Origin of the sequence: Glutamicibacter ardleyensis (genome assembly GCF_014644555.1) — a bacterium.
GTDB classification, from domain to species: Bacteria; Actinomycetota; Actinomycetes; order Actinomycetales; family Micrococcaceae; genus Glutamicibacter; species Glutamicibacter bergerei.
The window spans coordinates 1-115343 of record NZ_BMKX01000007.1; the positions used below are offsets into that span (position 1 = coordinate 1).

The following is a 115343-nucleotide window of genomic DNA, read 5'->3' on the forward strand; positions in this document are numbered from 1 at the left end:
GTTTAACGCGCCGTGATCAATGGGTTTTCAGAACCGCTTTTGAACTGCGAGAGCCATAGCCGCGTGAGCGTGAACATCACCATGAAGGGTAACAAGGCAAGCGTAAGCGCTGATCACGCAAAGCTTGCCAACCCTCAGGATCTGGAGGGCTGGAAGTCATTTTGGCGACAAATATTAGCTACGATACGCAGTTGACCGGCCGTTCTAGGCATTCAAAGTGGCAGATATTAGGCAATATGACCAATGGTTACCGTCACAACTAGGTGATGCACCCTTGGTACTGCCACAATTATTAGTGGTAGATATGTCGCATCTGTTCTCACAACACGATGTGCATCAACAACTTTCATCAGTTGGAGTGTGCGCCCATGGGCCTAATAGTTCAAAAATTTGGCGGTTCGTCCGTATCCGATGCCGAAGGCATCAAACGTGTCGCGCGCCGAATTATTGACACCAAGGCGCAGGGTCATGAGGTTGTTGTTGTTGTCTCGGCCATGGGAGATTCCACCGACGAACTCCTTGACCTCGCCGCGCAACTCACCGATGACGCCCCGGCTCGCGAGATGGATATGCTCCTCTCGGCAGGCGAGCGCATTTCCATGTCCTTGCTCGCCATGGCCATCGACCAATTCGGCGAAAGCGCAGTATCCTTCACCGGCTCACAGGCCGGCCTAATCACTGACTCGACTCACGGCATGGCGCGCATCATGGAAGTTTCGCCGCAGCGCATCCGCCGTGCCATCGACCGCGGTTTCATTGCCATCGTCGCCGGCTTCCAAGGCATGAGCAAGGAATCAAAGAACATCACCACCATGGGCCGTGGTGGTTCGGACACCACCGCGGTGGCACTTGCCGCTGCGCTGGGTGCCGATGTCTGCGAAATCTACACCGATGTGGACGGCATCTACACCGCCGACCCACGAGTGGTTCACGCAGCAAAGAAGATCGACACGATTTCAAGCGAGGAAATGTTGGAGATGGCAGCCAGTGGCTCCAAGATCCTGCACCTACGCTGTGTGGAGTATGCTCGCCGCTTTGGTGTGCCACTGCATGTGCGTTCCTCATTCAGCACTAACGAGGGCACCTGGGTGCTCCCGGACCCCAACGACAAGATCAAGATTCAAGAGGGAGAACCCTTGGAACAGCCAATCATCTCCGGTGTTGCCCACGACCATTCCGAAGCAAAGGTCACCATCATCGGTGTACCGGATATTCCGGGTAAGGCAGCACAGATTTTCGGGGTTATCGCGGCCGCGCAAGCCAATATCGACATGATCGTACAGAACATCTCGACCAAGGGCTCGGGTGCCACCGACATCTCCTTCACCTTGCCAATGACCGAGACCAAGCGCGTTCTCGCTGCGCTGGAAACCGCACGCGGTGAAATTGGATTTGAAGACATTGAGCATAACGACGAGGTCGGTAAGCTTTCACTGATTGGCGCCGGCATGCGTTCGAACCCGGGCGTCTCATTCACCTTCTTCGAAGCCCTGCACCAGGCCGGGATCAACGTGGACATGATCTCCACCTCGGAGATTCGCATCTCCGTGGTCACCGACGCCGACAAGCTCAATGATGCGGTTCGAGCCATCCACACCGCATTCAATCTCGATACCGATGTGGAAGCCACCGTGTACGGCGGCACCGGACGCTAAGTCTCTCAAGTAAAAGTAGCGGCGCAGATCTTTGGGATCTGCGCCGCTACTTTTATGCTGTTTGCACTAGCCGTGCGGTTAGCGCACCGGCTCTAGGGTTTTACTGTAGACACTTTCGCCGAGGCCGTTACGCAGCGAAACTGTAAACCTTTGAGATTCGTCGAGGTCAACGTGTCCGAAGAACTGTCCTTTACCATCACGTGGTGATTGGTTACTGGTCCCGGCGAGCGCGAATTCCACCTGAGCTCCGAAGGTGCCATCCATCTTATTGGGACCAAAGGATCCTGCGTTGACCGGACCTGCTACAAACTCCCAGAACTCGTTAAAATCACTGAAGGCGGCGCGTTCCGGTGAGTAGTGGTGAGCGGCGCAGTAATGCACATCCGCGGTTAAGAAGACCACGTTTTTCACGCCACGGTCCTTGATGGCTTTCAGCAATCGAGCCAGTTCCAACTCACGGCCCAACGGTGCACCGTGGTCGGCGTTGGCAATGGATTCCTGAGCTTTACCGTCGGGAACGATAATTCCCAGCGGCAGATCGTTGAGAATGACCTTCCACGTGGCTTTCGACTTGTGCAGCCCATCGAGCAACCACTGCAGTTGTTCTTCGCCGAGGATCGCCGTCTCGTGGCTTTCCAACCCGTCGGTGTTCTCCGATTTGTGGCTCCGCATATCCAATGCGAAGAGGTCTAGTGCTGGGCCGCGAGAAATCTTGCGGTAAATTCGTGTGGGTTCAAAACCGGTTCCTCCTCGCATGGCACGAGGGTCGGCAATTGGCTGGTATTCCTGCCAGGCGCGGCGCCCCCTGACGGCCAAGGTATTGATATCTCGCACCGTGTAACGTTCATCTTCGATAGTTTCCCCGGCCCACCAGTTGTTGTGGGTTTCGTGGTCATCCCACTGGGCAATCACTGGCACTTCGGAGTACATGGCACGCACGTTGGCGTCCATGAGGTTGTAGCGATGCCGGCCACGGAACTCCGCTAAGGTTTCGGCAACCTTGGAGACTTCCTCGGTGACCAGGTTGCGCCAAATTTGGCCGTCAGATTCCACTACCTCGGCGGAGATTGGACCATCGGCGTAAATGGTGTCACCGCTGTGTACGAAGAAATCCGGTTTGGTGGCATGCATCGCGGCATAGGCACGCATGCCACCGATTTCTTCGTTGATTCCCCAGCCTTGTCCCACGGTATCGCCAGACCAGACGAAGCTCTGCGACATCGAAGCTTCGTGATTGCGTCGGCCGGTACCTGAAGCGGCGGTGACAAAGGATCCGCTAGTCGTCTCCCCCAACGTGCCATTTTCATCTTCGAAGCCGATACTCACCGCGAAGCGGGTGCCTGCAGGAAGATTGGAGGCGGCGATTTTGGCGGTGTAGTCGGTTTGTGCGCTGGCTTGGGCTCCGCGCAGGGTTCGTGCAAAGGAACCCCGTCCGCGAATGACCTGACCTGCCTGATCGATGGCGCGCAGCTGTGCGCGTAAGCGGCCCTCCCCGGTAGTACGCGCCCAAAACACCGCGTTATTGGTGGAGACATCTCCCATGGAAAAACCGCTGGTTAACCCGAGTCTGGAACGCACCAGCCGTGGGCTGTTAGCTGCCAGCGCAGTGCCGGCCGGGGTCACCAGGCTCAGAGCGCCGACTCCGAGTGCACCGGTGAGCAGATTTCGTCGAGATATTTGTGTCATGCTCGCCAGTATTTCGTCTCAAGTTTTCCACTTGATGGCAGTCTTATGAACTGCAAACTAAACTCTGCACTAAGAATCGGGGCTTAAACCTAGCTAGCTTTTGATTCCTCACGGGCCGTGCGGATTGCCAAACTCACTACGGAGATCACAAATCCGGCCACGCTCAACAAGACCAGGTACAAACCCCAGGGGTCAGCGATGCGCGAATTCCACGCGAGGCTCATTGAAATCAGAAAGGCGATAAAAAATCCCACCGAATATTTAGCGTGCAACTGTCTCATTTGTCCTCCTGAGATGAGCTTGCTACCGACGCTACCGCAGTACCAGCATGCCAGGCAAAAAATCTGGAACCGCGCGGAGGACGCGTGGGCAACGCAGGTTCGGGGTGGCTCGGTTTGCTGGTTACCTCGCGAGGTACCGGTGTTCCGGGCGGCCTCTCGTGCCGTATCCCAGCTGCAGGTCAAGGGATTCGCTGGCTACCAGAGCGGCGAGATAGCGTTGGGCCGTCGCCCTTGCAACACCTACAGCCTCGGCAACCTCTGCCACATTCATCGGTTCACGCGACTGGCGTACACAGGCTAAGACCGCTTGTTCGGTGGGAGCGGTGCTGGTCGTGGCCGCGGTATCCTCCGCACCCTGCACGGTGCGATATAGCCGATCCACGCCTTGCTGATCAAAATCGGTGGCTGCCGCCAGCTGTCGGCGGTACCGGGCCCAGCCCTTAAGTTTGGCCGCCAGGGTTTTGGCACCAAACGGTTTGATAATGAAAGCCAGCGCCCCGGCTTGCAAGGCCGCCGCCACATTTTTCGGCTCGGTGGCTGCGGAGATCATGATCGCGTCCACGTGCAGCTCGCGCAGCAATTCCACGCCACTGACATGCGGCAGATAAAGGTCCAGCAGCACAAGGTCCGGTTGCAAGCTGGCGACCAGCTGCGGAACCGTCCGAGGGTCCTGCACCGGGTCCAGAGCCTGGAATCCGGGAATTTCATTAACCATGTCGGCATGCAACTGACCAACCCGAAAGTCGTCGTCTACTATCAATACCCGGTAATCTCCCGCGGCGGTGCTCTGCATCATTGCTGCTCCCCTTATCGTGATTGCTAGTTCTTCGGTTCGGCCAAAACCGCCGGTAGCCTCGCGGCAATCACCGCGCCACCATGTTCGCCTCCGGCATCGGCAATCCAGACCTCACCACTGCGCGAGCGCGCCAGCCGGCGGATCAAGGGTAACCCCACGCCGGATCCATGACCTCCACCTAGCGAAGATCCGGTACTCACTCCGGGAGAGAAAATATCGTCATCGGTCGCTATCCCGGCGCCCGAGTCGGCCACCGCGAGATGCAAGGTGCTTCCCTCGGAAAGCAAATCCACCTCAACCCACGGGTCGTTGCTCCCACACAGGCTGGCGGTGAAGGCATTATCCAAGAGATTCCCAAGCACCGCGGTAACATCTTGCGCGTCGGAGGCCGAGGCGACCTGTTCAAAAAGCATTGATTGTGGCGAGACGCGCAACTCGATGCCCAGCTCGTGGGCGCGTACCCCCTTAGCCGAGAGAAATGCCGACAGGTAAGCGTCCTGGACTAGTTCCAATCCGGGAACCGGGGCAATTATCGGCCCCGAATCCATAACTTCACGCAGGTATTCTTCGGCTTGATCCGTTTTGCCTAGCGTAATCAGACCGAGCACCGCGTGCATCCGGTTGGCAAATTCGTGGCGTTGGGCGCGCAAGGCATCGGCCATATCCTGGACCGCATCAAGTTTGGTGCCCAGCGCCTCGACGGTACTCACGTCGTGGAGCAAAATTACCTGGCCCAGCTCCACCCCGTCACGCACCACATCGGAGACGCGCGCAACGATGGCATTCGAGTTGGCTTCCAGCCTGATCGGGGCACGTTCATGCTCTTTAATCGCTTTCACCAACCGCGAATCCAGTCCCGCCGACTCGTAGTGCCGGCCGATAATATCTGCCAGTTCGGTACGGTGCGGAAGTCCCAGAAGCTGGCGGGCGGCCTTATTGCGCACGGTGATGATGCCATCGGGGCTCAAACCAATCACGCCCTCGCTAACGCCGTAGAGCACCGCCTGCTGGTCGCGGACCAACTGGGCGATTTCGGCTGGTTCCAGACCTAGGGTTTGGCGTTTGAGCGTACGCACGGTGAATCGCCCTGCCAAGGTTGCCAACAGGGCAGCCAGCAAGGCGAAGAGCACAATCCAGCCAAAGGACGCCGCCAACGCACCGGTCAACGATTCGGTGGCTACACCGACAGATACCTCGCCGATCACCTCGCCATTTGCGGTGCGGATCGGCACCTTGGCGCGCACCGATTCGCCCAACGTTCCGTGTTCCCGGGCCACACTTTCAACGCCGGTCAGCGCCACCGGATCGGTGGAGACCAGTTGGCCGATCTCGGCCGGGTTTGGGTGGCTCAAGCGCAGTCCGCGGTCCTCGGTGATCACCACAAAGGCGGCCTGCCCACCGGTGCGCACCGATTCGGCCAACTGTTGCAATGGTCCGTGACGCAGTTTTTCTAGCGCAAGCTTGTCTTGCGCGGAATATACCGACACTTCCTCGATGACCTGTGGCAGTGAGGCGACCGAACGGGCGATACCCAGCGAGGTATCTTCGGCCCGGTCAAAAACCTGATTGTAGCTATTAACCAGCGTCGCCGCGGTGACCAGCACAATGAGCACGCCAAGGACCACAAACTGCAGGCGCATGATGCGCGAGGCGAAGTGGCGGGTGGCTATTGTCTGGGGCATTTGTCCAGCATAAACCGTCAGCGATTTTAATGAGCAAAAAGATTCTAAAAACCTAAAGGGATCACAAGACTTTCAACCCGCCTAACGTGAGCACCGCCACGTAGTTTAGTTCAGTGCCCGCACCCCCGCTGGCATCATCACATGCCACACACTTCAGGAGGTCGGCGCAATGTTAGTTGCTCTCGGATTCCTCATGATCATCACCTTCATGGTGCTGATCATGACCAAAAAAATGACGCCACTGTTGGCGCTCATTCTTGTTCCCACCATTTTTGGCCTTTTCACCGGCGCAGGCTTTGGCCTGGGCGACATGATCATGGACGCGGTCAAGGACATGTCGGGCACCGCGGCTCTACTTATGTTCGCCATCATGTACTTCGGCATCATGATCGACGTGGGGCTCTTCGATCGTCTGGTCTCGGGAATCCAGAAGCTTGTGGGCAACGACCCGGCAAAGGTAGTCATCGGCACCGCCCTGCTCACTGCCGTCATCTCACTGGACGGCGACGGCTCAACGACCTTCATCGTGGTCACCGCCGCACTGCTGCCGATCTACCAGCGTCTGGGCATGAGCCCGGTCGTATTGACCTGTGTGGCCGGCTTGACCAACGGAACCCTGAACATCGTTCCTTGGGGTGGCCCCACCGCCCGCGCTGCGGCCGCCTTGGGCGTTGACGCGGCAGACATCTTCGTACCAATGCTCCCGTCCTTGGGTATTGCCTTGATCGTGATCGCAATCTTCGCCTGGCAGCTGGGTCTGGCTGAGCGCCGCCGGTTGCAACGCGACCGCCCAGAGATCTGGGGCACCGGCTTCGGTGGCGGAAATCTGACCGGCCCCCAGGGCGGTCAGGGCGGCACCGACGCCTCGCCTTCGGGCTCGTCCGTGTCCGTGCTTGAATCGGTGGCCCGCAAGGGTGATGGCTCGGAAGCGGCCACCATGGACGGCACGGTGCTCGATCCACATCGCGATACCCTGCGCCCGAAGATGTTCTACTTCAACCTGGCGCTCACCGTAGCGATCATGGTGTTGCTCATTGTTGACGTGTTGCCACTGTCTTACCTGTTCATGATCGGTACCGCGATCGCTTTGGTAGTGAACTTCCCGAAGGTCAATGACCAGGTGAAGATGATCGCCGCACACTCAAGCGAAATCATCGCCGTAGTTTCCATGGTGCTCGGCGCCGCGGTGCTCACCGGTGTACTCTCCGGAACCGGCATGGTTGACGCGATGAGTCTATGGCTGGTCGATATTATCCCTGACTCGCTGGGCCAATACATGGCGGTCATCACCGGCTTGATTTCAATCCCGGCAACGTTCTTGATGAGTAACGACGCTTTCTACTTTGGTATTCTTCCGGTCCTCACCGAGGCCGGCGCGCACTTCGGAGTTCCAGCGGTGGATATGGCTCGCGCCTCCATCACCGGACAACCGGTGCACATGCAATCTCCGCTCGTCCCGGCAATTCTCTTGCTGGTCTCGCTCTCTCGTGTGGATTTGGGCGATCACCACAAGAAGGTGCTGTGGCGTGCGGCAGTGGTAAGCCTGGTCATGCTCGCTTCGGGCGTGCTCTTCGGCGCGATCCACATGGGCTAAAACCCAAGGACCTACTGGTCCGTCGTCAGCTAAGCTCCGCGTCATTGGGCAGAAATGCCCAATGACGCGGAGCTTAGTGTTTAAACAGTAGAACTCAGCTAGTTCCCGCCAAGGCAGTGGGCCAGTTCCAGTTCAATGTGTTCATGCCGAAATTCATGTCCAGTATCCAACAGCTTCTGCGGGACTACCCGCTGGTCCGCCAAGGCCAACAACTGGGTACCTTCCGTACCGAGCAGCAGCTTCGGTGCCGCCGCGGGCACAGGAATGATGGCTGGACGGCGCACTGCTTTGGCCAGAGCCTTGGTGAATTCGATATTGTTCACCGGGTGAGGTGCCACAGCATTGACCGGACCATCAAGCTGTGTGTCCCACAAAGCCCGGTGGTAAATATCTACTAGATCGTCAAGACCGATCCACGACAGGCATTGGGTACCAGTACCTAGTCGGCCGCCGAGTCCGGCGGTGAAGATTGGCCGAAGCACCGCAAGCATGCCACCGCGGGGGCTGAGCACAATACCTGTACGGATTTGCACTCGGCGCATCGAGGATACTCCGGCACCGGCTGCTTGTTCCCAGCGCTGAACAACGTCGGCTAAAAAATCTGAGCCAACGGGTTGCGGGATCGACTTTTCATCAACCGGGGCGGGCCCGCTCTGTGCACCATATATTCCCACGGCAGAGGCGCTGACGAACGTTGACACGTTTGCTCGGGCAGCAAGTTCGGCCAGGGCCTGTGTCGGCTCAATACGACTGGATTCAATCGCCTGACGGTGTTTGTCGCTAAACCTGCCAAAGATGCTAGCTCCAGCGAGGTGAATCACCGCGTCGCACCCGTCAAGCAAGTCATCCGCCGGCGCCATCGAATCCCAACGTCGCTCATTGGCAGACTTCGGGGTGCCGCGCACTAGCTTGATGACGCGATGCCCGCCGGTGGATAAGAACGCACACAATGCTTCCCCGACCATTCCGCTTGAACCGGTCACCGCGATGGTCAATGGCTTCAGCCCTGCGGCGGCGGCTCGCTGGTGGGCGGCAAAGTCTGCGCCGAGCTGACGATGACGATAGGCAAGCATGCGCGCAGTCTGGCGGGCAGGAAGATTCGAATTGATACGGTCGATAACCGTCGTCGCATCTCCGTCGGCAGGTTCGAAGAGGTGCTCATGCTTCCAGTTCACCGCCCGTGTGGCGATGGCTCGCAAACCTTGCGGTTCTACTTCGTCGACAAATTTTCGTTCTGGAATATAACCATCTGGCTGGTGCTGGGCGAACCAACGCAGACCGCCTGGCAATCCCAGCACCGCCGTTCCGTCACGTAACGACTCGGCTTCGGCTACTACCTTCAGCGGAAGCCAGGGCGGCAGGAGTCTGCGAATTGCTCCGGGGCGGGAAAACCACGCAAAAACCTCGGCAGGGGGTGCTTGAATTTCGCTTGAACGCTGGTGTGTCATGGGGCAATACTACGTCGGACCGGGCGCCTGTCTTGCCCCCAAATTTTCTCTATCGTGCATTCATTGACATCTAGATTCAGGCATACCAAGCCGGAAGATAGTCGAAAGGTGCATCCTCGCCGACTCGTCCGTCGATCGCCTCACGCAGTAAGTCCGCATGTCCGGTATGCCGGCCATATTCCTCGATCAGATCACAGATCACCCGACGTACACTGGCGTGCCTGCCTTCAAACTCCAATGCCGACGGTGCATCGAGTCCCCCGGCAGCGACCACTCCGGCTTGTATTCTCCGACTTTTAGCGACCATGGTGTCGTAGCGCTGGTAAAGCGCCGAGGGGTCATCTTTTGGGTTTACCGCAAACTGGTCACGTCCTTCCGCGGTGAGTTCAAGAAGAACCTCTGGACGTTCACGAGCGATGAAGTAAGTGAACTTTTCATCCTCAACGGCCGCAAGATGTTGCAGTAATCCGCCAAGGCTCAACTCACTGCTGGGTAGTTTGAACGTCAACTGCTTAATGTCCAGTCCGTCGGCCTTATATCTGAAGGTGACTCGCAACCGGTCGAGCATGCCAAGCAGGTGCACTTGCTCGGTTCCACCCATTGGCGGTTCCCACGGGGGAAAGTTTTCCATGTTGCACTCCTTTATCCGAGATGTGAGTTGACGTACCAAACTGGTTTCGTCAGCTAATGAACTGAATAATTAGAAGTATGCTCCCGACCGTAACCACTTTGGAAGCCCCGCAGTGGTTAGCACGCGCCGCCGCGCATGAAGAACGCGCGCGGACCTTTGGCGAACCATTTGTGCAACGGCGAATGACCGGAGCCAAACATCCCATCGAAGATTTTCTCTTCACCTATTACACGCAGAAGCCGGGCCAGCTTTACCGTTGGCACCCCGGAATTGGTGTGGCCTTACTCGGCGAAGAAGCTCAAGAACGTGTCGATTGGAAGTTTTATCGCGCGGTACAAACACCTGAGGGCCCTGGCGTAGAACTTGATATACAGAAGTTCTCCGAGTCGCGAACACGTGTCACCGAATTTGCTCGCATCCTGTTGCGCAATACCGCAAAGCGGCCAGCGAACTTTTCCTGTTTTGGATTACATGAGTGGGCAATGGCCTACAAATCTGAGCTCAACGGTATCCGTCATGAATACTTGCCATTACGCTTGGGCGCCAGCGGAACCGATCAGGTGGTTGAAAACCATAAGATTCGCTGCACCCACTTTGATGCGTTCAGGTTTTACACCCCTCAAGCGGTGCCGCTCAACGAATTGCAGCCAACGCGGGACACACAGGTGGACCTTGAACAGCCCGGATGCCTTCATGGAAATATGGACCTCTATAAATGGGCCTATAAGTTGAGCCCTGCGGTACCGACCGATTTAGTCATGGACTGCTTTGAGCTTGCATGGGACATTCGTACCATGGACATGCAAGCTTCCCCCTATGATTTGGCCAAGTGGGGTCATGCTCCCATCCGGATCGAAACTCCCGAGGGCAAGGCGCAGTACGTGAGGTTGCAAAAAGAGTTTGCACAGCGTGCGGATGTGCTTCGTTCCAAACTATTGCAGGTAGCACTTAGCCTGCCAATTGCCCCAAAACACTAGCAAACTCCCATGTTGGCCGAGCACAATGAGCTTATGGGACGACTCAAAGATCAGCTCAGCACCTCTGCTTTAGCGTGTCTAACACCGCTTTTGGCCGGGCTGTTGCTCGCCGGTTGTGCGACGTCGAATCCCCAATCGGCTTCCGCTCCCGCTAGCACATCAGCGGATCTAAAGATCAGCATTAGTTTTGATGGTAAATCTGTGGACAACGAATATCATCTTCAGTGCCGTGGCGCCCGAGCGACCGAATCCAGCACACTTCCGAACGCCAATGATGCCTGCGAATTACTGGTGAAAAATCCCGAATTACTCACCAGCAAACCCTCCGCACAACAAACTTGCACCGAAATCTATGGTGGACCGGTCACCGCGAAAGTTAAAGGAGAAATTGGGGATCAGCCTGTCCAAGCAAACTTTGACCGACACAATGGTTGCGCCATCAGCATCTGGGATTCGCTGGCTCCGTTGCTAGGCGAAGGACTGCGGTAACGAGTTATTTTTCCTCGCAAATACCTTGAGTTATAGATGCCGCGACTAGAATAGGAAGACTATGGAGTTCTTCCTGCTGATCATTGCGCTGTTATTCGCCACTATATTGATTGTCGGACTGGGTGAACGCATCAAGCTGCCCTATCCGATTTTGATGTTGATCGTGGCGACCTTGGCAGGGTTCTTGCCGTTCATCCCCGAACTGCATATAGAACCGGAATTGATCCTCCCAATTTTCCTGCCCCCATTGCTCTTCGCCACAGCGCAACGAAGCTCTTGGTCGGTGTTCCGGCTGCGCTGGAAAGCACTGATCCGACTGGCAGTGGTGTTAATCGTGGTGACTGCCGGTGCAGTCGCGGCTACCTCGCTCGTCTTCGCACCGTTCCTTTCTATTCCTTTAGCTATCGCTCTCGGAGCGATCGTGGCACCACCTGACCCGGTCTCCGTTGATGCCATCGCAACCAAGGTGAAGATGCCACGCAGGCTCACCTCATTATTGGAAACTGAGGGTCTCTTTAACGACGCGATGGCTATCGTGCTCTTCCAGCTTGCGGTCACCGCAATGCTAAACGGCACCGAGGTTGGATTTAATCTTGTCCCAAGCTTCTTGATCGGTGCAGCACTTGCCATACTCGTGGGCTTCATCATGGCCTGGATCGTCGGTGCATTGAACCGCTTCGTGCCTAACCTTGCAGCACGTTGTGCCGCAACCTTGGTGGCACCCTACGCGGTGTACATGCTGGCTGAAGAAATCCATGCCTCGGGCGTGGTCGCCGTCGTAGTTTTGGCCCTAGAACTTGGGCGGCGCGACCGCCCACAGGACTCCCAGGAGCGTCTAACTCGACGCGCGTTCTGGGAAGTACTCGAAATGTTAGCCACCGGTCTGGCCTTCGGAATGATGGGTTTGGAAATGAACTCGGTCATCCAAGAAGAAGGCAGCAACCTAATCCGTTTCATCCCCGGCGTCGCGGCGATCTGTGTGGTGGTGATTTTGGTGCGCACGCTATGGATGTTCGGGACCTATCACTTGCCAAATACCTTGCGGGGAATGAACAAAGTCTCCGCGGCAAAAGACTCCTTGGTGCTCACGTGGTGTGGCATGCGCGGTTTGGCGACGCTGGCGCTAGCCTTGGCGTTGCCGAAGGTCACCGCGGATGGCACACCTATCGAGGGAAGAAACTTCGTAGTCGTCGCAGCGTGCACGGTGTTGCTAGCGACCCTGGTGGTTCCCGGTTTAACGCTTCCGGTACTGATGCGCGTGCTCAAATTGCGGGACAATGACCAAGCGACCAAAAAGGCACGCCGGGCGTTGGCCCGACGTGCCGAAGATGTAGCGGTAAAGACGTTGAAGACAAATATGGATTTGCATGATCTACCGGAAAACTACCGACATGTAGTCACCCGACGCATGCACGATCTACACAACATCCTGCTGTCGGATCCTGATACCCACGATGCGATCACCGATGAGAAGTACACACAGTTGCGCGCGGTAATCACCAAGGCAGACGCGATTCAGTCCACCGCGCTAGCAGCAGCTCGTGATGAGCTGCTTCAGGCCAGGCGTGAACCGGGCGTCGATCCGCACATGGTTGACGAGATCATGCTGCGCATTGATAGGCGCACCGCGACCTTGGATCGCTAAATCGGCGTCTAGCTCGCGATGCGTTCCAGACGAACAATGACCTCATAGTGATTTGTCTGTGGGAACATATCCATCACCCGCGCTTGTTTGGCGCTAAAGCCATCAAGGCGCTCCAAGTCGCGAGCCAGAGAATTAGTGTTGCAACTGGAATACACCAGATGTTGCACGCTGGAAGCATTCAGCCATTGAGCCAGCTCAGCAGAGATGCCGCGGCGCGGAGGGTTAAGTACTACGGCGTCCGGCGCTTGCTCTGCAGCTAATGCGAACTCGGTGGCGTCCATGGCTGTAAAGGTCGTATTTTCTTGACCCAGTTCTTCGGCCGCAAGATTAGCCGCCGCAACCGACTCGGTACTGGTTTCAATTCCTTGAACCCGACGATCGCCTTCGGCACAGTGCAGCGCAAAACCACCGACACCGCAATATAGATCCCAAACGCTGGCCGGGTTCGCGTCGTTAATCCACTGTCGCGCCTGACGGTACAACGCCGCGGCGATTTCGGTATTTGTTTGGAAGAAGCCCTGTGGGCGTAGGTGCATCGGCACCCCATTAAGACCGAATTCCAGGGTAGTGCGACGAGTGAGGATAATTTCTTCCTCGCCTTCCAATACGGCTTTGTGCTCGGGCAGGAAGTTCACCGAGACAACGCTATACCGTGGCAGCAGCTCCAAAAACTGCGGTAATGAATCACGCAGCGCAACAAAATGTTTTTTAGTGCGTAGTACCCAACGCACCATCACAGCACCGGTATCTGACAGCGTGAGAATGACGTGTTTGAGCTCGCCCTTACGCTTCGGCACGCTGTAAGGAATCATTTTCAGTTCCTTGATGAAGCGCTCGATCACGGGGAACAGCGCGCGCAACTCGGGGGCGCATACCCCGCAGTTACGTAGGTCAACGCCGTGTCCATCGGCGTCGAGAATACCGATGGTGGGATTGTCGGTAGTTCCGGAGATCACCATTTTCGCCTTGTTGCGGAATCCTGATTCCGAGCTGGCCTGTGGCGGCAAAAATTGTAGATCGGGGAACTGCGCCAGCGAGGTGGCGCAGTGATCGACTTTGGCTTGGAGCTGATCAGCGTATGGCACCGTCATTTGCGTGCAGGAGTGGCAACGGTCGGCGGAGAAGTAAAGGCATTCCATGGTGTCTTCGATTTTACCGAAGTTCTCTGAACGTTCGGCACAAAGCAATTTCGACGGTTATTGACCGCAAATCTTCAGCTTTCCCCGATATGCTCACTAGCAGATCGATATTAGGTATGAACTACGGTGACTACCCAGAAACTTCCGATTTTCGAAAGGAAAGATGGCACTTCGACACGGGCATTCCACTCAAATGCGTGGTTATGCATTACTAGCGCTCCCCTTGGCAGCCGTAATCGGAGCATGCACGAGTTGCTCTTCCTCAGTTCCTCAAGCTGCGCCCGTCCCGTCGACTGCCTCTTCCAGCGCTCCAGCAAGCCTGCCGGTTCAAAGCCCAGCTGCAGCGCCTTCTGCCACTCAACCTAAAAAAGCCACAGCTTCTAGTGCCCCAGCCAGCGCGGCAACTAAGACTGTCACCAACAACCGGTCTAAGCCAACAACATCACCGACAACCTCCGCTACGCAGGGAGACGTGACCCCGCTGTCCAGCGCCGCGGCCTCCGGTTCTGGTTCGGCTAGCTTCAAGCAACTTCCCGGAAGCACTCCAGCACTTTCGGCTTCTACCACTGCTCTTTATGCGGCGGTTGCCGACCGGAATCCGAAGGCCGCACGCAAGGCCTTAAAAGCCGGCGCCGAGCTGGAAGCACAGGATTCACGGGGGAACACTCCGCTGATGCGTGCGGTACTCAATCGCGATCAGAAGGTCGCAAAGACCTTGATAAACGCTGGTGCCCTACCTGATGCAAAAAATTCTTCCCAAGATTCACCCTTCTTAAAGGCCAGTGCTTTGGGCTTAGAAGAAGTTCTGCGTTCGGCTCTGTCCCACGGAGCGAATGTGAACAGTGTGGACCGCCTCGGCAGTACCGCCCTCTTCTTAGCTAGTGAAGAAGGCCAGGTCGAGTCGGTACGGATCTTGTTACAGCATGACGTTCCATTGGACAAGGTTAATGACCTTGGCTGGAGCGCGTTGCATGTGGCTATCGCCTTGGGGCAAGGATCAAATAGTTCGCTGTCAATCGTCCGTTTGCTCTTAGCAGCCGGAGCCAATCCACACCTGAGCGACCCGTCGGGGTCCAACGCATTTGATTTGGCAGAGAAGCGTAATCTCACCCAGATGCTGTCAACTCTTCGCACTTCAAGCAAGTAGCCTCCAGCGCGTTATAGGGCATCGACGTAAAACCAAGCACCATTTTCGCGCACGAATGAGCTCACTTCACGTTGGCTAGCTTGTCCACGTCCATGGGCGTAATGCGCCTCAAAGTCCACGACCCCTCGTGTAGCGTCCGGACCTCCAGCTCGGGTTTGATGAATTTCCAAGCCCAACCAGCGCATACCGGCATCTAGTTCAAGTTCCTTAGGACGTGTGGTTTCGTGCCAGGTATCAAGTAAATACTGCGTTTTCCCCAGCACAAAGGCGCTATAGCGTGAGCGCATTAATTCTTGGGCGGTCTGTGGCAGATTTTCTCCGTTGGCACGCCCGTCATGAAAACGTTGGCAGCAGTCTAAATATCTGCGCTGTTCGGCGTCGAGCTCACGGCAGGGACAACGGGTTTCCTTGGAGTTTTGCACGTATTTAGTTTACTTGGGAGCTACGGTGGCCCGGCCCACGAGCCGAAGATCACATGACTTATAACGGGCTAGAACTGTGCTTATACACACCTATGCGTTTTACCTCTCGCTTACCCGGTAGACTGATTAAGCAAGCTCGCGGAGCGCCAAATCCCCCTGGTGTGAGACGGCATCTCCGTGTGGCATTTAACTTAACCTCGCCAACAGGAGATATGCCGGATGCCCCGCATCGTTGTAGATGTCATGCTCAAGCCAGAAATCCTTGACCCTCAGGGCAAGGCCATCGCGGGAGCACTTCCCCGCTTAGGCTTCACCTCCTTCGAAGCTGTCCGCCAGGGCAAGCGTTTCGAACTCTTTGTCGATGGCGAGGTGACCGACGAAATTCTCGCCCAGGCGCGCGAAGCTGCAGAAACTCTGCTTTCTAACCCGGTTATCGAAGACGTTGTCAACGTCGAGGTCGTCGCAGACTAATGAGCACCGAACTTCCTTTAATTGGCGACTACTCAACGCCAACTACGCAACTGTCTGGTGCACGCATCGGTGTGGTGACCTTCCCGGGCACCCTCGATGACCGTGACGCCGCTCGTGCGGTTCGCGCTGCCGGTGCCGAAGCGGTGTCCTTGTGGCACGCCGACACCGATTTGCAGGATGTCGACGCCGTGGTGATCCCCGGCGGATTCTCCTATGGCGATTACCTGCGCGCCGGAGCGATCTCCCGCTTCGCACCCATGATGGACAAGATTGTTGATGCCGCAAATTCGGAGGCGAAGCTTCCGGTTCTGGGTATCTGCAATGGTTTCCAGATCCTCACCGAGTCGCATCTGCTACCCGGTTCGATGATTAAAAATGATCACCTGAAGTTCCTCTGCCGTGACCAGCTGTTGCGCGTTGAGAACAATCAGACCGCCTGGACCAACGGCTACGAAGCCGGCCAGGAGATCACCATCGTGCTGAAGAACCAGGACGGCCAGTACGTGGCTGACGAGAAGACCCTGGACATGCTCGAAGCCGAAAACCGCGTGGCATTTAGCTACGTGGGCTGGAACCCTAACGGCTCGCGCCGTTCGATCGCCGGCATCAGCAACGAAGCGGGCAACGTGGTCGGCCTGATGCCGCACCCAGAGCACGCCATCGAAGCCGGTTTCGGTCCAGATCACCGTGGTACCGACGGGCTGACGTTCTTCACCAGTGTTTTGACCCACCTTGTTGGAGGCAAAAAATGAGCCTAGAAGCCACCAAAGAATTTAACATCGACACCGTCGAGAACGCCGCAGCTACCCCAAAGGTGGAACTGCCTTGGGCCGAGCTTGGCCTGAAGGACAATGAGTTTGCCGAGATCGTCAAGATCTTGGGACGCCGTCCAACGGCGGCGGAACTGGCCATGTATTCGGTGATGTGGTCCGAGCACTGCTCGTATAAGTCCACCAAGAACCACCTGCGCCAGTTTGGCCAGAAGGTCACCCCGGAGATGAAGAAGGACCTGATGGTCGGCATGGGCGAAAACGCCGGTGTCACCAACTTGGGCGATGGCTGGGCCGTCACCTTCAAGATCGAATCGCACAACTCCCCTTCGTTTGTTGAGCCGCACCAGGGTGCTGCTACCGGCATCGGCGGTATCGTGCGCGACATCATCTCCATGGGCGCACGCCCCATTGCAGTGATGGATCCATTGCGTTTCGGCGCAATTGACCACCCGGATTCCCAGCGTGTGGTGCACGGCGTGGTTTCCGGTATCGGTAGCTACGGCAACTCACTGGGTCTGCCGAACATCGGCGGCGAAACTGTCTTCGACCCTATTTACCAGGGCAACCCACTGGTGAACGCACTAGCCGTAGGCGCACTGCGCCACGAAGATCTACGCCTGGCTAACGCCTCCGGCGTGGGCAACAAGGTCGTGCTCTTCGGTGCACGCACCGGTGGCGATGGCATTGGTGGCGCCTCGGTGCTGGCTTCGGAATCATTTGATGACACCAAGCCATCCAAGCGCCCAGCGGTACAGGTTGGCGACCCGTTTGCCGAGAAGGTACTCATCGAGTGCTGCCTGGAACTGTTCAAGGCTTCGCTGGTTGAAGGTATCCAGGATCTGGGCGCCGCAGGCATCTCCTGCGCCACCAGTGAATTGGCAGCCAACGGCGACGGCGGCATGAACGTCGAACTGACCAGCGTCCTACTGCGCGATCCAACCCTGACCCCAGGCGAAATCCTGATGTCAGAGTCCCAGGAACGCATGATGGCTGTGGTGACCCCGGATAACGTCAAGGCTTTTGAAGCCGTGATGGATAAGTACGCCGTGGAATACTCCTGGCTAGGCGAGGTCACCGACGATAACCGTCTGACCATCACCTGGAACGGTGAGGTCATCGTAGACGTTGACCCAAGCACCGTGGCAGTAGACGGTCCGGAATATGACCGCCCCTACGCACGCCCACAGTGGCAGGACGCGCTGCAGGCCGACACCTTCAAGGCTTCGAATGCCGGCAAGAACTTGCCAGCTTCCGGGGATGAGATCAAGGCTGCGGTGCTTGAACTCATCGCTAGCCCGAACATGTGCGACAAATCGTGGATTACCCGCCAGTATGACCGTTACGTCGGCGGTAACACCGCGTTGTCTTCCCCGGATGATGCTGGCGTTGTCCGTATCGATGAGGAAACCGGCCTAGGCGTAGCCATCGCTACCGATGCTAACGGCCGCTACACCTACCTGGACCCTTACCTAGGGGCCCAGCTGGCGTTGGCCGAGTCCTACCGTAACGTCGCTACCTCCGGTGCGATCCCGATTGCCGTCTCCGACTGCCTGAACTATGGATCCCCCGAGGATCCTGATGTGATGTGGCAGCTGGCAGAAGGTATCCGCGGACTGTCCGATGCCTGCCAGGTGCTCGGCGTTCCGGTCACCGGCGGTAACGTGTCCCTGTACAACCAGACCGGCACCACTGCGATCCACCCAACCCCGGTGGTTGCGACTCTGGGCAAGCTTGATGACGTAGCACGTCGCACCCCTTCGGGCTGGCGCGAGGATGCAGACGGACAGGCAATCTACCTTATTGGTAAGACCTTCGATGAGCTAGACGGGTCGGAATTCGCCAACCTGCGTGGGCACCTGGGCGGTCTGCCTCCGAAGGTTGACCTGGAAGTTGAGAAGGAACTCGGTGAGATCCTGATCAACGCCAGCCGCGACGGCATGATCGACGCGGCGCACGACCTGTCTGAAGGTGGCCTTGCAGCTGCCTTGTCAGAAATGGTTCTGCGCTACGGCGTCGGCGCCCGTGTGGCCTTGGATGACATCAAGAAGCGTGACGGACTGGATTCCTTCACCACCTTGTTCTCCGAGTCACAGTCACGTGCAGTGGTTGCAGTTCCACGCAGCGAAGAAGTTCGATTCAACGACATGACCAGCGCCCGCGGAGTTACCGTGGCACGTTTAGGTATCGTCGATGCGCAGTCAAAGTCTCTTGAAGTACAAGGTGAATTCACCGTGTCTGTCGAGGACCTACGCGAAGCGCACGAAGGCACCATGGTCAAGTACTTTGGCTAAGCCATAGTTACTGCTCTGAAACGGTGGTCTTCCTCAATTTGAGGAAGACCACCGTTTTTTGCATACCGGTCATTTGGAACTGAGCGCCTCTTCAATTTTCTCGCCCTCCACCAAGATTTCGGCTTCCCCGGTACCCGCTGCGGTCATCGCCGTGTATTTGAGCTGTTCGACAATACGCGGATCATCACAAGTACCACTTGAACTGACGGTACCGTTTAGCTGGACCGTCACCACATCACCGTCCACCATGGACGACACGTATTCGAGGTCCGAGGCGGTCAATGCATTGCGTAGACCAGAACTTCCAAGCTCCTCGGCATCGTTCGCAAGCAGTGCCGCTACCGACGCCTCGACCTGGTTAGTGAATTCTTTCGGCCCGGTTTCGGTAGCAACTATCGAGTCACCACAGCCAATTTCGGGTCCTGATTTACCCGCGTCGCCTACCGCTACGTAAAACAGCGTCAGGCTGGCACTCGTCGCCGACGTCGAGCTTCTCGCACCGGCTGGGGCAGAACTGACGGGAGCTGGGGAATCTTGTAACGGAGTTGAGCTCTGGGTAGCGGCTGGAGGCGCAGAGCTTTCGGTCATGCCTTCACCATCGTTTGCGCTGCAACCGGCAGCAAGGAAAAGTATTCCGAGCCCGAACGCTATGGGCAGTTGAGAAATCCGTTGAGGTCGCATGGTTTCCTCCTCAGGAGCCTGCACGAACAGTGCTTCAACTGTAACGACGCGCGTTGGGGTCATACCAGCACGGCTGGATTGCAGTTTGACGCCTTTGCGGCCACCTCTTTCTAACGGGCGCGCACCTAACTGTTGTCGGAAACCACCACGACATTTGGTCTCGTAAAACAGGTCAATGGTGCTCCCCCGCGAAGACGTAGATTCCAATGACAACTAATTAATGCAAAATGGTTCGGGGTGGCAGATAAATATTATCTGCCACCCCGAACCATATTCTAGGTTCTTCTGAAGTGAGAAGCGCGAAGCTAGTTCTCACGAAACGGGAGGTTAGTGTCCCTCGCGTTCCTTATGCGATGAGGATTTCTTGGCGTCATGGGCCGCGCGCAGATCCTCGGAGTCATGCTGCTCAGCGGCCTTTTCCTGATGAATGGCTTCGGCAAAAAGCTTCTCCATCTCTTTCGCCACACCACCGGCCGACGCAGGGTTTTGACCTGTGACTAGGCGCTCGTCGACAACAACTTTTTCTTCAAAGTTCTCGGCTGCCTCATGAGTCGCGCCCTGCTCAACGAGCTTGTCCTGCAAGAGGAATGGAACGATCTTCTCTTTACCAACAGCTACTTCTTCGTCATTCGTGAATGCTGCGACGGTGCGCCCCTCGACGAGCCGCAGACCGTTCTTCAGTTCCACGTTGACCAGTCCTGCTGGACCATGGCAAACGGCTCCAACCAGTCCACCTGAGTCGTAGATGCTGCCCACTAGCTTCTGCAGCCCCTCGTTGTCTGGGAAGTCCCACATGGTGCCGTGCCCACCGACGAGATACACACCGTCGTACTGTTCCGGATCGACAACGTCGATTCGGGCGGTGTTATACAAACCTGCCCGCGTAGTCTCGTCCTGCGTGAAAGCCACCTGGATTGGATCATCTTTATCGACGGTATCTTGTGGCGGCTGACCTCCCTTGATGGAAGCAAAGTCAACAAAATGCCCGGAATCTTTGAAGACTTTCCATGGGTGCGCAGCCTCGGCCACATTGTACCCGGTCTTCTCTCCGGTCTCTTCAATTTCGGAAACGCTAGTTAGAACCATGAGAATTTTTTTCACGGAATGCTCCTTTCGCCCTTTTTACAGCCTAGGCACGTGATCTCATTCTGGCTAGCAATCTCAGCGACCTTTCAGCCGGGACTCAGCAAAACCATCATGCTTGTTCTACTTTTCCTAAGGTGGCCAAAGTTCAAGATTTGACGCTATCGGTTCGCATAACCGTAGACATCAAGAGCCATGGGCTTGTCAGCTTGCGTGACGTGACGGACACTCAAGGAAAGAGCATTGTCGGAAAATAAAAGCAGCGGGGGCACCGGTCATGTCTAAACACCATAAACATAGTAGGTACGGTCCTCAGCTCGTCGTCGAGGCGCCAGAACATTTCACCTTGCAGGTGCTGAACCAGGCAGAAAAATCTGGTGCCAAAGCTGGGGCTAAAATTGCCAAGCGGGCGCTGAAAAATGCTCGCGGTAGCGGTGCCGAACTCAACGCCCTGCAAACCGATGAGCTACTCCTTGCCGCACAACAAGCAGGAGCCGCTGCTGCGATAGCCGCGGCACGTCGCGTTTTGGGAAAATCCCTGCGCTCAAAGGAACCGATTCCCCAAGTTATCGATATCGGCGATACATCTCTTCGGTCTGAGCGGGAAAGAACGCCGTCTACTAACAACGGATTCGGCCAGCATGTGCTCGTCGTTAAACGTGTTGAAAATCTAAGCCCAGAAATGATTCGCGTTATCGCTGGCGCCAAACAACTTGCTGGATACCGACCGAATGGCAAAGCAGACCAGTACGTCAAGGTTTTCTTTGCCGATCCGGCACTTGCCCTCAACGCACCGTACGACCTCAAAACCTTGCGCCGCTCACTGCCGCGCGAACAGGTTCCTTGCACCCGTTCTTATACGATCCGATGGATCGATCAGGAGGCAGAGGAACTAGCCATCGACTTCGTATTGCACGGTGATGGTGGTCCTGGCAGCGCATGGGCCGCGACTGCTAAGCCAGGAGATCCATTGGTCATCTCTGAATCGCGCGGGAAATTTAGTCTAAGCGGCAGGGTCGATAACTACGTGTTCGCCGCAGACGAGGCCGGGATACCAGCAGTCTCTGTGGCCATGGGGATGCTCCGAAGCGATGCCAAGGGTGTTGCACTTCTTGAAGTTGATGGTCCGGAGAGTGAATTTGATATTGACCATCCGTCGGGAATTGAGTTGCGCTGGGTACATCGTAATGGGCTCCATCCTGGAACCAGTGACGTGCTCGTTAATGCCTTCTCCTTGCTCGCGCCGCCTAACACCAGCACTAGCGTGATGGTGCATGCCGAGCGCTCCACAGCAAAGACAATTTCGCATATGGCCAACAGATGGGAGCTTAACAAGCGAGACGTTCATGTCTCCTCCTACTGGACCTTGCGAACTAAGCGTCCAAGAACCCAACCGCAGTAGTTTCGGGTACGCAGCTCACCCACGAACACTGCGGGCTATCCGTGAAGATGGATTTCATACCGGCCTCGGACGCTTGGTTCTGGGTCGATATTTACACGTAGCGACTCAGCCGTTGTCTTTAGTTCAAAACTCTTTTTGACCGTGGATAGCGGCTGTTCGCAAAGGAGTGACGTCGTCATGAGCCGTTTGTCGTCAGCGAAAGCCGAGATTTCAACTTGACCTTCACCCGAGCAAGCTAACAAGACCCCATAGGTTCCTGGTTTATGTTCACCCGATAATTCGAGGGCATCCCCCATGGCCCCGTATTCGGTATCGACGGTAAAATACCCTGCGTTGCTGAGGCCCATCGTGACCCCATCATTATCCAGCGACTCATCGTCAATCAGATCAACCTCCCTGACCGCGTTAAACACCTCTTCCAGAGGAACCTTCGGTTCTACATAGGTGCCTGTCTCGATTGCAACCTGCTCCTCTTCCCAGGCACTGAGCTGTTGTTCATGTCGTATCTGGAGCTCTTCTAAGCCTGCTTGCTTCTCCAGCACGGAGGCTGGAGTGCCGGTACAAGCGGTCAAGGCCATCATCGATGCAACCAATACAGATAGCATTCTTCTCAACGGTATCGCTCCTCAATTAGCCACCCTGACCTCGCTCTAGAAAAGATTATTTCATCGGATGAAGTTAAACAATAGGAGTCAGAATGTTTGATTCGCATTACGACGCTCAATCTGGTGCGAAGTTTGAATTGCGCACGCGCTAACGGAGCCATCTCACAATGCCACACGCCTTCGAATGCGTCTTTTCGTCGGTTGCTCAAAATATAGTGCAAAGGGTGGGGCGTATCTCCACGAAATTTAATTTGAGCAGGAGAACCACCCGAGCATGCGCTTGTTGCGTCGCACTTTATCTATTGCACTACTTGCCAGCACCCTCGCATTGGGTGGTTGCGCTTCGCTGGGATCTATCGAATTTTCTGATTTTCAGGCCGAAAGCACTACGCCAGTTACAGCTCCCACGCTGGGCAATCCGGAAGAATTCACGAGTTCGCTCAAACAATTAGAGACCATCAGGATTAAAGGTCGCGCCCCAAAAACAGGCTACACGCGTGACCAGTTCGGCAAGGGATGGAAGGATCCGGACCGAAACGGCTGCGACGCCCGCAATGATGTCTTGGCACGCGATCTGGTAAATGTAGTGTTCAAGCAGGCCCGGGTGAACTGCGTAGTTCTCAGTGGTGTTTTCCACGATCCTTATACCGGAGAATCAATCGATTTTCAGCGCGGTCAGACAACCAGCTCGAAGGTTCAAATCGATCACGTAGTCGCACTATCGGACGCCTGGCAAAAGGGAGCTCAAAAATGGGATCCGCAGACTCGGCTCGAATTCGCGAATGACCCGCTGAATCTAATGGCCTCGGATGGTTCTGCCAATGCTTCCAAGGGTGACAAGGACGCGGCAACGTGGCTACCGCCGAACAAACAGTTCCGTTGCGCCTACGTTTCGCGGCAGACGCAGGTCAAAGCAAAGTACGATGCTTGGATGACTAACGCGGAGCATGCGGCGATCAGCACGATCCTAAAATCTTGCCTCTAAGCCGCACTCGGAGGTAGGCATCCTACAAAAGGATGAGGGCAATAGGTCAAAGTTGCACCAAAAGTTTTATATTCAAAGCAGACAAACTGTGGCAGAATTCTATTAGTCCAGCGTTTCGCGTATGTACTTGGGCGCGACCGATGATTTTCTACAGAAACTGGTGCACCATGAAGACACGACTGCTCGGCTCATCAATCTTGGCCGTCAGCGTCTGCGTCTTCCTGCTCGCTTTGAACATTGGGCAACGTGAAATTGCGACGACCTGCTGGGTAACGTCCTCATTGATGTTCATCGCTGCAGCAATGATCCTAGTGACCGGCACCCTTGACCGTTCAAACGTCACCGCCGGCGATCCACATCGCCAATAGGTTTAACAGACTAGATTTTCTTCACGATCGAAGACTTCAATTCCATTGATCCAAAACCATCAACTTTGGCAAAAATATCGTGGTCTCCGCTACCTGGCGTGAGTCGGATATTGCGAACCTTAGTTCCAGATTTTAGTGCACTCTGCGCGCCTTTGACCTTCATGGTCTTCACGATGGTGACCGAATCGCCGTCCTGCAAAACATTACCAACGGCATCTTTAATCTCAGCGCTTGCTTCATCGCTCGATTGATCGGCTGTGGGAGCCGCATTCCATTCGTGGGCACATTCAGGGCAAACCAACAACGTGTCCATGGCGTAGGTGTATTCGCTGGCGCATTCTGGGCACGGCGGCAAAGTTTCACTCATGGGCTGTAGTTTACCAAGGCCATCGAATCAACAGCCAACACAGCGTCCCACCGTGTGTCCGCCTAAAAATTTACCGAACGATGGACAAATTTCATAAGAAAACATCGACAGGTTCACCTTCTTGCGATAGACATGATGCATGTCACTCGCACACTACTAGGAGGACCTATGTCTGCAATCAGGCAGATAAGGAACACTGGGCTAGCATCACTAGCCACTTTGTCCCTGCTCACTACGGGCGCATTCGCCGCTCAGGCAACAACCACCGCAACACCAGCGGCGGACGAAAACGTCACCCTCAACCTGCTGGGAATCAATGATTTTCACGGCCGCATCGCGGCCGATGGCGATTCGGCAGGCGCTGCGGTACTCGCCGGCGCAGTTGATGCGCAACGAGCCGAAAACCCGAACACGCTATTTGTCTCTTCCGGCGATAATATCGGCGCTTCCACTTTCGCTTCCGCCTCGCAAGAAGACAACCCGACCATCGATGCACTCGCCGCCGGCGGATTAGATGTTTCGGTCGTTGGCAACCACGAGTTTGATCGCGGGTTCGCTGACCTCACCGAACGGGTCATCCCACGTTTCGGCGATAAAGCTGGAGAAGACGGTGCTGACTTTGCCCTCGGAGCAAACGTCTACGAGAAGGGCACCAAGGAGCCTGCTTTACGCGAATATGCAATCCGTGATGTAGCTGGCATCAAGGTGGGCTTCATCGGCACGGTCACCGCAGATGTTCCATCATTGGTGAGCCCAGAAGGTATCAAAAACCTAGACTTCGGCAGCGAGCTGGAAGCCGCAAACCGTGTCGCCAAGCAACTCTCTGACGAGGATCCCGCAAACGGCGAAGCAGACGTATTGGTCTTGCTGACTCACAACGGTTCAGACAGCACCGACTGCGGCGCGATCGCCGGCGAAAAAACTGATTACGGAACACTGATCCGCGACGTAGATGACAGTGTCGACGCAATTTTCTCCGGCCACACCCACCAAGCATATAACTGCGATATTGACGGACGTCCGGTCATCCAGTCGCACCAGTACGGAACAACTCTTGGCCAGATTTCCCTCGAAATTAACCCGGCCACTTTTGAGGTCGCGAAGAGTACCAGCGCATTGATTCCACTGGCCGAAGAAGACGCCAATGGTGACTGGTCGCCGTTGTTCGAGGCCAATGCCGAGGTGCGGAGCATCGTGGATCAGGCTGTGGAAGATTCAGAGGTAGTCGGCAGTGAACCGGTCGGCCAGATTTCCGAAGACATCCTGCGTGGCGGCGAGGAGCCAGGTTCTGACCGCGGTGTCGAATCAACCCTTGGCAATACCGTGGCAGACATTCATCTATGGGCCACGTCTAATAAAGATTTTGCTGGTGAGCCAGCAGAAATTGCATTCATGAACCCTGGCGGATTGCGCGCTGACTTGCTCTATGGCGAGGACGGAACGGTGACCTACAAGGCTGCCGCGGATGTCCAGCCATTTGCAAACACACTGATCACCTTCGACATGACCGGTAAGCAGATCCGTGAAGCGCTAGAGCAGCAGTGGCAGCCAGAAGGCTCCGAGCGTGCCAAATTGCACCTGGGAATCTCCAACGGCTTGGAATACACCTACGTCGAAGATGCAGCTTTTGGTAAGCACATCAAAGACATCACCTTCAACGCAGAGCCACTCAACGAAAGCGCCACCTTCAAGGTAGCTGCTAACGCATTCTTGGCTACCGGCGGCGATAACTTCTCAGCCTTTGCCTCCGGAACCGGTCACACCGATAGTGGTCAAATTGATCTGGATGCAACGGTCAACTACTTCAAATCACACGATCTAGTTTCGCCAGCACCATTAGGCCGCGCCTCACTGGCTGGCACCGACTGGGCCACCGTGGAAATTGACCCAACACAGGTAGTTGTCGGCGAAAGCGCTCAGGTTTCAGTTTCCGGTTTGGAACAGGGTGCAGAGCTCAGCGCAACGGCCTTCGATGGTGCTCTTGTCGTTGAGGACATCCCAGCCGCAGACGCTGAAGGCAATACTTCCTTCGAACTTGCCGTTCCTTCCGATGCAACCCTGGGTGAAAATTCACTGGTCGTCTCGCAGATTCAGCGCGAAGGCATCTCGGTGGACTTCACCGTGATCGAAGGGGCAGTCGCTCCGACTCCAAGCGATGAACCAACCGAAGAGCCATCGCAGAGCCCATCGGCATCGGCCGAGGCGACGCAAAGCCCTTCGCAGTCGCCAAGCGTTTCCCCATCAAATGACACCAACGAGTCTCCGAGCAAACAGCCTCGGGACAAGGATTCTTTGGCTGACACCGGTTTCTCCGCAAGCTGGATTGGAATTGCCGCTGGCGTAGTAATCGTGGCCGGGATTATCTTGTTGCTGATTCGCAGTCGCAAGAAGAACTCCCACTAAATAACGCTAAGAATTATGGCACCTCGGAATTTTCCGGGGTGCCATAATCCTTTAAATCCTTTTGGAACTATTTAAAGCTACCCAAGACATCATTGAGTGCTTCAGTAGAAGAGGGATGAGTGAAGATCGAATCACGCAAAGTGCTCGCGTTGATCCCTGCACGCATGGCCATCGCAACTAGGTTGATGACCTCTTGCGAATCTACGTGCATTAACGCGGCGCCAAGAATTTGGTCGGTCTTGCGCTCCACGACAAATTTGATGATGCCCCGCGGATCACCCACAATTTTGGGACGCGGCATCGCCGCGATATCTGCAACCTTTTTCGTCGCGACCTTGATGTCTAGTCCTTGTGCACGAGCTTGATCTTCATTCAATCCCACGCGGGCCAAGGGTGGTGTGACAAACATGGTGCTCGGTACCGCAACACGATCTTCGAGGTTTCGTTTACCTTCGCCTAAAAATTTGTCTTTGAGTATCCGGTTGTCATCCAACGAGGTGTAGGTGAATTGGGCTCCACCAATGACGTCGCCAAGTGCGTAGATCCCTTCCGCATCCGTCGCCAGGTATTTATCCACCTTGATTTCACCCTTGTCACCGAGCTGCACGGCAGTGTTCTCAAGTTTTAGTGGCGCGGTGTTTGGGGTTCGGCCCAGAGCCAGCAACACTGCATCTGCGTGCAATTGGTGCTCTTCTCCATTTCGGTCATAGGTGACCGTGGCGCTGTGTGCATCTTGGCTCAGACTGGTGACGCTGGCCGAAGTAATGATGGTGACTCCGGCGTCGTTCAACGCCGAGACTACTTCAGCAGCGATATCTTCGTCTTCTTGTTTCAGCGCTCGTTCTCCACGGTCCAAGACACTGACTTCAGATCCGAACTGAGCGAACATCGAAGCGAATTCGAGGCCCGCGTAACCGCCGCCGACCACCACGAGTTTTTTCGGAAGTTCGGCATGTTGCAGGGTAGTTGAATCATGGATGCGCCCGCTAATTTCCGCACCCTTGATCGGTGGAATAGCCGGCACTGCACCGGTATTGACTACGATTTTTGGCGCGCTCAGCTCGACAACTTCATCGCCACCTTCCACCTTGATGCTGTGTGCTCCGGTGAAGCTGGCCCGTCCGGTAAGCACCAAGACGGAATCCAGGTCGTCAAGCATGGAGAAGTTCTTTTGGCGCATTTTGGCGGTGAGCTCATCGCGGCGTTCAACCGCGGTATTAAAGTAGTCGGCATCTGCGCCATTGCCGCGGTGCTGTTCGGCGTCGTGAATTAAGATCTTCGTTGGCACGCAGGCAATATTGATGCACGTTCCCCCGTACATCTTTTCCGACTGTTCCACGATAGCTACGCGCCAACCTGCACGTGCCAGCGTTCCGGCCAACGTTTTGCCGCCTTTGCCCCAGCCAATAACGATGACATCAAGTTCTCTAGCCACAGTCGCGTCCTCACAGTTGTTTGGTTGCTTTCCTTACCGAGTCTTCACCGCGTAGTGCACTAATGCAACCTACTTTTATCAGTGCAACAACAAAAACGCGGCCCGTGAGTGGAGATTTCTCCATTCACGGGCCGCGCCGATATTTGGTCTTGGGGACTAGCCGATCTGCAGCTCGCCCATTTCTTCCCAATCTTCGCCATCAATCTTGCGAGAGATGATCTTCGGGGTCTGGACAAGCAATGGACGCATGGATTCAAGTCCAGCAGCGAAGTGCTCAGAGTTAACGTGAGCCGAAGCAGCTTCGTCATCGCGGAATGCTTCGACTAGAACGTACTCATTTGCATCTTCAACACTGCGTGACCAGTCAAACCACATGTTGCCTGCTTCGGCGCGGGTGGCCTCAGTGAACTGTGCAACGTGGGACATGAAGCTCTCGGAAAATTCCGGCTTTACCTGATATTTAACGACAATGAAGTACATATACGTCAGTCTAACGATTCACCCGAGATTTTGGTTTGAAACCGAACGAATTCTTGGTCACGCCTGGGCATGCCTTCGATCACCAGATCATATGAGTCTTCAATCAGTTCTCTCACGTGCTCGGTTTCCAGCCCAGGGAGCAGAGAATTCCAGTGCTTTTTGCTCATATGATATCCGGGGATAATCTGCTCATATTCGTTCCGCAACTGATCTGCAATCGCTGGTTCGCATTTCAAGTTCAGTAACAGCTGACCGTCGCGTTCCATCAGCAATCCGAACATCTTGGCTTTTGCGCGATCACGACCGGCAATTTTGAACACGGCGCTGCCTTCACCGAAGGGAAAATCTTCAAAAGCTCCGGGCAACTCCAGACAGAGAGCACGCCACCGCTCATGAAGTACTCCGAGCGAATCATCTGGCATCAAATATCCTTCAGAGGTAAGACAGAGCTGGTTCTTTTACCGTATCAATATGGTTTGACTAGCATCCGCTAGTTCAATGGTTCAGAGCAGCGGATACTCAATTTTTGGGCAGGTATCCATGACCACTTCAAGGCCCGCATCCTTGGCGCGCGCAGCGGCGGCCTCATCGATAACCCCCAGCTGCATCCAGATAGCTTTTGCACCGACCTCGATTGCCTGGTCCACAATATCGCCGACCTTTTGCGAATTGACGAAACAGTTCACCACTTCGATCTGCCCAGGAATCTCATCGAGTCTCGCATAGCCTTTTTCACCAAGCGCATCTTCGGCACGTAGCGAGACAGGAATGATTTCCATGCCTAGGTCATCGCGGAGATACCTAGCAATGGAGGGCGCCACCCGATGCGGATTCGCGCTCAGTCCTACGACCGCCCACCGCGCAGGTGTCGTCAATAATCTCCGGACTATTGCCTGATCGTTGACATGTTGCTTACTCATGCTCGTCACCCTACCGTGCACGGCCAAACGACCAAAGCTTCGCAGAGAATTCTCGCGAGATCACCACGGGACAATAATTCGCGGTCCTCGATTTCACTGCAAATCACCGCCCAACGCTCTGCGTTCGGGCTAGCGGGCCCGCTGTAGATCCTTCTCCAGATGAGCGGCAGACAGCGCACCGAAAGCGTCACGATACTGAGCCGCTGGGTGGTTTTCTGGCAGTCTGTCTCCCCTACCGAAAACCTTCTGACGCAGGCTGCCCGGAGCGTATTCAGTCTGCGCCAATCCGCGACGTTGTAATTCGGGAAGTAGCCCCTCGATGAAGTTGTCATAGGATCCAGGCAAGATGTGGTTGATGACGTTCAATCCGTCGATACCTGCATCCTGCCATTCGAGCAGCTTCTCGGTTATCTGTTCTGGGGTTCCCACGATCTGCTGCGCCTTCGCCCGGTAATGTGCGAGGTCCCGCAAAGTTGGGTTACGTCCCGGGGTAGAAGCCAACGCGGCCTCCAACACGCCCTGAGCACCCTCCGTTTTAACTTCGCCGAGCGGCGTATCCAAGTCCAGTCCGCCCAGATCCACGCCAATGCCACCCCCGATATGCGCAATGATTGCGTGTGGATCAAGATACTGATCGTATTCGGCTTCCAAGGCCTTTGCCTCAGCCTCGGTAGAACCCACCACGAAGGACAGGCCCGCGAAGACTTTAAGGTCTTCACGGCTTCGACCGGCAGCCTGCAGATTCTGCGTCAGGCCGGCAACTTTCTTCGCCACATACTGTGGGTGCGGTGCAAAGAGGAAGGTGGCTTCGGCATGGGTTGCCGCGAACTGGCTTCCGCGCGGTGAAGAGCCCGCTTGGAAAAGGAACGGTGTGCGCTGAGCGCTCGGAAGCGCCTGGTGCGGACCGTCAATTGAATAGATTTCACCACGGTGATTGATCTTGTTAATGCGAGCCGGGTCGGCGTAGATCCCGGTTTTTTTATCAGCCTTCAACGCGTCGTCTTCCCAGGATCCTTCCCAGAGCTTGTAGGCGGCGTCCACATATTCCTCGGCCCATCCATATCGGTCATCATGTGCCATGAGGCTTTTCGCACCAAAATTTCGGTGCGTATTTTCAAGAACACTGGTCACGATATTCCAGGCCACTCGCCCTTGAGAGAGGTGGTCCAGGGTAGAAATCTGCCGCGCAAATTGGAACGGGTGGGATTGCACCACAGAACTAGTCATGGCCAGACCAATATCCTTGGTCGTAGCGGACAAAGCCGAAAGCAAAACCATCGGATCATGGCTAGGAATCTGCAGCCCCTTACGCGCCAGTGAGGCCCAACCACCTTCATGATCCCCATAAAGCCCAGCCACGTCAGCAAAAAAGAGGTTGTCGAATTTAGCGTCTTCCAGCTTCTTGGCCAGATCTACCCAAAGCCCAAGTTCGTGGAAGCGGTCTTGTTGCGCGTCTGGATGACGCCACATTCCGCCAAGAATATGGCTGGAGGTGTTCATCAGGAACGCTGAAAGGATGAAACGAGGACGAGTGTCGAAAGTACCCAATTTATTTTGCTCCCGTGGCGTCGCCAATTGAATTAAGACCTGTAGGGATGGTGCCGTTGATAAAGTAGTCGCCCACCGAGCGTGCTTTGAATGCAACTGGGTTGTGCGTGGCAACAGTGCGTGCGTTACGCCAGAAGCGGTCCAGCGATTTGCTGGTGGAAACCGCCGAGGCTCCGGTAACATCAAAGAGTTCGCTGGTTGCATCCAATACAAGCTTGGGTGCCGCAACGTGTGCTTGCTGCACCGCAAGTTCCGCACGCAGATAGGCTGTCTCGTGATCAAGGTTCAATGATGGATCATAGGCCGCGTCAAGTGCACGCGCGGCCGTGACCACGATGGATTCGGCGGCATAAACGTTGGCCGCGAGCCGTCCTACCAACTCTTGTATCTGTGGGTCGTTGCGGAACAGTTCACCCGATCCGGTGTTGAAAGTTCGGGTGCGTGTTGCCACGATACCTGCGGCTTCGTCACGTGCAGCTTTTCCGATGCCAACTAAGACTGCAAGCAAGCAGAGCTGAAAGAAGGCAGGCTCCAGGGTGGACGCCACCTTACGCTGCAGGATATTCGCATCCTCTACCGGAACATTGATGAAAATACCCGTCCCGGTACCGGTTAACGGCTGGCCGAAACCGTCCCAGTCATCCAGGATCTCCACACCCTTGCTATGGCGATCAACAATTGCATATTGACGTCCTTCGACTCCGTCGGTGGAGGCCATGACCACCACCCAGTCGGCAAAAATCGAACCGGTCGTGTAATACTTTTCGCCGTTCAGCACCCAGCCTGCGGAGGTCTCCTTCAACCGCGTATTGGTAGTTCCTAGCGCGTTACCGCCACGCTCGGTGGCAGCGTTGCCGAAGATCTGACCTGCAAGTACTCGAGGGAACCAGCGATCCTGAAATTCTTGGGGCTGTAAGGCGATAGTTTCAACAAAAGAGAAGTGGCTACGCAGCAGATGGGCAACGTTCGAATCAGCGGCGGCAAGTTCAATCAACAAGCGGAAAAGTTGTTCGTGACTGACCGGATCACCACCATGGCTGTGTGGCACACGCAGCGTAGTGAAGCCTGAATCTTTGAGCCACCCAACCTGTTCAAAGGGAAGTACACGCTGCTGCTCACGTTGTGTGGCGCCCTCAGCAATACGCTCAAAAACCGGGTTAAACCGGTCAATCAGGCGTTGATAAGTAGCTTCGGGGCTTAAGGTTTCCGTGAAGTTAATACTCATGGGCTTCTCTTCTCTAATTTTGTATCGGCGCAGCGATGTTCTGATCTCTAGGCGCGGCGCAGGTGTTCAAGCTCGCGCAACTTCTCTCCGGGATTTGCTGCCAGCAAGGTACGCGTGTATTCGTGGGTCGGATTGGAAAATACCTGATCAACGGTTCCTGTTTCCACCAGTTCTCCTTGGCGCATTACCCCAACGTGGTGGCTGATGCGTTCGACCACGTGTAGGTCATGAGAGATAAATAAATAGGTCAATTGTTGTTCGTGCTGGAGCCGATCAAGAAGGGTGAGGATCTGTTCTTGGGTCAGCACATCCAGCGCGCTGAGCGCTTCATCAAGCACGAGAATCTTTGCCCCGCTCGCCAGCGCACGAGCAATGGCCACACGTTGGCGTTGACCGCCCGATAGTTCCGGCGAGCGCTTTTCGGCAAGTTGTGGTGCAAGATTTACTTGCCCCAGCAACTCGTTGACACGCGCTTCGCGCCAAGGGGCATCGCCAAGCTTGTAATTGCGCATCGGCTCGTCGATGATCGCGCGGACCGTTTGGCGTGGGTCCAACGCGGAGTCGGGGTTTTGATAAACCAGCTGTGCCTGACGCCAGAGCTCGTAACGTTGTTTACCGCTGATCGATGAGACATCTTCGCCGTTTACCTCGACGCTGCCCTGGCTTGATGCGAGTAGTCCCATGATGATTTTTGCGGTAGTGGATTTGCCCGATCCAGATTCTCCTACGAGTGAGAAGGTAGTTCCGCGAGCTACTTCAAAGCTGACGTGGTTCACCGCCTTATGAGCATTTGAACCACGGCCGAATTCTTTTCCGAGGTCCTTAACCCGGATGACCACGTCGTGGTTTTCGCTGAGCTCACGGCGCTGATTGTTTGCGTAGGCCTGGTCTAGCAGAGCCTTGGTGTAGTCATTGGTGCTAGCCGAGATCAGCTCACTTACCGACCGGTCTTCGAGCACCTTGCCGCCGTTCATCACCAGGATTCGGTCGGCAATATCTGTGGCTACCGCGAGGTCATGGGTAACAAAAAGGACGGTAGTTCCCTTCTGCCTCGCAAGGGAGACAAACACTTCAAGTACAGTGCGTTGCACCGTGACATCCAGTGCGCTGGTTGGCTCATCGGCGATGAGCAACTGCGGATTCAGGGCGAAGGCGATAGCGATCAGCACTCGTTGCTTAAGTCCCCCGGATAGTTCGTGCGGGTATTGGCCCAGTCGCTGCTCTGCCCTGTCGACTCCTACGCTTGCCAGCAATTCGATGGCCTTGTCACGCCACTGTTTTTTGGGTACCGAACGTTTCGGATGCAGGCGGAACACTTCAATCAGCTGCGATCCGATGGTCTGCACCGGGTCGAGAGAGGCCCCCGGATCCTGTGGGACCAAGCCGATGCCGGCTCCACGAATCTCACGCCACTGGCCAAGATCTAGCGTGGTGACCTCGGTTCCTCCGAAGCGGATGCTGCCTGAGGTGTTGGCGTTATCTGGAAGCAGGCCAATGAGGGCCTTGGTAAGTGTGGATTTTCCGGAACCAGATTCACCAACAATCGCGACAATTTGTCCTGCGGGAATTTCTAAGTTGATACCTTGCACCGCGTGGGTTCCCTGCGCATAGCGAACAGCTAGGTCTTCGATGCGCACTACCGGGTGAGCGTGCTGCGTGGCAGTCATAGTCTGCCCCCTTTACAAGTTTATGGATACCCTCACGGGTTAGAAGCGGAAGGTTTTGCTGATGGCCCGGCCAAGCGTTGCGGTGAGCATGACGGCAGCAACAATAACAAGTCCTGGAAGGGTGGTCAGCCACCAGGCCACGGTAAGGTATTGGCGCCCTTCGGATATCAGCAGCCCCCATTCGGGAGTAGGCGGTGGCGAACCGAAACCCAGAAAGCCCAGCCCGGAAATCGCTAGAATCGCCGCGCCGAGGTCTACCGCCAGGAGGGCGAGGATCGGACCGATCACGTGCGGAAGGATGTGGCGGCGCAATACGCTGAAGTAGCCACCCCCGCTCATCAAGGCCGCCTGGACAAAGTCACGTGCGCGCACCCGCAGCACCTCGGTGCGTACTAGTCGTGCGAAGGCAGCGATCGAGGCAATACCCACGCCGAGACCCAACGAGAAGGGGCCGGGTTCGGTTGCGGTAACAAGAATCAGTGCAATCAAAAACGCCGGAATCGCCAGCACGACGTCGACAAAGCGCATCGCCACCGAGTCTGCAAAACGTCCGGCGGTGGCCGCCAACAGGCCAAGTAAGCTACCGACCACACTACCGATGAGACAGGCAAGGCCGGCCGTCATCAGGGTTTGGCTGGTTCCGTGAACCACACGGGCGTAAACGTCACGTCCCAGATGATCGGTACCGAACGGGTGTGCCGTCGAGGGCGCCGAGAGTTTCTCCTGTGGAACACCGGTAATCGGGTCCGCGCCGGTGAACAGGCCAGGCAGCAACGCCCACGCCACGAGGACCGCAAGTGGAATGAGCACCCACCAAGCGCCCAACCACGCGCGCACCTTGCTCCGGGTTGTCGGTGTTGGCTCTGGGCGTTGTGGCGCCGTGGCTGTGGAACTCACGGTCACATCGTTGTTAGTGCGTTCGGTCAATAGACTCATGATCGTTTCCTCATCCCTTAGACAACTAGTGCGCGGGGCGAGCCCGCGTGGGCGGTAATGATGCGTGGATCAAGCTTCGGATGAATCAGGTCAACGAGCAGGTTCACCACGGTGAATGCCGCAGCCGTGAGCAAGACCAGCCCTTGCACCAACGGAATATCTTGTACGGTGACCGCTTGCAACACCAACTGCCCCAAACCGGCACGGGCGAAGACGGTCTCGGTGATAACCGATCCAGCCAGCAGCGTGCCGACCGTAATACCCGCAATGGATAGAGCCGAAGGTGCCGCATTTTTCAGGGTGTGGCGGTAGAAGATCCAGGATTCACTGGCTCCCTTAGCTCGCAGCACATCAACGAATGGCTGCCGGTTCACTTCCTGCACGCTTTTGATCAGCACCTGCGCTATGGGTGCGCTGAGGTGAATTGCTAAGACGATGATCGGCACCGCCAACGCGAGCAATGAGCCGTCGGGGAATAGGGACATCACACCGAGCTGAACAGCGAGGATCTGCAACAGCACCAACCCAAGCCAGAACACGGGAATCGAAATCATCAACGGTGGCAAGTTGAGCAACGCTTTGCGCACTGTGTTGTTGCGCGACAGGCTAGCTGCCGCGGTCAAGAGCACCGCGAGCACAATGGCCAATGCGAAGGCGCTACCGGCGAGGATCAACGTAGAGCCGATGACCTCACCGATGCGGGTGGATACCGCCGACCCCGAGGACAACGAATACCCCAAGTCCCCGGTGAATAGCCCGCCAAGCTGATTGAGATACTGAACGATCAGCGGCTGGTCATATCCGTAGTAGGCCTTCATCTGTGCGATGGTGGCCGGATCGGCAGAGGAGTCTGCGGAAAGGAAGATTGTCACCGGGTCGTTCGGCAACGCCTGCACCGCCAGAAATACTGCGGTGTAGGCCAACAAAATCACCAGTAGTGCCTGCCCTATGCGTTTAGCGATGTATCCACCCATGATGTGTTTCCTTAACCGTTGCTCTTCCAAGCACCCTGGAAGATTGGTGCGGTGCCGGAAGTAAAGTCGATATGCGCGTCCTTATTGGCGCCGTATACCTGCACTTCATCCCACAGCACGAGGGTCAGCGCCTTGTCGAGTACCAGCTCACGCTGTTCTTCTTCCACGAGTTTCAGGTGTTCTTCCTCGGTGGTCGCCGCCTGCTCACGAGTGAACAGGTCGTTCAGTTCTTTGTCTGCATTGAGGGTCTGGTTATTAGTGGCCGGTGCATAAACCGGGCCCAGGCCTCCATAGGCAAACTGCCTTGTTCCGAAGAATTCGATCTGGTCATCGACCATGGCGTTAGTGAGGAAAGAATTATCTGCAGCACGGTTCACCAGCTGAACACCGATCTGGCGCCACTGCTGCTCAATCAGTTCAAAAGCAGGCTTAATGACCACAGAGTTATTCGAGCTGGCTACTGTGATTTCAAGTTTCTTGCCGTCCTTTTCACGGATCCCATCCGTACCCACCTTCCAGCCAGCCTCCTCGAGCAACAACTTGGATTTTTCCGGGTCATAGCCAAGCTCTGCGGAAAGGTCCACAAAACCTGGAGCCTGATGGTTGAGGATCGAACCGGCGAGGACATAGCTGTCAGAAAGCACCGTGTCCTTCAACGCCTGCCGGTCGATACCTACCTGCAATGCCTGGCGCACCTTCGGGTCATTCAGCTTGCCTGAGCCGATGCGTATCGCTGCGTGGTTAGTTGTCAGATCGACGCCCTGCGCGGCCAATACCTGGCCACCGCCAGCGCTGAGCACATCCTCGTCTACCGGTTGCAGCCCGCGGACCAGATCAACCTGGCCTGATTGCGCGGCACCAGCACGGTGGGCCACCTCGGGCAGGTATTTGATCACCAACTTTTCCAGGTAGGCATCTGCCTGGTTTGCTGCGGTTTCTGGCGCCCAGGCGTAATCATCCCGGCTGGTAAAAACAACTTCTTCATCGGCTTTTTCGGATTCAAAGACAAACGGGCCGGAACCAACAATTTTCGCGATCGCTGTTTGTCCTGCGTTATCCAGCTTCAGGGTCTCCGGGGAGACTAGCCCGGCAGTGACCGAAGACGTCGCACGGAGGAAGTTAGCATCCGGGCGCTTCAGCGTCACCTTGACCTTGTTCTTGTCTACAACTTCGGAGCTTTTGTAAGCGGCGAAATCTACGTTGGGCTGAATCTGTGCCGATTTAATGCCTAAGCCCAGGGCATCTAGGTTCTTTTGCACTGCTTTGGCGTCTAGGTCCGTGCCGTCCGAAAAAGTTACACCGTCGCGGATAGTAAAGGTGAATTCCGTTTGCGTCTTATTCGCGGTGAAGTCCGAGGCAATCCAGCCCACAACTTTCCCGGATTCAACGTCAAAGTAGGTCAACCGGTCCAGTACCGAGTTGAGCACATTGGCCTTCTCATAGAATCGTGCGGCCTGGGTCTGCCAGTTATTGATCGGGGTGACTTCCGCGAAGGTAAAGGTTCCGCCTTCCACCGGCGTTCCGCTACCTGCGGCCGTCGTAGGATCGGAGCTTTGACCCGTTGCGTTGCTTCCGCCGCAGGCTGTCAACGTTAATCCAACTGCTGCCAGCAACGCCACGGTCTTAAGACCAAGGTTCTTATTGCGCATTTTCTGGTGTTCCTCTCGGTAAGTTCCCGAGGATTACGCCTAGATCCTGGCCCTACCGCAAGGTTGCGGGAAGGGAAAAGACAGACTTCTCCCCTGTGTGGACCGTTGCGAAATCTAGCAATCTCCATCGGTCCTGGCCTTAGCACCGCTCCTGCTAAAGGACGGTTGCTGCGACGTCAACGAGCCAGGTCTCTCAGTCGCTCTGGATGGTTAGCATTCGGTGTGTTTTCCGAATAATTCAAGTCTGTGCCCGGGGCTATGGTGTGACCAACCATGACGTCATATACGCGTCACGAAGCCATCTGCGAGCTGCTCGACACGGAAAAACGCGTCACATTCTTCTCAAGATCTCGTCATAAGTCACTTCGTGACGCTGTTACAAATTATTCCTTGACGGTACTCCAAAACTGCGCGTTAATTTCAGCTGAAAAATCTTAAAAGTTAAGGTCAGTTCGAACCGAGATAGTTCGAACTGACCTTTCAGTTCGGCTTGGTTGCCAGATACGCTACTTCGCCGATACCGGAGTCAGTACACCGTGCACTAAGGGATCTTCCGTGCTTTCCAGATACTCCTGCAACCGCGGGTCGGAGAAGACCTCAATCAGTTTTGCAGCGTCAGGGGTCTTGGAGAATTTGGTACCAAAAATTAGCTTTGAGGCGAAAGTCCTCGGTGGTTCAGGGAACAGGAGTCCTTTATCTCGACCCACTTTTCCGGCATCAAACTGTGAGACATAACCAATCGCGACATCCACGTCGTCAAGCATGCGTGGCATGGTCATCAGCTCCGCTTCCTTCAGCTTGAATTCATGCGGATTGTCTACCACGTCAGCCATTTTGGCAGTGCGTGGTTCGATGTCTGGGTTCAGGCCGAGCAGACCTTCGCGTTCGAGCAGCCAGAGCGCCTGGCCCTGGTTCGCGACGTCATTGGGAAGTAGCAGTGTCGCCCCCTTGGGCAGTTCCTCGACCGAGCCATACCGGCTGGAGTACAACCCGAAGCCCCACTGATAGAGCTCTACGGTTGCGGTGAGATCAACACCGGCGGCCTCTGCAGACTGTTTCATGTACCACTCGTGTTCAAAAATGGTCGCATCGAATTGCCCCTCGGCCACGGCGCGGTTGGCCTGGATCGAATCCTGCAACCCAACGGCTTCAATTTCAATTCCGTAGTCCGGTGCAATGTTCTCGGCGACGTATTTCAGTATCTGCTCTTCCCCGGCCATCGCTGGTTCGTAGTGGACCTTGAACTTTGTCTTGCTTGGCTGATTGGCTGCGAGTGCGGGCGTAGATCGTTGCTGTACTAAAAGTGCGCCAAGTACGAGTGCCACGATGGTCGCGCAAGCGGCGATGGTCCAGGGCAACTTGGCGGTGTTTTTGCGAAGGGTGAAGCCGTGAACGTGGCCATTGGGTGAAGTTGTCATGATCTTCTCGTTTGTTTGAGGGCGCTTAGGGGCGTGCCAGCGCACGGGCGATACGGTCGCCGAGGAATTGGACTATTTGCACGGTCACGATCAGTGCGAGGATGGTCGCAATCATGACGTTCATATCAAAACGCTGGTATCCGTAGGTCACCGCAAGATATCCGATACCACCGGCTCCGATAGTTCCGGCGATCGCCGAGTACTCGACCATGGAGATGGTGTTCAGTGTGATCGCTGAGGCAAGTGCTGGCAACGCCTCGCGTACTTGAGTGGAGCCAATGATTTGCAACGGGGATCCACCGGTCACCAAACCGACTGCAAGGTTTTCCATGGGCAGGTCGTTCAACGCGTTTTGTACTAAACGGGCGAAGAATGGAATACCCGCAATAGTCATGGGTACAACGGCAGCCCAGATGCCGATGGTAGTTCCCGTGATCCATTTGGTGAAAGGAATAATGGCAGCCATCAAGACTAGGAAGGGCAGCGAGCGGCCCATATTCACGATCCAGCTCAATGTGGCATGGCTCTGCGTGTGCGGGAAGAGGCCTCGCCTGTCGGTGTTGAACAGAGCCAGTCCCATGATGCCGCCAAAAATGATCACTAAGACCATCACGATTCCTACCATGGCCCAGGTCTCTGCGTAGGCAGGGAGCATCAGGGAACCCAGCTCACTCCACGGGGTATCTGTACCCACAGTGACGCTTTCGGTTGGAAGACTCATACCGTCACCTCGATTCGTGTTTCACCATTGATCTTGTCTGTGCGCAACGCCTGCGAATGGGCGGTGGCGTGTAGTCCCCAACCGTCGAGTACCTCGATGGCTCGTGCTTCGCCGATACCAGATAGCCCTATTTCAACGCGGCCCAGCGTGCCTTCTTGGTGGGCTTCTACGGATCCGCCAAGCAGTGCCACCGTGGCACCATATTCGCTGCCTAATTTGGAAATCCATGAAGGATCAATCTGCGTCCCGCGGTAAGCGACGGTCAAGGCAAAGTCGTAACCGGCTGGCACCAGGTCTGGGTGCAAGGGCAAAAGCTTGGAACCAGTTACCGATTCCGGGTTTGCCACCAGTGCGCGCAGTTCGCCGTATTCGGCGATTCGGCCACCATCTAGCTGTGCCACGCGGTCGGCGATATGACGTACCACATCCATCTCGTGGGTAATCAAGATGATTGCCAGCCCGAGGTCGGTACGTAAGGAAGCGAGCAGTTCGAGGATCTGCGCAGTTGCTTCCGGGTCGAGGCCCGAGGTTGCCTCGTCGGAGAGCAGCAGTCGCGGGCGCAGGGCCAGAGCCCTAGCTATACCCACGCGTTGGCGCTGCCCACCGGAGAGTTCGCCCGGATAGGAATTGGCGCGGTCGGCCAACCCGACTCGTTCTAAAAGCTCGGCAACTCGATGTTCCATCTCATGATGGACTACTCCGAGGTTGCGCAGCGGCAACGCCACATTTTCGGCGACTGTCATGCGGCGCAGCAGAGCCGAATTCTGGAAGATCGTGCCAATGGCACGGCGTTCGGCACGCAAGGCCTTGCCTGAGAGGATCGAAAGGTCTTTGCCATCGACCAAGATCTGCCCACTGCTGGGCTTCTCCAAGAGGGAGATGCAGTGGGACAGCGTGGATTTCCCTGCGCCCGAGGGACCAACCACGGCGGTGATGCTGCCCGCTTGGACCTCCAGATCAATTCCTTTGAGGACCTGTACCCGACCCTGGGCCGTGTCGTAGTGCTTGTGTAGCTGACGGATCTCAATCATTTGAGGGCCCGAAGAAAGTTGTTTGCATTTGTTCTCCCTGGTGCTGGCGCCGCGCAGAGCCCGAGTCAAGTTTGAGCTGCAGACTCGCAATGTAGCGGCGTGAGGCAGCTACGGAATCTTGCAGAACAGTGTTGTATCTACGGACCGCTCCATCGGTCCTGGCGGTAGCACCGGCCCCTCTCGGGGTGGTTGCTGCGACGTCTACGAGCCAGGTCTCTCAGTCGCTCTGGATGGTTACCATTCGATGTCTGAATCGAACAGTTTCAGTCTGTCCGCGAGCAGCTTCCATGAACAACCATGACGTTATAAATGCGTCATGTAGTCACCATCGGTGCTCAGCTAGCAGTAAAACGGGCCATAAATGCGGTACTCACTCGTCATATTTCGCTGAGTGACGGCGCAAGGCGTACATCTTGACTTAAGAACTTAATTCAAACGCCATGATGATCCCCTTCAAGGGCGCAAGGCAAAAATCCTGAACAGCAAGGTAGAGAAAATTATGAGCCTTAAATCTGCTTGCGCGGCCAGACTACCTCGAAGCTTTCGCATACGATGCGTTCACCGGGGATGCTGGTGATTGCCGGTTCCCACTGCTTGGCAAAATCTGCTTGCTGCGTCCGCTTCCAGAACTTCTCGTGCTCCCGGCGCCAGCTAGCCAAGCTACGGTCGTCCTCGCCCTCGGCATAGGCGAATTCGGCATCCACCTGGTCGAATGATCTCAGCGTCACCTCGCTGGTCCGCAGGATAACTTGTGGCGTCCCGGTGCCGTCGCAAGCAATCCAGTGCGAGCCGACCTGCGGGAGGGGTTCGTTCTCGGCAAGGTACTCGTTTTCGAGGCTTGAGGTGGCATGTTTCTGCCCGTGGGTTACTTCTCGCAATAACGAGTCGGCCAGCGCAGGGCTGTCTCCGAAGTATTCCACCACGTAGTCACCCGGGTCGCTGGCGCAGCTTTGCCGGTAGTCATCCCACATCTGTGCGGCTGAGGCGAGATCTAGCGGTGGCATCTCGGCGGCGTGTTCGTTGCTCATGCTCTTAGCCTAAGCGCAGTCCGGCCACCGCAGTTGTTGACCTCGGCGATTGTTTGAATGTTCCCGTGTTGGCGTGAGCTTGGGTAGCCAGTCTCATGGCGATCGCGGGGTGATCCGTTGGCCTCTTCGGCCATGCAAACGCAACGCGCCCTCAGCTTGGAAAGCGCAAAGCCCTCGCCGGCTACAAAGGTTTCCGATAGTGGCAGTAACCGACGAATCAGATGAACTTGATGACTACGCATTCGCGCCGAGAGCGCCCGGCCGTGTTGGCGAAACCTAAGTTAAAGTATGTCCCGACCTGCGCGAAATTGCGGACAAGCTTGCACAGTGACGCGTGTCACGGAACTCGTCTCGGGGGTTTCTCCCGTAAATTGGCGCATACTTCATCCCCACCTTTTCAGGAGATCAAAGAATGCCACGAGCATGTACGAGAGCTATTGCCAGCGTCGCGGCACTCGCACTGGGACTGGGTACTTTCACCGCCCTTCCGGCCAACGCCGATCCCAGGGCAACCGACAAAACTCCAACAGCCAAAGGCAGCGGCGGCGCTGTCTCATCCGTGGACCCGGAAGCGACCGCCGCCGGCATTGAAATCCTACGCAAAGGCGGCAACGCAGTTGATGCGGCTGTCGCAACCGCGGCAGCGCTGGGCGTGACCGAACCTTATAGCGCGGGTATCGGTGGCGGCGGCTATTTCATGTACTACGACTCAAAAACCGGAAAGATCAGCACCATTGACGGCCGCGAGACAGCACCGGCAGCAATACCCCAAGATGCCTTTGTCGACCCGGAAACCGGCAAACCCTACAATTTCACGCCCGAACTGGTGACTAGCGGCGTGGCGGTAGGAGTACCGGGAACTCTAGCCACCTGGCAGCGTGCATTGGATAATTGGGGTTCCCAAAGCTTGAAGAAAGTTTTGCGCCCGGCCACCCAGGTGGCCTCACGCGGTTTTGTCGTCGATGAAACCTTCCGTGAACAGACCCTTGATAACAAGGAACGCTTCGCTGCCTTCAGCTCGACGAGCGAACTTTTCCTGCCCAACGGTGATGCACCCCAGGTTGGCAGCATCTTCAAGAACCCGGATCTTGCCCAAACCTACCGGTTACTTGCCAAGCAGGGCCCCTCAGCGTTCTACCAGGGCGAGATGGCCGAGGAAATATCCCAGACGGTGCAAGCTCCACCCAAGGTTGAAGACACCGAGCTCCCGGTTCCAGCCGGGTATGTGAGCACCGCCGACCTGGCAGACTACGAGGTTGCGGAGCAGCAGCCAACCAAGGTGACCTACCGTGGACTGGATGTCTTTGGCATGGCACCATCGTCCAGCGGAGGAACCACCATCGGAGAATCGCTGAACATTCTTGGCGAATTCGACCTCACAGGCATGGAGCGGCCCTCCGCGCTTCACCACTACTTTGAAGCGACGGCCTTGGCTTATGCCGATCGTGGCAAGTTTGTGGGCGACCCGGCATTTGTGGATGTTCCCACCGCAACCCTGACCGACAAGCTGTTCGGCGTCGACCGGGCGTGCGCGATAAACCCCGAACGGGCCGCGGTGAAGCCGGTAGCGCCGGGCGACATTGAGGGCTACGACGGAACGTGCCCGGCGGCAACCAGCGAACCGGTGATTGAGCAGGATACCGAGAATATTTCCACCACCCATCTTTCGGTGGTGGACCGCTGGGGCAACGTGGTTTCCTACACACTAACCATTGAGCAGACCGGCGGTTCGGGAATGGTGGTGCCGGAGCGCGGCTTCCTGCTGAATAACGAGCTGACCGACTTCTCCACGGCGTATGACCCGCAAGACCCAAACCGTATCGAACCTGGCAAGCGTCCGCGCTCGTCGATGGCGCCAACGATTGTGCTGCGCGACGGCGAACCGATGCTCGCCATCGGCTCCCCTGGCGGCTCCACCATCATCACAACGGTGCTGCAGACCTTGGTGAACCGCATCGATTTGGGCATGGACCTCAGCCAGGCAATCGCGGCGCCTCGCGCCTCGCAGCGCAATACCGCGGCAGTGACGGCAGAACCCGAATTCATCGAGGCCTACGGCTCAGCGCTTGAGGCTTTCGGCCACAAGCTCACCGCCGCTGGTGATTCCTTCACTCCACAGGCCGAGATCGGCGCGGTTGAGGCGGTGGAAATCGCCGCTGATGGGTCTCTGATCGCGGCGGCCGAACCAAGCCGCCGCGGCGGTGGTTCGGCCATGGTGGTCACGCCCGCTAAATAGCCGCTAAAACCAGCAAGTCCCCGCGAAATTCAACGTTTCGCGGGGACTTGCTGGTTTTGCGCCACTACTTGATTTTTAAGACCTTAGGCCTTGGCGACCAAGCGGTTGGAGATCTTGTACTGTGCGGCGCGGTGGGTATCCTTCACCCGGTCGCCCTCGCCGAACAGCTTGTGGCGCAGCGAACCTTCGGTGTATTCGGTCTTGTATGCGCCGCGTGTCTGCAACTCTGGGACCACGTACTCGACGATGTCTTCAAAAGTTGCCGGAGTAACCGCGTAGGCCAGGTTGAAGCCGTCTACGTCGGTGTAGTCCACCCAGTCGATGAGCTTCTCGGCAACTTCAGCACCGGAACCGACGGTGATTGGACCGAACCCGCCAACGCCGACCCACTCGGCCAACTGGCGGATGGTCCATGGCTTGCCGGAATCGCCGCTGGCCTTCTGGAAGGTCTCCACGGTGGACTGGATGGCGTTGGACTTTACGTTCTCGCCAATGACGTCATCTGGACCGTATTCGGAGAGGTCAATGCCCATCCAGCCAGACATCAGCACCTGAGCGCCTTCGATATCCGCGTAGGACTTGTAGTCCTGGTACTTGGCTTCCGCCAGCTCGGCGGTCTCATCGGTGATGATGGTCTGCATTGCGAAGATCTTCACGTCGTAGCGGTCACGACCGGCTGCCTGGACCGCATCGCGGATCTTGGCTACGGCAACTTTGAGGGTCTCACGGGTTGGGCAGGTGACGAAGACCGATTCGGCGTTTCCGGCGGCAAATTTGATGCCGCGGCTAGAAGCACCGGCCTGGTAGATCACCGGGGTACGCTGGGTGCTTGGCTCGGTGATGGCGATGCCCGGAACCTTGAAGTACTTTCCTTCATGGTTGATCGAGTGCACCTTAGCCGGGTCGGCATAAACGCCGGTTTCCTTGTTGGCCTGTACTGCGTCGTCTTCCCACGAACCTTCAAGAAGCTTGTAAACAACCTCTAGGTACTCGTCTGCGTGATTGTAACGCTCATCGTGTTCCATCTGGTCTTCCTGGCCCATGTTCCGGGCAGCGGACGGCAGATAACCGGTGACTACGTTCCAGCCCACACGGCCTTCGGTCAGGTGGTCCAGGGTGGCCAAACGGCGGGCGAAAGCATATGGGTGCTCATAGGCGGTGCCAGCGGTGACACCAAAACCGAGGTTCTCGGTGACTGCGGCCATCGCTGAAACCAGCATCATCGGATCGTTGACCGGAGCCTGCGCGCCGGTGCGTAGTGGGCTTTCGTTGGAGCCCTTGTACACGTCGTAGGTGCCCAGCACATCGGCGAGGAACAGTCCGTCGAACTTGCCCTTTTCCAGCACCTTGGCCAGGTGTGTCCAGTAACCCAGGGTCTTGTAGGTCGAGGCCTTGTCAGCCGGGTGACGCCACAGTCCTGGTGACTGGTGAGCCACGCAGTTCATGTCGAAGGCGTTAAAAAGGATTTCGCGCTTGTTCTCGCTCATTGGTGTACCCCTATCCATGGAAATGAAATCTTGTAAATCTAACGGTGCGTTCAAAAAACTTGTTTAGCTTCCAGAAAATTGTGGTGTTCCAGAAACCGTTCCGGTGACCGAGAGCCGTTGGGGTTGCACCCCATTGATCTCGTAGTCCCCTACGATGCGTGCCTTATAAATTGCCGGGTTATGCGTTGCGATGGTGCGTGCGTTGCGCCAATGCCGGTCCATGTTGCAGCTGTTGCGTGTAGCCGATGCCCCGAGCCCGTCAAAGAGTTTGCTCGTCGCCCCGATCACCAAGGGCTGCACAATGGTCTGGGCGCGGTTTGCCGCCAGCTCGCACACGGCGAAGCGTTCCTCGGAGTTCAGGTTCGCATCGGCCATCGCCGATTCGACTTCCAGCACCGCCCCCATGACCACGGAGTCGGCGGCAAAAACTTCGGCGGATACCTCACCGACCAGCTGCAGTACCTGTGGTTCGCGGTGTACCGGAACCCCTGTTCCGGTACTGAAGCTGCGGGTACGTGCCTGAACCGAAGATCGCAGGTCGTTTAGTGCGGCCCGACCAATTCCGGCTTGCACCGCCATGAGTACCAGCTGGAAGATTGCGGCCTCCGGGTCGGTGGGATCTTCGGGCATGAAGGTATCCACCGGAACATTGTGGAATTCGGTACTGCCGGTACCGGTCAGCTGCTGACCAAACCCGTCCCAGTCATCAAGGATCTTCACACCACTGTGTTGCGTTGAAACCACGGCGATCTGGCGACCAGGGATCTCTGGGTGGGCTACCGCAACGGTGGTCCAGTCCGCAAAAATGGTACCGGTGCAATAAAATTTGCGGCCGTTGACCAACCACCGCGAGTCTTGCTCAGTTACCTTCGTGTTCAGTACGCCCAGCGCGTTTCCGCCCTCTTCGGTATAAGCATTGCCAACGATCTGGCCGGCGCTGATTCGCGTAGTCCACTTGCTGCGTAGCACTTGGTCTTCTAAGCGCACCACATTTTCTACGAAGGCAATATGGGCTCTCCAGAGTTGTGCCACGTGCGAATCAGCTTCGGCTAGCTCAATAAGCAACCGAAACACATCGCTTAGCCGTGCGCCATGACCACCTTCGGCAATGGATAGTCGCAACGCGCCGAAGCGTTCACGATTAAGCAGCCCGACCTGTTCGAAGGGGAGTATCCGTTGCCGGTCACGCTCACTAGACCCGGCGGCAATCTGTGCGAAGACGGGACGGAAGATATCTGCAAGTCGTTCATACTGTTCATCTGCGCCAGAACCTGGAGTTATTTTGAGCAATTGTCGTGTGGGTAGCTCTACAGGCAGCTCATCAAGCTCCGCAGCGTTACCGGCCACAGACGGATCGCTAAGCGCATTAAAGTCGCCAGCTAAATCGCCAAATGACATCAAAAGTCCTCTATTCTTTCCATCGGTTCTGGCTGTAGCACCGTCCCGGGCCAAAAAATGGTGGGTGGTTGCTGCGACGTCTTCGAGCCAAATCTCTCGGTCGCTCTGGATGGTTCGTAATCATTTGTAGCCTGAGAATTACGTTGCCTTCAACCCGGCAAGTCATATTTCTTCGTGCTGGCATGACCCTTGAATTGCATCAAGGACTCCACTTATCCGGCATAGTCGAACGCCACACCCAGCGTTTCGCGATTTTTCAGCCAAATACGTTGTTGATGAAATAAAAATCGAAACATCTTGATGATGTGACGTAGTTATCGAATATTTTTCATATTACGACGGATTTGCATTGAATTCGTTCGAAAGCCTGTAATGGTCATATAACCATCCCGAGCGGCCAAGAGATCTGGCTCTGTGACGCCGCAGCAACCACCACACACGATCTGTAAATAGATGTGTGGCCGGTGCTACCGCCAGGAACGATGGAGATGAATCATGGTTTTCATATTGCCCTGCCCCAGCTGGCTTACTCGAAGAAGTTGCTCGATGATGTGCCAGCAACTGGACACCCGCTAGCTAAACAACGCGCACGTAAGCACCGCAGGAACAGCAGCCCCAAACTTTTCAAGGAAACGCAATGACTATCACCAAGTTGCCCACTACAACCTCACCTGCTGGCACCGAGAACCGTCAGGAGTTCTGGGACGAAGCAGCAAACTTGCTCGACTGGGACACCAAATGGCACACCACTAGCCAGATCATTGCCGCGGACCCACAAGCAAAGCGTGGACCACAGATCTCTTGGTACCTCGGTGGCAAGCTCAACGCCGCCGTGAACTGCGCGGACCGCCACGTGGAATCCGGAAATGGCGACAAGGTCGCGCTCTACTTTGAGGGCGAGCCTGGCGATCGCATTGCGGTGACCTACCAAAACCTGCAAGATCGCGTTAGCCAAGCGGCCAACGCGCTATTGGAACTCGGTATTACCAAGGGTGACCGCGTGGTCATCTACCTACCGGTGCTCATCGAAACAATTGTGATCACCCTGGCCTGCGCCCGTATCGGCGCGATCCATTCACTGGTCTTCGGAGGTTTCTCCGCGGAGGCACTCAAATTTCGTGTGGAAGACACCAAAGCGAAGCTGCTGGTGACCACCGACGGTCAATTCCGTCGTGGGAGCTCGGTTCCCGTCAAAACCAATGCCGATATTGCGGTCTCCGGAGAAAATGACATTGAAAAGGTGCTGGTTATTCAGCGCACCGGGGACGACATTCCTTGGACCGAAGGACGCGACCTGTGGTGGCACGAAACGGTAGAGAACCAGCCCACGCACCACAAAGCCGAAGCCTTCGACTCTGAGACGCCGCTGTTCATCATGTACACCTCGGGAACTACCGGACAGCCTAAGGGGCTGGTGCACACCACCGGCGGTTACCTCACTCAGGCTGCTTATAGCCACAATCTTTTGTTCGGCAATCCTGATGAGTCTCAGCGCTCCGATGACGTGCACTGGTGCACCGCGGATTTGGCTTGGGTTACCGCACATACTTATGAAATTTATGGGCCACTAGCCAACGGTGTCACCCAGGTGATCTACGAGGGTGTGCCTAACGCACCGCATCCCGGACGCCACTTTGAAATTATCGAGCGCTACAAGGTCACCAGTTACTACACTGCACCCACACTGGTCCGCTCGCTGATGGGTTGGTTCCCCGACGGCATTCCGGACAATTACGATTTGTCCTCACTTCGTGTGGGCGGCACCGTGGGCGAAGCGGTCAATCCCGAAGCGTGGCGTTGGCTACGCGCCCAGGTGGGACGAGACACCGAGCACGGGATCCCGATGGTTGACACCTGGTGGCAGTCCGAGTCAGGAGCTACAGTACTTTCGCCGTTGCCTACCGATGCGCACTTCAAGCCAGGCTGTGCCTCGCGCGCCCTACCGGGTGTATCGGTGGACATTGTTGATGCTGCGGGAAATACCGTGGCTGCAAACGAACAAGGAAATATCGTAATTACCCAGACCGGCCCATCGATGGCCCGGACGGTCTGGGGAAATCCGGAACGTTATTACACCAGCTACTGGGAGCAATATGTTGCTCAGGGTTGGTTCCTTGCCGGTGATGGTGCCCGCTTTGATGAGGACGGGGATATCTATATCCTGGGCCGCACCGATGACGTAATCAATATTTCCGGGCACCGGCTGTCAACCATTGAGATTGAGTCGGCTTTAGTGACCCATGCAGGTGTCGTCGAGGCCGGAGTCTGCCCCACCCCGGATGCGAAGACCGGCCACGCGGCCACCGCCTTTGTGGTTCCGCTGGATAAGACACTGATCTCAGCAAACCCTGATGCGCAAACGCTTGCACGTCAGCAAGAGTTCATCACCATCCTGCGCGCAACGGTCACCGAGCAGATCGGCCCAATCGCTAAACCACGCGATATCGTATTGGTCCCAGATGTTCCTAAGACCCGTTCGGGCAAGATCATGCGCCGCCTGCTGACCCAGCTCTTCGAAGGAACCAAGCTCGGCGACACCACCAGCTTGCAAAATGAGCCGTGCATCGCCGAGCTAGAGGAGATTTGCCGGGCACGGAGCTAAACAGTTTCAGCTACAAATCTGCCCCGCAGTTCGTTGAACTGCGGGGCAGATTTGTAGCGTTTTACATCATTACTCGTCGATACGCTCAGGCTTGGCCGACCCAGTTGAGCCGGAGTCTTCCGTCGCGGAGGACGAATCGGCTGCCTTCGTCTTGAGCACAAATTCTTTGCCCTCTATCAACGGGATTTCCGTGGTCATCAAGCTGAACTGGCTTCCATCGTGGCGTTCTACGCCCTCGGTGACCGATTGCTCCAAGACCTGACGAGCTACCTTGTCGCTTAGCACCAGAGGGTCCTTACTCAGATCCTTCCAGATGGCCACGCAGAGCAGGAGCATCACTAGGACAAACGGCAGCGCGGAAACGATTGTAATATTCTTCAGACCGTTCAACGCTTCGGCTGGCTTGTCGCCACCGGCAAGTAGCATCACCGCAGCTACCGCGCCTACGGCAACGCCCCAGAAGATAATGGACTTCTTTGATGGTTCCGCGGCTCCGCGTTCGCTGAGCGCACCCATCACGATGGATGCAGAGTCAGCGCCGGTGACGAAGAAGATCGCAATCAGCAACACAGTCACGATCATGAGCAGCACCGCAATCCAACCCGGCAATGGTAGCGCTTCAAGCAGATCAAAGAGGATCAAGTCAAAGTTGAGGTCCGGGACTCCGTCCACCATGTTCACCAGGGCAGCACCGGTATCCCCAGCCTGCTCGGCACGTTCCTGCAAGCCTATGGCGCCGCCGCCAAAGATCGAGAACCAGATTAGGGTAACGCTGGAAGGTACCAACAGCACACCGGTCACAAACTGACGAATGGTGCGACCACGCGAAATACGGGCGATAAACAAGCCAACGAATGGTGCCCATGAAACCCACCATGCCCAGTAGAACACGGTCCAGGAGGACAGCCAAGCAGACATTGCTTCGCCGCCGGAACCGGCGGTACGTGATGCCATCTGCGGAAGGTCACCAATGAAGGCGCCCACGGCATTTGGAATTACGTTAAGAATGAACAGCGTTGGTCCGCCGATGAAGACGATCAATGCAATGACGAGGGCCAAGACCATGTTGATATTTGAAAGCCACTGAATTCCGCGTTCAATGCCGGATACGGCCGAGGCGACGAACAGCGCAGTCAAAATGGCAATGATAATAACCAAGACACCGGAGCCGACCTTGGCCATTACACCGCTGGCCTGTATGCCGCCACCGATCTGCAGTGCACCAAGACCCAAAGAACACGCGGAGCCGAACAGCGTGGCCAAAATGGCCAAGATGTTAATGGTGCGGCCACCCCAGCTATGGGTGACCCGTTCGCCGAAGATTGAGGAGAACATCGCGGAGAACAGCTGTGGGCGTCCGAGCCGGAAGCTACCGTAAGCCATTCCTAGACCAACAATTGCGTACATGGCCCATGGGAACAAGGTCCAGTGGAAGAGCGTCGTGCCCATCGCGGTGCTCAATGCAGCAGGAGTTTGCCCGTCCACGGTTCCTGGTGGAGGTGACATGTAGAAGTACAGCGGCTCGCCGACACCGTAGAACACCAACCCGATGCCCATACCGGTAGCAAACATCATGGAGATCCAAGAGACGGTGCTGAATTGTGGCTTCTCACCGTCTTTCCCGAGTGGGATGCGACCGAAATTTTTGGCAGCAACAACGAGGACAAATACGGTAAATACCGAGGCTGCGATCACAAATAGCCAGCCGGTATTCGTTACCACCCAGTTGAGTGCGGCATCAGAAGCGACGCCTAGCCCTTTGGGAGTAACGAATCCCCACACGATAAACGCCAAGGCCAAGCATCCGGGTGAAGGGTCGGTTGCCAGATCGTGGACTCGGTTGAGCATTGCTTTGAGGGCATCGTGCACTGGCTTCTTATTCAACAGCGGAAGGCGCTGAAATAATAGCCCTCGGGTGCCAGCTTCTGCGGAGGTTGACTAAATCAACTCAGTAGAGCGGGGAAACATATTTGCTCCTTGACCTCTTCAAAGGCCTTATCCATCATGGTCCCACCGCGAATAAGGGTCAAACCTAGCAGGATTTGACGTGCTGTTTTAAATGCAACCTAAGGACTTACGTCCCTTGTGAGACACAGTTAACGGTGGGCTCATGTGAATTTCCTCGCCAAGCAAGATTTTCTGCATTAGTCAGCAAAACCGACCAGATCAGAGGTTCTTTTCCCAGTTCAAAAAAATTTGAGCAGAAAAATTTAGGACAAACGTCGCGCTTTATCTTGACCGATTCAAAATAAATAGGGCAAGCTAGTGTTATGACTACATTCGGGGGAATCGAGAAGGTGCTACGCGAAGCATCCATGCGGGTCACTCGTCCGCGCGTTGCGGTGCTTGCAGCGGTCACCGCTCACCCCCATGCGGATACCGAGACAATTATTGACGCGGTCCGCCAAGAACACCCTACGATTTCCCATCAAGCGGTGTACGACTCATTAAAACTCCTCACCACCCTGGGGCTGCTCCGTCAGATTCAACCCCACGGTCATATCGCCCGCTACGAGGCCCGCGTGGGAGATAACCATCACCACGTGGTCTGTCGTAGCTGCGGAGCATTGGCCGATGTTGACTGCGCTATTGGAGCCTCCCCGTGTCTACACGCCTCCGATGATCACGGTTTCAGCATCGATGAGGCCGAAGTTATCTACTGGGGGCTCTGCCCAGAGTGCCAGTCAGCCAAAACAGCCTAACCAGCTAAACATTTTATTTAAAAAGAAGTACCGCAAGGAACTAACCTTCATCTTCGCGGGCCATTGCCCTGCGGACGTGAAAAATCACGCCCAATTCAGTACCAGAAGGAAAACTATATGTCAGAAACGACTGCAGGCCAGTGCCCAGTAGTAGGAGCCGGACGCGTTCACCCTACCCGGGGCAATGCGAACACCGAATGGTGGCCAAATAAGCTCAATCTGAAGGTTCTATCCAAGAACCAGGAAGCCACCAACCCGCTTGATGCCGACTTCGACTACCCAGCAGCATTCGAAGCACTGGATTTCGCAGCCGTTAAGGCCGATATCGCCGAGCTGATGACCAAGTCCTACGACTGGTGGCCAGCAGACTTCGGTCACTACGGTCCATTCTTCATCCGCATGGCCTGGCACGCGGCAGGCACCTACCGCTCCCACGACGGTCGCGGTGGCGCAGGCGCCGGTCAACAGCGTTTTGCACCGCTGAACTCCTGGCCAGATAACGTGAACCTGGATAAGGCACGTCGTCTGCTCTGGCCAGTAAAGAAGAAGTACGGCCAGTCGCTGTCCTGGGCCGACCTCATCATCTTGGCCGGTAACGTTTCCCTCGAAGACATGGGATTCGAAACCTTCGGTTACGGTGGCGGCCGCAAGGACGTCTGGGAAGCGGATGATGACGTGTACTGGGGCCCGGAAAAGGTCTGGCTGGAAAGCGAACGTTACACCGGCGCACGCAACCTCGAAGCTCCGCTGGCAGCCGTCCAGATGGGCCTGATCTACGTGAACCCTGAGGGTCCAGATGGCGTTGCAGATCCTTTGGCCTCGGCCATCGACATCCGCGAAACCTTCCGCCGCATGGGCATGAACGACGAAGAAACCGTCGCACTGATCGCCGGTGGCCACACCTTCGGCAAGACCCACGGCGCCAGCGCCGAAACCCACAAGGGCGAAGACCCGGAGTCCGCTCCGCTGGAAATGCAGGGACTGGGCTGGAAGTCCGGCCACGGTACCGGCCACGGCGATGACACCATCGGCTCAGGTCTGGAAGTGACCTGGACCTACCACCCAACCCGTTGGGACAACGAGTTCTTCCACATCCTCTTCGCGTACGAGTGGGAACTGTTCCACTCCGAGGCCGGCGCACAGCAGTGGCGTCCAAAGAACGGCGCCGGCGCCGATATGGTGCCGATGGCTCACAACCCAGCCGTGCGTCGCGAACCACGCATGCTGACCAGTGACCTGGCCCTGCGTTTTGACCCGGTTTACGGTCCAATCTCGGAAGACTTCAAGAACAACCCAGAGAAGTTTGCGGACGCTTTCGGCCGCGCTTGGTTCAAGCTGACTCACCGCGACATGGGCCCGAAGTCCCGTTACTTCGGACCAGAAATCCCGGCAGAAGACCTAGCTTGGCAAGATCCCCTACCGGCAGCCCCTGCAGTAACCTTGGGCGCTACCGAGGTTGCGGCATTGAAGGCCCTCATCGCGCAGTCCGGCCTTTCGGTACAGCAGTTGGTTTCCACCGCATGGAAGGCAGCTGCAAGCTTCCGTTCCTCTGATAAGCGCGGTGGCGTTAACGGTGGCCGTATCCGTTTGGAACCACAGGTCTCCTGGAGTGTGAACCAGCCAGAACAGCTCAAGGTAGTAATCGCAGTCCTTGAGCAGATCGTGGAAGAGTTTAACGCTACTTCTGCCATCAAGGCTTCCTTCGCAGACGTTGTAGTTTTGGCTGGCAACGTCGGTGTTGAGCAGGCAGCATTGGCTGCTGGCCAGCAGATTGAGGTTCCATTCACTCCGGGTCGCGTTGACGCTACCCAGGAACAGACCGACGTGGAGCAGTTCGCTTGGTTGGAGCCAGTGTCCGACGGTTTCCGCAACTACGATTCCGAGTTCTTGAATTTGCCTCCGGAATACCTGCTCATTGACCGCGCTAACCTGTTGGGCCTCAACGCACCGGAGATGACCGTATTGCTCGGTGGTCTACGTGTATTAGGCAACAACTGGGATGGTTCGAACCACGGTGTCTTCACCGACACCCCGGGCGCATTGACCAATGACTTCTTCGCGAACCTGATGGAACTGGGCCTTGAGTGGACCCCTGACGCCGAAGAGAAGACCTATGCAACCACCGACGGCCGCTGGGTTGGTAGCCGCGTGGACTTGGTCTTCGGCTCAAACTCCGAGCTACGTGCATTGGCCGAGGTTTACGCCGCGGATGATGCGAAGGAGACATTTGCTACGGACTTCGCCGCAGCCTGGGCCAAGCTCATGGATGCTGACCGGTTCGACCTGCTTAAGTAACTAGTTTCTTCGCTCATAGTTGTGGCTGTCACCCCCCATGGAGTGACAGCCACAACTATGTGTTTCTACAACTTAAAACAGCACTGGGTCCGACTGCGTCTGTCGTTGCGGGTTTTCAAGTTCTAGTAGCTGCAGCTTGGTGGGTAATCCGCCAAGGTATCCGCCGAGCGCACCATCGGTGCGCAGGACTCTGTGGCATGGCAAGACAATCGGTAGTGGATTGGTCGCGCAGGCTGTGCCCACCGCGCGTACTGCTTTTGGTTTACCAATCTTCGCTGCCACCTGTGCGTAGCTCAGGGTCTGCCCGTAGCCGATCTGTCCCAGTTCTAATTGCACGGTTCGGCGAAATTCTGTAGATAGTCTTAGATCCAGCGGGAGCTGGAATTCGTGCCGTGTGCCAGCAAAGTATTCATCAAGCTGACGCGCTACCCCATCGAGTTTCGCAGGTGCTTGAAGGATTCGTGGGCTCACCTTAGTCGCAAGACTTTCAAGGATATGGTCATAGCCTTCGCTTTCAAAAGCAACTCTGACCAGTCCGGCCTCGGTGCTCGCCAGCAGCAGTTTTCCAATCGGCGTATCAAACACACGGTAGGAAATGTCGGTCAGCTGTGACTTATCAGCTTCTGTTTCCAGACGCGAATGCAGTTGGGCCAGCATTGTTGTTTCCTCGGTGGTGGGGCCGGAATTCACCTTGTCAATATTCATCTTTTGGCTCCCGGGGTTTGTGCCTCATTCAGCTTGCTTCGTAAGTTTTTGATGCCGTCGGCCGCAGCTCTCCGGGCGGCTTCCGGCGTACCCGACAGCACCTCGGCAATTTGCGCATAACTTAATCCGCCAAGATACCTGTAGGCGATTACTAGCCGTTGTTTTTCTGGCAGCGTTTTGACCACTTGCCAAAGTTCCAGATTTTCAAGGTTCTGTGCCGGAGTTGAAGCATGGACGCCGTCGCCATTTTCGACCTCGGCTTGCACGGTTTCGGGTCGATGCTTGCGCAGTTCGTCGATTGCTTTGCGGTGGGCAATGCGTACCAGCCAGGCCTGCACATTGGCTTCCTGGTCTAACTGCGGATAGGCCTTGAGCGCCGAGAGGAAGGTTTCGGACCAAGCATCTTGAGCGCGATGCTCATCGAGTAGCGCGCGGCACACTCGCAGGACACTGAGCCCATGGGTCTGCACGACCCGTTCGAATGGTTGCTTCATGTGGCTCCTCGTTGGCGGCTGTCACTAGGTAAACGTACCGTGTGGCCATTATGTGAGGTGCGTGAGCTAACTATTTCAAAAACTTTTTACGTCGTTGCATTTTAGTGAGCGGTGACGAGGCCTAGTTCTTCGCGCAGTTCATGCATCCGCTCAAGATCAATTTTCAGTAGCTCCCCGTTAGTCACGCCGTCGTGGATACGTACCCCGGCGAGCGCGTCACGCACAATCCGCATGGCAGCTCCATGACTAATGACCAAGATCTTTCGTCCAGGGTTTTCCTGCACTAAAACAGACAAGGCACCAAGCATGCGGTGTAAGACGGTTTCTCTGTCTTCAGTCTCAGCAGCAAGCGTCGCTGCTTCGGCTTCGCTGACTTCAGCCATAATCCGGCCTTCAAGTGGGCCAAAACCTCGCTCAATCACGTCCGCCACCGGCGCTGCATGTTCAACGTCAAGTTCTGCTGCGATCAGCAAGGCTGTTTCTTGAGCCCGCGACAGCGGAGAAGCGACAACCAGATCCCAATTCTGGCCGTTCAGTTCCCTACCAAGCTCCCGCGCTTGCGCTCGACCGGTGTCATTCAAATCGATATCGGTGCGTCCTTGCATGCGCCCGGCAAGGTTCCAATCGGTCTGCCCATGCCTGACCAAAGCTAACGCTGTATCCATAGCTCGAGCATAAGCTAACCCCTGAACCACGCCCGAATCGGTTTCCTCCTTCAAGAACCGAAACTTTAGGACTCATAGTTGGGTCATTCAAGGACATATTGACAGACTGTTACTAACCATCCCGAGCGGCCGAGAGATCTGGTTTGATGACGCCGCAGCAACCTGCCACAGCCGGTGGACTAGGTGCTACCGCCAGAACCGATGGAGCTGCTTTCCACTGAATTCCAGGGGTTAAGCGACATTGATCCGGGATTCCTGCCGAAGCATCAATCGACAAGGAGTCGTACGCCACCATGGCTGACCACAAGTTTGGATTTCGCACCCGCGCTCTACACGCCGGCGGCACACCCGACGCGGAGCACGGCGCACGCGCCGTGCCGATCTACCAGAGCACTTCATTTGTTTTTAAAGACACCGATGACGCGGCTAATCTCTTCGCACTGCAAAAGTACGGGAACATTTATTCGCGCATTGGTAACCCCACGGTGGCAGCTTTCGAGGAGCGCATGGCGTCACTCGAAGGCGGCATCGGTGCGGTAGCTACCGCCTCAGGCATGGCAGCTGAGTTCGTCACCTTCGCGGCACTGGCTCAGGCCGGGGACCACATTGTTGCTTCCTCCAAACTCTATGGAGGCACCATCACCCAGCTGGACGTGTCCTTGCGCCGTTTCGGGATCGAGACTACCTTCATCGATTCTAATGACGCCGCAGATTTTGAAGCAGCAATCCAAGAGAACACCAAGGCCGTTTACACCGAGATCGTGGCAAACCCTTCGGGCGACATCGCTGACCTCAAGGGTCTGGCAGAGGTCGCCCACCGCCACAACATCCCGCTGGTGGTTGACTCGACGCTGACCCCGCCGTATCTGTTGCGCCCCATTGAACATGGCGCGGACATCGTGATCCACTCAGCCACCAAGTTCATCGGAGGGCACGGCACCACCTTGGGCGGTGTAGTCATCGAGGCTGGCACGTTCAACTGGGGCAACGGCAAGTTCCCCACCATGACTGAACCCGTACCAAGCTACGGCAACGTGTCCTGGTGGGATAACTTCGGCGAATACGGATTCCTGACCAAATTGCGTAGCGAACAGCTACGAGACTTTGGCCCCTCCCTGCCTGCGCAGTCTGCATTCCAGTTGTTGCAGGGCTTGGAAACCCTGCCACAGCGCATGGATAACCACCTGACCAATGCGAAGCAGGTCGCCGCGTGGCTCGAAGCCGATGACCGCGTCACCTACGTCAATTACGCGGGTCTCGAATCCCACCCACAATATGCCCGTGCCGCCGAGTTACTGCCAATGGGCGTTGGTTCGGTCTTCAGTTTCGGAGTAAAGGGTGGACGCGAGGCTGGCACCAAGTTCATCGAAGCTTTGCAACTGGCAAGCCACTTGGCCAATATCGGTGATGCTCGCACCTTGGTACTACATCCTGGGTCTACCACCCACCAGCAACTGAACGCCGAACAGATGGTTGCCGCAGGAGTTCCTGAAGATCTGATCCGCCTCTCCGTCGGTTTGGAAGATGTTGAAGATATTCTCTGGGATCTAGATCAGGCACTGACTGCTTCCCAGAAAATCGCAGCCAAGCTGGATGAGGCTCCCACCTATGACGGCGCTGCCTGCGCCGTGCCAGCAGCTTCGAAGGGAGCAAACTAATGAGCACTCAGCAACGTACTTGGCAGGGCCCTGGCGCCGCAGAACGCCTGAATATTCTGCATGAAACAAAGTCTATTGCTATCGTTGGTGCCTCAAATAAGCCATCCCGCGCCAGCTACTTTGTTGCCACTTATCTCTTGTCTTCCTCGAAGTACAAGGTATATTTCATCAACCCCGTGCTGGACGAGATTCTCGGGCAGCCGGTCTACAAGTCATTGGCTGATCTGCCGGAGACCCCTGATCTGGTCGAGGTTTTCCGTAAACATGATGACCTTCCCACCGTGCTAGATGAAGCGCTGACCGTGGGCGCGAAAACCCTATGGTTGCAGCTTGGTTCGTGGCACGAGGAGGTTGCCGCGCGCGCCGAGGCTGCCGGGATGAATGTGGTCATGGACCGCTGCGTCAAGATTGAGCATGCCCGCTTCCATGGTGGATTGCGTCTTGCCGGGTTCAACACCGGAGTGATCTCCTCTAAGCGCCAGCTACTGGCATAAAGTTCTGCATCTTTTCATTCTCGCCGGAGCCTGTGGTGACCTCACCACAGGCTCCGGCCATTTGAGCTGGCATCCTCACCATTCCAATCCCCCGACCTGAAACATCACATGATGCTAGGGTGTGAAATCACGTTTTACATAACGATTCAGCCGATTTTTCCTGCCTATCGGATGGTCGAATTGATTTCAGCCGGTGAAGGCGAAATGGTAAATACATGCCTTCCCGTTCCCGCGTCAACGCGGTTATTTCCGTACTTTGCTGTGTCCTTTTCCTCACCAGCTGCGGTTCTCCAATAACCCAACAGGCCTCCCGGGCGGGCCACGCAGTTGCAGGTTTCTTTGCCAATACATCCTCTGCCCGAAGCGAAGGCTCCATGCAGGTCGCACGGGTTGCTGATTACAGTGCAGTTCCTGCAGTCCAGGCTCCTATCACCGCGATGGTGCTCAAACCACAACCTCGCGTTAATTGCGAAAAGACCAAATGCGTAGCCTTGACCTTTGATGATGGTCCAGGGAAGTACACCGCATCATTACTGGACATGTTGGCCAGGGAAAACGTCCCCGCAACTTTCTACATGCTCGGGCAGAACGTTGCCAATTTTCATGGCGCGATAAATCGCATGGCGTACGAGGGACACCAGCTGGGCAATCATACTTTTGACCACCGAAGTCTGACCGGTTTGTCCGCAGAAGAAATCAAGAATGAAATCTCCGCAACCGAATCGGCCATCCGCAAGGCGACCGGATTGACGCCGGATACTTTACGCCCGCCGTATGGGGCTCATAATTCTGCCGTTGACCAACTGGTGAATACACCGATGGTGCTCTGGGATGTTGACACCTTAGATTGGCAGCATCATGATCCGAAGAAAACCGTAGATCTCGCGTTGGCGCAGGCACACCCCGGGTCGATCATCTTGATGCACGACATCCATGACAGCTCGGTCAAAGCAGTGCCGGAACTGGTCAAGCGGCTCAAACATGAAAACTACACCTTGGTGACGGTCAATGAACTATTCGAGGGAACGAATTTTGGCGGCAAAACCGCCTACACTCGGCGCTAGCGTTTTACACATTCAGCGCCATCTTACGTAAAAAAACCCACTCAAAAACAGATAAACCCAAAAGTTCTTCACAAATTCGCTTGACGACCCCACACAATCGGACATAAAGTCATGGAAACACAGATTCGTGTGTTGCATGTCATGACTTTATGGAGGCGTAGATGTTTGCCGAGGAAAGACATCGGCTAATCACCGATCAGCTTGCCGCCGAGGGGAAAGTAACCGTCGCGCAACTGGCTGAACGCTTTGAGATTACCGCGGAGACCGTTCGCCGTGATCTAGCCCAGCTGGAGTCTGAAAATCTCTTGCGTCGTGTACATGGTGGAGCGGTCTCCATCAGTGAGGCAAGCACCCGCGAAGAAAGCTATATGGCACGCACCGCCATCCATGCCGAAGCCAAGGCGCGTATCGCGCAACGTGCACTCAGCCTGCTACCGGTCTCCGACGCTTCGGTCATCTTAGATGCCGGAACCACCACAGAATTCCTCGCCGAACGCATGGTCAAAACCAATGCAGGGTCCGGACTCGTGGTGATCACCCACGCACTGCCCATCGCCACGGCACTGGTGCAAAGCCCAGAGATTGCCTTGGAACTGATTGGCGGACGAGTTCGCGGAATTACCGGTGCCACCAGCGGTGCACGCACTGCGCAGGAATACTCCAACTATCGCGCCGACATTGCTTTTATCGGAACCAATGCCCTGCATGCCGATTTTGCCTTGAGCACGCCTGACCCCTTGGAAGCCGCCGTTAAAACCGCCTTGATCGCGAGCGCACGCCGTGTTGTGCTCCTCGCCGACAGCTCAAAATTTGACCAAGAAACCCTGGTTCGCTTCGCCCGCCTGGATGCCATAGACACCCTAGTGACCGACAGTGCACCGCAAGGCGATCTCGCTGCTGCCTTGGAACTGGCCGAAGTGGAGGTAGTTGTCGCATGATCATCACACTGACCTGCAACCCGGCCTTGGATAAGACCATTGAATTACAAGAGCCTCTGGCTCACGGAGCTGTCCAACGCGCCGCAACCAGTCATACTCAGGCCGCCGGCAAAGGAGTAAACGTGAGCCGGGCGCTTTCCGTGGCTGGAGCCAAGACTCACGCGCTGCTACCCGGCGGAACTAATGATCCGCTCATCGCCGCGCTACGTGGTGACGGACTGAATTTCACTTCACTGCCCATCGATGAATCGTTGCGCACCAACATTACCTTGACCGACCCGGATGGCACCACCACCAAAATCAACGAGTTAGGCCCGACGTTGAGCGCCGAGGCAGTGTCTGCATTGAGTGCGTTAGTACTTGAGGCAAGCGCCGAAGCCACTTGGCTGGTGATGGCCGGATCCCTGCCCCCAGGAGTACCTGCAGACTTCTATGCGCAGCTCACCGCCACGCTTCGCGATTCGCTGGGCACCAAATGTCCGAAGATCGCAGTGGACACCTCCGGAGAACCGTTGCGCCAGCTTTACGCCCACACCGCACACCACATCCCAGACCTCATCAAGCCAAACGCCGAGGAGTTGGCAGATCTTGTCGGTGCCAGACTCAGTGAAAAACAGCTTGAAACTTCCGCGCAGCTGACCGCAGAGACCTGCCAAGCTTTGCTTGAGCGCGGGACCGGTGCCGTGTTGGCAACGCTCGGAGCCCACGGTGCGGTGCTGGCCACCAGCCAAGGGGCATGGCATGGCTGGCATGAACCCATCGCCGCCCGGAGCACCGTGGGAGCTGGAGATTCTTCGCTGGCAGGATTCCTGTTGGCAGCCATTTCTCAGGGCTCATCAGAACAATGTCTTAAGTCAGCCATCGCCTACGGGGCGGCGGCAACTTCGCTCCCCGGTTCGACTATCCCCTCACCATCTGACCTCACCGCGGACGCCGTCACCGTCGTCTCACTCAACCCAAGGCAAGGATCATAGCAATGAGCGACCTGATCACCACCCAGCTCGTCACCCTCGACGCACACTTGGGCACCTCAACCACCGAGGTGATCAATCACCTGGCGAACCTGGTGGCCAAGGCCTCCCGCGCTACCGATGCATCGGCCCTCGCCGAACACGCATTGGCCCGTGAAGCAAAAACCGCCACGGGAGTACCCGGCGGCATCGCGATTCCGCACTGTCGCTCGGCCGCCGTCACCACCCCCACCCTGGCCATGGCACGACTGGCTACCCCGGTAGATTTCGGGGCCAAAGATGGTCCAGCAGATCTGATCTTCTTTATCGCTGCCCCAGAGGGCGCCGATAAAGAGCATTTGAAGCTGCTCTCCAAATTGGCTCGCGCGTTGGTGAAGAAGACCTTCACCGCAGCACTTCGCGAGGCAACCAGCGCCAGTGAAATCGTCGCGTTAGTCTCCGCGGTTATCTCCGATAATCCAACGGTTCCTGCCGCCGCCACGGTAGCCGCGCCGGCACCAACCACCGACCCCTCACGCGCAAGGGTCTCCAAGATCGTGGCGGTCACCGCCTGCCCCACCGGCATTGCCCACACCTATATGGCAGCCGACTCGTTGGCACAAACCGCCGAAGAGCTTGGCATTGATTTTGCGGTGGAAACTCAGGGCTCTTCCGGTTCCACCGCGTTGGATCCTGCAATTATTGAAGCTGCCGACGCGGTGATCTTCGCCGTCGACGTTGATGTGCGTGACCGTGCACGTTTTGCCGGCAAGCCGTTGATTCAGGTTCCGGTTAAACGCGGTATCGACGAGCCTGAGAAGCTTCTCAAGGATGCCATCGCGGCAGCGAGTGATCCGCAAGCGCGCCGGGTGCCTTCCGCTACGGCCTCGGCCGAATCGGAACAGACCAGTGACAAGCAAGGCTTCGGCGCACAGCTCAAGCGCGCGCTGCTGACCGGCGTTTCCTACATGATTCCGTTCGTGGCCGGCGGCGGCTTGCTGATTGCATTGGGCTTCCTGCTCGGCGGTTACGCGATCACCGACGTGGCAGACAAGTATTTGACCGATAACACGCTGTTCAACCTGCCAGATGCAGGACTCATGGCCTACCTTGGAGCCGTCGCATATAAGATCGGTGGCCTCTCCATGGGCTTCCTGGTTCCCGCTCTGGCCGGTTACATCGCTTATGCGTACGCAGACCGCCCAGGTATTGCCCCGGGCTTCACCGCAGGTGCGGTGGCGGGCTTCATGGGTGCCGGGTTCCTTGGCGGTATCGTCGGTGGTTTGATTGCCGGTTTGGCCGCTCGCTGGGTCAGCTCCTGGAAGGTTCCACGCTGGTTGCGTGGTCTGATGCCAGTGGTGATCGTGCCGCTGCTCGCGTCCATCATCGCCTCGGGTCTGATGATCCTCTTCTTGGGCGGACCGATTGCGAAACTCACCGAAGCACTCAATTCATGGCTCTCGGGTATGTCGGGTACCGCTGCTGCGATTCTTGGTTTGATCCTTGGACTCATGATGGCCATCGACTTGGGCGGTCCGGTTAATAAGGTCGCCTACGCCTTCGCGGTGGCAGGACTGGGCGCTGGTTCACTGACGGAAAATCCTGCCCCACTGATGATCATGGCAGCTGTCATGGCCGCGGGCATGGTGCCACCATTGGCTATGGCCTTGGCTACGACGGTTTCCCCGAAGCTATTCACCGGAGCCGAACGCGAAAACGGCAAGGCTGCCTGGTTGCTCGGTGCCGCGTTCATCTCCGAAGGTGCTATCCCCTTCGCCGCGGCGGACCCACTGCGTGTCATCCCTGCCTCGATGGTGGGCGCCGGAGTGACCGGTTCGTTGATTATGACCTTTGATGTGGTCAGTCAGGCACCGCACGGCGGAGCTTTTGTCTTCTTCGCGATGAATAACACCTGGCCAATGTTCTTGTTAGCCACCGTCATTGGTACGCTCATCTCCGCTGCACTGGTGATTATTCTGAAGAAGTTTGTTCGTAAGGCTGCAGCGCCAAATGTTGAAAGCGTCAAGGTTGCAGCATGAGTACGCACAAGGTAGAAAAGTTTTCCGGGGTAGGCGTCAGTGCAGGCCGGGTCATCGGTACCGTACGTCGCATGCCCGATGCGATCCAAGCCCCCGCCGACGGTGCGCCGCTTCCTGCCGGTGCCACTATCGACAGTGAAACCGCCCGTTTGGCCGAGGCCACCCAAGCGGTTGCCGCGCAGCTCAAGGCACGCGCCGCACTGGCTACCGGAGACGCGCAAGCGGTGCTCAAGGCCACCGCACTCATGGCCAGCGACAAAAGCTTACTGAAGTCGGCGACGAAGCTGGTGTCCTCGGGCACCTGTGCGGAGTCGGCTCTCTGGGAAGCCGCCGATGCGGTAGCCACCCAGCTGTCCGCACTCGGTGGCTACATGGCCGAACGCGCCGGAGACGTACTTGATGTTCGCGCCCGTATCGTGGCCGAGCTACGTGGGGTTCCTGCCCCGGGTATCCCCGATTCGGAAACCCCCTTTGTACTCGTGGCCGTTGACCTGGCCCCGGCAGATACCGCTACCCTGGATCCGGCGAAGGTCTTGGCCCTGGTAACCAGCGATGGCGGGCCACAGTCCCACACCGCGATTATTGCCCGCTCCTTGGGATTGCCAGCTATCGTGGCGGCCAGTGATACCACCGCCCTGGCTGATGGCGACGTAGTCTACGTGGACGGAATCGACGGCCTCGTGGTGCGCAACCCAACCGAGGTTGAGTCCGCGACCGCACGCACCTACGCAAATCGTGAGCAGCTTCCGGAATTTGATGGCCGTGGAGTACTGGCTGATGGTCACCGCGTTCCTCTGTTAGCCAATGTCGGTAGCGGCACCGACGCGCAGGCTGCGGCCAAGGCAGGCGCCGAAGGTGTAGGCCTATTGCGCACCGAGTTCTGTTTCTTAGGACGAGAGAAGGAACCGTCCCATGAGGAACAGGTAGCCGCCTATGGTGCGGTCTTTGAGGCCTTCGCGCAGAAGAAGGTCGTGGTCCGCACGCTGGATGCGGGGGCTGACAAGCCGTTGCCGTTCCTCAGTGATTCGACGGAGCCAAATCCGGCACTCGGTGTTCGCGGCTACCGCACGGACACCACTAGCCCCGGAGTCCTCGCCCGTCAGCTCACGGCGATCTCCGAGGCCGCCGCTGACCACCAGGCCGAGGTCTGGACCATGGCACCAATGATCTCTACGCCTGCCGAGGCCCAAGATTTTGCGGCACTGGTGAGCACGGCGAACCTCGCAACCGCTGGAGTGATGATTGAGGTTCCCTCGGCCGCACTGATGGCCGAGCGGATCTTGGAACGCTGCGATTTTGTATCTATCGGAACCAACGATCTCACGCAATACACGATGGCCGCGGATAGGCAGCTGGGGTCATTGGCTGAACTGAACGACCCTTGGCAGCCGGCCGTGTTGCACATGATCGCGGCCACCAGTGCCGGGGCACAAGGCGCCGGCGCTAAACCGGTGGGAGTATGCGGCGAAGCCGCGGCAGATCCTGCGCTCGCGGTAGTGCTGGTAGGACTGGGTGTCAATACCTTGTCCATGAATAAGCGCGCGCTTTCCCCGGTCGCCGCGGTGCTGCGCACCGTGGACTTGGCTACCGCTCAAAAATTGGCGCAGCTTGCCTTGCGGGCAGCATCAGCAGAGGAAGCCCGAAGTCTGGTGCGCGCCCAGCTGCCCGAATTGGATCGCTTCGGACTCTAACAACTCCAAGGTCATCTGCCTTAGGATTTTGAATTACCACCTATGTTAAAAGGAGCCGTCATGGCAGAACGTACAGCAATCATTGGAAGTCGAGTTGGCCTTCACGCCCGTCCGGCTGCAATCTTCGCCGAAGCCGCCGGCGAGCTTCCGGTTGAGGTCACCATCGCGTTGGAAACAGAACCCGCCGAGGACGCATTGGATGCTTCAAGCATTCTGTCGCTCATGGGCTTGGGTGCCGAATACGGCACCAAGGTTGTGTTGCGCGCCGAGGGTGAAGGAGCCGAAGAGGCTCTGGATCAGTTGGTGAAAATCTTGGAGATTGACCACGACTCGGAGTAAAACACCTTGTTCATGCAAAGTCCGCGCTTGACCTTTAACGGTGAGGCGCGGGCTTTGGTTTTAATTCCAGATTACTGATTGACAAAATTCAATCAGTGGATGGATGATTGATCCTACGCGCAAGTTGTAGGAGCTTCTCATGGGTAGGTTGCATGACTCAATGCTGCGCCTCGTTAAGCCATTCACCCACAGGGACTATGCGCTCTTAGCGAGCGCATTAATTATTTCCACCTTTGCCGCCGGCATGTGGGCGGTGGCAATGGTCTATCAGGTGCGTCGCTTAGGCGGCGGGCCCCTAGAGCTGTCCGTGGTGGCCACCTCAAACGCTGTGGGGCTACTTGCCTTAGTGCTGCTCGGCGGCATTTTGGCCGACAGATATTCCTGTCGAAAAATAGTCATCTTGGTACAGCTACTGTTGGTGCTCATCATGAGCGTGACAGCCCTATTGGCACTGACTGGTGCCATCACCCTATGGCATCTCATGCTCACCAGCTTCCTCGCCGGTGCCGGATCAGCATTCTTCTTCCCGGCATATTCCGCACTACTGCCTCGCATCTTGCCCCCGAAGGATCTACTGGCCGCCAACGGTCTTGAGGGTACGGTCCGGCCGGTAGTGCACACGGCTCTGGGACCGATGGTTGCGGGTTTTCTTGTTGCCGCGATTTCCCCGGCGCACGCAATTGCCGGAATCGCGCTGTGTCATGTGATCGCTATCTTTGTTCTGCGCCGCATAGCGCACCGCAAAGAATACGACGCCCCGGAGCCTGCCGACTCTACAGTTGTAGCGCCCAGCGTACTGCGCCAGTTACGCGAAGGCGTGGGCTATACGATGCGTACCAGCTGGTTGCGTTGGACGCTGATCTTTTCGGTGATTTCAGTATTCACCTTTATTGGACCTTTTGAGGTGCTGCTGCCATTTATCGTCAGCGATCATCTGGGCGGGGATGCAAAACTCTTTGGCTACACGCTGGCCTTCTTCGGGGCCGGTTCGGCGATCGGTTCGTTGTTGATCGCCTCGGCGAAGTTCCCACGTCGATACCTGACTCTAATGACCGCTTGCTGGTGTTTAGGCACATTGCCGCTGGCCGCGGTGGGATACGTGGATGCCGCGTGGATGTTGTTCGCGATTCTCTTACTTTTCGGCATTACCGATTCGGCCGGAATGGTCATCTGGGGAACCTTATTGCAACGCCGGGTGCCGAAACATTTATTAGGTCGTATTTCCAGCCTGGATTTCTTTGTTTCCTTGGCATTGATGCCCTTGTCCATGGCTGTGGCCGGCCCGCTAAGCCATGTGTTGAGCCTGCAAAGTATTTTTGTGATCGCAGGGACCGCCTCGCCAATCTTCGGGCTGCTCGCTTGGTGGGCTGGACGTTTTGCTCACGATGAAATTGACCATCCGTTGCACTCAACATCGGAAACGCAGGCAAGCTTATAGCTAGCGCCTTGACCCTCACCGCGTTCCCTATGCACTGGCTACGAAGTCACTGAGCGAAGGCGTGGCAGTTTTGCGTCGCCACCGGATGAGCGAGAAGCTGAATAGATGAGCATGTCTTCCCGCGTCACCCCTCGGCTCAGCGCACTGCTTCTTGGCATTCTCCTGCTCGCAGGTTGCGCCTCCCAGCCATCCGAACCACAGCCCGAGCCCGTTGCCACGCCACCTGCAGTGGACTGCGCAACCACCAAATGCGTCGCGCTAACCTTCGATGATGGCCCCGGAGAGTACACAAATCGCCTACTCGATGAATTGTCCGAACAGCACACGCCGGCCACATTCTTTGTACTGGGCAAGAACGTGAAGAAATACCCCAAGACGCTTAAGCGCATGGTTGACGAGGGGCACCAAATAGGCAGCCACACCTTTGACCATAAAGACATCACAAAGTTAACCGCCGAGGGCATTGAACACGAAGTGCAGTGGACCGATGAGGCAATTGAACAAGCAGCCGGCGTGAAACCGCAAATTCTTCGTCCGCCTTATGGCGCCCACGGCGCCGTCTATGACCGGCTGATCCCCTATCCACTGGTGTTGTGGGACGTTGACACGCTGGATTGGAAACACCACGACCCACAAAAGACCGTCAGAATTGCCCTCGAAGAAGCCAAGCCCGGCTCGATTATTTTGATGCATGACATCCACGAGAGCTCGGTCAAAGCGGTGCCGCAACTAGTGAGCAAACTTCACGATGCCGGATACACCCTGGTCACCGTGGACCAGCTATTTGCCGGAACTGACTTTAAGCCAGCAAAGGCCTACGACCATCGATTTAAGACGAATCCCTAAGGGGCCTGCTCGGCATAAAATCTGAGCTGATCAAGCATGTCCCCTTCGGCTTCACGGACCGACCTGGCAAGCTCTTCACACTCTTGAACGCCTAAATCCGGGTTAATTACCGCAACCTGAAGCACCACTTCGGTGTATCCGGCATCGTCTTTCAGATCAAAACGATAGGACAAGCCATCCGGGTTCTCAGAGGTATGTGCCACGAGCAAACGATTTTCGATTAGATCATGGATTTCATAACGTCGCTCGTGTCCACCCACCCGATAGATCAAATTCGTGCCAACGCGCAACTGCACGTCGTCCGAATGCATGGTGGCGATACCCGGCATCCACAAGGGAGCCGCGCTCCAATCGGTCAACAATTCCCAGACACGGTGCACCGGCAAGTGAATCACCACGGTGCTTTCAAAAACACTGAACTGGCTCATACTCGAATCGTCCCACTCCCATGCATTTAATGGAATACCACCGCTCAACTCGCTTGACCCTCGGCCCCAAAAAACAGAAAAGCCAACCGGTGCGCGGGAGCGCGCATCGATTGGCTTATGCAGTTGTTGTACTGGGTTTACCAGTCTTCTGCGTCGTCGGCCTCGGAAGTCCCCAACTCGGGTTCCTGCTCTTGGTCGAAGTTGTACCAAGCTTCGGTGAAGCCAACCATCTCATCCAGTGCTTCTTGCTGATCTTCGTCGAGGGCTTCTAGCGCCTCGGCATTGTTCAGGATTGCGCTGATTGCCACAAAAGGGTGACGTTCAAAGTAGTCCAGTGGAGTCGCTTCACGAGTGAAGGTCAGGTTTTCACTTTGCGCAAAGAGATCAATGTATTGCGCAACGGCAGCCGGCATACGGGTCAGACTAATACCGGAAAGGGACTCGTTGTAAATTTCGGCAGTGGCATCAGCCCACTGCTCAATGAGCTCTTCGCTCATTTGTGCCATCAGATTCTCCGCCTTGGTGCGTAGGTTTGGGAATGCTCACATCTTGGGTAAGAATTCAGCTTAAACCTTCAGAACGAGCATGCCAAGACGATCAAGGTGTGATTTATCCTTGGTCGGCCTACTACCATCGGCGAACAGCGAGTCGCTACTGACCGACGGTAGTCCGACGCAGCAGGACTTAGTAGGCTTTCACTCCTTGCTCAACGATCAGGTGGATCAGGGCAAAGGTCTTGTCATTGTCGATTGCGGCGAGCGCCGCGTCCACGGCGGCAGGAACATCAGCATCGTTCTCCACGCGCACTCCGTAGCCACCAAAGGACTGTGCCATCAAAGCGAAGTCCGGGTTTTTCAGCTGGGTACCGGAGACGCGATCCGGGTACTGGCGTTCCTGGTGGGTACGGATAGTGCCGTACTGCTGATTATCCATGACAACCACCAGCGGGGTGGCACCGTACTGGGCTGCGGTAGCTAGCTCTTGGCCGTTCATCATGAACTCACCATCACCGGCAATACTCACCACGCGGCGCTGTGGGTAGGACAATGACGCGGCCACCGCCGAAGGGATCGAGTAACCCATCGAGCCGTTACGTGCCGAAAGCATCGAGGCGTAGCCATTGGTGGGGAAATAGCGGTGCGCCCAGTTGGTGTGTTCGCCGGCGCCGAAGGTGACCATGGCATCTTCGGGAAGCGCGGTAACCAGATTCGCCATCAAGGTATCCATCTTTGCTTGGCCTGTTGTAGGCGTTGCTGGAGGCAACTGGGCAAACTTTTCTTGTTCGCCGCGCATGCGCCCGGTCCATTCACGCCATGAATCTTTCACCGGCAGGTCCATCAGCAACAGGTCACGAACGAAGACGTCAGGTTTAGCCACGATCTGATGAGAGACCGGACCGGAACGGCCCCGTAGTGAAGGGTCGATGGTGACCAGGAAGTTCTTCTTGTCCCAGTTTTGACGGACGTTAAATCCATCGGTGATCACGTCTCCCGGCACGGTACCGACGAAGATCAATAGGTCTGTTTCTTCCAGCAGGTCGTAGGTTGGCTTGGGCCGGCCGTACCCAATTGGCCCAACATAGGACGGGGAGTTAAACGGTACGGTGCCTTCGCAACGCCACTCGGCTGCCGCCGGCAGGTCATGCTCTTCGAGCCAGCGGGTAAAGTCAGCGGCACCTTCGTGGGTCCAGTCATTACCGCCGAAGATAAACAGTGGCTTATCCGCTTCCTGCAGTGCGCCGTGCAGCGCCTTCCAATCGGTGACGGTCATGCCACCGGTGGCCACCGGGATTTCCGGGTGCAGCGTGGCGGAAACCTCGCGGGTGATGATGTCTTCGGGCAGACCAACAACTACCGGACCAGGGCGGCCGGACATCGCAGCAAACATCGCTTCGGCGACGACTTCGGAGGCTCGATCTGGGTGATCCAAGACCATCACACGTTTAGCTCCGGTACCGAACCAGGCCCGCGGATCAAACTCCTGGAAGGCTTCCTTGCCGCGGTGCTCAAAAGGAATCAGGCCTACGAACAGCACCAAAGGGGTGGAGTCCTGCCATGCGGTGTGCAGTCCTACGTGGGCATTGGCGGCGCCCGGACCACGGGTGACCATCGCGATGCCCGGACGCTGGTGCATTTTTCCTTCTGCCTCGGCCATGTACGTGGCTCCGCCTTCGTGGCGGCAAACAACTGTGTCAATAGTCGAATTATGCAGACCATCAAGGACGTCTAGGTAGCTTTCCCCGGGGACAACGTAGGCACGCTCCACGCCATGGGCTACAAGGGTGTCAACAATGACATGTCCGGCCGACTTCTTTGTCGACGGCTGACCATTTTCACTCATCTTTTTGGCGTCTTTCTATCGAATAAAAGTCTTGGTTCGCAGATACGAAAAAAGGTGCCACAAGGCACCAGATGCAACGTTGCGTCGTCGTGAAACAGTACTAGAGGCCGGTGAGCAATGCACGAAGTTACGCATTTACTACGCAAATATGACATCTTGCTTAGAAGGACTGCATATCATCGGGCAAATTGTCTATAAATTTCCCACCGATAAGTCAGTGTGTTGCATCACAGCCACAATCGCGGTCTACCGCTCCGTGGCACCCTCAGGGCCATGTGGAACCAAGTCCCTTCATGAAGGCAGTAACGAGCGTGAAGTGTTTGACGACACATCCATCCAGCCAATAGCCTATTGAACAACTAATGTTTCCTCTCGGTAACCCTCGACTTTCCGACCTCATAGAACACGAGCCCAATTCATGGAATACATCAACGGAGTAATCGTTGCAGCGTACCTAGCGGCAATGCTGCTCTTCGGGTGGTGGGGCAAGTCCCGCACCAAAAACAGTAGTGACTACCTCGTCGCCGGACGCCGGCTCGGCCCGTTCCTCTACACCGGCACCATGGCGGCAGTAGTATTGGGCGGCGCGTCGACAGTGGGTGGCGTAGGGCTGGGATATAAATGGGGCATCTCAGGCATGTGGCTAGTAGTTGCCATCGGGGCCGGAGTGATCTTATTGTCCCTGGCTTTTGCCCCTACCTTGCAGCGGCTCAAGGTCTTCACCGTTTCGCAAATGCTCACGCTACGCTATGGCAGCAAGTCCGCCACCAACACTTCGGGCATTGTCATGCTCGCTTACACCTTGATGCTCTGCGCGACATCAACCAGCGCGTATGCGACGATCTTTGTGGTTCTCTTCGGCTGGGAGAAGTGGCTTGCCATCGCTATTGGCGGCGCCATTGTGGTGGTCTATTCCACCATCGGCGGCATGTGGTCCATTACCCTGGCAGATCAGGTGCAGTTCGTCATTAAAACGGTAGGCATCTTCTGCCTCATGCTGCCTTTTGCATTAAACGCCGCAGGTGGCATGGACGGCATCCGTGAGCGCGTGGATGCAGAGTTCTTCAGCTTCACCGGCATCGGACTGCAATCCATCATCACGTACTTTGTCGTTTACACTCTGGGCCTGCTGATCGGTCAGGATATCTGGCAGCGCGTATTCACTGCGAAGAGCCCCAAGGTCGCCCGCTGGGGCGGAACTACCGCAGGGTTTTACTGCATCATCTATGGTGCTGCGGGAGCCGTTATCGGTATGGCCGCCAAGGTCGCACTGCCAGACATTATCGGGGCAGATATGAATAAGGACGTCGTCTACGCGGAGGTCGCCACCGAGCTGCTACCCGTAGCCGTCGGTGGCTTGGTGATGGCTGCGGCGGTGGCCGCAATGATGTCCACCGCCTCCGGAGCATTGATCGCTGCGGCCACGGTGGCTCGCACCGATGTCACTCCATTTGTTGCCAGCTGGTTTGGCAAGTCCATCAGCGTCAATTCCGATGAGAACCCAGAACATGATGTGCGGGCGAACCGCATCTGGGTACTGGTACTTGGAATCGTGACCGTATCACTGGCAATCCTTGTTGATGATGTGGTCGCCGCGCTCACGATCGCCTATGACATCTTGGTCGGTGGCCTGCTGGTGGCCATCATTGGCGGCTTGCTGTGGAAGCGTGGCAATGGCATTGGCGCAGCAGCGTCAATGGCCGCCGGTACGCTCGTCACATTGGGCACCATGATCATTCTAGAGATCCAGGCCGAACAAAAGTTCGACGGCGTGTACGCCAACGAACCGATTTACTTTGGTCTCATTGCCTCCGCGGTCACCTTCATTGTCATTTCATCGCTCACCAGGCCCACCCCCACGCAGGTCATTGAACATTGGAATCAACGTGTCGCAGGTACCGCCGCAGTTGAAGGCGTCGAAGCAGGCGTCAAGTAATAACTAGTCTCGACCCGTAGGTGAGAAGACAATGCAGGCCCGGCGAAATATTCCGCCGGGCCTGCATTGTTCTTCCCAGAAATTCTCTGGGACGAAAGAGTTAGTCGTTGATCAGATCGTGGCGCACAATGGTCTGATCGCGGTCTGGACCTACGCCAATGGCGGAGATCCGGGTGCCGCTAATCTTCTCGAGAGCCAGAATGTAGTTACGTGCATTTTCTGGCAAATCTTCCATGGTCCGCGCCGCGGAGATATCCTCGGTCCAGCCCGGGAAGTACTCGAAGATCGGCTTCGCGTGGTGGAACTCGGTCTGCGTCATCGGCATCTCGTCGTGGCGCACACCGTCAACGTCGTAGGCCACGCACACTGGGATCTGCTCAATGTTGGTCAACACATCGAGCTTGGTTACGAAGTAATCGGTGAAACCGTTCACGCGCGAGGCGTGGCGGGCCAGCACCGCGTCGTACCAACCACAACGACGTGGGCGTCCGGTGTTCACACCGAATTCTCCGCCGGTGGTCTGCAGGTAGATACCCATATCGTCGAACAGTTCGGTAGGGAACGGTCCGGCACCCACACGGGTGGTGTAAGCCTTGATGATACCGATCGAACGGCTGATCCGGGTCGGGCCAATGCCAGAACCGACCGAGGCGCCACCGGCGGTAGGGTTCGAGGAAGTCACAAACGGGTAAGTGCCGTGATCAACGTCCAGGAAGGTTGCTTGGCCGCCCTCCATGAGGACCACCTTGCCCTCATCCAAGGCGTTGTTCAGTTCGAAGGTGGAATCAATCATCAACGGGCGCAACCGGTCCGCATAGGACAGGAAGTACTGCACAATGTCCTCGACGATTACGGTGCGACGGTTGTAGATCTTCACCAGTAGTTCGTTCTTCTGGCGCAGTGCACCTTCAACCTTCTGGCGCAGGATTGATTCGTCAAAGACGTCCTGTACGCGGATGCCTAGGCGTCCCACCTTGTCCATGTAGGCCGGGCCGATGCCGCGTCCGGTGGTGCCAATGGCACGCTTACCCAAGAAACGTTCGGTGACCTTGTCCATGGTCTGGTGGTACGGAGCTACCAGGTGAGCGTTAGCCGAGACGCGCAGTTTCGAGGTGTCGGCGCCGCGAGCTTCCAACCCTTCGATTTCTTCGAAGAGGGCCTCAAGGTTCACCACACAACCGTTACCGATAATCGGAATGGCGTTGGGCGACAGAATGCCGGCCGGAAGGAGCTTTAGCTCGTACTTCTCACCGCCGACAACCACGGTGTGCCCGGCGTTGTTACCGCCGTTTGGCTTGACTACATAGTCGACCTGCCCACCGAGTAGATCGGTAGCCTTGCCTTTACCTTCATCGCCCCACTGGGCTCCGACGATCACGATTGCTGGCATGGGATCCTCCCCCTTGCATAAAGCAGCGGTTGCGGCGCTCTTCACGCCGTCCCGGCACGGTGCCGGGCAAAAAATATGCCCCTGTACTTCTCACTTGGCCCAAAGGGCGCAATGTAAGAGTTAGGGGCTCTTACGACCAAAGTTTACCGAAACGATTAGTGAATCTCGAGTTGCACGTCACGGTGTCGCCCACGCAGGCCATAAGCGACAACCAGAAACGCTATTCCGGCGAAGACCACGGCAATGGAAACAACGTACAGGGCAATGACTCGGTATCCCTGATCCGGATTGAGGAACGGGTACGGAACCCATCCATCGGACGCTCCGCGAACCAGCACGACTCCGGTCCAGAGCATTGGATAAATCAGCAGCAGCGGCACCGCCCGGTAAGACAAAAAAGTACGGTCCCTGGCCAAGAGCCAATCGGCCAGAACTAGCAGTGGCCCAAAAATATGCATAACCCAGTTCGCCCATGGAAGGGGCACCCCTCCTGCAGCGCCTAAGGGGGCCAGCAAGGTGATGTAGATCAGTCCGACGACAACCATGCATACGCTCGCCAAAGCACGCAGGCCCACAACCCAGCGAGGCGTCGAAGCACCTTTGGCAAGGCCCAGCAACCCTGCGATGAGCCCGACAATGACCACCACCAGATTCGACTGGATGGTGAAGTAGCCAAAGAAATTCAGCGGTAGCACCGGGCCCCGTGAGGCAGTGTCGGCGTAGGTCGCCACGATAGCGCTTAGGGTGACCAGTGCCCACAGTATTCGAGCGAGGTTGAGATAGCGTATGGTGATTTGAGGGGTCTTCACCCTCAAAGACTATAACCAGCGGCTACCGCATCCAATGGTTTATTCGTAGCGGCCCGGAGATTCCTGAACATTGCCGGTCATCAAAAACCGCCCAGGAGAACCCTCACAATGCAATAATTGTCCCAAAATCAGCCAAGAACTTGACTCTGACACAGTGTGAGAGCGGAGAACTAAAGTATGTTATCCATCGGGGCGTTTGCACAGATCGGTCAGGTAACCCACCGCATGCTGCGGCATTGGGACACCGCCGGCCTGCTCAGACCCGCCCATGTAGACCCGTTCAGCAGCTACCGCTCCTATGACCCCTCCCAGCTTCAGCGCTTGCATCAGATTGTTGCGCTGCGTGATTTGGGATTCGGGCTCGAAGAAATTTCTTTGATCTTGGATCAGGGAGCAAGCGCAGGAAAAATAGCCGAACTTCTACACATTCGCCAGGCTCAGGTTGAGGCCGAGCACCATCTAGCCACGCAGCGCTTGGCCGATGTGCAGCGGCGTCTGCAACTGATCTCCAAGGAGAAGCTCATGTCACGCATTGAAATCATCCACAAGCCACTGCCCGCGGTGCGCTTGGCAGCAGGCCGCTTCACGGTGGCCGAGCAACCTGAAATCGCCGGTCGAGTCGGCCCGCTCTTCGACAAAATCGCGCAATCCCTTCACGGCCAAAGCCTTTCCACGCCGATTGCGCAGTACAACGGAACCGAGGATGGAGTAGAGGTCATTGCTGGATACGCCACGAGCGCTCCGAGCCTGACCGGTGTCGAGATCGTCGAGCTTCCTGCTGTGCCCGAGGCCATCTGCGGGGTGCACCTCGGAGCCATGGACAGCATCCATGAAAGCTGGCAGGCCGTGCACGAAGAAGTCTTGGCCCGCGGCTTGGTTCCGACCGGTCCGTGCCGCGAAGTCTACGTGCGTGCTGTGTCCGAAGACCAAGGCGATTGGGTGACCGAACTGCAGCAGCCGGTCAGCGTAGCTTAGCCAACCAGCTGGTGCGGTGATTCTAGTAAATCACCCACCACGCTGTGCGCGGCACCGATCAGGGCCCCGGTCTGCCCCAGCGGAGAAAATCTCAGCTTTGCTTGGCCGGCAATGCTTGGTGCATAGGTTCTGAGGCTGCTCGTCGTAGCCGGCAGTAGCCACCGCTCTAGCGCGGCGAAATGCCCGCCGAAGACCACGGTGGATACGTTGAATAGGCGCATCGCCGATGCCACGGCAACCCCCAGTGACTTACCGGCGTCTGCCACGGCAATGTTGGCCGGCTCCTGCCCGGATTCCAACGCTTGGTAGAGACGCTCAATGCGCTGCTGACGCGAGACGCCACGGGCAGCCACCCCAAGGTTTGCCGCGGTCAGGATGGCTTCCTGTCCGGCAACCGTTTCTAGGCATCCGCGGCCACCGCAGCTGCATGACTTGCCTTCTGGTTGGACCACCACGTGTCCCAGCTCGCCGGCATGGCCCTGCGGGCCGGCAAAGAGTTCGGCATCGATAATCAGACCGCCGCCAATGCCCACCTCGCCGGAGACGAAGAGGAAATCGCGTTCGGCTGGTTCCATCAGCTGTTGCTGGGCCAGCGCCGAGGCGTTGGCCTCGTTAAAGAGGCGGAAGCGGGTCTTCGTTTCGCTCAGTAGTTTTCGGACGTCCAAGGTTTGAGCTTCCCAGCCAAGGTTTGGCGCCTGGAGCACAGTGTAGCTCTTCTCATCGACCAGACCTGGCACTGCGAGCCCACCGCCAAGGATCTTCAGATCCTGGGCCTCGGCCGCCTGCTGCATTTGGCTGCTTAGCTCACTCAGTGCATCGATGACTTGTTCAGCGTTAACCGCACGGTTCAAGCGCGGAACAATCTGGTGTGTCAGCAGTTTTCCAGATAAATCTACTAGCCCGGCGGAGATGTAGTCGACGTTGATTTCCATGCCGATCACACAGCGTGCGGGGTTTAATATCAGGCCCACCGAGGGCCGTCCACGTTCTCCGTCTCGGTGCACTCCGATTTCAATGATCAATCCGCTTTCCAGCAGGTCAGCGACCAGACTGGAGACTGAGGCCTTGGTGAGTTTACTGCGCGTTGCAATGTCCGCACGAGAGAGTCGATGCTCGCTGTGGGCACCGGCAATGACCGCTAAAACCCTTGCCAGGTTCGCCTTGCGCACATCCCCCACATTTCCGGGCGCATTCGAAGGTGCAGGCTGGGCTTCAGCCGTTGTTTTGCGCATGCCTGCTCCTTAGAAAATCTTGGCCGGCTTGTTGCCGTTTCCTATTGACTCTAACTCATCGCTAACCATATAGTTCAGGATATAAACTAAATGGTGAAAGCCACACTCTCTCGATCCAAGGATGTATCTAATGACTCTCCAACCAACCGCCGCCGACCGCTTCACTTTTGGCCTGTGGACCGTGGGATGGACCGGCGCCGATCCATTCGGTGTCGCCACCCGCAAGAACCTGGATCCAATCGAAGCCGTCCACCGGCTCGCCGAATTCGGCGCCTACGGCGTCACCTTCCACGACAATGACCTGATTCCTTTTGACGCCACCGCTTCCCAGCGCGAGCAAATCTTGACCGACTTCCGTGCAGCGCTAAAGGAAACCGGCCTGAAGGTCCCCATGGTGACCACCAACCTGTTCAGCCACCCGGTATTCAAGGACGGCGGATTCACCTCGAACGACCGCTCGATCCGCCGTTTCGCGCTGGCCAAGGTGTTGCACAACATTGATCTGGCTGCAGAGATGGGCGCCGAGACCTTCGTCATGTGGGGCGGCCGTGAAGGTTCCGAGTACGACGGTTCCAAGGACCTGGCTGCGGCACTGGATCGTATGCGCGAAGGCGTAGACACCACTGCTAGCTACATCAAGGAAAAGGGCTACAACATGCGTCTCGCGTTGGAGCCAAAGCCAAACGAACCACGCGGCGACATCTTCTTGCCAACCGTCGGTCACGGCCTGGCCTTCATCGAAAAGCTGGAACACGGCGACATCGTTGGGCTTAACCCTGAGACCGGCCACGAGCAGATGGCTGGCCTGAACTTCACCCACGGCATCGCTCAGGCACTCTGGGCAGGCAAACTGTTCCACATTGACCTCAACGGCCAGCGTGGCATCAAGTACGACCAGGACCTGGTCTTCGGTCACGGCGATCTGACCAGCGCATTCTTCACCGTTGACCTGCTGGAAAATGGCTTCCCAACCGGTGGCCCGAAGTACGACGGCCCGCGCCACTTCGACTACAAGCCATCACGCACCGACGGCTACGACGGCGTGTGGGACTCGGCGAAGGCCAATATGTCCATGTACCTGATGCTCAAGGAACGTACCCAGGCCTTCCGCGCAGACCCAGAAGTCCAGGAAGCTATGAAGCTCTCCGGCGTCTTCGAGTTGGGCGAGAGCACCCTGAACGCTGGCGAAACCGCGGCGCAGCTGATGAGCGACGCAGCAAGCTTCGCTGACTTCGACGCCAATGCGGCCGCGCAGCGTAACTTCGCGTTCATCCGCCTGAACCAGCTGGCTATCGAGCACCTGCTCAACGCCCGCTAAATCACTCACCCCACCCACCGCAGAAAGCAGCCGAAAATAATGACGCTCGTTGCCGGCATCGACTCGTCCACTCAATCATGCAAGGTGGTCATTCGCGACGCCGCAACGGGCGCTCTAATCCGCTCTGGACGCGCCTCACACCCCGAGGGCACCGAAATTGACCCGGAGTTCTGGTTCAGCGCACTGCAAGAAGCGATCGCTCAGGCCGGTGGCCTGGACGACGTGGAGGCGGTCTCGGTGGGTGGGCAACAGCATGGCATGGTGGTACTCGATGAGTCTGCCACCGTGATCCGTCCTGCGCTGCTGTGGAATGATACCCGCAGCGCGCAGGCGGCTATCAACATCATTAATGACGCGGGCCAGGGCGATGTGGAAGCGGGCGCCAAATACTGGGCGCAGCGCACCGGCACCGTTCCGGTCTCCTCCATCACGCTGACCAAGTTGCGCTGGCTGAAGGATCACGAACCAGAAAATGCGGCGAAGGTCGCCGCCGTCTGTCTGCCACATGATTGGCTGTCCTGGCGTCTGGCCGGTTACGGTCCGGGTAGCGGAGCCGAAGGTCTGGCCGCCCTGCGCACCGACCGTTCGGATGCCTCGGGCACCGGTTACTACCGTGCCACCGAAAACACTTATGACCAACAAGCGCTAGAGCAGCATCTGGGCCACGCCCCAATCCTGCCTAGCGTTGTGGGACCACTAGATTCCATCGGCCGCACCGAGACAGGCACCCTTATCGGCCCGGGCGCTGGCGATAACGCCGCCGCTGGACTGGGCGTCGGCGCCAAGCTAGGAGACGTAGTCATGTCGCTGGGCACCTCCGGTACGGTGTTCGCCGTGACCGATGCTCCGTCGGCAGATGCCTCCGGGCTGGTGGCCGGCTTCGCCGATGCCACCGGAAACTACCTACCTTTGGTATGCACGCTCAATGCCACCCGCATCTTCGATGCCACCGCCAACCTATTGCAGGTGACTCTGGAAGAAGTCAACGACCTGGCCCTAGCCGCCAGCCCTGGGGCGGACGGGCTAACCTTGCTGCCGTACTTTGACGGCGAGCGCACCCCCAACCTGCCAGAGGCCACAGGTTCCTTGCACGGAATTACCCGCGCCAACTACACCGCGGCCAACTTGGCCCGCAGTGCCGTGGAGGCAGTGATCTGCTCACTGGCCGACGGCCTGCATGCTTTAGAAGCCCAGGGGGTGCGCGCACAGCGCATCATCCTGATCGGTGGTGGCGCGCAGTCCCGAGCCGTGCAGCAGATCGCTTCGCAGGTCCTAGGATTGCCCATCATGGTTCCGACCCCAGGCGAATATGTGGCAGATGGCGCTGCGCGCCAGGCCGCCGGTGTACTGGCCGGAGCATTCCCGAAGTGGACTCAGGACACCGTCCAGGTAGCGGCGTTAGAACCAACACCGCAGGTACTTGAACGCTACCGCGCACTGGTTTCCAGCCAGTGGCTGAATAAGTAAGGACTAACTGTGCAGTTACGTGAGAAGGAACTGAACTGGGCAGGGAATCTTGCATACGGGGCCAAGGAACTGCTCTACCCCACCAGCATCGAACAGTTGCGGGAGCACGTGCATGTAGCAAAATCTGTGAAGGTTTTGGGCTCGCGTCATTCTTTTAATGACATCGTCGATACCGGGGAGCTGATGATTTCTCTGGCCAAGATGCCAGCAGAGATCAAAATTGATCCGCAGGCAATGTCCGTGCGAGTCAGTGCCGGCATCACCTATGGCGCGCTGGCCGACGTGTTGCAGGAAGCAGGTTTCGCCCTGCATAATCTCGCCTCACTGCCACATATCTCGGTGGCCGGCGCGGTGTCTACCGGCACCCACGGTTCCGGAGAAACCCACGGTAACCTCGCGACCGCCGTCAGCGCAGTAGAACTGGTACTGGCCGATGGTTCGCTGATGACCGTGCAGCGTGGCGACGAAGATTTCAATGGCATGGTTGTCGGATTAGGTGCGCTGGGCGTATTGACCCACCTCACCTTGGATATCCTGCCAGCCTTCGAAGTGCAACAGACCGTCTTTGAGGATTTGTCATGGGACAAGGTCCTCAACGACTTCGATGCCGTCCAGGCTTCGGCCTATAGCGTCAGCCTGTTCACCGATTGGAGCGGGGACCATGTAGGACAGACCTGGCTCAAGCGACGCGTGGGTGATGCACTGGTTGACGATATTGATCAAGGCAAATTTGATGGCCTGCCGGCAATTGCTGCAGTGCACCCGCTGCCTGGAGCCGATGGGGCGATCTGCAGCATCCAGTTGGGTGAGACAGGGCCTTGGTCGGACCGACTAGCCCATTTCCGCATGGATTTTATGCCCAGTGCCGGTGATGAACTACAGAGCGAATATTTGGTTCCGCGCGAACACGCGGTGGCAGCCATACAAACAATTCGTAAGCTCTCACCGGTCATCACGCCCCTACTGCTGATCTCCGAGGTGCGTACCATTGCCGCCGATGAGCTCTGGCTCAGTGGAAACTACGACCGTGATGGCATCGCCCTGCACTTTACCTGGAAGCCGCAACAGAAAGCTGTCGAGGCGATCCTTCCGCAGATCGAAGAAGCCCTGGCGTCGTTTGCTGCTCGACCGCACTGGGGCAAGCTCTTTGCTGCCCAAGTTTCCGAGCTCGGCAGCCTGTATCCGAAGTTTAATAACTTCATTGCGCTGGCTGACCGGCTAGATCCTGCGGGCAAGTTCCGCAACGAATACCTGCGTCGTACGGTGTTCGGAACCTAAGCGCACGCTGGTCTTGCCCGGCTCTTGAAAGTGGTCATGTGGCGCTGGGCAGGCTCACCGGTTTTTGCTTTAGATCCATCCACGTTCTTCGGCGAGCAACACCGCTTGTTGGCGGGTAGCAACGTTCAACTTGGCCAGAATTGCGGAGATGTAATTGCGTACGGTTCCGGGGGCAAGGCTCAGCGAGCGAGCGATTTGGCTTGTGGCTTCACCACGTCTCCCCGCGCGCAATACGTCCAGTTCCCGCTCGGTCAGCGGGCTTCGTTCATCACTGAGCGCATCGGCGGCAATCTCGGGGTCTACGTAGCGTGCCCCCGCCATGACACGGCGGATAACCTCGGCTATCTCGTTGGCGCTTCGCGACTTTGGCAAGAACCCACTAACCCCGGAAGCCAGAGCCCTGCGCAACACTCCGGGGCGGGCATGCCTGGTCACCACAACACAGCGTGTGGCGGTCAGCGTGGTGCGCAGCCGGTCGGCCACCTGAACACCGTCAAGTTCTGGCATCTCCAAATCAAGCAGACAGATATCTGGCTTTAGTTTCTCTGCCATGACAACAGCTTGCGCACCGTCGGCGCATTCGGCAACCACCTCGATGTCGTCCTCTAAAGACAACAGGGCCGCCACCGCCGAACGAATCATTACTTCGTCATCTGCGATTAAAACTCGGATCATTATTGTTCTTCCTTAGAGTTCAAAGCTGGCACCAGCACCACGATCGAGAACTCATGTTTTCCACGGTGTACCTGAACCGAACCATTAGCCTCGGCCACACGGCGGCCGATCCCTTGTAAACCGGACCCCTCAACGTTGCCTGCAGTCTCGGCGGCCCGATCATTAGTGATCTCGTAGCGCCACTGTTCTGCCTCACGTTGTAATGACAGGTGCGCGCGTTTCCCGGCGCCGTGACGCAGTACGTTAGTTGTTGTTTCGCGAATGATCGGTCCGAGAGTGGCAGCGGGCGCCAGGTTCGCCTCGGCAGACACCGTGGCGTTAACCGAGGTGCCGGCGGCGCGGAGTAGATCAACCGCATTATCAATCTCGTCGCGCAGCGGAACACCACGGAAGCGCATAGCCAGATCTCGGGTGCCCTGCTGGGCTTCGGCGACACTGGACCTGGCCAGCCGCAGCTGTTGTAGCGCCGCTTCCGGGTCACGCGCCAGCAGCCGTTCGGAGAGTTCGAGCTGTAACGCGATCACCTGAAGGTGATGTCCTTGTAAATCATGAACATCGGTGGCAACCCGCAGTCGCTCTTGGGTGGCCCCTAACCGTGATTCCGCCGCCCTGGCGCGGTCAAGCGTGGCCAGCACGTCCCACCACCATAGCGAGCTGGCGGTCATGGCAGGCAGCAAAATGGACAGGAATCCCAGGGTCCACCAACTTTCGCCGCTCCCCCCGTCAGCGGAAGTCACCGCTCTCAGGTCGATGAACCACAGTCCGCCTAGCAGCACCAGCGCCACGATCACTAGACGCAGGCGCACCCCGCGAGGCCAGTTGAGCAGCATCAGAGATTGCACGAGAGGCACCGCGCCAACCACCCAGAGCCCGCTGAGCAGGCCCGCCGTGAGCGCAAAGGCCACGGAAATAATCAGCGGAAGAAGCATGGCGCGCCACTGCGCAGCGGCTCCGGCCGTTTCATCTCGACGCCGGTACTGCACCATCAGCGGCACGGTGGCGGCGCACCACACCACTCCTCCGATAGCCATGATTACGACGGAGGATGGGCTCTTGCCCAGGTTGGCTTGCGCCCCGATCCATAGGGATACGACCATGAGCTGAAATACCAGCAAGCCTGCCACCGTGTACCACCAGGTGACGGTGATTCCCGTTCTCAGCCTGCGCGAACCAATCGATCCGGGGCCGAAGTTCTCCGTCGAATCGGCAGGTAAAGGAGCACTCATTTCTTCAGTATACGGGGATGACATTTGTCATTACCTAAACATGCAAAGCTCCCTGTCACAAGTGACATTTAGGCACTTACCGTGACGCTGAAAACGCGATGAAATTGTATTACACACACATCCAACAACTCACGACAGGAACAATAATGAACCTCATCGAATCCTTCCAGGACCTCATCTCCCAAGTCCCAGAACTCGCACAGCCACTGATCGTTGCCCTCGCCAGCGCAGTGCCCTTCATCGAAGGCGAAGGTGCGGCAACCATCGGCATTCTTGGCGGAATCAACCCGGTGGTCGCCGCCATCGCCGCCATCATCGGCAACTTCATCTGTGTGGCGTTGCTTGTACTACTGGGTTCCGGCGCCCGCACCGCACTGGTCAACCGCAAACGAGCCAAAGAACCTATCGCAGTAAATGGTGCCAACCGCACCGAAGACGCACAGCTCCGCGGAAGTATTGCGCCGGTAGCCGCGGACAGCGAACGCAAAGCCAACCGCCGCATGAAATTCCAGCGCGCATTCGAACGCTACGGCGTGCCAGGGGTGAGCTTGCTCGGCCCACTGCTACTACCCACGCACTTCACCGCCACCATGCTCGCTGCCGCCGGCATCAACAAGGCACGCATCCTCATCTGGCAGGCAGTCGCAATCGTCGGCTGGACCGCCGTGCTGTCCATCTTTGTGGCCAGCGTCGTCAACGTCGCAGCCTAGGAAAACCCGGCAAGGTCAGCGCGCATGGGTAGTCGGTGACACTACGTCTAGACTAGAAGGCATGGCATTAACTCAGCTGACCGTCGTGGATACCGCGGTCGATATCCTGCAACAGTTTGGGTTAGCTGACCTCTCCATGCGGCGTTTAGCCAAAGAACTCGAAGTTCAGGTTGGCGCGCTGTACTGGCATGTAAAGAACAAACAAGAGCTACTGGCTGCCGTTGCCGCAAAATTATTGAACACCGAGCAGCTACGTGTCATCCCAGAAAATTTTGCAACACCCGCCGACGCTGTTTTGCAGCTATGCCGCAAGTTGTACTTGGCTCTGCTTCCCATCCAGGACAGCCCAGAGGTGATCGAAGTAGCCAGCGCATTGCAAGTTGAGCAGCTCAACCCGGTTCTGCAGCTACGCGACCTACTTCACTCTGCAGGTTTGTCCACAGAGGATGCCCGTTTTGGTCAGCAGCTACTGCTCAACCACATTTTAGGTTCGGTGGCCTACCGTCAAAACCTTGTGCAGTTGGACGTTGATGCACCACAAAGTGACGGTTTTGATTGGGGACTGCAGCGCGCAGTTTCTGGTCTTTTCTCACGCGACTAACCCCACTAGAAGAACCTAGCTCAGTCGCCCGCCGGAGACCTCTAGGTAGCACGAGGCACACAGAGACTCGTACCAGACGTCTTCCCCGTCGATAGCCACCTGGTCGCCGTCAAAAACAACCTGGTCCCCCACCCGGCGTGTGTTAAACATTGCCTTGCGTCCGCAACGGCAAATGGTTTTTAGCTCTTCCAAGGAGTGCGCAAGCTCCATTAGTCGCGCGGAGCCCGGGAAAGCATGGGTTCTAAAGTCCGTGCGGATTCCGTAGGCAAGGACCGGAACATTGTCCAGCACGGCAATGCGCAGCAGGTCATCAACCTGCTCTCGGGTCAAGAACTGCGCCTCGTCGACTAGCAGGCAAGCGACCGGGGGTGAATCAACGTGGGTGAGAAGAGCTTCTGGATCCTCTCCGGAAGCTATCGCAGCGAACTGCTGACGCACATCGCCTTGTGGGCTAATCACGAAGTCAACCTCGCGTTCAAGCCCTAACCGGGAAACTATCGAGGCCTCCCCCTTGGTGTCGACGCCGGGCTTGGCCAACAAGATCCGCTGGCCGCGTTCCTCATAGTTGAAGGCAGCCTGCAATAAGCTCGTTGATTTGCCCGAGTTCATTGCCCCGTATCGGAAATACAGCTTGGCCACCATTGCTCCTCGAAGGTTGCTGTGCCTGCTATCTAGCAAGCCCTTTATGATCTTAGTGCCCGCAACAGAATTCTCCAGTGAACTGGCTCCGCGGGCCTCGGTTTGCCCAGGCTAGGCCGAAGGTTGCTTCTTGCCGGCAAAGACCAGCTTGTAGAGCACCGACATGACGATGACGAACGGCACTCCGAAGATCAACGTGTACTTGAATTCCGGTACGAAGAACGAGGTCACCAGCAGTCCTGCCAGTAATACCGCACCAAATAGTGAGGCGGCCGGGTATCCGGGGAGTTTGTATTCCAAGACAACCTGCTCTCTGTGCACCTTGCGGCGGAAAGCCACATGGGTCACCAAGATCATGAACCAGGTAGCCAAGGCACCAAAGGTAGCCAGTGACATCATGATGCCAAATCCACCCTCTGGAACCATGGCGTAGACCAGTGCAGCCACGGCAATTCCGCCAGCAGACATCCACACAGCGTGGATCGGGGCACCGTTGCTGCTGGTTTTATGGGCTAGGCGTGGTGCATGACCGGAGTCAGCCAATGAGTGCAACATGCGAGTAGCGGCGTAGAGCTGCGCGTTCATCGCCGACAGTGCGGCAATGATCAGCACGAAGTTCAGCACCGAGTCGGCAAAAGGAATTCCAACCTGGGACATCACGGTGACAAACGGAGAACCACCGGAAATGAGTTCACTGGTGGGCGCCACCGCGAGGATCAACGCCATGGTGAATACGTAGAAGAGCAGCAGGCGCAGGAAGGAAACTTTGAAGGCCTTGCGCACCGCAATTTTTGGGTTGCGGGCCTCGGCCGCGGCAATCGAGATAGCTTCGATGCCCATGTAGGAGAAGATCGCCACGATCACCGCACTCCACATACCGGAGAGCCCATTGGCGAAGAAGCCGCCCTCGGCGGTGTAGTTCTGGAAGCCGAACTGGTCATTAGAATCATGGAAGACCAACCACAGAGCAATGATGATGAAAGCGACCACGGCGAAGACCTTGATCGCGGAGAACCAGTATTCGGTGGTGCCGAAGGTTTTCACGCTGGCGAAGTTCACCGCAAGCAACACTACGGAAAAGAGGATCACCCAGAGCAGTCCGGGAATTTCGGGGAACCAGTACTGCATGTATTCACCCACGGCGCTGACCTCGGTACCCACCGCGAAGATTAGCGCGGACCAGTAAAGGTATTTCGTCAGGTACCCAGCGAACCGTCCCAGGTAGCGTTCGGCATAGACTCCGAAGGATCCAGCCACCGGCTGCTTAACCGTCATTTCGGCGAGAGCACCCATGACCAGCAGCGCTACGACTCCACCAATCAAGTAGCTGACGATCACCGATGGGCCGGCCATGGAGATGGCCAATTTGCTGCCGGCAAACAGTCCCGTGCCGATCGCGCTACCCAGGGCGATCATCGACATCTGGGCCGGTGTTAATGACTTCTTTAGACCCGACCCGGAATCAGTGACGTGTACCGGTTGCTTGCCCAACGATGCTCCCTTAGACCTATGCGAACAGCGCGACATTGATGGATGCCACGCTGTTATTAAGGGTACGCTGGCGTAAAATCGCTGGATTCTCGGGTCGCTGACCCAAAGGTCAGTGAATTTTGCGCTATGTCACGGCATTTCGTACGGTAAACTCCTCGCGCTGCCATGCCCCAGTGTGCAGAACTTCACGCAGGATCTCTACCGCATCCCAGATATCGGTGCGACTCAGGTAGAGCGGCGTAACCCCAAAACGCAAAACTGCAGGCTCTCGATAGTCACCGATGACCCCTCGGGAAATGAGCGCAGCGATAATTTCATAGCCGTTGGGATGGCTGAAACTGACGTGGCTCCCGCGGCGAGCATGATCCCGTGGGGTGATCAGTTCCAGCCCGTACCCGGCACAGCGGGTTTCAACAAGTTCGATAAATAAGTCCGTCAGTTCTAGCGAGTTCGCCCGGACCTTGTCCATTTCCGCTTCAACACTGATATCTAGACCAACCTCAATCATGGCCATTGAGGTCACCGGCTGGGTGCCGCACATGAAGCGACGCACGTCATTGGCTGGCGTGTAACTCTCCGCCATTGCGAATGGCGCCTGGTGGGACCACCAGCCGGACAGTGGCTGCCAAAAACGTTCGTGATGGCGCGCGTTGACCCAAATGAATGCCGGCGATCCGGGGCCACCGTTGAGGTATTTATAGGTGCAACCTACCGCGTAGTCAGCGTTTGCGGCGTTCAGCGCAACGGGCACTGCACCGGCAGCATGTGCCAGATCCCAAATCGCCAACCCGCCGGCCTGGTGAACCGCCTCGGTAATAGCAGCCATATCCCACATGGCGCCGGTTCGATAGTTCACGTGCGACAGGGACACGAGCGCGGTGTCGTCTCCTAAGGCTGCAAGCAGCTCGGTTTCGCTATCAATCAGTTTCACTTCGTAGCTGACGCCAGTTTCAGCGCCGACAGAGTTGAGCAGGTCTGCCAGGCCCTCTGCGATGTAAATGTCTGTGGGGAAGTTGTCGCGTTCGGTGATCAGCACCCGGCGGTCTGGGCCATCAACCTGCTGAATGCGAAGTGCCGAGGCTAAAGCCTTAAAGAGGTTAAGGCTGGTGGTATCGGTAACCACGGTTTCACCCGGATTTGCGCCGAGTAGCTGGGCCAGCTTGTCGCCTAAACGCGTAGGAAGTTCAAACCAACCGGCATCGTTCCACGAGCGGATTAGGCCGTGGCCCCATTGCTGGGTGACGACTTGCGCGGCACGCTCTGCGGCTCCATGCGGTAACGCTCCGAGAGAGTTTCCATCCAGGTAGATGACGCCTTCGGGGAGTTGAAAGCGCTCACGGAACCGGATCAGCGGATCGTTGGCATCTAGCTGCGCTAGGGAAGCTCGGCTCAGTTCAGTTTGCACGGTTTCTCAGTTCTTCTAGGAATACTTCTTATCTCTTATCGTAGAATCAGTGACGAAATACTTCGATTGATTTCGAAGAATAGCCAAGAAATGAGAAATATTTTCGTGAAAAGTTCACTTTGGTCGGTCCAGGGCGAAGCCGTACCGCATCCTATTCGCGTCGATGAGATCGATTTGGCGATTCTTTCCGAACTTCGAACCGACGCCCGCATTGCCAATAATGTGCTCGCGGCCAAGATTGGTCTGGCGCCTTCGACCTGTTTGGGTCGAGTCAAGGCGTTGCACCGCGCCGGGGTCATCCGCGGATACACCGCGCTTATCGACGAAAAGCTTCTCGGTGTCACCGTCAATGCCATGATCTCTGTGGTGGTTGCTCCGGCGGCACGTGACCGGCTACTTGCCTCAGCACGGACCCTGCAAGAGCTAACGGAAGTCAAAGATGTTTTTGTGCTCGGCGGTACACCGGATCTCTTGGTGCGAGTTGCCGCCCGCAGCATTGATGACCTGCGCACCTTCGTGGCGACGCATCTCGGCGCCAACCGAGCTTTTTCTTCCACGCAGACGGCAATCATCTTTGAGCATTTAAGCTAAGCACCCACCGCGACAGGGACCGGTAGCACGCTAACGACCACCCGATCACCGGGTAAAAACTCTTCAGAAGCTTCGTGCTGTACTGCAATTTCGGATTTTGGGGCCGCGAGGCGCACCAGGGTGCGCCGAAGGGATCCAAGGAATCCTGAAGAAATCACCACACCGTCCAATGCTGGTCCGATATTTTCACCGGCACGGAGAATTCGCAAATGTTCGGGACGTACAAAGGCGGTGACCGCTTGCCCGACCTTTGCATTCCCCATCTTGGCAACCGGAATACTCTGCCCGTGGACCAGCACGTGCTGGTCATCTTCAATTAGACCCGGAAGTTTGTTTGAAATTCCCACAAAGTCAGCCACAAAGGCGGAGACGGGGTGGCGGTAAATCTCTTGAGGGGTGTCGAATTGCTCAATTCTTCCCTGATTCATCACCGCCACACGGTCCGAGATCGCGAGTGCTTCTTCCTGATCGTGAGTCACGAATACCGTGGTGATGCCCAGATCGGTGACGATTGCGCGAATTTGTTCACGAAGTCGCACCCGCACTTTAGCGTCCAACGCGGACAGCGGTTCGTCCAGCAATAGCGCGCGAGGTCGGGTAACCAGCGCACGAGCTAGAGCCACACGCTGTTGTTGACCTCCAGAAAGCTGCGCGGCAAAGCGATCGTCAAAACCGCTCAGCCCCACAAGTTCCAGGGATTCTGCCACTCGCTGTCGGCGAACGGACGCCGAAATCTTGCGCATCCGTAAACCAAACTCCACATTCTTCTGTACTGTCATGTGCGGAAATAGAGAGTAGGCCTGAAAAACCATCCCAATATCGCGTTTGTTGACCGGAATTCCCGAAACGTCCTGCCCATCAATGAGTACACTGCCCGAAGTGACGTCTTCAAGGCCAGCCAAACAGCGCAACGCAGTGGTTTTCCCACAACCCGAAGGCCCTAGGAGACAAACTAGTTCACCGGGTTTCAAGCTCAGGTCTACCGAGTGTAGAACCGTTGCCTGCCCGTAATCCTTGCGAACTTGCAACAGCGCAATACCACTGGGAGCTGCCGGCGTGGGAGTTGGACTCGGAACAGCGAAACTATGCGACATAAGATTTTTCCTTGGCTGAAGGCGTGCGTACTTTACTGTTCCGGATTCTGGAGCCGGCTCCAGAAACTGTAGCGAGCAAAACGAACATGATGATCAATGACAACAGTGAAACGAGCACGGCGATGAACGGGTTCGTTTGAGAGATCTGGAGCAACCCCGTCTGAAAGGTCGTCCGGCTAAGCAACGAAGACACCGTAAATTCGCCCATCACGATCGCAATCGTCAATAGTGAGGCCGAAAGTAGACCACGGCGTAGCCCCGGAATAAGTACTCTGGTGAACACCGCAAACCAAGTTGCTCCTAAAGACCTCGCAGCCTCGCTTAGTACCCGTGCGTCCATTCCCTGCAGATCTGCCATGATCGCCCGATAGGTGAAGGGCAACACCAAAACACCATAGGCAAGAAACAGCGTCCATTCCCCAGAACCTAAACTTTTGCCTAACAGCCGATAAATCGGCGCAAAGCCCACAACTAATGCAATCGCCGGAATGGCGATGGGTAGCACCGTGAGCAGATCAAGGATTCGTTCAAACTTTGGGAAGCGAAGATGAACCCAGATAATAGTTGGGGCAAAAACTCCAAGCACTAACACCAACGTGAGCCCACTGAGCACCGCTGAATTGCTCAGCCCGTTGGCTAGCACACGATACTGACGGCTATCGCCGATTTCTCCCAACGCAAGCCAGTGCTCAAAGCTATAACCTCCACCCGGTGAGCGCAGCGTAAATTCGGTCATGGCAAACAGCGGAATCAAAAAGATCAGGGTGACGCCCCAGAGAATCACGCGACGCAGCCATTTCTGCGGTGGAGTTGCTACACGACTCATTGTTGCCACCTTGCCGCTCGTTTCATCAACGCGCTGTAAAGCACCATCGCAACCGCCATGACGACGATCATGCCCAAAGCCAGCACACCGGCAGAATTTGCGTTTGAGGCGCCGGTTTCACCAATCAAGGCTGCCCTGATCTGCAATGGCACAATTTGTGCACCCTGGCTGATCAGCGCTGCAGCTGTGGCATACGAGGAGAAAGAATTCGCAAACAAGAGCAACAGGGCACCCAAGAACGAGGGCGCAAGCACCGGGAAGCCGATGTGCCGCCAGTATTGGCATTTATTGGCACCCAAGGTGGCGCTCGCCTCCACCCATTGCGGACGAAGCCGTTCAATAGCTGGAAAGAAGGTAATGACCATCAAAGGAATCTGGAAGTACAGGTACGGACCAATCAGGCCCGGCAGCTGATATAACCAGACACCGTTGGCATAAATATCAAAGTTCAATGTTTCCTGCATCCACAGGCGAAGAATGCTTTGCGCACCCATGGTCGCAATGAATGCGAATGCAAGCATCACACCGCCAAACTGGGCCAGTACCGAGGAAGCGGCGTCCACCATCCGGCGTACCGCACTGTCCTGATTCACCCCGGTTAGCGCCCAGCACACCAGTGCCCCGGCCACTGCGCCAACCACAGCGGTTAGTGCGCTGAGCCCGGCCGAGGCCCCGAAGGTGTCCCAGACGGCAGGGTTTGAATACACCGAGAAGTTGGCGAGCGTAAATTTTCCTTGCCCGTCTCTAAACCCGCTACCCACCGCCAAGACCGTGGGTAACCCGAGGAACGCGAGGATGTAGACGCTGAACGGGGCCAGCCCCAGCCATGCGAATTTTCGTTTCAGTGAGAACCATTGCTCCTTGGATCCATGAATTTTTCTGTTTGGCAACGACTACTTTGTCAGCGCCGACCAGCGCTCGGTCAGCAATTTATTTGCAGCGTCGGTGTCATCCACGGTTGGGGTGATCCAATCAGCGGAAGTTGTGCCGAAGGTTGCACCATCAAGCAGAGCCTGGTCAACGGCGCCCGATTCCTTCAGCGCATCCACACGCACAGGAACCGAATTGCCCTCGAGGAACAACTGCTGGGCTTCGTCCGAGAAAATCCATTCCTGCCACAGTCGCGCAGCGGCTGGATGCGGGGCATCATTGCTGATCGCCTCGTTGTAAAAGGAGACGTAAGCAGCTCCGGGGATGATAGTGGTCTTAAAATCAGACTTCCCTGAGGCAGCTGCGATGTTGTTGAAGGACCAGTCGAAGACAACCGGGGTTTCACCCGACGCGATGGTGGCCGGGGTTGGGTCAACGGTGAGGAAGTTTCCTGCATCCTTCAACTTCTGCATCCAGTCAATACCCGCTCCAAAGTCTGCAACGCTTCCACCTGAGAGTGCCGAGATATTACCCACGGCAGCGAATGCCGCGCCAGCTTGGGTAGGGTCACCGTTCAGGGCCACGGCCCCGCGGTACATTTCGCCAAGCAGGTCATCAAGCTTCTTTGGCTCTTCGATGCGTGAGGAGTCATAGCCAACGGACATAATGCCCGTGTAGTTATTCACCCAAAGCCCTTCGGTGTCTTTATTGCCTTCAGGAATCGAGTCCCAGGTTTTGACCTTGTATGGGGCAAACTTATCGGTATTCGCCAAAGCCACAGCGGCACCCAGATCAAAAACGTCCGGGGCGGTGTCTTGACCGGCCTGGTTTTCGGCTGCCTGAATTTCCTCGGCAGAAGAAGCATTCGGGTTGGCCGAGTTGACGGTGATGTCGTATTTGTCTTCAAATCCGGTGATGATTGCCCCGTAGTTCGCCCAATCTTCAGGTAGAGCGATGACGTTGAGCTCTCCTTCTTCTTGAGCTGCGGAAACAAGGGCATCGAGCCCACCAAAGTCGGCGGCACTGGTCGCGGTGCTCGCATCAACGCCGTTGCCCGCTACAGCGGTTGCCGGTGGTTCAGCAGAGCAGGCGGCGAGCGTTGCAGATAAAGAAAGCACTACCGACGCTGAAAGCAATGAACGAAACTTCATAAGAATGGATCTCCTCAAGAGACGCACTTGTTTTAGGTGCGCGATTACTAGCAAAAGTTGGACAGATTTGCCCGGAAACCTTGATACAAGTTGACCGTAGCCATCGAACCTTGCTATTCAGAGTGCCCATGTTGAACTACCTGCTACGAGAAGGTAACGAGGAGAAAAACAATCCGAATGGATGAACCTTCAAGTTCAGCGAGGCGAGTCGCTAATGCCGAACTTGCAACGCGCGCCGGTTCTCATCTTCGTCTCATTTGCCTCGGACACAATGGTGGTATGGGTTTGGAAACGTTGCGTCGTATCGCACTTCTGGTCATTGTGATCGTGGTGGTGCTCTTGGGAATTCTCGGCATCCGGCAGGTCGTCGCGGATCCTTCGGATAAAGACTTAGGAAACGGCTTCATCATCCAGGACACGCACCCCTCTCCTTCGGGCGGTGAGCCAGGTATCCCCTCACCATCACCCACCCCCTCGACAACCCGGTCGGACAAACCCTCAAAAACTTCGATACCAACTCAAAGCCCGAAAACTAGTGCGCCTCCGGTGAAAAAATCGCCTACGGCCAAGCCGAGCAAGGCCCCTACAGTCAAACCAAAACCGAGCAAAAAACCAGTCGTCCCACTGCCACCATCGGCAAACAGCTACGATGACGATGACGATGACGATGACGATGACGATGATGACCTAGAGGGCGATGATGACGACTAAACGCTCATGGTCCATCCGTGCGCGGGTGCTCACCGGAATGCTGCTGGTTGTGGGACTGGCGTTGCTCTGCGCGGGGGCCGCCAGTTTCGCGGTTCAACGTCATGAATTGAACGAGCGAATCGATGACTCGTTATCACGCACCGTGCAGGAATTTGGGGTGCTCACCGAAACCGGGGTGGATCCTCGAACGCTGAAACGCTTTGAAAAAGCCGAAGATCTGCTCTACACCGCCATGCAACGCACGTTGCCATCCCGGCATCAAGGCATGCTGGGACTAGCCGATGGTGACGTCCGCTGGACCGCACCCGAAGTAGTGGAATTACGGCTCGAAGATGACCCTGAATTTCTCCAGTGGGCGCAACAGAGCAAAACAGATAGCCATATCCACCTAGGCACCGTCACCACCGAAATCACTACCTATCGGGCGGTGGTAGTTCCCGTGCAGCTTCCGGAAGACCCCAAATCGAGCGCCTTCGTCCTCGCCTATGATTATCACGCCGAGGCACGCGCCAATGACCGTAATATCTCGATATTTACGGCCGTAGGGTTCCTCGTCATGGCGCTGGCGGCGGGCGCCTCTTGGTTGGTCGTCAACCGGACACTGGAACCGATCCGACGACTGCAAACCACCGCACACCAGATCTCGGAAAGTGACCTGTCTCGGCGTATTGAAGTCACCGGAAACGATGAATTCGCCGAGTTGACGGTGACCATCAATGAGATGCTCGACCGTTTAGAAGACTCGCTCAAGTCACAACGACAGCTACTGGACGATGTTGGACATGAGCTACGTACACCGGTAACCATCGTCAGTGGACATCTTGAACTAATGGATGAAAATGATCCAGAAGACGTCACGCAGAGCAAAGACATTGCCTTGGACGAGATGAGTCGCATGTCCCTACTCATTAACGACTTAGTAATGCTCGCTAAATCAAACCGGACTGACTTCATCCAGCCAGCACCCACGGAAGTGGGCGCTCTACTAGATGAGATTTTGGACAAAGCCCGTGGCTTAGGTGACCGGCACTGGCGCATAGATTACCGCTGCGAATCTACCGTCACCCTCGACCAGACCCGCATTACCCAGGCGATGTTACAGCTCTGCGCTAACGCCATGAAGTTTTCCTCCGCTGGCACTCGCATCGGTTTGGGCAACGAAATACTGAGAGACGGACACGGTGAGACGTTGTTGCGTTGGTGGGTCTCGGATAACGGCGTAGGAATCCAGCCCGAAGATATCGAACGAATCTTTGAGCGCTTTGGGCGTGGAAAGAACTCGGTGCGCTCGGACGGTTCCGGTCTGGGGTTAAACATTGTTTCGGCCATAGCCACGGCCCATGGCGGTAGCGTCTGGGTAGATGCTGAGCCTGGGAAGGGCTCCACCTTCTATATCGATATCCCACTGACAAAACGAGGTACCGAAGTATGAGTCGTATCCTGATCATTGAAGATGAGCCACGTATTAGTTCATTTGTTGCCAAAGGCCTGCGCGCAGCGGGACTGACTTCTGCTGTGGCCGGTACCGGCCGTGACGGATTTGATTTGGCCCTCGAAGGCGACTTTGAGCTGATCATCTTGGATCTTGGGCTACCTGATGAAGACGGTTTCTCGGTGCTCCGACGAATGCGTGCGGCACATATTGATTCCCCAGTCATTATTTTGACCGCGCGAGGCAGCGTGGAAGACACCGTCACCGGACTGCAAAATGGCGCCGATGACTATATGGCCAAGCCTTTCCATTTTGACGAATTACTAGCCCGCGTGAGGTTACGTCTGCGCACAGAAGATAATGCGAGCGAAGCGTCGGTGCTCAGTCACGAGGATCTCGAAATGGATTTGTTGCGACGCCGGGTACTCGTGGCAGGAAAGGAAATTGAACTCTCAGCCCGCGAATTTGCGCTGGCCGAAGCCTTCCTGCGCAACCCAGGCCAGGTGCTCAGCCGCGAACAACTGCTCTCCAGAGTGTGGGGTTACGACTTTGATCCTGGCTCAAATGTGGTGGACGTGTATGTGCGCTACCTACGAAACAAACTTGGCGGGGAACGCTTCGAAACCGTTCGAGGTGTGGGCTACCGCCTAGCTAGCGCGCGTTAAACAAGCATTTCCCCGAGATATTCTCGGGGAAATGCTTGCCTAGGAGATCTAACTACGGACCATCGACCAGGGGCGCGTCGGGTGTGACACCGGGCCATGGCGCGTTCCGAAGCGTTGGGCCAAGAGTCGACTCCAGCGGTTGGCTGGGAGCTGAGGATGTAGCAATGCTATCCCGATACAGTACTTGGACATGCTGACCTCACGAATACCTAGTTCAGCAAGCGCCCGGTCGGAGACCCCACGGCCGTCTGCGGATTTGGTTTCCACCACTATCAGGTCCGGTCCTGCGATCTGTTTTTCATCGTTTGCGTAGTTCAATTCCACGTCGCAGGTGACTCGTTCACCGTCAATGGGATTCACGAATGTCGCTCGGGTGTAGGTGCTATCAAGGACCGCTGACAACGGTGGCGCTTCTTCGCCATATTCGCTGGCCAATACCTGGTCTAGGAATTCACGATTCTCTTCGCTGAGTTCACCGGCTTGCTCTGGCGCTTGTTCCACACGGTGTTTCACCGTTGCTCCACGGAGTCCTTTAGTTTTTATTTCAAACATCGACAGTCCGGTATCCGCGTATGTGCGGGAGCGGACCTTATAGCGTCGGCGACGCCCTTGGCGGTGGGCACGATACTGTTCAAAATCCTCGGTATCGAAGTACACAGACTCATAACGAAAGGTTCGTAGTCCGTCGATTTCCATGATTTTAAACTGATCCCCCAGCCGTTCAGACAATGCGGTGAACTCTTCTGGCGTCAGCAAAAATTTACGGTCCACACGAGTTTGCAATGCGGCTTCCGAGATCACCTCGGCTAGTCCGATTGGTGCTCGATCTACAACAGCATCTTCTAAGACCTCACGGGATAGCGAAGCCATCGCTTGCGCGGTCATTTCGACCACGACTCCTGTTTAGCCTCAGTTGCCGAAATTGGCGAGGCTTTTGCTAGCTCATAGGTACCACCGGACTCCACCGGCTGCTGCTGTGGTTTGATGTGCTTATTGGTCCGGAAGCGGACATCCACAATAGTCAGGTCACGGACCATGTCCAGTTCAACAACCACGGTGCGCAGTACCTTCGCGTTGAGCAGATCTTCTAGCGCAGCCACCAGATCTGGCTTTTGCGCATAAGCTTTCTCTAAAGTCACCGTCTGGCGTTCGGTGCGCGGTGCAAAACTTGGGTGGTCTGCCACATACATTACGAGCACCAAGGCGGCGGTAGCCGACGGCGCCAACCAGGCCGGGTCCGGATGCAGTCCATTAACCAGACCAATGGCAAGAGAGATGAAGTAGTAAGCGACTTCTTCTTGCGTCAGAGTATCGGAACGTAGTCGAATAATCGACAAAATACCGAAGAGACCCAGCCCAAGCCCCATCCCCGCTCCACTGCCTGAAAGCAACATGGTGACCGCAAAAATACCCATGCTCAGCGCAACGTAAGCCAATACCAAATCACGCCTGAAATGCCTGCGAAAATACACGAAGTAAACCAAGATGGTGATGCCGACGATGTTTGAACCTAGAGCCAGCCAGAACGAAAGCACGGTGGACTCCCTTCATTGTGATGAGGTGATGATTTGTTCTCTCAAATGAACTCTAGGTAAACAATATGAAACTAAAAGTAGAACCTCATGAGAACGCCCTCATATTTCAATCATCGGCGCTAAACAGTCCGAACACTGATGTTAATGGTTCAAAGCTCAGCGAGACACAGGTTGGTCAGATGTTTATGCTCGACCCCAAGTGGGCCCTGAACGCCGAAAAGTCATGAGGATTGGAGAGTCTTCCACGCACAGCTCTATGGGTCGCGTGCTTTTGGACAAAAAATGCGGACGAAAACTTGTAAGTTTTCGTCCGCATCTTTTGTCAGTTGTTACTCGGCTTCGATAGCTGCCTTTGCGCTGGAATCCGAATCGTTGAGGAACTTCTCAATGCGATCCACTTCTTCGCTTTCACCAATCGCTGCAGCCGCACGGCCCAGCGCGTAGAGCGAACGCAGAAAGCCGCGGTTTGGCTCATGGCGCCAAGGCACTGGGCCCTGTCCGCGCCATCCAGCCTTTCGCAGCGAATCCAGGCCACGGTGATAACCCACGCGAGCGAACGCGTAAGAATCCACGGTGCGACCCTCGGCATGAGCCTCGTTGGCGAGCAGAGCCCAGACCAGCGATGACGATGGGAACTTAGCCGCCAAGTCGATAGCTTCGTCTCCGGCGTCCAGACGCGCAAGCACGTCGGTTTCCTCCGGCAATAGTGTTTCTGGAATCCCCAGTAGGTTCTCTCCGACCATGTTTACTTCAGCGACTTTCCGGCGGAGCCTAGCTGACGCGATGCTTCGACAATGCGAGCAGCCATGGACTCTTCAGCCTTGGCGCCCCAAACGCGAGGGTCATAGGTCTTCTTGTTGCCGACTTCGCCGTCAACCTTCAGCACGCCGTCGTAGTTAGCGAACATGTGGCCGGCAACTGGGCGGGTGAACGCGTACTGGGTGTCGGTATCAATGTTCATCTTGATCACGCCGTAGGAAACAGCATCTGCGATTTCCTGCTGGGAGGAGCCCGAACCACCGTGGAAGACTAGGTCAAAGGGGTTAGCCTTGCCCAGCTTCGTACCGATCTGAGCCTGAATGTCCTTCAGGATCTCTGGACGGAGCTTCACGCCGCCTGGCTTATACACGCCGTGCACGTTACCGAAGGTCAAGGCCGTGATGTAACGACCCTTTTCGCCGGTGCCCAAGGCTTCGATGGTTGCCATGGCGTCTTCAACGGTGGTGTACAGCTTTTCGTTGATTTCGTTCTCTACGCCATCTTCTTCGCCACCTACGGTGCCGATTTCAACTTCGAGGATCTGCTTGGCAGCAGCGGTGCGTGGTAGCAATTCTGCTGCGATGCGTAGGTTTTCTTCTAGAGTCTCTGCCGAGCCGTCCCACATGTGGGAGTTGAAGAAAGGATCTCGGCCAGCGGCGACCTCTGCTTCAGACGCAGCAAGCAGTGGCAGGACAAAGCTGTCCAGCTTGTCCGCTGGGCAGTGGTCGGTGTGTAGCGCAATATTCACGCCGTAGCTCTTAGCTACCTGACGTGCAAAGGCGGCAAAGCCGAGCGAGCCGGTGACCATGTCCTTGACGGAGGCTCCGGACCAGTAGGCTGCGCCACCGGTGGAAACCTGGATGATGCCATCTGACTCAGCTTCTGCGAAGCCGCGGATTGCGGCATTCAGGGTCTGTGAGCTGGTGACGTTGACCGCCGGGAAGGCGTAACCGCCAGCCTTGGCGGCATCGATCATTGCATTGTACTTATCGGGGGTTGCGATAGGCATGCTTCACTCCTTGTGATTAGCGAGGGTGGACGCGTCGCCGTTGACGGCGTTTCTCACTCCATCCTATCGGCAGCAGGCCCTGACGTGGCATAGATCTCTGAACGTGACACGAGTTGCCAGCGATTTAACGAACAAACCGCGGGTGTTACCCGGACTAAAAACCGGCTAACACCCGCGGTATACGCTCACTTGCTACTTACTTTCAGACTCCGAGGTCTGCACATTATTGCTTGCGGAACCCGTGGATTCTGGAGCTACAGGGCTCTTAGATCCACTAGATTTCGAGTCTGATGGCGGCGCTACTGGAGGCTCAGGGGCTGTCTTCTCCGTCTCAGGTGCCGAAGGTACAGGCGCTTCCGTCTTCGGCGTCGAAGGCTTCGGTGTATCGGTACCGTCCGTTTGAGACTCCGAGCCTTCCGGCGCCGAAGGATCCTTAGTGCCATCGGTTGGTGACGGAGTTTTTGAGTCAGTCGGCGAAGGCGACTTGGTATCGGTAGGCGATGGCGTATTCGAATCGCTCGGCGACGGGGACTTAGACTCAGTCGGCGACGGCGAGTGCGAATCGCTTGGCCGTGGCTTAGGTTTAGGCTTTGGCACCACTGGGGTGTCGTTCTCTGGTACCACCACGTCAGGGTTCGCGCCCTGGTCGCGGTTTGGAGCCTGAGACTGTGGACCGTTTGAACCGTTGCCCTTAGGCGCACTGTTCGAGTTGACCGTCAGACGAGTCGAATCGATCATTGCGTTTGGCTGTCCGGCAATATTTGGAAGGTAGTTACGTGGATCGTGCCAACGGCCATCAACAATGACCTCGAAGTGTACGTGGCAGCCGGTCGAGTTCCCGGTAGTACCGGCGAGCGCGATCAGTTCACCCTGCTTGACCTCTTGGCCAATCTTGGCGACTAGCTTTGAGTTGTGACTGTAGCCGGTCTGCACGTTGTTTCCGTGATCAATGGTCACGCGCATACCCGAGTGCCCGTGCCAACCGGAGACAATAACCCGTCCGGCTTCACTGGCGTAAACAGGGGAACCGCAAGAAATTGGGTAGTCCTGACCGATGTGGATCTGATTTCCAGCACCGGTAGGGTTGCTGCGCCAGCCGTAAGGGCTGGAGATACGGCGGGTTGGGACCGGATGCATGAGTTGCAAGCCACCGGGTAGCTGACCAATGGCGCCTACGGCTCCGGCCAACAATGCCGTCTCAGTTTCGGATTCTGCTTCTTCGGAAGATTCCGCCGCTCCCTCAACCATGCCTAGCGGGCGACCATCAATGGCAAGCGCATGTCCCGATCCGCCGAAAGCGTTCAAAGGTGCATCTTGACTGACATAAACCGAATTGCTGAAATTTGCCTGTTCGGCGTTTGCGTCGATTGCAATGGGCATATTGCCCTGACGGTTATCTGCTGTCTGCGCAACGATAGGAATTGCGAGCGCTCCGGTGAGTCCTATAGCGGCCACCACAGAGGTAGCCCATACGACCAGACGTTTCCTTTTTCGGGGTAATCCGATAAGTAGTAGGTCGTGGTTTACCTGATGTCGCCGTTTCACTACAAGCCGCTCCCAGATCACGAATGCATAACCAAGGCCTAGCCTAAGCTGAATTCGGCAACTAATCCAGATGCTCGAGTAAACTTCTGCTTAAAAATCAGATGTTTAGACTTTTGTTAACTTATACGTTGCCCAAAGACGTGCCGGCGAACCCACGCGTGCATAGCTATCCCAGCTGCTGAGGCAGCATTTATCGAACGAGTTGAACCGAACTGCTCTATTGAAAGTGTGTCTTTTGCTGCCGCGTGCACCTCGGGGCTAAGCCCTGGACCTTCTTGACCGAAGACCAGAACGCAGTTTCGCGGCAGATCATAGGTTTCTAGCGGGACAGAGTCGGGGAAGATGTCAATCCCGATAATTGTCAGCCCTTCTCCCTCGGCCCAGGTTACAAATTCATCCACGGTGGCATGGTGGCGTACGTGTTGGTAACGATCGGTGACCATCGCTCCGCGGCGGTTCCAGCGTCGACGGCCAATAATATGCACTTCCTTGGCGAGGAACGCATTAGCCGAGCGCACCACGGTGCCAATGTTCATATCGTGTTGCCAGTTTTCGATAGCGATATGAAAATCGTGGCGGCGTTCGTCAAGATCTGCAATGATCGCGTCCATTGACCAGTACCGGTACTTGTCGGCAACGTTGCGCTTATCGCCCTCCGCCAATAGCTCGGGGTCGTAGTGCGTTTCGGTGGGTAGCTCTCCTTCCCAGGGGCCGACACCAATGATGTGTGCAGCTGCTGGGTCTACCATGGGTTCAACAGATTCTTCGTTCACCCTTTAAGGGTAGTTGTTCTGCGAGGTGTCCACGTTCACGGCGTTCTTGTTGTTTGCTGTGTAGGCTTTAAACATCAGGGAAGTTGATCGATGACGATACGTCCCACCATCACTGCCCAAGGAGGAATAACACCTCGTGACGACCGTAACTCGTGCCGCACGCACTATTCACGACATCAAAACCTGGCTGACCGACATGGACGGCGTATTAGTCCACGAAAATCAGGCCATCAAGGGTGCCGCCGAGCTCATGAAGTACTGGCGCGATAATGACTTGCGCTTCTTGGTGCTGACAAACAACTCCATCTACACCCCACGTGACCTGCGTGCTCGCCTACTGGCCTCCGGACTAGACGTTCCGGAGCAGAACATCTGGACCTCGGCATTAGCAACGGCAGAATTCCTTGCTCGCCAGCGTCCCGGTGGACGCGCGTTCGTTATCGGTGAAGCCGGACTGACCACCGCCTTGCACGACGCCGGGTTCATCATGACGGACCAGAAGCCGGACTACGTGGTTCTTGGTGAAACTCGCACCTACTCCTTCGAGGCCATCACCAAAGCAATTCGGTTAATCGAAGGTGGAGCGCGCTTTATCGCCACCAACCCGGATGCGACTGGCCCCTCGGCTGAGGGCCTCTTACCAGCAACAGGTGCCGTGGCCGCACTAATCACCCGCGCAACCAACCGCGAGCCATATGTGGTGGGCAAGCCAAACCCTATGATGTTCCGTTCGGCGTTGAACCGAATCGACGCACATTCGGAAACCACTGCGATGATCGGTGACCGTATGGATACCGACATTATCGCGGGCATGGAAGCAGGCCTGTTGACCGCACTGGTTCACACCGGCATTACCTCGGCCAGTGACGTTGATACCTTCCCATTCCGTCCAGACCTCCAGTTCTCATCGGTGGCGAACATTCACGCTGAACTGGTTGCCGACGGAGGCAATGGCTCAACGAAGGACGCGAAGCCTTCCAAGGACTAAGCACAAAATCTAAGCCGTATTAGAAACTGAGAATTTGGCCCTCTGTATCGAGATACCCCGATACAGAGGGTCGTCTTCTCCAATTGACCTTGCAGAATTCGAGTCTGCGCCCTGATACAGGCCTGTCGCCGCTTCAAGGGGTGCGCCGTTTTAGTTATCTCTGCCTCGATGAAGAGCAGCAATAATCACGTCATCGATATTTTCTAACGGAATCAGACGCTCGGCCGGTGACCGTCAAATCACTTCTTATGAAGTTCAAAATCTAAGACTCCACCAGTACGACCGCGCACGGAGCTCGGCTACGGGCTACGCCGATATATACGGTCAAGATTTACTGACATTTTCTTTATACCGGCGAAAAGTTGAATTCATTTGAGACGAATTGAGCTGTCGGCAATACTCTCTTTCACCTCTGATATGGTTCCAACTTTCAAGAGAAGTCGCTACCAAATCAGACTTTGTAGTCAAAACCGTCGAACGCACCTGCGCTTCAAACGGTGCAACAGCGGGCTCAAAAACATCACGCTGCCTGTTATTGATCACGTTTTTCGCATCGTTCCAGACATGTTCAAACGGGTTTTGGTCCGATGCGTACGCCACAAAACTGATCAAATAAATATCTTGCAAGGTTGGTTCTTGCGCCATCTCTGCACGAATCAGCTTGTATCTATGTCATGAAATGTAGTCCCAGACAATCTCGATCATCTTTCCCTGACTCATGCCCACCTAAGCCTGTACCGCATCCAAAATGGTGGTGCAGTTTCCTCGAACATCTCGCTGACATGGATTCCCAAGTGTCCCGGTTTAGAAAGCCGATAAATACTAGCAAGGCCACGTTCCACCCAACGCAGAGACACTGGGTGGGACGTGGCCTTCACGTATGAATGGACACAGCGGAAGTACTCTTATTTAACCCTGACAGGGGTATCCATTATTCGACCTTCGGGGACCTCGCGCAATGGCCCAGTAATTCGGAATTCTGCTGCCAACGGCAGGTCCTCACTGCTGGAACCGACGCGCACGCCGAACACTCCTGGTTCCACCACACGCTGCCCGGATACTCCGGTAAAGGAAGTACGTTCCGCGTGTAGTTCAAATTCCACCCGCTTCGATTCCCCGGCAGCCAATCGGACCTTGGCGAAGCCGGCGAGCCAGAGCCGTGGGCGAACTACTTGTGACACCTTGTCATCAAGATAAAGCTGCACTACTTCGGCACCATCTCGATCACCAATGTTAGAGACTGTTGCGCTGATGAGTACTGCGGCATCCGAGGAAATTTCGGTGGTTGATAATTCCAGATCTTTGAGCTCAAAGTTCGTATATGAACCTCCATGTCCAAACGGGTAGAGCGGTCGCGGATCAAGGTTCGATACGCCGTCGTTATTCCAGCCGAGCTGTCCGGTGAGATATGTTCCGGGCTGGCCACCGAGGTGGTCCGGTATCTGCACAGGCAGCTTCCCCGACGGGTTAACCGCGCCGCTGAGTACAGATGCGAGAGCCGGGCCGCCTTCAACACCAGGCATAAATGCCTGCACGACGGCCTTAACCCGAGACTCGAACTGCCCTAAGGAATAGGGACGGCCAGTGACCAGCACCAGTACCGTCGGTGTTCCGGTGGCAAGTACCGCTTCGACTAGCTCGACTTGTTTGCCGGGCAGAGCTAGATCCACCACGTCGCAACCTTCGCCGGAAGTTCCCCGGCCAAAGAGTCCAGCCAGATCTCCCACCGTCACTACCGCAATGTCTGCAGCGCGGGCTGCTTCTACCGCAGCGTCGATGCCGCTAACATCTGGATGCGTAAAATCGACGCCACGCTCATAGTTGAAGCGACTATCGCTGAGAGCCGGTTCGTCGCGGAGCGCTTCGAGGATAGATTGCATCGCAATTCCATGATCATCATCTGCGGCATACCGTGAGTGCACATGATTCGTAAAGGAGTAACAGCCTAGATGAGTTCGCGGTTGGCTGGCCGATGGCCCAATGACGGCTACCGATGCGTGGTTTTTCAAGGGAAGAACTCCCTCGTTTTTCAGCAGCACGATGGACTCTTCGGCCATTTTTCGTGCGTGGGCTCGATTCTCTGATGAGTCCAAGTCAACGTCGGACCCAGCCCACTGTGCTTCGGGGGACCACTCGGAGTCCAACAGTCCCAGCTGAGCTTTCTGCGTGAGTACTCGACGTACGGCTTCATCGAGGATGCTGGGCTCTAGTTTTCCTTCGGCAACTGCGCGGCCCAGATTACGGAAGGCGTTGGTTTCGGGAAGTTCCACATCCATCCCGGCAGATAGCGAAATGATTCCGGCATCATTCAAGGTTTCGGCAACCTGATGCATTCCCTGCAAGAAGCTGATCGACCAGTAATCGGAAACTACAGTACCTTCAAAACCCCACCGTTCGCGCAGGATCTGCGTCAATAAGCGATGACTCGCTGCCGGCGCTTCGCCATCAAGATCCGAGTAGGAGTTCATTACCGAATGAACTTTTCCTTCTCGGATGGCTCGTTCGAAGGGTGGAAAGACAACGTCTTCCTGTTCACGCACTCCCATGGAAACCGGTGCGTGATTGCGACCGGCTTTGGATGCTGCGTATCCGGCAAAATGTTTCAGCGTCGCATGGACGCCGCCAGACTGTAGCCCCCGCACATAGGCAGTTCCCAACTCGGCGACCAGGTGTGGGTCCTCCCCCATGGTTTCCTCCACACGGCCCCATCGGTAGTCCCTGACCACGTCTAAGACCGGAGACAGACCGAGATGAACACCCATTTTTTTCATATCTTGGCCAATAAGATGCGCCATCTTATTCACTAGAGCCGGGTCAAAGCTTGCACCCCAAGCGATCGACGCTGGGTAACAAGTTGCCGCCATGGTGGTGAACCCGGTCAGGCATTCTTCATGCGCTAAAGCTGGAATACCGAAGCGGTTGGCTGCGGTCACCTCGCGCTGCATCTGTGCCAGCTTGTCGCGTCCTTCAGCCGGGGTCACTGGAAACGATCCGAAGGCCCTAGTGATCTGTCCCAGACCATCCTGAATTTCTTCGGTGAAACTCACCCCATCAACGAAGGTGTCTTCCATGGGTGCAACGTTTCCCTCGCCAGAGTCGTTGTCTTCTTGGGGGCGAATCCAATAGGAACCAAGTTGGCTCACTTTTTCTTCGATGGTCATTTCGCCCATCAGCGCGTCGACTCGTTCTGCGATGGACAGTGCAGCGTTACGCCACGTGCTTTCTGCGATGTTCATTTTGGTCCTTAGTACTGGGCATTAGCCCGAAAAGTGTTTCCGCGAGGCCTTAGCCTTTGACTGCTCCTTGCAGGCCGCTGACAATGCGGCGCTGCATGGCGAGGAAGAAAATCAGCGCGGGGATCATGGCCAAGGTGGTGAAGGCAAAGACTCCTGCGGTATCTGCAGAGTGCTCGGTCGAGAAGTCTGCGACGCCCAACGGGAGGGTGCGCATCTCACCTTGGAGTAGCAACAGCGGTAGCAGGTAGGCATTCCACGAGCCCACGAAGGCGAGTACGCCTACGGTGACCATGCCCGGGCCAGATAGCGGCAATAAGATGCGCCAGAAAAAACCGATGCGACTGGTTCCATCCAGCTGGGCCGCTTCTTCTAGTTCTTGAGGCAACGCGATCAAGAAGGGGCGCAGGATGACTATCGTCATCGGTAGTGCGAACGCTGCCTGCGGCAAGGCGACGCCCCACCAGGTATTGCCTAGGTTCAAATCTCGGGAGATCAGGATAAATAACGGAACGATTGCCACCGTGGCGGGAAAGAGCAGGCCCAGCACGAAGACCATGAAGATCGGTTCGCGAAGCCTGAACTGGTACCGCGCCAATGGGTAGGCCGCCATGATTCCAAAAACCACCACAATCACCGTGGTGAGCACCGCGATCATCGTAGAGTTCAGGGCATAACGCCAGAATTCTGGGTTGTTTAGTACCCCGGTGTAATTGCTCAGTACCCATGGTTCCGGTAGTGCCGCGGGCGCTTGGGCTAGCTGCGCATTGGTACGAAACCCACCAAGTACCCCATAAAGCACCGGCCCTAGGGTCAGTGCTACCACTGCTAGGGAAAGCGCGTACACAAGTACGTTTCCACCATATTTACCCTGAGATTTTTTGGTCTTCATAGCGGGTTTTATTGAGGTTGTTGCAGTGCTCATCGACGCACCTTCTTTCGCTTACGCGAAGTATCGGGCTGAGTATCGCGTTTGAGGATGAACTGCTGATAAGAGACGGCGAGAATCAGCGCAACGATAAACAAGATCACCGATGCAGCCGAAGCGACGCCGAAGTTCTGTCGTTTGGTTCCCTCAGATACGAGGAATGTGGCCATCGTTGTCGTGGAATTTGCTGGCCCGCCGCCGGTAAGAATCCAGACCATGTCAAAGAGCTGCAAGGAACCGACCATCGAGAGGAAACCCCAGGTGCGCAGGGTTGGCCCCAGCAATGGGATGGTGATTTTGCGTTGGATTTGCCACCATGAGGCTCCATCAATTTGCGCAGCCTCATAGAGTTCATCCGGCACCCCTTGCAGTCCAGCAAGGAACAGAATCACCGCGAGACCTAGATATTTCCAGGTCAACACGATGAGCACAGTCCACAGCGCCAGGTCTGGCGTACCTAGCCAACCTTGCGCAGGACCCTGAATGCCGAGTTTAGCCAATACGGTATCGATCAACCCGTACTGTGGCTGCAAGAGCTGGAACCATACGACGCCGGCGATTACTTCGGACAATACGTAAGGTACGAAGATGATGGTGCGCAGCAACCCTTGAATCTTCATCTTGCGGTTGAGCAACAACGCGATCGCCAACCCCAGCGGCAGCTGGATGATGATCGATCCGGCAATGATGACCAGGTTATGCACTAAAGCGTCGGTGAAGACCTCGTTTTGTAGCACCCTGACGTAGTTCTGCAGGCCGACGAAGTCTACAAGCGGTCCGAATCCTTTCCAGTTATAGACGGAGAACCGCACCGCTTGAATGATCGGCACCAACATAAACATCGCGATGAGCAACAACGCTGGAGTGACGAAGAACAGGATCTCCAGGTTTTTTCGCTTATCCGCCGGCGCGCGTAGTTTTCGTTTTGGCGATCGGCTCCCACGCTCGGCCGCGGTGTTCCGCGGCCGAGCTTCGGCAGCCGTGCTCTGCCTGGCCGGTACGGTGGCAGAAACGACTTTGACCCCTTCTGTCACCGAGAATCACTTCTCCATATTTGCGGCGTCTTGGCTCTTAGCGACGATGTCTGCTGGTGAGGACTGTCCGGCAAAGAGCAACGCGATTTCGTCATTCATCGCTCCACCAACGGAGGCGCCGAAAGCGGTGTCGAAGTACAGCTGAACGTAAGGGGATTCATCGCGGGCCTTGAGCAGCGAGGCGAGGGCCGGGTCTGCCACTGAGTCATTGGCCGCCGGGTTAGTAGGCAGTCCCATATCTAGCTTCGCGAAGCCTTGCTGCACGCTATCGGAGAGCAGGTACTTGACGAAGTCGACTGCTTCGTCCGGAGCGTCTTGCGAAACACCCCATGCGTCGCCGCCGCCGAGCTGTGCATCCTGCGCTCCGGCACCGCCGTCAATTGTTGGGAATGGGAACCATCCGGTGTCATCACCCAGACCTTTACCGTCTTCGGTGAGTCCCTGCATAATGCCCGGTTCCCAGTGGCCCGCCAATTCCATGGCTACTCGTTCGGTAGCTAGCAGGCCTGAGGCTGAGGTTGGGCCGGACTGTGCCGGAGTGGAAAGGAATCCGGGATTAAATGGCTCTGAATCAATGACCTTTTTGACATCTTCGCCGGCCTTGACGAAGCACTGGTCATCAAATTCCAGGTTCTTGACCGAGGCGTTGAGTACCTCTTGGGAGCATTCACGAAGTACCGAGTAGTACCAGTAGTGGGCGGCCGGCCACTTATCTCCCGCACCGACCGATACCGGATCAATTCCCGCTGCTTTCAGCTTTTTGACCGCGTCCATCCATTCATCCATGGTCTGTGGTGGGTTAGAAATTCCCGCTTCTTTGAACAGTGCCTTGTTGTACCAGAATCCGGCCAGGCCCACCGAGTATGGCAGCGCGTAGGTTTTCCCGTCGACCTGCCAGCCGGCAATGTTTCCACCAATCATGGAAATCTCGTCCGTGGCCAGCTCGCTGAGGTCACGGGTTAGGCCTGCTTCAACGTGGCCCGCCAGCTCACCGCCGCCGCGTTCCATGTAGACGTCCGGAGCATCACCACTTTGGAATGCCGCATCGAGCTTGGTGAGCATGTCTTCGTGCTGCATCGCGCTGACCTCGACGGTTACTCCCTCATGGGCGGCTTCGAAATCGTCGGCTACCTTCTCGTAGTAGGCCTTGCCTTCACCATTATTGGAGTTGTGCCACCAGGTGATGGTCTTGTCTTCACCGGCAGCAGCGGCGTCGTTGGTTCCCCCTCCGCCCGAACAACCGCTGGCCAACAGTGCGGTGCTGGCGAGCAACGCAAGAATTCCTAATCCTCTTTTTCCAAGATCCATAGTGGACTCCTCAAGTGTGTTGGGCGACCCGCTCCATGCGGTGTCGGACGGTCTGGCTCACCCAAGAATGTCACCGTGACGCAAGTCATGTCAATCGTTTTCGATAACGTTTTCGAAAACGATGTCGAAATATAAGTTTTTATAACTCCAGACCGAGTTTCCTAGTGGGAATCGCGCCTTAGCGTGAGGTAGCGTAGGCCGAGTGATAACCCCATCGGCTGAAGTCTCCGGCATCCCTGAACAATCGCCTGGCTCTGCCCTGTCTCAAAGTACAACGAACCGCGTGACCATTAATGATGTTGCGCAGGCGGCCGGGGTCTCTGTCTCCACCGTGTCTAAAGTAGTCAACGCACGTTATGGCGTAGCACCGAGCACCATGGAGCGTGTTCTGCAGGTCATTGCCGAGCTGGGCTATGAAACTTCTCTTGTTGCTTCGTCTTTGCGCAGCAGTCGAACTAACATCATCGGGATCTTGGTCGCCGAATTTGAGCCATTCGCATTGGAATTACTCAACGGAATTTCGGCAACACTTCGCGGCACCCAGTACGACCTCATGGCCTACGCTGGCAACCTCGCTCCGGGCGGCCGAGCCGGCTGGGAACACCGCTCACTATCCCGACTCGGCGGGACGCTCATCGACGGCGCCATTATCGTCACGCCCACCGTCGAGATCCCACATAGTTCGGTTCCGGTGATCGCTATTGACCCACACGCCGGCACGAGTGGTCCGGCGGCCATCGATGTAGATAACTTCGGCGGAGCCAAAACTGCGACCGAGCATCTGATCTCCCTTGGACACCGGCGCATTGGTCATATCAAGGGACGTTCAGACCTTAAATCTGCACACTTGCGCGAGTCCGGATACCGCCAAGCACTACAGGATGCGGGAATATCCTATGACCCACAACTGGTCCATGACGGCGACTATCAACGAGATCTGGCGGCAATAGCCGCCACCGATTTATTGACGCTTCCGCAACCGCCCACCGCAATCTTTGCCGCCAATGACCTCTCGGCACTTTCGGCTATTGAAACGGCCAAAAGCCTGGGACTAAATGTTCCCAATGATTTATCGGTCATCGGTTTTGACGACATTCCCGAGGCAGCCCAATCAAAGCCCACACTGAGCACGGTACGTCAGCCTATGCATGAGATGGGAGCCACCGCGGTGACCCTACTGTTGAGCATGTTGGCCGGCGAAGAAGTCACGCAACCAGCGCAGATGCCCGCATCCCTGATCCCACGCGAGTCGACGGCCACTGCGCCACAACCCTAAACTCGATATTAAACGTCTGGCCTCGTCCTAAGCTGGTGAACTTCGGACGAGGCCAGATGATTAGTAGGCTCTAGAGCCCCAACTCGGTCTTCCCATAGGCGAACAGGTAAGGCACGCCAGCTTCGGCTTCGATACGTTCTTTCGCGCCGGTGTCACGGTCAACGATTACCGCGACGGCAATGACGTTTCCGCCGGCTTTGCGTACACCCTCAACGGCGGTCAATGCGGATCCGCCGGTGGTTGAAGTATCTTCCAGCACGATCACGTCCTGACCATCAACGCTGGGACCTTCAACCTGACGGCCCATGCCGTAGGACTTCTGTGCCTTGCGCACCACGAACGCGTCGAGTTTACGTCCCTGATTGCGTGCGGTATGCATGATGGCGGTTCCTACCGGATCCGCTCCCATGGTCAAGCCACCGACGTTGGTGAATTCAAGCTTTGCCTCGTCGAGCAGGTCTAACATCACCTCGCCAATCAGCCCGGAAGCTTCCTGTTGCAAGGAGACCCGACGCAGATCGATGTAGTAGTCCGCTTCCTTCCCGGAAGACAGAGTCACCTTGCCACGTACGATGGCAAGTTCTTGGATCAGTTCTTTTAGTCGCTCACGGGCGCTGGTTTCGCTCATGGACATAATTCTAGTCGCCTGCGCATGCCGGGCGTCGCAATCGACATCCCATGTGACGCTTCCTCCAGCACACTATCCTCAGCCGTCCCCGCGTGATGGGTCGCCGCGGCATAGCTGAGTCATCTCGGCGCTTTTTCTAACGCCAGACCTAGACACAGGCTGATTTCGGTGAACCGTAATTGAGTTGGCGTAACTGAGTAAAAATAGCCCCTAGCCCCAGCGGGAACTCCCGGATAAGGTGGGATCATGAACGCGACTCGCCCCTTGGGTTTCTGGTTGAAATTGGTAGATTCGCTGATTGACGAGCAGTTTGCAGCGACCTTAGAAGAACACGGCGTCACCCGCCGACAGTGGCAGGTGCTAAACCTGTTGGAGCAAAACCCGGCGTCTGAAGCCAAACTTATTTCTGGCCTTTCTCCGTTTTTTGCCTCGCCGGATGAGCCTCAAAACGTCACCGAGCATTTGGCAGAATTGGTTGAATCCGGCTGGATTTCACACCTAGACAGTGAATACACAATTACCGAACGCGGTCACGTTTCACTGGTGAAGCTCAGCGAACTAGTGGACCGGATCCGCTCACAGTTCGGTGAAGGACTAACCGAAGAGGAATATGCCACGACCGTGAGCTCGCTGGAGCAGATGGCGCGGAACTTTGGCTGGAGCGACGCCGAAACCGATTAATGGTGAATCGCCAAATGTTGAATACAGATTAACTTTCTGTTCCGACTCCGATTAAAAGCCCAAGCTCCTTGTTCTCTTGCCTAGGATGGTAGGCATGCGTGAACTGCAAGCAGAGATCATTGAAGAACTAGGCGTCATGCCTGAAATCATTCCTACACAGGAGATCACCCGCCGTGTGGGATTCCTGAAGGACTATCTAGCCGCGACGCGGGCCAAGGGCTTCGTACTGGGTATTTCTGGGGGAATCGATTCCACCCTGGCTGGTCGCTTGGCGCAATTAGCCGTCCAGGAAATTCGTGAGGCCGGCGGAGAAGCACGCTTTATTGCGGTTCGGTTGCCTCATGGGGTGCAAAGCGATGCCGATGATGCGATGAAAGCTATGGCTTTTGTCGCCGCGGATGAAGAATTTGAAGTCAACATCGAAAAGCCGGTCAGTGCCTTGGATGTGGCATTAGACGATGCCGGGCACCCTCGCCTGACCGATTTCAATCGGGGTAACGCCAAGGCCCGGATGCGCATGATTGTCCAGTATGCCTTAGCCGGCGACCGCCGCTTCTTGGTGCTCGGAACCGACCATGCCGCCGAATCCGTGACCGGATTTTTCACTAAATTTGGTGATGGTGGAGCAGACTTGCTGCCGCTAGCCGGGCTAAACAAACGTCAAAATCAGGCATTGTTGCGTCAGTTGGACGCTCCCGAATTGCTCTGGGCTAAGGAGCCAACGGCTGACCTATTAGGTGGGCAACCTTTACGTAGTGATGAAGACGAGCTCGGGCTGACGTACGCCAATATTGACGACTATCTTGAAGGTCGGGAGGTAGATTCCGCGGTGGCCGAAGTCATCGAGTCCCGTTTCCTGGGTTCGCGCCACAAACGCGCCGTTCCAGCTACCTACCGCGATACCTGGTGGCAGTCTTAGCCGGTTACAGTCCGCTGGTGATAGCTCGCAACGCCTGAATATGCTCGGTGAGGCTGGAACGCCCGTGCGCAGAAAGTTTAACCCAAGTGCGCGGGCGTTTACCGACAAAACCTTTGCGGACTTTGAGGTAACTTTTTTCTTCAAGGCCCGTGATATGCCGGGAAAGGGCCGAGTCGGAGACTCCGAGAGTCTCCCGCAGAGTCTTAAAATCGATTTCTTCTACTCCCTGCAGTGCAGCCATCAAGGACAGTCGCACAGGGTTAGTGAAGTCATCGTTCATCTGGGTGCGTGGGTGCTCGCTCATCGTTTCATCATCCAAACACCGCCGAGAAGCAACGGCAGCGCCACCGCCAGTCCGAGCAATACGACCAGAAATGCAGCCATCGGCGTGGTGATCAGGGTAAGCGTCACTGCGTAAATACCGAGGCTGGCAAAGAGGCTTAGCAAGTATGCCTTACTCATTCCGCGAGGAAGCACACTACGGACCTTGAGATAGCCAAAGCTCAAAGCGAAGATTGCCAGTATGGCCGCTCCGACAAGTATAAAAAATGCGGTCAGGCTACGTTCCGGGTGATACACGTGAAGCAACCCGTGCAGCACGCCGAGCACTAGCCCGAGGGATACACAAAGCATTCCTAATTGCTTGGCACCTCGTTTGGCCACCGGGGTCATCTCACGTTGCGCATTTTCGAAAGCGGCTAGTTGTTCCGCCGCGCTGAGTTCTGGTTCGCGGTTCATGCCAGAGCCTTACGATTTTGCTTCTGCTGCTGAACGTAGGCGCTAATTGAAGCTCCAATGGCTGCGAACCCTGACATTCCCGCAATAGCCAACGCCGGAGCTTCAGTGGCCATTCCGGACACTGCCATGAACAGGCATCCGAGGGTCATGACGGACCATAGTGCGACGAACCAAAATTTCTTTGAAACAAACATTGTCTTCTCCGTTGTTGGTGGGGCTTGTGTTCTAAGACTAACAAGTACTTTCCATATTGGAAAGTACTTTCACGAAAATCTTTCTAAAGCCCCACCAACTAGCCAAGCCAGCACCACATTTATGGGTTAGACGAAGGCGCTCACCCCGGTCAACGCTCGTCCGACAATCAATGAATTGATCTCGTAAGTTCCTTCGTAGGTATGGATAATTTCAACATCGCAGAAGACTTTAGCCATCTCATAGTCGGTCACAACGCCGTTGCCGCCCAGCAATGCCCGTCCCAGGGAAGCCGACCGTCGAGCCAGCCGCGTAGCAGTCGACTTCGCCAACGCGGCATCAACCGTTTCTAGCTCACCGCGTTCTTGCTTGCGCGCAACATCCACCATCATCGACAGGCAAGCCGTAGCGTTGCCCGCTATCTCGGCCAAAGGTTCTTGCACCAGTTGAAAAGCAGCAATGGGTTGCCCGAATTGCTGACGTTCCTTCGCGTAGGCGGTACAAATATCCAAAGTTGCTAACATCGCTCCGACCGCTTGCCACCCGACCCATGCACGGGATTGCATTAGCAAGGCGTTAGCCGAGGCGAAGTCGACAGCACCAGGAAGCTTGTTTTCTAAAGGAACCCGTACGTTATCCATGACAATGTCGGCATTCTGCATAATGCGCAGGCCAATCTTGTTCTCAATTTTTGTAGCGCTATAACCGGGACGGTCACTCTCTACGAGAAATGCCCCAACCGCACCACTGTCAGGGCATTTTGCCCAGATTAACGCGAAATCGGCAAGAGTTCCCATGCCGATCCAACGCTTGGCGCCGTTGAGCACATACTCCTCACCTTCACGGGTCACCGTGGTGTGAATGCCACCGGCGATATCCGAGCCATGGTCAGGCTCGGTCAAGGCGAAGGCGCCAAAAGCTTGAAATTTGGTAAGTTTCGGGAGCCAGAGTTCACGTTGTTCGGCAGATCCGAGAGCGTCGATCATACCCACCACCAGCTCGTTGTGAATACCAACAATCGATGACAGTGAAACGTCTGCACGCGCGATTTCCGCATGAAGCAGCCCGCGCAAAAGATGCGAGGAGCCGTCTAGCTGGAGCCCGGCTAGCCCTTGACCAGCTAACCCTTGGACAAGTTCTGCAGGAAATTCCTCGCGATTCCAGAATTCAATCGACTGCCGGCGAATATGTTCCTGTAGGAATTCACGCACCTGATCTAGTCGTTTTTGATCGGCCTCGTGTAGTTGGTGTGCCACACCCAATAGGTCCATCAGTTTTCTCCTTCCAAACCCTTGGAAGTCCAAGTATATTGTTGGACTAAGACTTCTTCAGGGGGTAAATGTTGAATTCTCCGTTGCCACGCGACCCAATTGCCGAGGCCCGAGAACAGTGGGTTTCCCATGGCTGGGCTTCCGAAGCTGATGCCATGGCGGCGATCACCGCGGTAATGCGCACCGCGTCGATCTATTTGCAGCGAGCCGATGCGATCCTCAAACCGCATGGGCTCACCTTTGCGCGCTTTGAGGTTCTTGCCTTACTTGGGTTTTCCAAGCGTGGTTCGCTTCCCATGAGTCGCGCCAGCGAACTACTTCAGGTTCATGCAACTAGCCTGACCAATTCCGTAGATCGCCTTGAAGCCACCGGCTTAGTGCAACGCATTGCACATCCCACCGATGGGCGAACCCGGCTTTTAGAGCTAAACCCTCAAGGCTTAGAAGTGCTCAACGCAGCACGGGAGGACCTTAACAAGATGCTCTTCGCCCAAAGCAACTTGGCCCCTAAAGACGCGACGGAACTTTTCGAAATTCTCTCGCGCTTCCGTCGCGCCTCCTGTGATTTTTTATAATGACCCGTCGCGGATCGCATTGATAACACCCGAGAAATCCGTGCCAGCATTGCCCTCGTCACTGAATTTCCGGTAGAGGGCCGCCGCGAGGCTCCCGAGTTTGGCATCGGTCTGAGTATTATCTAAAGCGCTGGATGCTAACCCAAGATCCTTGGCCATCAAGGCTGCGGCAAACCCTGGCTGATAGTCACGATTAGCCGGCGATGTGGGGACTGGCCCCGGTACCGGGCAGTTGGTAGTTACTGCCCAGCATTGCCCCGAGGCCGAGGAGATCACGTCATACAAGGCTTGATGCTCCAGCCCCAAGCGCTCACCTAGGACAAAGGCCTCCGCGGCGCCGATCATGGAAATCCCTAAGAGCATGTTGTTGCAGACCTTGGCAGCTTGACCTGCTCCATGCCCGCCGCAGTGCACGATTTTTTTGCCCATTACTTCAAGCACCGGGTTAATCTGCGCCAAATCTGACTGATCCGCACCAAGCATGAAAGTCAGACTTCCCGCTTCGGCGCCAACAACTCCCCCGGATACCGGTGCATCCGCACTGCGGTGACCGGCGTCCACCGCGAGCTGCGCCGCTTCCCGGGCTTGGGCTACGTC

At 56.4% G+C, this 115343-nt stretch carries 108 protein-coding genes and 5 riboswitches (1 of these 113 running past the window's edge); of the genes, 44 read left to right on the plus strand and 64 right to left on the minus strand.

Annotated elements, in window-relative coordinates; all coding sequences use genetic code 11:
- The first annotated feature begins 368 nt into the window (after positions 1–368).
- A complete protein-coding gene (locus IEX04_RS12960; RefSeq protein WP_096254052.1) occupies positions 369–1655 on the plus strand; it encodes an aspartate kinase in 1287 nt (428 codons plus the stop codon).
- Positions 1656–1733: 78 nt separating this feature from the next.
- Here IEX04_RS12960 and IEX04_RS12965 read toward each other — a convergent pair whose 3' ends face one another.
- The 4 genes from IEX04_RS12965 to IEX04_RS12980 all read right to left on the minus strand — a co-directional run bounded on the left by IEX04_RS12965 (position 1734) and on the right by IEX04_RS12980 (position 6100).
- On the minus strand, positions 1734–3341 hold the full coding sequence (locus tag IEX04_RS12965; RefSeq protein WP_188686169.1) for an alkaline phosphatase D family protein: 1608 nt from the start codon (positions 3339–3341) through the stop codon (positions 1734–1736).
- Between the two features lie 89 nt (positions 3342–3430).
- Positions 3431–3622, minus strand: coding sequence for a hypothetical protein (locus IEX04_RS12970; RefSeq protein ID WP_096254049.1), 192 nt, complete (start codon positions 3620–3622; stop codon positions 3431–3433).
- Between the two features lie 121 nt (positions 3623–3743).
- A complete protein-coding gene (locus IEX04_RS12975) occupies positions 3744–4418 on the minus strand; it encodes a response regulator (RefSeq protein WP_229677143.1) in 675 nt (224 codons plus the stop codon).
- Positions 4419–4441: 23 nt separating this feature from the next.
- Entirely contained in the window at positions 4442–6100 is a 1659-nt protein-coding gene (locus IEX04_RS12980; RefSeq protein ID WP_188686172.1) for an ATP-binding protein, read from the minus strand.
- A gap of 169 nt (positions 6101–6269) precedes the next feature.
- On the opposite strand from IEX04_RS12980, the gene IEX04_RS12985 reads away from it, so the two are divergent.
- Positions 6270–7694, plus strand: coding sequence for a CitMHS family transporter (locus tag IEX04_RS12985; RefSeq protein WP_096254045.1), 1425 nt, complete (start codon positions 6270–6272; stop codon positions 7692–7694).
- A 98-nt stretch (positions 7695–7792) separates the two neighbouring features.
- Here IEX04_RS12985 and IEX04_RS12990 read toward each other — a convergent pair whose 3' ends face one another.
- Positions 7793–9142 carry a TIGR01777 family oxidoreductase gene (locus IEX04_RS12990; protein ID WP_188686174.1) on the minus strand — a complete coding sequence of 450 codons (1350 nt, stop codon included), beginning with the start codon at positions 9140–9142 and terminating at the stop codon, positions 7793–7795.
- 76 nt (positions 9143–9218) lie between these two features.
- Complete coding sequence (locus tag IEX04_RS12995; RefSeq protein WP_188686176.1) at positions 9219–9773, minus strand: DinB family protein; 555 nt, start codon at positions 9771–9773, stop codon at positions 9219–9221.
- A gap of 77 nt (positions 9774–9850) precedes the next feature.
- Here IEX04_RS12995 and IEX04_RS13000 point away from each other — a divergent pair, with 77 nt between their 5' ends.
- From IEX04_RS13000 to IEX04_RS13010, 3 genes are all read left to right on the plus strand, one after another.
- Positions 9851–10750 carry a 3-methyladenine DNA glycosylase gene (locus tag IEX04_RS13000; protein WP_188686177.1) on the plus strand — a complete coding sequence of 300 codons (900 nt, stop codon included), beginning with the start codon at positions 9851–9853 and terminating at the stop codon, positions 10748–10750.
- A 9-nt stretch (positions 10751–10759) separates the two neighbouring features.
- Positions 10760–11239 (plus strand): hypothetical protein, encoded by a 480-nt coding sequence (locus IEX04_RS13005; RefSeq protein WP_188686179.1) that lies wholly within the window; start codon positions 10760–10762, stop codon positions 11237–11239.
- A gap of 61 nt (positions 11240–11300) precedes the next feature.
- Positions 11301–12884 (plus strand): cation:proton antiporter, encoded by a 1584-nt coding sequence (locus IEX04_RS13010; protein ID WP_096256226.1) that lies wholly within the window; start codon positions 11301–11303, stop codon positions 12882–12884.
- Between the two features lie 8 nt (positions 12885–12892).
- On the opposite strand, the gene IEX04_RS13015 is transcribed toward IEX04_RS13010, so the two are convergent.
- A complete protein-coding gene (locus IEX04_RS13015; RefSeq protein WP_096256304.1) occupies positions 12893–14023 on the minus strand; it encodes a methyltransferase domain-containing protein in 1131 nt (376 codons plus the stop codon).
- Positions 14024–14495: 472 nt separating this feature from the next.
- Between IEX04_RS13015 and IEX04_RS13020 the strand changes: the two genes are divergently transcribed.
- Positions 14496–15170, plus strand: a complete 675-nt coding sequence (locus IEX04_RS13020) for an ankyrin repeat domain-containing protein (protein WP_170947848.1) — start codon at positions 14496–14498, stop codon at positions 15168–15170.
- An 11-nt stretch (positions 15171–15181) separates the two neighbouring features.
- Here IEX04_RS13020 and IEX04_RS13025 read toward each other — a convergent pair whose 3' ends face one another.
- Positions 15182–15592: a YchJ family protein gene (locus IEX04_RS13025; RefSeq protein WP_096256228.1), complete on the minus strand. Its 411-nt coding sequence runs from the start codon at positions 15590–15592 to the stop codon at positions 15182–15184.
- 219 nt (positions 15593–15811) lie between these two features.
- On the opposite strand from IEX04_RS13025, the gene purS reads away from it, so the two are divergent.
- Genes purS through purL form a run of 3 tightly spaced genes read left to right on the plus strand, consistent with a single transcriptional unit; the run spans position 15812 to position 19127 of the window.
- Positions 15812–16063 (plus strand): phosphoribosylformylglycinamidine synthase subunit PurS, encoded by a 252-nt coding sequence (gene purS / locus IEX04_RS13030; protein WP_105677800.1) that lies wholly within the window; start codon positions 15812–15814, stop codon positions 16061–16063.
- Positions 16063–16815 carry a phosphoribosylformylglycinamidine synthase subunit PurQ gene (gene purQ, locus IEX04_RS13035; RefSeq protein WP_096256230.1) on the plus strand — a complete coding sequence of 251 codons (753 nt, stop codon included), beginning with the start codon at positions 16063–16065 and terminating at the stop codon, positions 16813–16815. The genes purS and purQ overlap by 1 nt, the downstream gene beginning before the upstream one ends.
- The gene (gene purL, locus IEX04_RS13040) at positions 16812–19127 is read left to right on the plus strand and encodes a phosphoribosylformylglycinamidine synthase subunit PurL (RefSeq protein ID WP_188686181.1); all 2316 of its coding nucleotides are present in this window, start codon (positions 16812–16814) and stop codon (positions 19125–19127) included. The genes purQ and purL overlap by 4 nt, the downstream gene beginning before the upstream one ends.
- 69 nt (positions 19128–19196) lie before the next feature.
- On the opposite strand, the gene IEX04_RS13045 is transcribed toward purL, so the two are convergent.
- Both IEX04_RS13045 and IEX04_RS13050 read right to left on the minus strand, forming a co-directional pair.
- Positions 19197–19808 carry a GerMN domain-containing protein gene (locus tag IEX04_RS13045; RefSeq protein WP_229677144.1) on the minus strand — a complete coding sequence of 204 codons (612 nt, stop codon included), beginning with the start codon at positions 19806–19808 and terminating at the stop codon, positions 19197–19199.
- A 327-nt stretch (positions 19809–20135) separates the two neighbouring features.
- The gene (locus IEX04_RS13050) at positions 20136–20909 is read right to left on the minus strand and encodes a type 1 glutamine amidotransferase domain-containing protein (RefSeq protein WP_096256232.1); all 774 of its coding nucleotides are present in this window, start codon (positions 20907–20909) and stop codon (positions 20136–20138) included.
- Between the two features lie 259 nt (positions 20910–21168).
- Between IEX04_RS13050 and IEX04_RS13055 the strand changes: the two genes are divergently transcribed.
- Entirely contained in the window at positions 21169–22293 is a 1125-nt protein-coding gene (locus IEX04_RS13055; RefSeq protein ID WP_188686182.1) for a siderophore-interacting protein, read from the plus strand.
- A 35-nt stretch (positions 22294–22328) separates the two neighbouring features.
- Here the strand turns inward: IEX04_RS13055 and IEX04_RS13060 are convergent, their stop codons facing one another.
- On the minus strand, positions 22329–22898 hold the full coding sequence (locus tag IEX04_RS13060; RefSeq protein ID WP_096256234.1) for a hypothetical protein: 570 nt from the start codon (positions 22896–22898) through the stop codon (positions 22329–22331).
- Positions 22899–23172: 274 nt separating this feature from the next.
- On the opposite strand from IEX04_RS13060, the gene IEX04_RS13065 reads away from it, so the two are divergent.
- Positions 23173–23883, plus strand: coding sequence for an HNH endonuclease family protein (locus IEX04_RS13065; protein WP_188686184.1), 711 nt, complete (start codon positions 23173–23175; stop codon positions 23881–23883).
- Positions 23884–24050: 167 nt separating this feature from the next.
- On the plus strand, positions 24051–24251 hold the full coding sequence (locus IEX04_RS13070) for a hypothetical protein (protein WP_096256236.1): 201 nt from the start codon (positions 24051–24053) through the stop codon (positions 24249–24251).
- Positions 24252–24261: 10 nt separating this feature from the next.
- On the opposite strand, the gene IEX04_RS13075 is transcribed toward IEX04_RS13070, so the two are convergent.
- Complete coding sequence (locus tag IEX04_RS13075; RefSeq protein ID WP_096256237.1) at positions 24262–24618, minus strand: zinc ribbon domain-containing protein YjdM; 357 nt, start codon at positions 24616–24618, stop codon at positions 24262–24264.
- Positions 24619–24786: 168 nt separating this feature from the next.
- On the opposite strand from IEX04_RS13075, the gene IEX04_RS13080 reads away from it, so the two are divergent.
- The gene (locus IEX04_RS13080) at positions 24787–27021 is read left to right on the plus strand and encodes a bifunctional metallophosphatase/5'-nucleotidase (RefSeq protein ID WP_096256238.1); all 2235 of its coding nucleotides are present in this window, start codon (positions 24787–24789) and stop codon (positions 27019–27021) included.
- A 67-nt stretch (positions 27022–27088) separates the two neighbouring features.
- On the opposite strand, the gene IEX04_RS13085 is transcribed toward IEX04_RS13080, so the two are convergent.
- From IEX04_RS13085 to IEX04_RS13150, 14 genes are all read right to left on the minus strand, one after another.
- Complete coding sequence (locus IEX04_RS13085; protein ID WP_188686186.1) at positions 27089–28456, minus strand: FAD-dependent oxidoreductase; 1368 nt, start codon at positions 28454–28456, stop codon at positions 27089–27091.
- Between the two features lie 156 nt (positions 28457–28612).
- Positions 28613–28936, minus strand: a complete 324-nt coding sequence (locus tag IEX04_RS13090) for a putative quinol monooxygenase (protein ID WP_170947849.1) — start codon at positions 28934–28936, stop codon at positions 28613–28615.
- Positions 28937–28941: 5 nt separating this feature from the next.
- Positions 28942–29358, minus strand: a complete 417-nt coding sequence (locus IEX04_RS13095; protein ID WP_096256241.1) for an MmcQ/YjbR family DNA-binding protein — start codon at positions 29356–29358, stop codon at positions 28942–28944.
- Between the two features lie 81 nt (positions 29359–29439).
- Positions 29440–29856 carry a CoA-binding protein gene (locus IEX04_RS13100; RefSeq protein ID WP_096256242.1) on the minus strand — a complete coding sequence of 139 codons (417 nt, stop codon included), beginning with the start codon at positions 29854–29856 and terminating at the stop codon, positions 29440–29442.
- Between the two features lie 129 nt (positions 29857–29985).
- Positions 29986–31404: an NtaA/DmoA family FMN-dependent monooxygenase gene (locus IEX04_RS13105; protein ID WP_229677145.1), complete on the minus strand. Its 1419-nt coding sequence runs from the start codon at positions 31402–31404 to the stop codon at positions 29986–29988.
- A 1-nt stretch (position 31405) separates the two neighbouring features.
- Positions 31406–32629 (minus strand): acyl-CoA dehydrogenase family protein, encoded by a 1224-nt coding sequence (locus tag IEX04_RS13110; protein ID WP_096256244.1) that lies wholly within the window; start codon positions 32627–32629, stop codon positions 31406–31408.
- Positions 32630–32676: 47 nt separating this feature from the next.
- A complete protein-coding gene (locus IEX04_RS13115; protein ID WP_188686188.1) occupies positions 32677–34296 on the minus strand; it encodes an ABC transporter ATP-binding protein in 1620 nt (539 codons plus the stop codon).
- Positions 34297–34335: 39 nt separating this feature from the next.
- Positions 34336–35232, minus strand: a complete 897-nt coding sequence (locus IEX04_RS13120; protein ID WP_188686189.1) for an ABC transporter permease — start codon at positions 35230–35232, stop codon at positions 34336–34338.
- Positions 35233–35249: 17 nt separating this feature from the next.
- Positions 35250–36206 carry an ABC transporter permease gene (locus tag IEX04_RS13125; protein WP_096256247.1) on the minus strand — a complete coding sequence of 319 codons (957 nt, stop codon included), beginning with the start codon at positions 36204–36206 and terminating at the stop codon, positions 35250–35252.
- Positions 36207–36217: 11 nt separating this feature from the next.
- A complete protein-coding gene (locus IEX04_RS13130; RefSeq protein ID WP_096256248.1) occupies positions 36218–37855 on the minus strand; it encodes an ABC transporter substrate-binding protein in 1638 nt (545 codons plus the stop codon).
- Positions 37856–37976: 121 nt separating this feature from the next.
- A riboswitch (SAM riboswitch) is annotated at positions 37977–38068 on the minus strand.
- 293 nt (positions 38069–38361) lie between these two features.
- Positions 38362–39273, minus strand: a complete 912-nt coding sequence (locus IEX04_RS13135) for a MetQ/NlpA family ABC transporter substrate-binding protein (RefSeq protein WP_096256249.1) — start codon at positions 39271–39273, stop codon at positions 38362–38364.
- Positions 39274–39298: 25 nt separating this feature from the next.
- Complete coding sequence (locus IEX04_RS13140) at positions 39299–39994, minus strand: methionine ABC transporter permease (protein ID WP_188686191.1); 696 nt, start codon at positions 39992–39994, stop codon at positions 39299–39301.
- Positions 39991–41025 (minus strand): methionine ABC transporter ATP-binding protein, encoded by a 1035-nt coding sequence (locus tag IEX04_RS13145; RefSeq protein WP_096256251.1) that lies wholly within the window; start codon positions 41023–41025, stop codon positions 39991–39993. Before IEX04_RS13145 ends, IEX04_RS13140 begins: the two co-directional genes overlap by 4 nt.
- Before the next feature lie 146 nt (positions 41026–41171).
- Positions 41172–41262: riboswitch (SAM riboswitch) on the minus strand.
- 269 nt (positions 41263–41531) lie between these two features.
- Positions 41532–42053 (minus strand): ASCH domain-containing protein, encoded by a 522-nt coding sequence (locus IEX04_RS13150; RefSeq protein WP_096256252.1) that lies wholly within the window; start codon positions 42051–42053, stop codon positions 41532–41534.
- 412 nt (positions 42054–42465) lie between these two features.
- Between IEX04_RS13150 and ggt the strand changes: the two genes are divergently transcribed.
- Entirely contained in the window at positions 42466–44289 is a 1824-nt protein-coding gene (gene ggt / locus IEX04_RS13155) for a gamma-glutamyltransferase (RefSeq protein ID WP_188686193.1), read from the plus strand.
- A gap of 83 nt (positions 44290–44372) precedes the next feature.
- Here the strand turns inward: ggt and IEX04_RS13160 are convergent, their stop codons facing one another.
- Together IEX04_RS13160 and IEX04_RS13165 are read right to left on the minus strand one after the other, a co-directional pair.
- Entirely contained in the window at positions 44373–45776 is a 1404-nt protein-coding gene (locus IEX04_RS13160) for an LLM class flavin-dependent oxidoreductase (protein WP_096256254.1), read from the minus strand.
- Between the two features lie 63 nt (positions 45777–45839).
- Positions 45840–47174 (minus strand): acyl-CoA dehydrogenase family protein, encoded by a 1335-nt coding sequence (locus IEX04_RS13165; protein ID WP_096256255.1) that lies wholly within the window; start codon positions 47172–47174, stop codon positions 45840–45842.
- 16 nt (positions 47175–47190) lie between these two features.
- A riboswitch (SAM riboswitch) is annotated at positions 47191–47290 on the minus strand.
- A gap of 265 nt (positions 47291–47555) precedes the next feature.
- Positions 47556–47663, plus strand: a riboswitch (SAM riboswitch).
- Here IEX04_RS13165 and IEX04_RS13170 point away from each other — a divergent pair.
- Together IEX04_RS13170 and acs are read left to right on the plus strand one after the other, a co-directional pair.
- Complete coding sequence (locus IEX04_RS13170) at positions 47663–47815, plus strand: hypothetical protein (RefSeq protein WP_188686195.1); 153 nt, start codon at positions 47663–47665, stop codon at positions 47813–47815. (Overlaps the previous riboswitch by 1 nt.)
- On the plus strand, positions 47812–49776 hold the full coding sequence (gene acs, locus IEX04_RS13175; RefSeq protein WP_188686197.1) for an acetate--CoA ligase: 1965 nt from the start codon (positions 47812–47814) through the stop codon (positions 49774–49776). The genes IEX04_RS13170 and acs overlap by 4 nt, the downstream gene beginning before the upstream one ends.
- 69 nt (positions 49777–49845) lie before the next feature.
- On the opposite strand, the gene IEX04_RS13180 is transcribed toward acs, so the two are convergent.
- On the minus strand, positions 49846–51663 hold the full coding sequence (locus IEX04_RS13180) for a BCCT family transporter (protein ID WP_407646317.1): 1818 nt from the start codon (positions 51661–51663) through the stop codon (positions 49846–49848).
- A gap of 383 nt (positions 51664–52046) precedes the next feature.
- Here IEX04_RS13180 and IEX04_RS13185 point away from each other — a divergent pair, with 383 nt between their 5' ends.
- Positions 52047–52478, plus strand: coding sequence for a Fur family transcriptional regulator (locus IEX04_RS13185; RefSeq protein WP_188686199.1), 432 nt, complete (start codon positions 52047–52049; stop codon positions 52476–52478).
- A gap of 117 nt (positions 52479–52595) precedes the next feature.
- On the plus strand, positions 52596–54773 hold the full coding sequence (gene katG / locus IEX04_RS13190; protein WP_188686201.1) for a catalase/peroxidase HPI: 2178 nt from the start codon (positions 52596–52598) through the stop codon (positions 54771–54773).
- A gap of 72 nt (positions 54774–54845) precedes the next feature.
- Here katG and IEX04_RS13195 read toward each other — a convergent pair whose 3' ends face one another.
- The 3 genes from IEX04_RS13195 to IEX04_RS13205 all read right to left on the minus strand — a co-directional run bounded on the left by IEX04_RS13195 (position 54846) and on the right by IEX04_RS13205 (position 56691).
- Positions 54846–55478 (minus strand): methylated-DNA--[protein]-cysteine S-methyltransferase, encoded by a 633-nt coding sequence (locus IEX04_RS13195; RefSeq protein ID WP_096256260.1) that lies wholly within the window; start codon positions 55476–55478, stop codon positions 54846–54848.
- Positions 55475–55972: an RNA polymerase sigma factor gene (locus IEX04_RS13200; RefSeq protein WP_096256261.1), complete on the minus strand. Its 498-nt coding sequence runs from the start codon at positions 55970–55972 to the stop codon at positions 55475–55477. The genes IEX04_RS13195 and IEX04_RS13200 overlap by 4 nt, the downstream gene beginning before the upstream one ends.
- 101 nt (positions 55973–56073) lie before the next feature.
- Positions 56074–56691 carry a histidine phosphatase family protein gene (locus tag IEX04_RS13205; RefSeq protein ID WP_194446455.1) on the minus strand — a complete coding sequence of 206 codons (618 nt, stop codon included), beginning with the start codon at positions 56689–56691 and terminating at the stop codon, positions 56074–56076.
- Between the two features lie 59 nt (positions 56692–56750).
- Positions 56751–56845, plus strand: a riboswitch (SAM riboswitch).
- An 85-nt stretch (positions 56846–56930) separates the two neighbouring features.
- Between IEX04_RS13205 and IEX04_RS13210 the strand changes: the two genes are divergently transcribed.
- From IEX04_RS13210 to IEX04_RS13255, 10 genes are all read left to right on the plus strand, one after another.
- Complete coding sequence (locus IEX04_RS13210) at positions 56931–58295, plus strand: O-acetylhomoserine aminocarboxypropyltransferase/cysteine synthase family protein (RefSeq protein ID WP_096256263.1); 1365 nt, start codon at positions 56931–56933, stop codon at positions 58293–58295.
- Positions 58295–58789, plus strand: coding sequence for a CoA-binding protein (locus tag IEX04_RS13215; protein ID WP_188686205.1), 495 nt, complete (start codon positions 58295–58297; stop codon positions 58787–58789). The genes IEX04_RS13210 and IEX04_RS13215 overlap by 1 nt, the downstream gene beginning before the upstream one ends.
- Before the next feature lie 215 nt (positions 58790–59004).
- The gene (locus tag IEX04_RS13220; protein WP_188686207.1) at positions 59005–59853 is read left to right on the plus strand and encodes a polysaccharide deacetylase family protein; all 849 of its coding nucleotides are present in this window, start codon (positions 59005–59007) and stop codon (positions 59851–59853) included.
- Positions 59854–60014: 161 nt separating this feature from the next.
- A complete protein-coding gene (locus IEX04_RS13225; RefSeq protein WP_188686208.1) occupies positions 60015–60791 on the plus strand; it encodes a DeoR/GlpR family DNA-binding transcription regulator in 777 nt (258 codons plus the stop codon).
- The gene (locus IEX04_RS13230) at positions 60788–61765 is read left to right on the plus strand and encodes a 1-phosphofructokinase family hexose kinase (RefSeq protein ID WP_188686210.1); all 978 of its coding nucleotides are present in this window, start codon (positions 60788–60790) and stop codon (positions 61763–61765) included. Before IEX04_RS13225 ends, IEX04_RS13230 begins: the two co-directional genes overlap by 4 nt.
- Before the next feature lie 2 nt (positions 61766–61767).
- Positions 61768–63780 carry a PTS fructose transporter subunit IIABC gene (locus IEX04_RS13235; RefSeq protein ID WP_188686213.1) on the plus strand — a complete coding sequence of 671 codons (2013 nt, stop codon included), beginning with the start codon at positions 61768–61770 and terminating at the stop codon, positions 63778–63780.
- Positions 63777–65471 (plus strand): phosphoenolpyruvate--protein phosphotransferase, encoded by a 1695-nt coding sequence (ptsP, locus tag IEX04_RS13240; RefSeq protein ID WP_188686214.1) that lies wholly within the window; start codon positions 63777–63779, stop codon positions 65469–65471. Before IEX04_RS13235 ends, ptsP begins: the two co-directional genes overlap by 4 nt.
- 60 nt (positions 65472–65531) lie before the next feature.
- Positions 65532–65810 carry an HPr family phosphocarrier protein gene (locus IEX04_RS13245; RefSeq protein ID WP_096256270.1) on the plus strand — a complete coding sequence of 93 codons (279 nt, stop codon included), beginning with the start codon at positions 65532–65534 and terminating at the stop codon, positions 65808–65810.
- Positions 65811–65949: 139 nt separating this feature from the next.
- Positions 65950–67248 carry an MFS transporter gene (locus IEX04_RS13250; protein WP_188686216.1) on the plus strand — a complete coding sequence of 433 codons (1299 nt, stop codon included), beginning with the start codon at positions 65950–65952 and terminating at the stop codon, positions 67246–67248.
- A 105-nt stretch (positions 67249–67353) separates the two neighbouring features.
- A complete protein-coding gene (locus tag IEX04_RS13255) occupies positions 67354–68094 on the plus strand; it encodes a polysaccharide deacetylase family protein (RefSeq protein ID WP_096256272.1) in 741 nt (246 codons plus the stop codon).
- On the opposite strand, the gene IEX04_RS13260 is transcribed toward IEX04_RS13255, so the two are convergent.
- From IEX04_RS13260 to IEX04_RS13270, 3 genes are all read right to left on the minus strand, one after another.
- Positions 68091–68522: an SRPBCC family protein gene (locus IEX04_RS13260; RefSeq protein WP_096256273.1), complete on the minus strand. Its 432-nt coding sequence runs from the start codon at positions 68520–68522 to the stop codon at positions 68091–68093. The genes IEX04_RS13255 and IEX04_RS13260 overlap by 4 nt on opposite strands.
- 137 nt (positions 68523–68659) lie before the next feature.
- Positions 68660–69028 carry a hypothetical protein gene (locus tag IEX04_RS13265; RefSeq protein ID WP_188686218.1) on the minus strand — a complete coding sequence of 123 codons (369 nt, stop codon included), beginning with the start codon at positions 69026–69028 and terminating at the stop codon, positions 68660–68662.
- Between the two features lie 178 nt (positions 69029–69206).
- On the minus strand, positions 69207–70862 hold the full coding sequence (locus IEX04_RS13270) for a thiamine pyrophosphate-dependent enzyme (RefSeq protein WP_188686220.1): 1656 nt from the start codon (positions 70860–70862) through the stop codon (positions 69207–69209).
- Positions 70863–71280: 418 nt separating this feature from the next.
- On the opposite strand from IEX04_RS13270, the gene IEX04_RS13275 reads away from it, so the two are divergent.
- Positions 71281–72798 carry a sodium:solute symporter family protein gene (locus IEX04_RS13275; protein WP_096256276.1) on the plus strand — a complete coding sequence of 506 codons (1518 nt, stop codon included), beginning with the start codon at positions 71281–71283 and terminating at the stop codon, positions 72796–72798.
- Between the two features lie 100 nt (positions 72799–72898).
- Here the strand turns inward: IEX04_RS13275 and IEX04_RS13280 are convergent, their stop codons facing one another.
- Together IEX04_RS13280 and IEX04_RS13285 are read right to left on the minus strand one after the other, a co-directional pair.
- Positions 72899–74188 carry an adenylosuccinate synthase gene (locus IEX04_RS13280; protein ID WP_096256277.1) on the minus strand — a complete coding sequence of 430 codons (1290 nt, stop codon included), beginning with the start codon at positions 74186–74188 and terminating at the stop codon, positions 72899–72901.
- A gap of 155 nt (positions 74189–74343) precedes the next feature.
- The gene (locus IEX04_RS13285; protein ID WP_096256278.1) at positions 74344–74997 is read right to left on the minus strand and encodes a Pr6Pr family membrane protein; all 654 of its coding nucleotides are present in this window, start codon (positions 74995–74997) and stop codon (positions 74344–74346) included.
- A gap of 177 nt (positions 74998–75174) precedes the next feature.
- On the opposite strand from IEX04_RS13285, the gene IEX04_RS13290 reads away from it, so the two are divergent.
- A complete protein-coding gene (locus IEX04_RS13290) occupies positions 75175–75972 on the plus strand; it encodes a MerR family transcriptional regulator (protein WP_096256279.1) in 798 nt (265 codons plus the stop codon).
- Here IEX04_RS13290 and IEX04_RS13295 read toward each other — a convergent pair.
- The gene (locus IEX04_RS13295; RefSeq protein ID WP_096256280.1) at positions 75969–77204 is read right to left on the minus strand and encodes an ROK family transcriptional regulator; all 1236 of its coding nucleotides are present in this window, start codon (positions 77202–77204) and stop codon (positions 75969–75971) included. The two genes, IEX04_RS13290 and IEX04_RS13295, sit on opposite strands and share 4 nt — an antisense overlap.
- Before the next feature lie 130 nt (positions 77205–77334).
- Between IEX04_RS13295 and xylA the strand changes: the two genes are divergently transcribed.
- Genes xylA through IEX04_RS13310 form a run of 3 tightly spaced genes read left to right on the plus strand, consistent with a single transcriptional unit; the run spans position 77335 to position 81267 of the window.
- A complete protein-coding gene (gene xylA, locus IEX04_RS13300; protein WP_096256281.1) occupies positions 77335–78522 on the plus strand; it encodes a xylose isomerase in 1188 nt (395 codons plus the stop codon).
- A 39-nt stretch (positions 78523–78561) separates the two neighbouring features.
- Entirely contained in the window at positions 78562–79989 is a 1428-nt protein-coding gene (gene xylB / locus IEX04_RS13305) for a xylulokinase (protein ID WP_188686221.1), read from the plus strand.
- A gap of 9 nt (positions 79990–79998) precedes the next feature.
- Positions 79999–81267 carry an FAD-binding protein gene (locus IEX04_RS13310; RefSeq protein ID WP_096256283.1) on the plus strand — a complete coding sequence of 423 codons (1269 nt, stop codon included), beginning with the start codon at positions 79999–80001 and terminating at the stop codon, positions 81265–81267.
- 69 nt (positions 81268–81336) lie between these two features.
- On the opposite strand, the gene IEX04_RS13315 is transcribed toward IEX04_RS13310, so the two are convergent.
- Positions 81337–81942, minus strand: coding sequence for a response regulator transcription factor (locus IEX04_RS13315; RefSeq protein ID WP_188686223.1), 606 nt, complete (start codon positions 81940–81942; stop codon positions 81337–81339).
- A complete protein-coding gene (locus IEX04_RS13320) occupies positions 81942–83168 on the minus strand; it encodes a sensor histidine kinase (protein WP_188686225.1) in 1227 nt (408 codons plus the stop codon). The genes IEX04_RS13315 and IEX04_RS13320 overlap by 1 nt, the downstream gene beginning before the upstream one ends.
- Before the next feature lie 146 nt (positions 83169–83314).
- On the opposite strand from IEX04_RS13320, the gene IEX04_RS13325 reads away from it, so the two are divergent.
- Entirely contained in the window at positions 83315–83878 is a 564-nt protein-coding gene (locus IEX04_RS13325; protein WP_188686227.1) for a small multidrug efflux protein, read from the plus strand.
- Between the two features lie 61 nt (positions 83879–83939).
- Complete coding sequence (locus IEX04_RS13330; protein WP_096256286.1) at positions 83940–84479, plus strand: TetR family transcriptional regulator; 540 nt, start codon at positions 83940–83942, stop codon at positions 84477–84479.
- A 15-nt stretch (positions 84480–84494) separates the two neighbouring features.
- On the opposite strand, the gene IEX04_RS13335 is transcribed toward IEX04_RS13330, so the two are convergent.
- From IEX04_RS13335 to kynU, 3 genes are all read right to left on the minus strand, one after another.
- On the minus strand, positions 84495–85118 hold the full coding sequence (locus IEX04_RS13335; protein ID WP_096256307.1) for a thymidine kinase: 624 nt from the start codon (positions 85116–85118) through the stop codon (positions 84495–84497).
- Positions 85119–85229: 111 nt separating this feature from the next.
- Entirely contained in the window at positions 85230–86609 is a 1380-nt protein-coding gene (locus IEX04_RS13340; protein WP_229677146.1) for an amino acid permease, read from the minus strand.
- A gap of 124 nt (positions 86610–86733) precedes the next feature.
- A complete protein-coding gene (gene kynU / locus IEX04_RS13345; RefSeq protein ID WP_096256288.1) occupies positions 86734–88014 on the minus strand; it encodes a kynureninase in 1281 nt (426 codons plus the stop codon).
- Between the two features lie 105 nt (positions 88015–88119).
- Between kynU and IEX04_RS13350 the strand changes: the two genes are divergently transcribed.
- Positions 88120–88605 carry an Lrp/AsnC family transcriptional regulator gene (locus tag IEX04_RS13350; protein WP_229677147.1) on the plus strand — a complete coding sequence of 162 codons (486 nt, stop codon included), beginning with the start codon at positions 88120–88122 and terminating at the stop codon, positions 88603–88605.
- Here IEX04_RS13350 and IEX04_RS13355 read toward each other — a convergent pair.
- Genes IEX04_RS13355 through IEX04_RS13370 form a run of 4 tightly spaced genes read right to left on the minus strand, consistent with a single transcriptional unit; the run spans position 88602 to position 92546 of the window.
- Entirely contained in the window at positions 88602–89699 is a 1098-nt protein-coding gene (locus IEX04_RS13355) for an ABC transporter ATP-binding protein (RefSeq protein WP_188686231.1), read from the minus strand. The two genes, IEX04_RS13350 and IEX04_RS13355, sit on opposite strands and share 4 nt — an antisense overlap.
- Positions 89689–90525 (minus strand): ABC transporter permease, encoded by an 837-nt coding sequence (locus tag IEX04_RS13360; RefSeq protein ID WP_188686233.1) that lies wholly within the window; start codon positions 90523–90525, stop codon positions 89689–89691. Before IEX04_RS13360 ends, IEX04_RS13355 begins: the two co-directional genes overlap by 11 nt.
- Positions 90522–91415, minus strand: coding sequence for an ABC transporter permease (locus IEX04_RS13365; protein WP_229677148.1), 894 nt, complete (start codon positions 91413–91415; stop codon positions 90522–90524). Before IEX04_RS13365 ends, IEX04_RS13360 begins: the two co-directional genes overlap by 4 nt.
- Before the next feature lie 3 nt (positions 91416–91418).
- Positions 91419–92546 (minus strand): ABC transporter substrate-binding protein, encoded by a 1128-nt coding sequence (locus IEX04_RS13370; RefSeq protein WP_096256292.1) that lies wholly within the window; start codon positions 92544–92546, stop codon positions 91419–91421.
- A gap of 177 nt (positions 92547–92723) precedes the next feature.
- Here IEX04_RS13370 and IEX04_RS13375 point away from each other — a divergent pair, with 177 nt between their 5' ends.
- Genes IEX04_RS13375 through IEX04_RS13385 form a run of 3 tightly spaced genes read left to right on the plus strand, consistent with a single transcriptional unit; the run spans position 92724 to position 95354 of the window.
- Positions 92724–93257, plus strand: a complete 534-nt coding sequence (locus tag IEX04_RS13375; RefSeq protein ID WP_188686235.1) for a hypothetical protein — start codon at positions 92724–92726, stop codon at positions 93255–93257.
- Positions 93244–94689 (plus strand): sensor histidine kinase, encoded by a 1446-nt coding sequence (locus IEX04_RS13380; protein WP_229677149.1) that lies wholly within the window; start codon positions 93244–93246, stop codon positions 94687–94689. Before IEX04_RS13375 ends, IEX04_RS13380 begins: the two co-directional genes overlap by 14 nt.
- Entirely contained in the window at positions 94686–95354 is a 669-nt protein-coding gene (locus tag IEX04_RS13385; protein WP_188686237.1) for a response regulator transcription factor, read from the plus strand. The genes IEX04_RS13380 and IEX04_RS13385 overlap by 4 nt, the downstream gene beginning before the upstream one ends.
- A gap of 48 nt (positions 95355–95402) precedes the next feature.
- On the opposite strand, the gene IEX04_RS13390 is transcribed toward IEX04_RS13385, so the two are convergent.
- The 6 genes from IEX04_RS13390 to IEX04_RS13415 form a co-directional block, all read right to left on the minus strand.
- Complete coding sequence (locus tag IEX04_RS13390; protein WP_096256295.1) at positions 95403–96239, minus strand: polyphosphate polymerase domain-containing protein; 837 nt, start codon at positions 96237–96239, stop codon at positions 95403–95405.
- Positions 96236–96889: a DUF4956 domain-containing protein gene (locus IEX04_RS13395; RefSeq protein ID WP_188686239.1), complete on the minus strand. Its 654-nt coding sequence runs from the start codon at positions 96887–96889 to the stop codon at positions 96236–96238. The genes IEX04_RS13390 and IEX04_RS13395 overlap by 4 nt, the downstream gene beginning before the upstream one ends.
- Before the next feature lie 329 nt (positions 96890–97218).
- Positions 97219–97632, minus strand: coding sequence for a DUF3151 domain-containing protein (locus IEX04_RS13400; RefSeq protein ID WP_096256297.1), 414 nt, complete (start codon positions 97630–97632; stop codon positions 97219–97221).
- Between the two features lie 2 nt (positions 97633–97634).
- Positions 97635–98657, minus strand: a complete 1023-nt coding sequence (gene fbaA / locus IEX04_RS13405) for a class II fructose-bisphosphate aldolase (protein WP_096256298.1) — start codon at positions 98655–98657, stop codon at positions 97635–97637.
- A 192-nt stretch (positions 98658–98849) separates the two neighbouring features.
- Positions 98850–100202 (minus strand): peptidoglycan DD-metalloendopeptidase family protein, encoded by a 1353-nt coding sequence (locus IEX04_RS13410; RefSeq protein WP_188686241.1) that lies wholly within the window; start codon positions 100200–100202, stop codon positions 98850–98852.
- Between the two features lie 116 nt (positions 100203–100318).
- Positions 100319–100951, minus strand: coding sequence for a TrmH family RNA methyltransferase (locus IEX04_RS13415; protein WP_096256300.1), 633 nt, complete (start codon positions 100949–100951; stop codon positions 100319–100321).
- Between the two features lie 160 nt (positions 100952–101111).
- On the opposite strand from IEX04_RS13415, the gene IEX04_RS13420 reads away from it, so the two are divergent.
- Positions 101112–101963 carry an HAD-IIA family hydrolase gene (locus IEX04_RS13420; protein WP_096256301.1) on the plus strand — a complete coding sequence of 284 codons (852 nt, stop codon included), beginning with the start codon at positions 101112–101114 and terminating at the stop codon, positions 101961–101963.
- A gap of 324 nt (positions 101964–102287) precedes the next feature.
- On the opposite strand, the gene IEX04_RS13425 is transcribed toward IEX04_RS13420, so the two are convergent.
- The 5 genes from IEX04_RS13425 to IEX04_RS13445 all read right to left on the minus strand — a co-directional run bounded on the left by IEX04_RS13425 (position 102288) and on the right by IEX04_RS13445 (position 108466).
- Complete coding sequence (locus tag IEX04_RS13425) at positions 102288–102608, minus strand: hypothetical protein (protein WP_188686244.1); 321 nt, start codon at positions 102606–102608, stop codon at positions 102288–102290.
- A 260-nt stretch (positions 102609–102868) separates the two neighbouring features.
- A complete protein-coding gene (locus tag IEX04_RS13430; RefSeq protein ID WP_188686247.1) occupies positions 102869–105199 on the minus strand; it encodes a glycoside hydrolase family 3 N-terminal domain-containing protein in 2331 nt (776 codons plus the stop codon).
- A gap of 49 nt (positions 105200–105248) precedes the next feature.
- The gene (locus IEX04_RS13435; protein ID WP_382344034.1) at positions 105249–106121 is read right to left on the minus strand and encodes a carbohydrate ABC transporter permease; all 873 of its coding nucleotides are present in this window, start codon (positions 106119–106121) and stop codon (positions 105249–105251) included.
- Positions 106118–107158, minus strand: coding sequence for a carbohydrate ABC transporter permease (locus IEX04_RS13440; protein ID WP_096256303.1), 1041 nt, complete (start codon positions 107156–107158; stop codon positions 106118–106120). The genes IEX04_RS13435 and IEX04_RS13440 overlap by 4 nt, the downstream gene beginning before the upstream one ends.
- Positions 107159–107164: 6 nt before the next feature.
- The gene (locus IEX04_RS13445) at positions 107165–108466 is read right to left on the minus strand and encodes an extracellular solute-binding protein (RefSeq protein ID WP_188686262.1); all 1302 of its coding nucleotides are present in this window, start codon (positions 108464–108466) and stop codon (positions 107165–107167) included.
- Between the two features lie 283 nt (positions 108467–108749).
- Between IEX04_RS13445 and IEX04_RS13450 the strand changes: the two genes are divergently transcribed.
- Positions 108750–109742, plus strand: a complete 993-nt coding sequence (locus tag IEX04_RS13450) for a LacI family DNA-binding transcriptional regulator (protein WP_105677726.1) — start codon at positions 108750–108752, stop codon at positions 109740–109742.
- A gap of 70 nt (positions 109743–109812) precedes the next feature.
- Here IEX04_RS13450 and pyrE read toward each other — a convergent pair whose 3' ends face one another.
- Entirely contained in the window at positions 109813–110370 is a 558-nt protein-coding gene (gene pyrE, locus IEX04_RS13455) for an orotate phosphoribosyltransferase (protein ID WP_170947861.1), read from the minus strand.
- Between the two features lie 246 nt (positions 110371–110616).
- On the opposite strand from pyrE, the gene IEX04_RS13460 reads away from it, so the two are divergent.
- Together IEX04_RS13460 and nadE are read left to right on the plus strand one after the other, a co-directional pair.
- Positions 110617–111051: a MarR family winged helix-turn-helix transcriptional regulator gene (locus tag IEX04_RS13460; protein WP_188686263.1), complete on the plus strand. Its 435-nt coding sequence runs from the start codon at positions 110617–110619 to the stop codon at positions 111049–111051.
- Between the two features lie 94 nt (positions 111052–111145).
- Positions 111146–111970, plus strand: coding sequence for an NAD(+) synthase (gene nadE, locus IEX04_RS13465; RefSeq protein ID WP_096256468.1), 825 nt, complete (start codon positions 111146–111148; stop codon positions 111968–111970).
- A gap of 4 nt (positions 111971–111974) precedes the next feature.
- Here nadE and IEX04_RS13470 read toward each other — a convergent pair whose 3' ends face one another.
- From IEX04_RS13470 to IEX04_RS13485, 4 genes are all read right to left on the minus strand, one after another.
- Complete coding sequence (locus IEX04_RS13470) at positions 111975–112274, minus strand: winged helix-turn-helix domain-containing protein (RefSeq protein WP_188686267.1); 300 nt, start codon at positions 112272–112274, stop codon at positions 111975–111977.
- Positions 112271–112708, minus strand: coding sequence for a hypothetical protein (locus IEX04_RS13475; RefSeq protein WP_188686269.1), 438 nt, complete (start codon positions 112706–112708; stop codon positions 112271–112273). Before IEX04_RS13475 ends, IEX04_RS13470 begins: the two co-directional genes overlap by 4 nt.
- Entirely contained in the window at positions 112705–112902 is a 198-nt protein-coding gene (locus IEX04_RS13480) for a hypothetical protein (protein WP_188686272.1), read from the minus strand. Before IEX04_RS13480 ends, IEX04_RS13475 begins: the two co-directional genes overlap by 4 nt.
- Positions 112903–113028: 126 nt before the next feature.
- Positions 113029–114171 carry an acyl-CoA dehydrogenase family protein gene (locus tag IEX04_RS13485; protein WP_188686286.1) on the minus strand — a complete coding sequence of 381 codons (1143 nt, stop codon included), beginning with the start codon at positions 114169–114171 and terminating at the stop codon, positions 113029–113031.
- 71 nt (positions 114172–114242) lie between these two features.
- On the opposite strand from IEX04_RS13485, the gene IEX04_RS13490 reads away from it, so the two are divergent.
- The gene (locus IEX04_RS13490; protein WP_096256510.1) at positions 114243–114746 is read left to right on the plus strand and encodes a MarR family winged helix-turn-helix transcriptional regulator; all 504 of its coding nucleotides are present in this window, start codon (positions 114243–114245) and stop codon (positions 114744–114746) included.
- On the opposite strand, the gene mmsB is transcribed toward IEX04_RS13490, so the two are convergent.
- Positions 114741–115343, minus strand: partial view of a 3-hydroxyisobutyrate dehydrogenase gene (mmsB, locus tag IEX04_RS13495; protein WP_096256473.1) — the 3' portion only. 294 nt of this gene lie beyond the right edge of the window; the window shows 603 of its 897 coding nt (coding positions 295–897); the start codon falls outside the window, past its right edge — the gene reads right to left on this strand; the stop codon is at positions 114741–114743. The two genes, IEX04_RS13490 and mmsB, sit on opposite strands and share 6 nt — an antisense overlap.

Coding starts and splice junctions, on each gene's coding strand:
- IEX04_RS12960 (WP_096254052.1), top strand. CDS start 369: ATGGGCCTAATAGTTCAAAAATTTGGCGGTTCGTCCGTATCCGATGCC.
- IEX04_RS12965 (WP_188686169.1), bottom strand. CDS start 3,341: ATGACACAAATATCTCGACGAAATCTGCTCACCGGTGCACTCGGAGTC.
- IEX04_RS12970 (WP_096254049.1), bottom strand. CDS start 3,622: ATGAGACAGTTGCACGCTAAATATTCGGTGGGATTTTTTATCGCCTTT.
- IEX04_RS12975 (WP_229677143.1), bottom strand. CDS start 4,418: ATGATGCAGAGCACCGCCGCGGGAGATTACCGGGTATTGATAGTAGAC.
- IEX04_RS12980 (WP_188686172.1), bottom strand. CDS start 6,100: ATGCCCCAGACAATAGCCACCCGCCACTTCGCCTCGCGCATCATGCGC.
- IEX04_RS12985 (WP_096254045.1), top strand. CDS start 6,270: ATGTTAGTTGCTCTCGGATTCCTCATGATCATCACCTTCATGGTGCTG.
- IEX04_RS12990 (WP_188686174.1), bottom strand. CDS start 9,142: ATGACACACCAGCGTTCAAGCGAAATTCAAGCACCCCCTGCCGAGGTT.
- IEX04_RS12995 (WP_188686176.1), bottom strand. CDS start 9,773: ATGGAAAACTTTCCCCCGTGGGAACCGCCAATGGGTGGAACCGAGCAA.
- IEX04_RS13000 (WP_188686177.1), top strand. CDS start 9,851: ATGCTCCCGACCGTAACCACTTTGGAAGCCCCGCAGTGGTTAGCACGC.
- IEX04_RS13005 (WP_188686179.1), top strand. CDS start 10,760: ATGTTGGCCGAGCACAATGAGCTTATGGGACGACTCAAAGATCAGCTC.
- IEX04_RS13010 (WP_096256226.1), top strand. CDS start 11,301: ATGGAGTTCTTCCTGCTGATCATTGCGCTGTTATTCGCCACTATATTG.
- IEX04_RS13015 (WP_096256304.1), bottom strand. CDS start 14,023: ATGGAATGCCTTTACTTCTCCGCCGACCGTTGCCACTCCTGCACGCAA.
- purS (WP_105677800.1), top strand. CDS start 15,812: ATGCCCCGCATCGTTGTAGATGTCATGCTCAAGCCAGAAATCCTTGAC.
- purQ (WP_096256230.1), top strand. CDS start 16,063: ATGAGCACCGAACTTCCTTTAATTGGCGACTACTCAACGCCAACTACG.
- purL (WP_188686181.1), top strand. CDS start 16,812: ATGAGCCTAGAAGCCACCAAAGAATTTAACATCGACACCGTCGAGAAC.
- IEX04_RS13045 (WP_229677144.1), bottom strand. CDS start 19,808: ATGCGACCTCAACGGATTTCTCAACTGCCCATAGCGTTCGGGCTCGGA.
- IEX04_RS13055 (WP_188686182.1), top strand. CDS start 21,169: ATGTCTAAACACCATAAACATAGTAGGTACGGTCCTCAGCTCGTCGTC.
- IEX04_RS13060 (WP_096256234.1), bottom strand. CDS start 22,898: ATGCTATCTGTATTGGTTGCATCGATGATGGCCTTGACCGCTTGTACC.
- IEX04_RS13065 (WP_188686184.1), top strand. CDS start 23,173: ATGCGCTTGTTGCGTCGCACTTTATCTATTGCACTACTTGCCAGCACC.
- IEX04_RS13070 (WP_096256236.1), top strand. CDS start 24,051: ATGAAGACACGACTGCTCGGCTCATCAATCTTGGCCGTCAGCGTCTGC.
- IEX04_RS13075 (WP_096256237.1), bottom strand. CDS start 24,618: ATGAGTGAAACTTTGCCGCCGTGCCCAGAATGCGCCAGCGAATACACC.
- IEX04_RS13080 (WP_096256238.1), top strand. CDS start 24,787: ATGTCTGCAATCAGGCAGATAAGGAACACTGGGCTAGCATCACTAGCC.
- IEX04_RS13090 (WP_170947849.1), bottom strand. CDS start 28,936: ATGTACTTCATTGTCGTTAAATATCAGGTAAAGCCGGAATTTTCCGAG.
- IEX04_RS13095 (WP_096256241.1), bottom strand. CDS start 29,358: ATGCCAGATGATTCGCTCGGAGTACTTCATGAGCGGTGGCGTGCTCTC.
- IEX04_RS13100 (WP_096256242.1), bottom strand. CDS start 29,856: ATGAGTAAGCAACATGTCAACGATCAGGCAATAGTCCGGAGATTATTG.
- IEX04_RS13110 (WP_096256244.1), bottom strand. CDS start 32,629: ATGAGTATTAACTTCACGGAAACCTTAAGCCCCGAAGCTACTTATCAA.
- IEX04_RS13115 (WP_188686188.1), bottom strand. CDS start 34,296: ATGACTGCCACGCAGCACGCTCACCCGGTAGTGCGCATCGAAGACCTA.
- IEX04_RS13120 (WP_188686189.1), bottom strand. CDS start 35,232: ATGAGTCTATTGACCGAACGCACTAACAACGATGTGACCGTGAGTTCC.
- IEX04_RS13125 (WP_096256247.1), bottom strand. CDS start 36,206: ATGGGTGGATACATCGCTAAACGCATAGGGCAGGCACTACTGGTGATT.
- IEX04_RS13130 (WP_096256248.1), bottom strand. CDS start 37,855: ATGCGCAATAAGAACCTTGGTCTTAAGACCGTGGCGTTGCTGGCAGCA.
- IEX04_RS13135 (WP_096256249.1), bottom strand. CDS start 39,273: ATGACAACTTCACCCAATGGCCACGTTCACGGCTTCACCCTTCGCAAA.
- IEX04_RS13140 (WP_188686191.1), bottom strand. CDS start 39,994: ATGAGTCTTCCAACCGAAAGCGTCACTGTGGGTACAGATACCCCGTGG.
- IEX04_RS13145 (WP_096256251.1), bottom strand. CDS start 41,025: ATGATTGAGATCCGTCAGCTACACAAGCACTACGACACGGCCCAGGGT.
- IEX04_RS13150 (WP_096256252.1), bottom strand. CDS start 42,053: ATGAGCAACGAACACGCCGCCGAGATGCCACCGCTAGATCTCGCCTCA.
- ggt (WP_188686193.1), top strand. CDS start 42,466: ATGCCACGAGCATGTACGAGAGCTATTGCCAGCGTCGCGGCACTCGCA.
- IEX04_RS13160 (WP_096256254.1), bottom strand. CDS start 45,776: ATGAGCGAGAACAAGCGCGAAATCCTTTTTAACGCCTTCGACATGAAC.
- IEX04_RS13165 (WP_096256255.1), bottom strand. CDS start 47,174: ATGTCATTTGGCGATTTAGCTGGCGACTTTAATGCGCTTAGCGATCCG.
- IEX04_RS13170 (WP_188686195.1), top strand. CDS start 47,663: ATGAATCATGGTTTTCATATTGCCCTGCCCCAGCTGGCTTACTCGAAG.
- acs (WP_188686197.1), top strand. CDS start 47,812: ATGACTATCACCAAGTTGCCCACTACAACCTCACCTGCTGGCACCGAG.
- IEX04_RS13185 (WP_188686199.1), top strand. CDS start 52,047: ATGACTACATTCGGGGGAATCGAGAAGGTGCTACGCGAAGCATCCATG.
- katG (WP_188686201.1), top strand. CDS start 52,596: ATGTCAGAAACGACTGCAGGCCAGTGCCCAGTAGTAGGAGCCGGACGC.
- IEX04_RS13195 (WP_096256260.1), bottom strand. CDS start 55,478: ATGAATATTGACAAGGTGAATTCCGGCCCCACCACCGAGGAAACAACA.
- IEX04_RS13200 (WP_096256261.1), bottom strand. CDS start 55,972: ATGAAGCAACCATTCGAACGGGTCGTGCAGACCCATGGGCTCAGTGTC.
- IEX04_RS13210 (WP_096256263.1), top strand. CDS start 56,931: ATGGCTGACCACAAGTTTGGATTTCGCACCCGCGCTCTACACGCCGGC.
- IEX04_RS13215 (WP_188686205.1), top strand. CDS start 58,295: ATGAGCACTCAGCAACGTACTTGGCAGGGCCCTGGCGCCGCAGAACGC.
- IEX04_RS13220 (WP_188686207.1), top strand. CDS start 59,005: ATGCCTTCCCGTTCCCGCGTCAACGCGGTTATTTCCGTACTTTGCTGT.
- IEX04_RS13225 (WP_188686208.1), top strand. CDS start 60,015: ATGTTTGCCGAGGAAAGACATCGGCTAATCACCGATCAGCTTGCCGCC.
- IEX04_RS13230 (WP_188686210.1), top strand. CDS start 60,788: ATGATCATCACACTGACCTGCAACCCGGCCTTGGATAAGACCATTGAA.
- IEX04_RS13235 (WP_188686213.1), top strand. CDS start 61,768: ATGAGCGACCTGATCACCACCCAGCTCGTCACCCTCGACGCACACTTG.
- ptsP (WP_188686214.1), top strand. CDS start 63,777: ATGAGTACGCACAAGGTAGAAAAGTTTTCCGGGGTAGGCGTCAGTGCA.
- IEX04_RS13245 (WP_096256270.1), top strand. CDS start 65,532: ATGGCAGAACGTACAGCAATCATTGGAAGTCGAGTTGGCCTTCACGCC.
- IEX04_RS13250 (WP_188686216.1), top strand. CDS start 65,950: ATGGGTAGGTTGCATGACTCAATGCTGCGCCTCGTTAAGCCATTCACC.
- IEX04_RS13255 (WP_096256272.1), top strand. CDS start 67,354: ATGAGCATGTCTTCCCGCGTCACCCCTCGGCTCAGCGCACTGCTTCTT.
- IEX04_RS13260 (WP_096256273.1), bottom strand. CDS start 68,522: ATGAGCCAGTTCAGTGTTTTTGAAAGCACCGTGGTGATTCACTTGCCG.
- IEX04_RS13265 (WP_188686218.1), bottom strand. CDS start 69,028: ATGGCACAAATGAGCGAAGAGCTCATTGAGCAGTGGGCTGATGCCACT.
- IEX04_RS13270 (WP_188686220.1), bottom strand. CDS start 70,862: ATGAGTGAAAATGGTCAGCCGTCGACAAAGAAGTCGGCCGGACATGTC.
- IEX04_RS13275 (WP_096256276.1), top strand. CDS start 71,281: ATGGAATACATCAACGGAGTAATCGTTGCAGCGTACCTAGCGGCAATG.
- IEX04_RS13280 (WP_096256277.1), bottom strand. CDS start 74,188: ATGCCAGCAATCGTGATCGTCGGAGCCCAGTGGGGCGATGAAGGTAAA.
- IEX04_RS13290 (WP_096256279.1), top strand. CDS start 75,175: ATGTTATCCATCGGGGCGTTTGCACAGATCGGTCAGGTAACCCACCGC.
- IEX04_RS13295 (WP_096256280.1), bottom strand. CDS start 77,204: ATGCGCAAAACAACGGCTGAAGCCCAGCCTGCACCTTCGAATGCGCCC.
- xylA (WP_096256281.1), top strand. CDS start 77,335: ATGACTCTCCAACCAACCGCCGCCGACCGCTTCACTTTTGGCCTGTGG.
- xylB (WP_188686221.1), top strand. CDS start 78,562: ATGACGCTCGTTGCCGGCATCGACTCGTCCACTCAATCATGCAAGGTG.
- IEX04_RS13315 (WP_188686223.1), bottom strand. CDS start 81,942: ATGATCCGAGTTTTAATCGCAGATGACGAAGTAATGATTCGTTCGGCG.
- IEX04_RS13320 (WP_188686225.1), bottom strand. CDS start 83,168: ATGAGTGCTCCTTTACCTGCCGATTCGACGGAGAACTTCGGCCCCGGA.
- IEX04_RS13325 (WP_188686227.1), top strand. CDS start 83,315: ATGAACCTCATCGAATCCTTCCAGGACCTCATCTCCCAAGTCCCAGAA.
- IEX04_RS13330 (WP_096256286.1), top strand. CDS start 83,940: ATGGCATTAACTCAGCTGACCGTCGTGGATACCGCGGTCGATATCCTG.
- IEX04_RS13355 (WP_188686231.1), bottom strand. CDS start 89,699: ATGTCGCATAGTTTCGCTGTTCCGAGTCCAACTCCCACGCCGGCAGCT.
- IEX04_RS13360 (WP_188686233.1), bottom strand. CDS start 90,525: ATGAGTCGTGTAGCAACTCCACCGCAGAAATGGCTGCGTCGCGTGATT.
- IEX04_RS13370 (WP_096256292.1), bottom strand. CDS start 92,546: ATGAAGTTTCGTTCATTGCTTTCAGCGTCGGTAGTGCTTTCTTTATCT.
- IEX04_RS13375 (WP_188686235.1), top strand. CDS start 92,724: ATGGATGAACCTTCAAGTTCAGCGAGGCGAGTCGCTAATGCCGAACTT.
- IEX04_RS13380 (WP_229677149.1), top strand. CDS start 93,244: ATGATGACGACTAAACGCTCATGGTCCATCCGTGCGCGGGTGCTCACC.
- IEX04_RS13385 (WP_188686237.1), top strand. CDS start 94,686: ATGAGTCGTATCCTGATCATTGAAGATGAGCCACGTATTAGTTCATTT.
- IEX04_RS13390 (WP_096256295.1), bottom strand. CDS start 96,239: ATGACCGCGCAAGCGATGGCTTCGCTATCCCGTGAGGTCTTAGAAGAT.
- IEX04_RS13400 (WP_096256297.1), bottom strand. CDS start 97,632: ATGGTCGGAGAGAACCTACTGGGGATTCCAGAAACACTATTGCCGGAG.
- fbaA (WP_096256298.1), bottom strand. CDS start 98,657: ATGCCTATCGCAACCCCCGATAAGTACAATGCAATGATCGATGCCGCC.
- IEX04_RS13415 (WP_096256300.1), bottom strand. CDS start 100,951: ATGGTAGACCCAGCAGCTGCACACATCATTGGTGTCGGCCCCTGGGAA.
- IEX04_RS13425 (WP_188686244.1), bottom strand. CDS start 102,608: ATGGCGCAAGAACCAACCTTGCAAGATATTTATTTGATCAGTTTTGTG.
- IEX04_RS13430 (WP_188686247.1), bottom strand. CDS start 105,199: ATGAACATCGCAGAAAGCACGTGGCGTAACGCTGCACTGTCCATCGCA.
- IEX04_RS13435 (WP_382344034.1), bottom strand. CDS start 106,121: ATGAGCACTGCAACAACCTCAATAAAACCCGCTATGAAGACCAAAAAA.
- IEX04_RS13445 (WP_188686262.1), bottom strand. CDS start 108,466: ATGGATCTTGGAAAAAGAGGATTAGGAATTCTTGCGTTGCTCGCCAGC.
- pyrE (WP_170947861.1), bottom strand. CDS start 110,370: ATGAGCGAAACCAGCGCCCGTGAGCGACTAAAAGAACTGATCCAAGAA.
- IEX04_RS13460 (WP_188686263.1), top strand. CDS start 110,617: ATGAACGCGACTCGCCCCTTGGGTTTCTGGTTGAAATTGGTAGATTCG.
- nadE (WP_096256468.1), top strand. CDS start 111,146: ATGCGTGAACTGCAAGCAGAGATCATTGAAGAACTAGGCGTCATGCCT.
- IEX04_RS13470 (WP_188686267.1), bottom strand. CDS start 112,274: ATGAGCGAGCACCCACGCACCCAGATGAACGATGACTTCACTAACCCT.
- IEX04_RS13475 (WP_188686269.1), bottom strand. CDS start 112,708: ATGAACCGCGAACCAGAACTCAGCGCGGCGGAACAACTAGCCGCTTTC.
- IEX04_RS13480 (WP_188686272.1), bottom strand. CDS start 112,902: ATGTTTGTTTCAAAGAAATTTTGGTTCGTCGCACTATGGTCCGTCATG.
- IEX04_RS13485 (WP_188686286.1), bottom strand. CDS start 114,171: ATGGACCTATTGGGTGTGGCACACCAACTACACGAGGCCGATCAAAAA.